Origin of the sequence: Paenibacillus sp. OK076, from assembly GCF_900110055.1 — a bacterium.
Lineage (GTDB): Bacteria > Bacillota > Bacilli > Paenibacillales > Paenibacillaceae > Paenibacillus.
Genome location: NZ_FOCH01000001.1, coordinates 576715 through 692057, shown reverse-complemented (window position 1 = coordinate 692057; position 115343 = coordinate 576715). Strand labels below are relative to the sequence as shown.

At 47.8% G+C, this 115343-nt stretch carries 109 protein-coding genes, 6 tRNA genes and 2 riboswitches (1 of these 117 running past the window's edge); of the genes, 31 read left to right on the top strand and 84 right to left on the bottom strand.

Annotated elements, in window-relative coordinates:
- Positions 1–65: 65 nt before the first annotated feature.
- On the bottom strand, positions 66–1274 hold the full coding sequence (locus BMY78_RS03015; RefSeq protein WP_090894538.1) for a PQQ-dependent sugar dehydrogenase: 1209 nt from the start codon (positions 1272–1274) through the stop codon (positions 66–68).
- A gap of 505 nt (positions 1275–1779) precedes the next feature.
- On the opposite strand from BMY78_RS03015, the gene BMY78_RS03010 reads away from it, so the two are divergent.
- Complete coding sequence (locus BMY78_RS03010) at positions 1780–2868, top strand: M24 family metallopeptidase (protein WP_090894535.1); 1089 nt, start codon at positions 1780–1782, stop codon at positions 2866–2868.
- Between the two features lie 150 nt (positions 2869–3018).
- Here BMY78_RS03010 and BMY78_RS03005 read toward each other — a convergent pair whose 3' ends face one another.
- Positions 3019–3702 (bottom strand): queuosine precursor transporter, encoded by a 684-nt coding sequence (locus BMY78_RS03005; protein WP_090894533.1) that lies wholly within the window; start codon positions 3700–3702, stop codon positions 3019–3021.
- 260 nt (positions 3703–3962) lie between these two features.
- Positions 3963–5360, bottom strand: a complete 1398-nt coding sequence (locus BMY78_RS03000) for an L-cystine transporter (RefSeq protein WP_090894530.1) — start codon at positions 5358–5360, stop codon at positions 3963–3965.
- Between the two features lie 334 nt (positions 5361–5694).
- Between BMY78_RS03000 and BMY78_RS02995 the strand changes: the two genes are divergently transcribed.
- Positions 5695–7395 (top strand): methyl-accepting chemotaxis protein, encoded by a 1701-nt coding sequence (locus tag BMY78_RS02995; protein WP_090894527.1) that lies wholly within the window; start codon positions 5695–5697, stop codon positions 7393–7395.
- A 221-nt stretch (positions 7396–7616) separates the two neighbouring features.
- Here the strand turns inward: BMY78_RS02995 and BMY78_RS02990 are convergent, their stop codons facing one another.
- The 11 genes from BMY78_RS02990 to cobD all read right to left on the bottom strand — a co-directional run bounded on the left by BMY78_RS02990 (position 7617) and on the right by cobD (position 18826).
- Positions 7617–9158: a cobyric acid synthase gene (locus tag BMY78_RS02990; RefSeq protein ID WP_090901950.1), complete on the bottom strand. Its 1542-nt coding sequence runs from the start codon at positions 9156–9158 to the stop codon at positions 7617–7619.
- 72 nt (positions 9159–9230) lie between these two features.
- Positions 9231–10121 (bottom strand): adenosylcobinamide-GDP ribazoletransferase, encoded by an 891-nt coding sequence (gene cobS / locus BMY78_RS02985; RefSeq protein ID WP_090894525.1) that lies wholly within the window; start codon positions 10119–10121, stop codon positions 9231–9233.
- Entirely contained in the window at positions 10118–10678 is a 561-nt protein-coding gene (gene cobU, locus BMY78_RS02980; RefSeq protein ID WP_090894523.1) for a bifunctional adenosylcobinamide kinase/adenosylcobinamide-phosphate guanylyltransferase, read from the bottom strand. Before cobU ends, cobS begins: the two co-directional genes overlap by 4 nt.
- Positions 10675–11805: a nicotinate-nucleotide--dimethylbenzimidazole phosphoribosyltransferase gene (gene cobT, locus BMY78_RS02975; RefSeq protein ID WP_090901948.1), complete on the bottom strand. Its 1131-nt coding sequence runs from the start codon at positions 11803–11805 to the stop codon at positions 10675–10677. Before cobT ends, cobU begins: the two co-directional genes overlap by 4 nt.
- A 47-nt stretch (positions 11806–11852) precedes the next feature.
- Positions 11853–12674 carry an ABC transporter ATP-binding protein gene (locus tag BMY78_RS02970; protein WP_371129114.1) on the bottom strand — a complete coding sequence of 274 codons (822 nt, stop codon included), beginning with the start codon at positions 12672–12674 and terminating at the stop codon, positions 11853–11855.
- Positions 12671–13717, bottom strand: a complete 1047-nt coding sequence (locus BMY78_RS02965; protein WP_090894521.1) for a FecCD family ABC transporter permease — start codon at positions 13715–13717, stop codon at positions 12671–12673. The genes BMY78_RS02970 and BMY78_RS02965 overlap by 4 nt, the downstream gene beginning before the upstream one ends.
- Positions 13714–14715 carry an ABC transporter substrate-binding protein gene (locus BMY78_RS02960; RefSeq protein WP_371129146.1) on the bottom strand — a complete coding sequence of 334 codons (1002 nt, stop codon included), beginning with the start codon at positions 14713–14715 and terminating at the stop codon, positions 13714–13716. Before BMY78_RS02960 ends, BMY78_RS02965 begins: the two co-directional genes overlap by 4 nt.
- 198 nt (positions 14716–14913) lie before the next feature.
- Positions 14914–15051, bottom strand: a riboswitch (cobalamin riboswitch).
- Between the two features lie 164 nt (positions 15052–15215).
- Positions 15216–15863 (bottom strand): histidine phosphatase family protein, encoded by a 648-nt coding sequence (locus tag BMY78_RS02955; RefSeq protein WP_256221926.1) that lies wholly within the window; start codon positions 15861–15863, stop codon positions 15216–15218.
- Complete coding sequence (gene cbiB, locus BMY78_RS02950; protein WP_090901940.1) at positions 15854–16834, bottom strand: adenosylcobinamide-phosphate synthase CbiB; 981 nt, start codon at positions 16832–16834, stop codon at positions 15854–15856. The genes BMY78_RS02955 and cbiB overlap by 10 nt, the downstream gene beginning before the upstream one ends.
- A gap of 50 nt (positions 16835–16884) precedes the next feature.
- On the bottom strand, positions 16885–17697 hold the full coding sequence (locus BMY78_RS02945; protein ID WP_090894517.1) for an adenosylcobinamide amidohydrolase: 813 nt from the start codon (positions 17695–17697) through the stop codon (positions 16885–16887).
- Entirely contained in the window at positions 17678–18826 is a 1149-nt protein-coding gene (cobD, locus tag BMY78_RS02940; protein ID WP_256221925.1) for a threonine-phosphate decarboxylase CobD, read from the bottom strand. Before cobD ends, BMY78_RS02945 begins: the two co-directional genes overlap by 20 nt.
- 211 nt (positions 18827–19037) lie before the next feature.
- On the opposite strand from cobD, the gene BMY78_RS02935 reads away from it, so the two are divergent.
- Both BMY78_RS02935 and BMY78_RS02930 read left to right on the top strand, forming a co-directional pair.
- A complete protein-coding gene (locus BMY78_RS02935; RefSeq protein WP_063564381.1) occupies positions 19038–20039 on the top strand; it encodes a lipoate--protein ligase in 1002 nt (333 codons plus the stop codon).
- 233 nt (positions 20040–20272) lie between these two features.
- Positions 20273–21076, top strand: a complete 804-nt coding sequence (locus tag BMY78_RS02930; protein WP_062326857.1) for a Cof-type HAD-IIB family hydrolase — start codon at positions 20273–20275, stop codon at positions 21074–21076.
- A 462-nt stretch (positions 21077–21538) separates the two neighbouring features.
- Here BMY78_RS02930 and BMY78_RS02920 read toward each other — a convergent pair whose 3' ends face one another.
- Entirely contained in the window at positions 21539–21967 is a 429-nt protein-coding gene (locus BMY78_RS02920; protein ID WP_090894513.1) for a MerR family transcriptional regulator, read from the bottom strand.
- A 169-nt stretch (positions 21968–22136) separates the two neighbouring features.
- On the opposite strand from BMY78_RS02920, the gene BMY78_RS02915 reads away from it, so the two are divergent.
- Positions 22137–23258 (top strand): NADH-dependent flavin oxidoreductase, encoded by a 1122-nt coding sequence (locus BMY78_RS02915; RefSeq protein WP_090894511.1) that lies wholly within the window; start codon positions 22137–22139, stop codon positions 23256–23258.
- Between the two features lie 250 nt (positions 23259–23508).
- A complete protein-coding gene (locus BMY78_RS02910; protein WP_090894509.1) occupies positions 23509–24159 on the top strand; it encodes an FMN-dependent NADH-azoreductase in 651 nt (216 codons plus the stop codon).
- A gap of 580 nt (positions 24160–24739) precedes the next feature.
- Here the strand turns inward: BMY78_RS02910 and BMY78_RS02905 are convergent.
- Entirely contained in the window at positions 24740–25678 is a 939-nt protein-coding gene (locus BMY78_RS02905) for a DMT family transporter (protein WP_090894507.1), read from the bottom strand.
- A 120-nt stretch (positions 25679–25798) separates the two neighbouring features.
- Here BMY78_RS02905 and BMY78_RS02900 point away from each other — a divergent pair, with 120 nt between their 5' ends.
- Positions 25799–27220: an aminotransferase-like domain-containing protein gene (locus BMY78_RS02900; protein WP_256221924.1), complete on the top strand. Its 1422-nt coding sequence runs from the start codon at positions 25799–25801 to the stop codon at positions 27218–27220.
- A 186-nt stretch (positions 27221–27406) separates the two neighbouring features.
- On the opposite strand, the gene BMY78_RS02895 is transcribed toward BMY78_RS02900, so the two are convergent.
- The 16 genes from BMY78_RS02895 to cysT form a co-directional block, all read right to left on the bottom strand.
- Positions 27407–28033: an ABC-2 transporter permease gene (locus BMY78_RS02895; protein WP_090894502.1), complete on the bottom strand. Its 627-nt coding sequence runs from the start codon at positions 28031–28033 to the stop codon at positions 27407–27409.
- Positions 28026–28892 (bottom strand): ABC transporter ATP-binding protein, encoded by an 867-nt coding sequence (locus tag BMY78_RS02890; protein ID WP_090901936.1) that lies wholly within the window; start codon positions 28890–28892, stop codon positions 28026–28028. The genes BMY78_RS02895 and BMY78_RS02890 overlap by 8 nt, the downstream gene beginning before the upstream one ends.
- Positions 28892–29272 (bottom strand): GntR family transcriptional regulator, encoded by a 381-nt coding sequence (locus BMY78_RS02885; protein ID WP_090894500.1) that lies wholly within the window; start codon positions 29270–29272, stop codon positions 28892–28894. Before BMY78_RS02885 ends, BMY78_RS02890 begins: the two co-directional genes overlap by 1 nt.
- Before the next feature lie 221 nt (positions 29273–29493).
- A complete protein-coding gene (clpP, locus tag BMY78_RS02880) occupies positions 29494–30075 on the bottom strand; it encodes an ATP-dependent Clp endopeptidase proteolytic subunit ClpP (RefSeq protein WP_090894498.1) in 582 nt (193 codons plus the stop codon).
- 18 nt (positions 30076–30093) lie between these two features.
- Positions 30094–30960, bottom strand: coding sequence for an RNA polymerase sigma factor (locus BMY78_RS02875; RefSeq protein ID WP_090894496.1), 867 nt, complete (start codon positions 30958–30960; stop codon positions 30094–30096).
- A gap of 133 nt (positions 30961–31093) precedes the next feature.
- The gene (locus tag BMY78_RS02870; RefSeq protein WP_090894494.1) at positions 31094–31873 is read right to left on the bottom strand and encodes an MBL fold metallo-hydrolase; all 780 of its coding nucleotides are present in this window, start codon (positions 31871–31873) and stop codon (positions 31094–31096) included.
- 157 nt (positions 31874–32030) lie between these two features.
- Positions 32031–32477: a hypothetical protein gene (locus tag BMY78_RS02865; RefSeq protein ID WP_090894492.1), complete on the bottom strand. Its 447-nt coding sequence runs from the start codon at positions 32475–32477 to the stop codon at positions 32031–32033.
- 56 nt (positions 32478–32533) lie between these two features.
- Entirely contained in the window at positions 32534–33469 is a 936-nt protein-coding gene (locus tag BMY78_RS02860; protein WP_177185635.1) for an ABC transporter ATP-binding protein, read from the bottom strand.
- Positions 33466–34491 carry an ABC transporter ATP-binding protein gene (locus BMY78_RS02855; RefSeq protein WP_090894488.1) on the bottom strand — a complete coding sequence of 342 codons (1026 nt, stop codon included), beginning with the start codon at positions 34489–34491 and terminating at the stop codon, positions 33466–33468. The genes BMY78_RS02860 and BMY78_RS02855 overlap by 4 nt, the downstream gene beginning before the upstream one ends.
- A 261-nt stretch (positions 34492–34752) precedes the next feature.
- Positions 34753–35598 carry an ABC transporter permease gene (locus BMY78_RS02850; RefSeq protein WP_090894485.1) on the bottom strand — a complete coding sequence of 282 codons (846 nt, stop codon included), beginning with the start codon at positions 35596–35598 and terminating at the stop codon, positions 34753–34755.
- Between the two features lie 7 nt (positions 35599–35605).
- Complete coding sequence (locus BMY78_RS02845; RefSeq protein WP_062326882.1) at positions 35606–36556, bottom strand: ABC transporter permease; 951 nt, start codon at positions 36554–36556, stop codon at positions 35606–35608.
- 271 nt (positions 36557–36827) lie between these two features.
- Entirely contained in the window at positions 36828–38435 is a 1608-nt protein-coding gene (locus tag BMY78_RS02840) for an ABC transporter substrate-binding protein (protein WP_090894483.1), read from the bottom strand.
- Positions 38436–38658: 223 nt separating this feature from the next.
- Positions 38659–39723 carry a sulfate ABC transporter substrate-binding protein gene (locus BMY78_RS02835; protein WP_090894481.1) on the bottom strand — a complete coding sequence of 355 codons (1065 nt, stop codon included), beginning with the start codon at positions 39721–39723 and terminating at the stop codon, positions 38659–38661.
- 55 nt (positions 39724–39778) lie between these two features.
- Entirely contained in the window at positions 39779–40843 is a 1065-nt protein-coding gene (locus tag BMY78_RS02830) for a sulfate/molybdate ABC transporter ATP-binding protein (protein ID WP_024629354.1), read from the bottom strand.
- Position 40844: 1 nt separating this feature from the next.
- On the bottom strand, positions 40845–41642 hold the full coding sequence (locus BMY78_RS02825; RefSeq protein ID WP_090894479.1) for a sulfate ABC transporter permease subunit: 798 nt from the start codon (positions 41640–41642) through the stop codon (positions 40845–40847).
- Positions 41639–42454: a sulfate ABC transporter permease subunit CysT gene (gene cysT, locus BMY78_RS02820; RefSeq protein ID WP_063564398.1), complete on the bottom strand. Its 816-nt coding sequence runs from the start codon at positions 42452–42454 to the stop codon at positions 41639–41641. The genes BMY78_RS02825 and cysT overlap by 4 nt, the downstream gene beginning before the upstream one ends.
- A gap of 366 nt (positions 42455–42820) precedes the next feature.
- Here cysT and BMY78_RS02815 point away from each other — a divergent pair, with 366 nt between their 5' ends.
- Positions 42821–43222 carry a secondary thiamine-phosphate synthase enzyme YjbQ gene (locus tag BMY78_RS02815; RefSeq protein WP_090894476.1) on the top strand — a complete coding sequence of 134 codons (402 nt, stop codon included), beginning with the start codon at positions 42821–42823 and terminating at the stop codon, positions 43220–43222.
- Positions 43223–43416: 194 nt separating this feature from the next.
- Here the strand turns inward: BMY78_RS02815 and BMY78_RS02810 are convergent, their stop codons facing one another.
- From BMY78_RS02810 to tkt, 5 genes are all read right to left on the bottom strand, one after another.
- Positions 43417–44019: a TetR/AcrR family transcriptional regulator gene (locus BMY78_RS02810; protein WP_063564400.1), complete on the bottom strand. Its 603-nt coding sequence runs from the start codon at positions 44017–44019 to the stop codon at positions 43417–43419.
- 5 nt (positions 44020–44024) lie between these two features.
- Positions 44025–44657 carry a YigZ family protein gene (locus tag BMY78_RS02805; RefSeq protein WP_090894474.1) on the bottom strand — a complete coding sequence of 211 codons (633 nt, stop codon included), beginning with the start codon at positions 44655–44657 and terminating at the stop codon, positions 44025–44027.
- 164 nt (positions 44658–44821) lie between these two features.
- Positions 44822–46177 (bottom strand): glucose-6-phosphate isomerase, encoded by a 1356-nt coding sequence (locus BMY78_RS02800; protein WP_076291734.1) that lies wholly within the window; start codon positions 46175–46177, stop codon positions 44822–44824.
- A gap of 187 nt (positions 46178–46364) precedes the next feature.
- Positions 46365–46682: a pyrimidine/purine nucleoside phosphorylase gene (locus tag BMY78_RS02795; protein WP_053781719.1), complete on the bottom strand. Its 318-nt coding sequence runs from the start codon at positions 46680–46682 to the stop codon at positions 46365–46367.
- Positions 46683–46828: 146 nt separating this feature from the next.
- Entirely contained in the window at positions 46829–48871 is a 2043-nt protein-coding gene (gene tkt / locus BMY78_RS02790; RefSeq protein ID WP_090894472.1) for a transketolase, read from the bottom strand.
- A gap of 433 nt (positions 48872–49304) precedes the next feature.
- On the opposite strand from tkt, the gene BMY78_RS02785 reads away from it, so the two are divergent.
- On the top strand, positions 49305–49793 hold the full coding sequence (locus BMY78_RS02785; protein ID WP_090894470.1) for a hypothetical protein: 489 nt from the start codon (positions 49305–49307) through the stop codon (positions 49791–49793).
- Positions 49794–49873: 80 nt separating this feature from the next.
- Here the strand turns inward: BMY78_RS02785 and purU are convergent, their stop codons facing one another.
- Positions 49874–50767 (bottom strand): formyltetrahydrofolate deformylase, encoded by an 894-nt coding sequence (gene purU, locus BMY78_RS02780; protein WP_090894468.1) that lies wholly within the window; start codon positions 50765–50767, stop codon positions 49874–49876.
- Positions 50768–50789: 22 nt separating this feature from the next.
- Positions 50790–51917, bottom strand: coding sequence for a deoxyribonuclease IV (locus BMY78_RS02775; protein ID WP_090894466.1), 1128 nt, complete (start codon positions 51915–51917; stop codon positions 50790–50792).
- Between the two features lie 170 nt (positions 51918–52087).
- Here BMY78_RS02775 and BMY78_RS02770 point away from each other — a divergent pair, with 170 nt between their 5' ends.
- Positions 52088–52558, top strand: coding sequence for a DUF2621 domain-containing protein (locus BMY78_RS02770; RefSeq protein WP_090894464.1), 471 nt, complete (start codon positions 52088–52090; stop codon positions 52556–52558).
- A gap of 157 nt (positions 52559–52715) precedes the next feature.
- Positions 52716–53627: a TIGR01777 family oxidoreductase gene (locus BMY78_RS02765; protein WP_090894462.1), complete on the top strand. Its 912-nt coding sequence runs from the start codon at positions 52716–52718 to the stop codon at positions 53625–53627.
- Here BMY78_RS02765 and BMY78_RS02760 read toward each other — a convergent pair.
- The 16 genes from BMY78_RS02760 to BMY78_RS02685 form a co-directional block, all read right to left on the bottom strand.
- Positions 53616–55532, bottom strand: a complete 1917-nt coding sequence (locus BMY78_RS02760) for a DUF6382 domain-containing protein (RefSeq protein WP_090894459.1) — start codon at positions 55530–55532, stop codon at positions 53616–53618. The genes BMY78_RS02765 and BMY78_RS02760 overlap by 12 nt on opposite strands.
- Before the next feature lie 26 nt (positions 55533–55558).
- Positions 55559–56068, bottom strand: a complete 510-nt coding sequence (locus tag BMY78_RS02755) for an A24 family peptidase (RefSeq protein WP_090894457.1) — start codon at positions 56066–56068, stop codon at positions 55559–55561.
- A gap of 11 nt (positions 56069–56079) precedes the next feature.
- Positions 56080–57165, bottom strand: coding sequence for a pilus assembly protein (locus BMY78_RS02750; RefSeq protein ID WP_090894455.1), 1086 nt, complete (start codon positions 57163–57165; stop codon positions 56080–56082).
- A 28-nt stretch (positions 57166–57193) separates the two neighbouring features.
- On the bottom strand, positions 57194–59344 hold the full coding sequence (locus BMY78_RS02745) for a hypothetical protein (protein WP_090894453.1): 2151 nt from the start codon (positions 59342–59344) through the stop codon (positions 57194–57196).
- 57 nt (positions 59345–59401) lie between these two features.
- A complete protein-coding gene (locus tag BMY78_RS02740; protein ID WP_090894451.1) occupies positions 59402–60076 on the bottom strand; it encodes a TadE/TadG family type IV pilus assembly protein in 675 nt (224 codons plus the stop codon).
- A complete protein-coding gene (locus BMY78_RS02735; RefSeq protein WP_090894449.1) occupies positions 60060–60248 on the bottom strand; it encodes a Flp1 family type IVb pilin in 189 nt (62 codons plus the stop codon). Before BMY78_RS02735 ends, BMY78_RS02740 begins: the two co-directional genes overlap by 17 nt.
- Before the next feature lie 11 nt (positions 60249–60259).
- Complete coding sequence (locus tag BMY78_RS02730; protein ID WP_090894447.1) at positions 60260–61129, bottom strand: type II secretion system F family protein; 870 nt, start codon at positions 61127–61129, stop codon at positions 60260–60262.
- A 12-nt stretch (positions 61130–61141) separates the two neighbouring features.
- Complete coding sequence (locus tag BMY78_RS02725) at positions 61142–61909, bottom strand: type II secretion system F family protein (protein WP_090894445.1); 768 nt, start codon at positions 61907–61909, stop codon at positions 61142–61144.
- Positions 61910–61928: 19 nt separating this feature from the next.
- Positions 61929–63233 (bottom strand): TadA family conjugal transfer-associated ATPase, encoded by a 1305-nt coding sequence (locus tag BMY78_RS02720; RefSeq protein WP_090894442.1) that lies wholly within the window; start codon positions 63231–63233, stop codon positions 61929–61931.
- On the bottom strand, positions 63230–64453 hold the full coding sequence (locus BMY78_RS02715; protein ID WP_090894440.1) for a nucleotide-binding protein: 1224 nt from the start codon (positions 64451–64453) through the stop codon (positions 63230–63232). Before BMY78_RS02715 ends, BMY78_RS02720 begins: the two co-directional genes overlap by 4 nt.
- Positions 64454–64615: 162 nt before the next feature.
- Entirely contained in the window at positions 64616–64999 is a 384-nt protein-coding gene (locus BMY78_RS02710) for a VOC family protein (protein ID WP_090894437.1), read from the bottom strand.
- Positions 65000–65276: 277 nt separating this feature from the next.
- Complete coding sequence (locus tag BMY78_RS02705; RefSeq protein ID WP_090894435.1) at positions 65277–66140, bottom strand: DUF6612 family protein; 864 nt, start codon at positions 66138–66140, stop codon at positions 65277–65279.
- Between the two features lie 99 nt (positions 66141–66239).
- Positions 66240–66662, bottom strand: coding sequence for a thiol-disulfide oxidoreductase DCC family protein (locus BMY78_RS02700; protein WP_090894433.1), 423 nt, complete (start codon positions 66660–66662; stop codon positions 66240–66242).
- A 147-nt stretch (positions 66663–66809) separates the two neighbouring features.
- A complete protein-coding gene (locus BMY78_RS02695) occupies positions 66810–67088 on the bottom strand; it encodes a hypothetical protein (protein WP_024629327.1) in 279 nt (92 codons plus the stop codon).
- A 98-nt stretch (positions 67089–67186) separates the two neighbouring features.
- Positions 67187–67432, bottom strand: a complete 246-nt coding sequence (locus BMY78_RS02690; protein ID WP_024629326.1) for a zinc ribbon domain-containing protein — start codon at positions 67430–67432, stop codon at positions 67187–67189.
- Positions 67433–67637: 205 nt separating this feature from the next.
- The gene (locus tag BMY78_RS02685; protein WP_090894430.1) at positions 67638–68057 is read right to left on the bottom strand and encodes an organic hydroperoxide resistance protein; all 420 of its coding nucleotides are present in this window, start codon (positions 68055–68057) and stop codon (positions 67638–67640) included.
- Positions 68058–68503: 446 nt separating this feature from the next.
- Here BMY78_RS02685 and BMY78_RS02680 point away from each other — a divergent pair, with 446 nt between their 5' ends.
- Entirely contained in the window at positions 68504–69799 is a 1296-nt protein-coding gene (locus BMY78_RS02680) for an Nramp family divalent metal transporter (protein ID WP_090901933.1), read from the top strand.
- A 147-nt stretch (positions 69800–69946) separates the two neighbouring features.
- On the opposite strand, the gene BMY78_RS02675 is transcribed toward BMY78_RS02680, so the two are convergent.
- Entirely contained in the window at positions 69947–70639 is a 693-nt protein-coding gene (locus BMY78_RS02675) for an HAD family hydrolase (RefSeq protein ID WP_177185634.1), read from the bottom strand.
- A 170-nt stretch (positions 70640–70809) separates the two neighbouring features.
- The gene (locus tag BMY78_RS02670) at positions 70810–71208 is read right to left on the bottom strand and encodes an HAD family hydrolase (RefSeq protein ID WP_228469185.1); all 399 of its coding nucleotides are present in this window, start codon (positions 71206–71208) and stop codon (positions 70810–70812) included.
- Positions 71209–71325: 117 nt separating this feature from the next.
- Positions 71326–71501, bottom strand: a riboswitch (cyclic di-AMP (ydaO/yuaA leader).
- A gap of 366 nt (positions 71502–71867) precedes the next feature.
- Between BMY78_RS02670 and BMY78_RS02665 the strand changes: the two genes are divergently transcribed.
- Positions 71868–72344, top strand: coding sequence for a glutathione peroxidase (locus BMY78_RS02665; RefSeq protein WP_090894425.1), 477 nt, complete (start codon positions 71868–71870; stop codon positions 72342–72344).
- Positions 72345–72490: 146 nt separating this feature from the next.
- Here BMY78_RS02665 and BMY78_RS02660 read toward each other — a convergent pair.
- Positions 72491–72573: transfer RNA gene (locus BMY78_RS02660), tRNA-Leu, on the bottom strand.
- Positions 72574–72947: 374 nt separating this feature from the next.
- Here BMY78_RS02660 and BMY78_RS02655 point away from each other — a divergent pair.
- The 3 genes from BMY78_RS02655 (at position 72948) to BMY78_RS02645 (ending at position 74851) form a co-directional block, all read left to right on the top strand.
- Positions 72948–73694 carry an urease accessory protein UreF gene (locus tag BMY78_RS02655; protein WP_090894422.1) on the top strand — a complete coding sequence of 249 codons (747 nt, stop codon included), beginning with the start codon at positions 72948–72950 and terminating at the stop codon, positions 73692–73694.
- Between the two features lie 272 nt (positions 73695–73966).
- Positions 73967–74170 carry a hypothetical protein gene (locus BMY78_RS02650; protein WP_063564423.1) on the top strand — a complete coding sequence of 68 codons (204 nt, stop codon included), beginning with the start codon at positions 73967–73969 and terminating at the stop codon, positions 74168–74170.
- 27 nt (positions 74171–74197) lie between these two features.
- A complete protein-coding gene (locus BMY78_RS02645) occupies positions 74198–74851 on the top strand; it encodes a nitrogen regulation protein NR(II) (RefSeq protein WP_090894419.1) in 654 nt (217 codons plus the stop codon).
- 25 nt (positions 74852–74876) lie between these two features.
- Here BMY78_RS02645 and urtE read toward each other — a convergent pair whose 3' ends face one another.
- The 5 genes from urtE to urtA form a co-directional block, all read right to left on the bottom strand.
- The gene (urtE, locus tag BMY78_RS02640) at positions 74877–75572 is read right to left on the bottom strand and encodes an urea ABC transporter ATP-binding subunit UrtE (protein WP_090894416.1); all 696 of its coding nucleotides are present in this window, start codon (positions 75570–75572) and stop codon (positions 74877–74879) included.
- Entirely contained in the window at positions 75550–76359 is an 810-nt protein-coding gene (urtD, locus tag BMY78_RS02635) for an urea ABC transporter ATP-binding protein UrtD (protein ID WP_090894413.1), read from the bottom strand. The genes urtE and urtD overlap by 23 nt, the downstream gene beginning before the upstream one ends.
- Positions 76322–77416 carry an urea ABC transporter permease subunit UrtC gene (gene urtC, locus BMY78_RS02630; RefSeq protein ID WP_090894410.1) on the bottom strand — a complete coding sequence of 365 codons (1095 nt, stop codon included), beginning with the start codon at positions 77414–77416 and terminating at the stop codon, positions 76322–76324. Before urtC ends, urtD begins: the two co-directional genes overlap by 38 nt.
- 18 nt (positions 77417–77434) lie before the next feature.
- Positions 77435–78340 (bottom strand): urea ABC transporter permease subunit UrtB, encoded by a 906-nt coding sequence (urtB, locus tag BMY78_RS02625; RefSeq protein ID WP_090894407.1) that lies wholly within the window; start codon positions 78338–78340, stop codon positions 77435–77437.
- 148 nt (positions 78341–78488) lie between these two features.
- Positions 78489–79739, bottom strand: coding sequence for an urea ABC transporter substrate-binding protein (urtA, locus tag BMY78_RS02620; protein ID WP_090894404.1), 1251 nt, complete (start codon positions 79737–79739; stop codon positions 78489–78491).
- A 260-nt stretch (positions 79740–79999) separates the two neighbouring features.
- On the opposite strand from urtA, the gene BMY78_RS02615 reads away from it, so the two are divergent.
- Genes BMY78_RS02615 through BMY78_RS02590 form a run of 6 tightly spaced genes read left to right on the top strand, consistent with a single transcriptional unit; the run spans position 80000 to position 84775 of the window.
- A complete protein-coding gene (locus tag BMY78_RS02615; protein ID WP_076291707.1) occupies positions 80000–80302 on the top strand; it encodes an urease subunit gamma in 303 nt (100 codons plus the stop codon).
- Positions 80303–80320: 18 nt separating this feature from the next.
- Positions 80321–80710: an urease subunit beta gene (locus BMY78_RS02610; protein ID WP_090894402.1), complete on the top strand. Its 390-nt coding sequence runs from the start codon at positions 80321–80323 to the stop codon at positions 80708–80710.
- A complete protein-coding gene (gene ureC, locus BMY78_RS02605) occupies positions 80707–82425 on the top strand; it encodes an urease subunit alpha (protein WP_090894400.1) in 1719 nt (572 codons plus the stop codon). Before BMY78_RS02610 ends, ureC begins: the two co-directional genes overlap by 4 nt.
- Before the next feature lie 15 nt (positions 82426–82440).
- Entirely contained in the window at positions 82441–83139 is a 699-nt protein-coding gene (locus BMY78_RS02600) for an urease accessory protein UreF (RefSeq protein WP_090894398.1), read from the top strand.
- A gap of 36 nt (positions 83140–83175) precedes the next feature.
- Positions 83176–83898: an urease accessory protein UreG gene (gene ureG / locus BMY78_RS02595; protein WP_090894396.1), complete on the top strand. Its 723-nt coding sequence runs from the start codon at positions 83176–83178 to the stop codon at positions 83896–83898.
- Positions 83870–84775: an urease accessory protein UreD gene (locus BMY78_RS02590; protein ID WP_177185633.1), complete on the top strand. Its 906-nt coding sequence runs from the start codon at positions 83870–83872 to the stop codon at positions 84773–84775. The genes ureG and BMY78_RS02590 overlap by 29 nt, the downstream gene beginning before the upstream one ends.
- 160 nt (positions 84776–84935) lie before the next feature.
- Here BMY78_RS02590 and BMY78_RS02585 read toward each other — a convergent pair whose 3' ends face one another.
- The 5 genes from BMY78_RS02585 to BMY78_RS02565 form a co-directional block, all read right to left on the bottom strand.
- A complete protein-coding gene (locus BMY78_RS02585; RefSeq protein ID WP_090894392.1) occupies positions 84936–85352 on the bottom strand; it encodes a helix-turn-helix domain-containing protein in 417 nt (138 codons plus the stop codon).
- 280 nt (positions 85353–85632) lie between these two features.
- Positions 85633–86049, bottom strand: coding sequence for a helix-turn-helix domain-containing protein (locus tag BMY78_RS02580; RefSeq protein WP_090894390.1), 417 nt, complete (start codon positions 86047–86049; stop codon positions 85633–85635).
- Positions 86050–86221: 172 nt separating this feature from the next.
- Positions 86222–86304, bottom strand: a tRNA-Leu gene (locus BMY78_RS02575).
- Between the two features lie 17 nt (positions 86305–86321).
- A tRNA-Lys gene (locus tag BMY78_RS02570) sits at positions 86322–86397 on the bottom strand.
- A 107-nt stretch (positions 86398–86504) separates the two neighbouring features.
- Positions 86505–86576, bottom strand: a tRNA-Glu gene (locus BMY78_RS02565).
- Between the two features lie 306 nt (positions 86577–86882).
- On the opposite strand from BMY78_RS02565, the gene BMY78_RS02560 reads away from it, so the two are divergent.
- Together BMY78_RS02560 and BMY78_RS02555 are read left to right on the top strand one after the other, a co-directional pair.
- Complete coding sequence (locus tag BMY78_RS02560) at positions 86883–87659, top strand: DeoR/GlpR family DNA-binding transcription regulator (RefSeq protein WP_090894388.1); 777 nt, start codon at positions 86883–86885, stop codon at positions 87657–87659.
- Between the two features lie 3 nt (positions 87660–87662).
- Positions 87663–88559, top strand: coding sequence for a Cof-type HAD-IIB family hydrolase (locus BMY78_RS02555; protein WP_090894386.1), 897 nt, complete (start codon positions 87663–87665; stop codon positions 88557–88559).
- A gap of 66 nt (positions 88560–88625) precedes the next feature.
- Here the strand turns inward: BMY78_RS02555 and BMY78_RS02550 are convergent, their stop codons facing one another.
- A complete protein-coding gene (locus tag BMY78_RS02550) occupies positions 88626–89297 on the bottom strand; it encodes an MgtC/SapB family protein (protein WP_090894385.1) in 672 nt (223 codons plus the stop codon).
- Between the two features lie 210 nt (positions 89298–89507).
- Entirely contained in the window at positions 89508–90107 is a 600-nt protein-coding gene (locus BMY78_RS02545) for a flavin reductase family protein (RefSeq protein ID WP_090901930.1), read from the bottom strand.
- 170 nt (positions 90108–90277) lie between these two features.
- Between BMY78_RS02545 and BMY78_RS02540 the strand changes: the two genes are divergently transcribed.
- The gene (locus BMY78_RS02540) at positions 90278–90976 is read left to right on the top strand and encodes an ArsR/SmtB family transcription factor (RefSeq protein ID WP_090894383.1); all 699 of its coding nucleotides are present in this window, start codon (positions 90278–90280) and stop codon (positions 90974–90976) included.
- A 239-nt stretch (positions 90977–91215) separates the two neighbouring features.
- Here the strand turns inward: BMY78_RS02540 and BMY78_RS02535 are convergent.
- The 3 genes from BMY78_RS02535 to BMY78_RS02525 all read right to left on the bottom strand — a co-directional run bounded on the left by BMY78_RS02535 (position 91216) and on the right by BMY78_RS02525 (position 92009).
- Positions 91216–91304: transfer RNA gene (locus BMY78_RS02535), tRNA-Ser, on the bottom strand.
- A 5-nt stretch (positions 91305–91309) separates the two neighbouring features.
- Positions 91310–91385 (bottom strand) — tRNA-Asn (locus BMY78_RS02530).
- 162 nt (positions 91386–91547) lie between these two features.
- Complete coding sequence (locus tag BMY78_RS02525) at positions 91548–92009, bottom strand: SprT family protein (protein WP_090894380.1); 462 nt, start codon at positions 92007–92009, stop codon at positions 91548–91550.
- 120 nt (positions 92010–92129) lie between these two features.
- Between BMY78_RS02525 and BMY78_RS02520 the strand changes: the two genes are divergently transcribed.
- The gene (locus BMY78_RS02520; RefSeq protein WP_090894378.1) at positions 92130–92480 is read left to right on the top strand and encodes a hydrolase/acyltransferase; all 351 of its coding nucleotides are present in this window, start codon (positions 92130–92132) and stop codon (positions 92478–92480) included.
- Positions 92481–92712: 232 nt separating this feature from the next.
- Positions 92713–92856, top strand: coding sequence for a cortex morphogenetic protein CmpA (cmpA, locus tag BMY78_RS02515; protein WP_090808144.1), 144 nt, complete (start codon positions 92713–92715; stop codon positions 92854–92856).
- A 152-nt stretch (positions 92857–93008) separates the two neighbouring features.
- Here the strand turns inward: cmpA and BMY78_RS02510 are convergent, their stop codons facing one another.
- From BMY78_RS02510 to BMY78_RS02485, 6 genes are all read right to left on the bottom strand, one after another.
- Positions 93009–95231: a Tex family protein gene (locus tag BMY78_RS02510; protein ID WP_090901926.1), complete on the bottom strand. Its 2223-nt coding sequence runs from the start codon at positions 95229–95231 to the stop codon at positions 93009–93011.
- Between the two features lie 274 nt (positions 95232–95505).
- Positions 95506–97695, bottom strand: coding sequence for an alpha-galactosidase (locus tag BMY78_RS02505; protein ID WP_090894377.1), 2190 nt, complete (start codon positions 97693–97695; stop codon positions 95506–95508).
- Between the two features lie 236 nt (positions 97696–97931).
- Positions 97932–98282, bottom strand: coding sequence for a type II toxin-antitoxin system PemK/MazF family toxin (locus BMY78_RS02500; RefSeq protein WP_024630714.1), 351 nt, complete (start codon positions 98280–98282; stop codon positions 97932–97934).
- 3 nt (positions 98283–98285) lie between these two features.
- Positions 98286–98567, bottom strand: a complete 282-nt coding sequence (locus tag BMY78_RS02495; RefSeq protein ID WP_024630715.1) for a CopG family ribbon-helix-helix protein — start codon at positions 98565–98567, stop codon at positions 98286–98288.
- 261 nt (positions 98568–98828) lie between these two features.
- Entirely contained in the window at positions 98829–100016 is a 1188-nt protein-coding gene (gene alr, locus BMY78_RS02490; RefSeq protein ID WP_090894375.1) for an alanine racemase, read from the bottom strand.
- Between the two features lie 457 nt (positions 100017–100473).
- Entirely contained in the window at positions 100474–101676 is a 1203-nt protein-coding gene (locus BMY78_RS02485) for a DUF4367 domain-containing protein (RefSeq protein ID WP_090894372.1), read from the bottom strand.
- Positions 101677–101971: 295 nt separating this feature from the next.
- On the opposite strand from BMY78_RS02485, the gene BMY78_RS02480 reads away from it, so the two are divergent.
- Positions 101972–103465 carry a serine hydrolase gene (locus BMY78_RS02480; RefSeq protein ID WP_090894371.1) on the top strand — a complete coding sequence of 498 codons (1494 nt, stop codon included), beginning with the start codon at positions 101972–101974 and terminating at the stop codon, positions 103463–103465.
- A gap of 43 nt (positions 103466–103508) precedes the next feature.
- On the opposite strand, the gene BMY78_RS02475 is transcribed toward BMY78_RS02480, so the two are convergent.
- Positions 103509–105353 (bottom strand): ABC transporter substrate-binding protein, encoded by a 1845-nt coding sequence (locus BMY78_RS02475; RefSeq protein ID WP_090894369.1) that lies wholly within the window; start codon positions 105351–105353, stop codon positions 103509–103511.
- A 125-nt stretch (positions 105354–105478) separates the two neighbouring features.
- Between BMY78_RS02475 and BMY78_RS02470 the strand changes: the two genes are divergently transcribed.
- Positions 105479–106696 carry an MDR family MFS transporter gene (locus BMY78_RS02470; protein WP_090894367.1) on the top strand — a complete coding sequence of 406 codons (1218 nt, stop codon included), beginning with the start codon at positions 105479–105481 and terminating at the stop codon, positions 106694–106696.
- Between the two features lie 228 nt (positions 106697–106924).
- Here the strand turns inward: BMY78_RS02470 and BMY78_RS02465 are convergent, their stop codons facing one another.
- Positions 106925–108109 (bottom strand): DUF4179 domain-containing protein, encoded by a 1185-nt coding sequence (locus BMY78_RS02465; RefSeq protein WP_090894364.1) that lies wholly within the window; start codon positions 108107–108109, stop codon positions 106925–106927.
- Positions 108087–108662, bottom strand: a complete 576-nt coding sequence (locus BMY78_RS02460; protein WP_143067001.1) for an RNA polymerase sigma factor — start codon at positions 108660–108662, stop codon at positions 108087–108089. The genes BMY78_RS02465 and BMY78_RS02460 overlap by 23 nt, the downstream gene beginning before the upstream one ends.
- A gap of 173 nt (positions 108663–108835) precedes the next feature.
- Between BMY78_RS02460 and BMY78_RS02455 the strand changes: the two genes are divergently transcribed.
- Positions 108836–111010 (top strand): serine hydrolase domain-containing protein, encoded by a 2175-nt coding sequence (locus tag BMY78_RS02455; protein WP_090894362.1) that lies wholly within the window; start codon positions 108836–108838, stop codon positions 111008–111010.
- A gap of 193 nt (positions 111011–111203) precedes the next feature.
- On the opposite strand, the gene BMY78_RS02450 is transcribed toward BMY78_RS02455, so the two are convergent.
- Together BMY78_RS02450 and BMY78_RS02445 are read right to left on the bottom strand one after the other, a co-directional pair.
- Positions 111204–112259 (bottom strand): hypothetical protein, encoded by a 1056-nt coding sequence (locus tag BMY78_RS02450; protein ID WP_090894360.1) that lies wholly within the window; start codon positions 112257–112259, stop codon positions 111204–111206.
- Positions 112259–114094, bottom strand: a complete 1836-nt coding sequence (locus BMY78_RS02445; RefSeq protein WP_090894359.1) for an HSP90 family protein — start codon at positions 114092–114094, stop codon at positions 112259–112261. The genes BMY78_RS02450 and BMY78_RS02445 overlap by 1 nt, the downstream gene beginning before the upstream one ends.
- Before the next feature lie 447 nt (positions 114095–114541).
- On the opposite strand from BMY78_RS02445, the gene BMY78_RS02440 reads away from it, so the two are divergent.
- Positions 114542–115343: the 5' portion of an ABC transporter ATP-binding protein gene (locus BMY78_RS02440; protein ID WP_090894356.1), read on the top strand. 104 nt of this gene lie beyond the right edge of the window; only the first 802 of its 906 coding nucleotides appear in the window; the start codon lies at positions 114542–114544; its stop codon lies off the right edge, out of view.

Here is a 115343-nt window from a genome sequence, read left to right as displayed (position 1 = left end):
TGAAGCGAAGGGGCTGTCCCATACGTCATGAACATGGCGGGACAACCCCTTTTCTATTGTAAATGTTACAGTTTCGGCGTCAGAACGATTAATTGGTCATCTCCATCACGCGGAGATCCCCTGCCATCCCAGTTGTTCGTCAGCACATATAACTTCCCGTCTTCTCCGGCAGTCACATTACGAATACGTCCCCACTCGTTCTTAAAAATCGGCTCCACCTGCGTTACTTGTGTACCGTCTTCGGAAAGAGTAATTTTGAGCAGTTGTTCACCCCGCAGATTGGCAGCAAGCAGTGATCCGGCCCACGGACCTTCCTCAATAAAGGCTACACCTGATGGTGCCCATGTTTCATCTCCACTATGGGCAAGCGGAGCCTGATATGTGCCGTTGTCATCATCGTCTCCCTCCACCTCAGGCCAGCCATAATTCTCACCAGCTTCAATCCGGTTTATTTCATCAAAATTACGCTGACCATGCTCTGTGGCATACAGATAGCCATTGTCCGGGTTCCAAGCCAGGCCCTGTGCGTTCCGATGCCCTATACTGTACACAGGTGAATTAGGCCAAGGGTTATCTTCTGGGATCGATCCGTCGAGACCAATCCGCAATATTTTGCCACCCAAGCTATCTTCGTTCTGGGCCAGCTCCGGTTCATAGCGTTCACCTGTCGTAATATAGAGCAGATTGTCCGGGCCAATCTTGATCCGTCCTCCATTGTGATTCACCCCACCAGGAATGTCACTGAGCAGCTCCTTGTCTATGGTCGCCTTCCCATCACTCACCTTCAAGCGCAACACCCGATTGGCAATGTCACCATCACCTTCCAGATAGGAATGGTATGCATACATATAGCCGTTATCATTAAAATCCGGATCAGCAGCAAGTCCAAGCAGGCCGCCTTCCCCCTCTTCATTAAACGGAGCAGCAAATTCAATCAGAGGTTCAGATGCCAACTCTCCGCTTTCGATGACCCGAATGGTACCCGGTCGCTCTGTTACAAACATCCGTCCATCAGGCACGCTTACCAACTCCCAAGGTACATTGAGTCCTTCGACTAGCACGGAGGCTTCGTAAGGAATTACAGCATTCTCATCTGTTTCCTCTTCCCCACCACTCGCACCGTTATTACCACCTTCCGCTGTCTGGCCCTGACCTGTACCCTGTCCTTGTGATGTCTGCTGCGCTTCTGTCGCCGGGTCACCCGAAGCACAGGCCGTTAGCAACGCCAAACTGAGTAACGAAGCATATAACGGAACGCTTAGTCGATTATTCATGAGTACGTCTCCCTTCTAATGTGTTTGTTATATCGTGTAATCCTGGCTTCAAGGACCGTCCATTTCTAAAGTAAGTAAATAAGTAAGTTAAGCAAGTAAGCAAGCAAATTAGCAAACCTACGCGGTTTCGCCCTGTATTACCCTCCCCACCTGCCGCTTAAACGGGTAGTTAACGCTAATTTTCGGTCATCATGCTGCTTCCCATTTGGATTTCCCCGACATTCTTCTATAATAGAAAGAAGATATATAAATTGAACTAAATATTTACACGAGAACGGAGAGGACAGAAATAACCTGAAGAAGCGAAGTGTTCGCCTAAAAGCTGTCTGAAAGAAAGCTGCATCGGAAGCATACGCTATCCCCGGATTTTACCCCTTGAAAAAGATAATCCAAAAAAATCTGGGGATAACAGCGATCGGAAGGTTGTTCTGTCATCGGAGTGGCAAGTGTAAATATTATTTAGTTCAATTTATGTAGAACGAATGAAAGGTGGAAAACTACACTCATGAATCAAACTCCTTTATCCCGGCTGGAAGCGGGTCTGTCTACAAAAGGATTAGACGCCATGCTGATTACAGATCCGAAACATATTTACTATTTAACAGGTTTTGCGAGTAATCCGCATGAGCGTTTCCTCGGGCTTGTCCTTGCACGCGGCGAAGATCCGCTGTTGATCGTGCCTGCACTCGACGAGGAAGCTGCCGCTGCCGCTTCTTCGGTATCCAACATTGCCACACATTCCGATACGGACAATCCTTACGCCTTATTTGAGCGTTATCAAGGACGTCTGGGCCGCGTAGGTCTCGAAAAAGAATACGTGACTGTTGCACGTTATGAACAGTTGACCGCCGCTCTTGGTGCTGCCAACTTTGAAGATGTCGGTCCTCTGCTTCGCACCTTGCGTGTGAAAAAGACACCGGATGAAGTCGCTCGCATTCGCCACGCCATTCATCTGATCGAGGAGACGCTTCGCCAAGGACTGTCCCACGTTCGTACGGGCGTATCCGAAATTGAACTGGTTGCCGAAATGGAATACCAGATGAAAAAACTGGGTGCAGACAGCCCTTCCTTCGATACGATGGTGCTCACTGGACCCAAAACAGGCTTGCCGCACGGCACACCAGGTGAACGCAAATTGCAGCATGGTGATCTGTTGATGTTTGATATGGGTGTCTACGCTGGTGGGTATGCATCAGATATTACGCGTACATTTGCCTTTGGTGACATTTCACCTGAACTTAAAACCATCTATAACACCGTGCTCGCAGCAAACGAAGCTGCCATTCGTGCAGTTAAGCCAGGCGTCACCTGTGCGGATATTGACCGTGCAGCACGCCAGGTTACGGAAGAAGCCGGATACGGCGAACGCTTCTTGCACAGAGTTGGACATGGAATGGGCATTGACGTGCATGAGTATCCTTCCCTGCACGGGCAGAACATGGACATTCTGGAGGAAGGTACAGTATTTACGATTGAGCCTGGCATCTATACTGGCGCAGGCGGTGTGCGTATCGAGGATGATGTACTTGTGACAGAAACTGGCGTTGAGGTGCTGACGTCCTATCCGAAGGAGCTGCAAATTCTGACGGACTAATCCTTTTTGGGATCACCATACTACCCAGCCAGCTCCTCCTAAAGAAAATATGATGCCATAACAAAAATGTCCCGCGAAACCATGAATGCATGGCTTTGCGGGACATTTTTCTTTTGTTCTTCAGATTTTGCCGTCTGCATAACAGAGAATCTAGGCTTCGTCCTTGAATTTAAAGCTGCGTGCAGCATATAGAAACGGCGTTCCTACCGCGGTCAATACAAATTTGATGACGTACGTCGTCAAGAAAATTTCAAGCCAGACGTTCCATGGATAGATGAAGGCAAACGCAATCGTGCAGAATACCAGCGTATCCGCAAACGAACTGATGATCGAGCTGCCGTTGGTACGTATCCACAACTGATTGCGCCCTGGCGCCACCTTGCGCAGCCAAGTGTACAGTCGTACGTCCAGAAACTGGCTAATGAAATAGGCTGTCAGACTTCCGAGTGCCAGACGTGGCAGCAAACCAAACAGCTTCACCATCGAATCCTGTGCAAAGTCCGTCGACGCCGGTTCAAAGAACAATACCATCTGCATCAGCACTGTCGTCATGATCAATGTGAAGAACCCGAACCATACGGCTTTACGTGCCTCACCCGGTCCATACTTCTCATTGAGCAGATCACTCGTCAGGTACATGCTAACATACATCGTATTGCCCAGCGTTAGAACGATACCCATAATATCTATCGTTTTGGTCACCTGTATATTGGCAATAACTGTTGCCACACCGATCCAGGCATAAAGACCCTTTTTACCGAACAAGCGGTAACATAAAAGAAAAAAGCCATACGTTACGAGAACAAAAAGCGCTCCCCATCCTAAATTAAACAATATAAATACACTGCCTTCCTAGTTTTGATTACGCGGGATGGTTACGAACCGCGGTTTGGCTCTGGGCCAAAACATGAATACTCTATCACATTTCCCCAAAGTTGAACAGCACTAAATAACTACAACTGGCTTCAAGTGATATTTACGGTATGCCCTAAGGATGCTAAAAAGCAAAAAGCCGCCCTCCGGATTAACCCGAAGAACGGCTGCTCTTGTATGGCTTGTGGCTGTATCTGCCATCCGCCTATTATGAATCTGAATTACACCTGAACGGCGGAATCCAGATCACGGCTTTGATCATTGAATGTATCCTGATCGTTTTCTTTCAAAATTTTGCTGGATACGAGACCTGCGGTCATCGAATCGTTCACGTTCAGCGCCGTACGGCCCATGTCGATGAGCGGTTCAACCGAGATCAGCAAGCCTGCCAAGGCTACCGGCAGGTTCATCGTGGACAACACGATCAGAGAAGCGAAGGTTGCCCCGCCGCCTACACCGGCTACGCCGAATGAACTGATCACGACTACCAGGATCAGAGTAATAATGAAATCCCAGCTCATCGGGTCAATCCCGACCGTAGGAGCAATCATGACCGCCAGCATGGCCGGATAGATCCCGGCGCAGCCGTTTTGACCAATCGTAGCACCAAAGCTTGCCGACAAGTTCGCAATCCCGTCCGAAACACCCAATCTCTTCGTTTGTGTCTCCACGTTAAGCGGAATCGCTGCCGCACTTGAACGGGAAGTAAAAGCAAAGATCAGTGTTGGCAGAACCTTTTTCACATACGTAATTGGATTGAAGCCAAACAGTGAAATAATAATCAGGTGGATGATGAACATAACGATCAACGCCACGTAGGAAGCAATGACGAATTTGATCAGCTTCAGAATCTCATCCGGGTTCGTTGTGGCGGTTACTTTCGTAATCAGCGCCAAAATCCCGTAAGGGGTCAGCCTCAGCACCAGCGTTACAATCCGCATAACCACCGCATATACCGCATTGACCATGCCGCGGAATGTTTCCGCCTGCTGTGGTTTTTTGCGATCCAATCCGAGCACTGCCACACCAATAAAGGCCGAGAAAATAACAACAGCCAGCGTGGATGTACGACGTTCTCCGGTCATGTCCGCGAATGGATTCGACGGAATGAACTCCAGTACTTGCTGTGGAATCGTCTGATCCTTCACATCAACGAGACGTTCTTCCATCTTCTGGCCTTGTGCAAGCTCTCGGTCTCCACCTTCGATCTCAATGGAAGTCAGATTGAAGCTCAAGCTCGTCACAATACTTACACTTGCGGCAATCGCTGTCGTGATGAGCAGGATTGCGATAATCGAAAGGCTCATTTTACCGAGATTTTGCTTGCCTTTCAGATTCATGATAGCCGAAATGATGGAAACCATGATCAATGGAATCACGACCATTTGTAACAAACGAACATATCCTGAACCGGCCAGATTAAACCAATCGACCGACTTGGTAATGATGTCAGAATCAGATGTGTAGATCAATTGCAGAATGACGCCGTATACGACCCCAATGCCCAAACCCGCAAACACACGCTTGGTAAAAGAAACATGTTTCTTCTGCATCCAGAACAGGACACCCAGAAGAGCGAGCATAACCACGACGTTCAAAATGATTAAAAAGGTATTCATCTGTATAAATCCTCCTCAGTGTGAGTAACCGGATATCCCGGTTTTCTACTCGCTCAAAAGCGATATCCAACAATATATCACATAACAAACTATTCTGGTAGGTATTAATTGATATTATGTAATATGCGTGTAACAAATTCATCTATTTCTGAAAAAAATACACTGAATCGTGAAAATTATTGTATTCAACCTCCGGTTAATTTTGTAATATAGGTATATCCGCTTATTCCCAAGTTTTCTCAACGTGAAAATTAGGCCTTTCTTCGTTGGTATTTAGTCTTACGATAACGGAAAAGCGATAATGTTAATGAACATGACGTGAAAGGATGATTCTATGTTTCGAAATCGCACCGTTGCCGGTAAAATCAGAGGCACGCTGTTCCTCGTACTGCTGGTTGCTTCCTTGTTGTTTAGTATCAGTTTCTATGCTGTCTCCATGAATATTATGCAGAGCTACGTGCTTCCACAGTTCGACAAGGTCCTGAGCACGTCCATTCAGGATATATACAAGAACACATCCGCTTCTAAAATTTTGCAAGTACAGAGTGGCGGAGCCGGATCTGAGGGTGCTGCACTGACTGTGGAATCCTATCTGGCTGGCAAAGCCAAAGAGCATAATTTGGACGGAGCCTACGTTGTGTCCATTCAGGATGGTAAAGCTGTCGTTGTCATCGCGAATACCTCCTCGGGCATGAAAGCCGGAGATGAAATTAAAGTAGAAACAGCAATGAATGAGGCCACTGAGAAAAAAGAAATGGAAATCAGCCAGGTTTATGCCGATTCCTTCGGTGTACATAAAGCAGCCTTTATACCGATCGCAGGAAGTAACATGATCATGGCTGTTAGCATGGATGCCCAATTCATTCAGGACAAAATTGCACAGATCTTCTGGTTGTGCCTCGGTATCACAGCATTGGTCTTTGTGCTCGGATGGCTCATCTCGACTAGCATGATCAAACGTGTAACCAAACCGATCATCAAGCTCGTTCAACATAGCAAACAGATATCACAAGGAGATCTGACTGCTGAACTTCAGATTAAAGGTAAGGATGAAATTGCACAGCTCGCTTCAAGCTTCCAGACGATGACTCATAATCTGAAAGAAATGATTAGCCGCGCCCTCTCTACATCCAATGAAGTTGTAGAAGGCTCCAATGATTTGCTCAAACGGGTAGAATCCATGTCCGGTATGGTGAAAGACTCCAGTCGTTCTGCAGAAAGTGCCGAGAAAGGCAGCGTAAGCATCGCTTCCAGCGCAGCCGAAAATGCAAGAGCCATGGAAGAAATCACACAAGGCATTATGCATATTGCTTCCTCTTCTGCCGAAGTATCGGAGCAGATCGGAGATGCTGCGAACGAAGCTGTTAACGGTAACCGACTGGCACAGGATGCCATTCAGCAAATGGAACGTGTCGGCCAGACCGCAAGCGAATCTCTGCGTTACGTCGAAACAATGAACGAGCGCTCGATCGCTATAGGGACCATCGTTCAATCCATTTTTGAAATCACGAAACAGATTAACATGCTGTCCCTCAACGCTTCCATTGAAGCAGCTCGTGCGGGAGAACATGGACGCGGATTCGCCGTTGTGGCCGGAGAAGTACGCAAACTGGCGGAGCAATCCAAGACAGCTACAGAGGAAATCTCCGATTACCTGGGTACCATCCGCGAAGATGCTGAACGTTCCGTTGATGCCATGAATCGTGTAACCCAAGAGATTGGATCAGGTACTCATGTGGTTCAACAGGCAGGCTCCGCGTTCCAGCAGCTTAACGAATTAATTCAGAACGTTAATCTGACCATTCAGACGGTATCGGCCTCTACCCAGCAAGTATCTGCTGGAGCTGAACAAGTCAGTGCTTCCGTGGAAGAAACGGCTCAGATCACGTCCAAGTCCCGTCAAAGCATGCAGGAGATTGCTTCTACAGCGGATCTCCAACTGAATGAGATGGATTCCCATTCCAGCACCGTACGTCATCTGCATGAACAAGCGGTAGAACTGCAATCCGCCATGAAGAACTTCAAAATAAACTAATCGGAATACCTTTAACCCATTATTTCCATTTTCGAATCAAACTTAACATTAGATACTCAAATACCCCCATGCTCAGCATCGTTCCAGATTTCAGGGAACGTTGCCAAGCGTGGGGGTATTCTTTTGGACTGCTTATTATATAAATTGAACTAATGTATATTTACACGCGCCACTCCGATGACAGAACAACCTTTCGATCGCTGTTACCCCGAGCAGTTTTTTTATTCAGGCGCCTGAACGCCTATAATCTCGTATACACGCTGCATATCCAATGAAGAACGTAATGATTCAGCTACACGGTCGAACTCCATTTCCTTGCGTTCACGTGCGCTGTACGTCTCCAGCAATGGAGAAAGCCCTTTTCCTTCACGCAGACCATTGAGCCATGAACGCCGGAACTGATCACTTTCAAACAAACCATGCAGGTATGTTCCCCACACTTTGCCGTCAATTGTGCCCCAGCCTTCATTGAAGGATTGACCTCCCGGATGGGCGATTTCGAACAAGGCCGTTACACGTTCAGGCTCAAGACACTCGGTAACACCCATATGAATCTCGTATCCATTAATCGGCAACGAGCTTGCTGCATCGCTTTCCTTGGGCAAACGAATTGGATGAAGACCGTGTACATGCCCGGAGGCTCTTACCGTTTGTTTGTTCTGCAGAAAGGTTGTCGATAGGGGCAGCCATCCCAATCCATGGGCTTCCTGTATCTGATTCGCTTCTACCGCAAATGGATCTTTGAGATGCTGACCGAGCATCTGATATCCACCACATATCCCGACAAGCTGAACATGTTCACGCTCCGTCTGGCTGGCAATCGCTTGCTCCAGTCCTGACGCACGCAGAAAAGCCAGATCTCCAATCGTGTCCTTCGTACCCGGAAGCAGAATGGCGTCAGGATGTCCCAGTTCATCAGGAGAAGTCACGTATCGCACACTCACATCCGGTTCTCGGGAAAGAGCATCAAAGTCTGTAAAGTTGGAAATACGCGGATAGCGAATTACCGCAAGGTCCAGCTCCTGCTGACCGGATTTGCCATGTCGCATGGAGTCCAGCACCACGGAGTCTTCCGCTTCAATCTGAATATCACTTATGTAAGGCAATACGCCCAATACAGGTATGCCTGTCCGTTCTTCAAGCCAGTCCAACCCAGGCTGCAGCAAGGAAAGATCTCCACGAAACTTGTTGATGATGAATCCTTTTACACGCTGAACCTCATGCGGCTCCAGCAGCTCCAGTGTACCTACAATGGAGGCAAAGACGCCGCCACGATCAATATCCGAGATCAGAATAACCGGAGCATCCGCCCAGCCCGCCAGATTCATATTAACGATATCCCGATCCTTCAAATTAATCTCTGCAGGACTTCCCGCACCTTCCATCAGCACGATATCATACGTCGCGCGCAACCGATTCAGTGCATCCATGACCGTTTGTTTGGCTTCAGGCAGGAAATGCTGCCGGTAGTCCCATGCACTCATCTGTGTAAGAGGCACACCGTGCACGACAATCTGGGAATGCATATCCCGAACCGGCTTGATCAGGATCGGATTCATATCCGTTGTTGCTTCAATGCCGCATGCCTCGGCTTGCGCCCCCTGGGCTCTTCCAATTTCCTTGCCGTCTTCTGTGACGTAAGAATTCAGCGCCATGTTCTGTGATTTGAACGGAGCCGGCCTGAAGCCATCATGCTTGAATATTCGGCATAAGGCCGTTGTAATCACGCTTTTTCCCACATCCGATGCTGTCCCTTGCAGCATTAATACGGCCGCCTTTTGTTCAGACGTTTGTGCAGCAGTATCTTCCACGTTCCCTCACCCCCGCTCTCCGCGTTATATCAAAAAGAATCCCTGCAACAAACTAAGTACCGTTAGCAGTGCGGCCTCAAGCAATTCATTCATGGCTCCATACGTGTCCCCTGTAAGTCCACCCAGCCTTTCACTGATACGCCCGGCAACGAATTTGCCAATCACATAACCAGCCAGTGGCACCACAATGATCGCTGCAACAGGATATAGCCACCATGGTAACGTCCCTAGTCCATTCTCCATTTCCAGTACCTGGAACATGGCTGTATCCGGCTGGAAGATCCATACCGCTGCCCATGTGATCACACCTGCCAGAAAGGTTAGTCCTACCGCAGAGCTGCGTGCACGCTGGACTTCCTTTCGTTCACCCAAACCCTTGAACAGGACAGCGAGTCCGTCGTCCTTGCGTGCATTCGGCAAGGCCGCCATGGCATACACCATGAACCATCGGCTCCAGATCATCGGCAGGATGAGCAAAGCTCCATAGTCCCAATTGCCACGTGCGATAAAGTCAGCAATTAATGACGCTTTCATCATCAGCAGCAGGACACAGGCGATCACGCCCATGGCTCCCACACGGCTATCTTTCATAATCTCCAGCATTCGCTCACGGGATCGATAACTAAGCAGCCCATCTGCCGTATCCATCCAGCCATCCAGATGAAGGCCTCCGGTTAGCCATACCCATAACGTCAAGGTTAACACCGCTGCCGGAAACGATGGAAGCAGTGCACCCGTCAGGGCTCCACCCAGCCAGACGCATAATCCGATGACCGCACCAACCAGCGGGTAATACACCACACTCTCCCGCAATAATGGCGGGACGAAATCAAGCTGCATTTTTACCGGAAAACGGGACAGAAATTGAAAAGCGGCCGCAGCCGCATGTTTTTGTTCAAGATCGCTTTTACTCATAAACGATACTCCCTGCTTTTCAGCTCAATCGCAATACCCACTGTCACCAGAAACACTTCGCGGCAAATCGCAGCAACCCGCTGATTGAGAATACCCGCCAAATCCCGATATCTTCTGCCCAGCGCATACTCCGGCACAATACCGTCCCCTACTTCATTGGTGACAAGCACGAGCAGACCCGGGTACGACTGGATGGCCGCTACCAGTGCGTCCATATGATCGTACAGCACCTGTACCGGCTCATGTTCATGCGCTAACAGCACATTGCTGAGCCACAGTGTCAGACAATCCACCAGAACGGTCGGTGCAGACGTACCTGTATAGGACTCTCCCATTCGTGTAATTAATTCAGGCAGTGCCAGCGGTTCTTCCACCGTATGCCACAGATATCCTGCTTCATCCCGCTGGCTCTGATGCAGACGTATCCGCTCGCGCATCTCGTCATCATAAGCCTGCGCCGTAGCGACATACCAAGCCTCAGAGGATCGCTGCATACAGAGACGCTCGGCAAACGAACTTTTGCCACTTCGCGCCCCGCCCGTCACAAGTACACTCATGGGGATACCTCTCCTTGAACCGATGAATCAACAGATTCTGATGGATTCTCGGTAGGTAGAGTCTCCGTCGTACCACCAGATACGCCCGCACTTGCAAATGTCGCCATCTCATTCAGAATGCGACATGACGCATCAATTAGATGAAGACTGAGCACGCCTCCGGTGCCTTCACCCAGTCGCATGTCCAGATCGAGCATAGGCTTCAGACCCAGCTCACGCAGCAACGCTGCATGTCCGCTTTCATGCGATGTGTGGGAAGCAATCATGTATTCTGTACTGAGCGGAGCAAGCTGACTCGCAATCAACGCGGCGGCACTGGAGATAAATCCATCCACGACCACAGGGCATCCGTTTGCAGCAGCAGCGAGAATCACGCCTGTCAGTCCGGCAATCTCCAGTCCGCCCACTTTGCACAGTACATCGAGTGCATCGTCTGCATCCGGAGCATTTACGCTGAGGGCTTGGCTGACCACTGCGGCTTTGCGCTGCAATCCGGCATCATCCACACCTGTTCCCCGACCAACCGCTGAAGCAGGTGCTGTTCCGGTTAATGCACACATCACCGCTGCGCTAGCGGTTGTATTGCCGATCCCCATCTCTCCGGTCACAAACAACTGCGTTCCCTTCGCTACCTCGGTGGAAACCACTTCAGCTCCTGCAAGAATGGCCTCAATCGCTTCGCCCCGTGTCATTGCAGCACCCTTCGCCATGTTGGCTGTTCCTTTGCGGACTTTGCGGGAGACCAGTTCTGGATGATCCAGATCGGCATTCACGCCGATATCCACACAGATCACATGAGCTCCAGCGTGGCGTGCAAGCACATTGACAGCCGCTCCCCCTGTTAGGAAATTCAGGACCATCTGCGGCGTTACCTCAGCAGGAAAAGCACTAATCCCTTCTTCAACCACCCCATGATCCGCAGCCATAACGATAACAGCTCTTCGATCAAAGCAAGGCCGAGTCTCACCGGTGATCCCCGCCAGACGAATAACCAGCTGTTCAAGCTTGCCCAGACTGCCGGGTGGCTTGGTCAATGCATCCACATGTGCGGAGGCCTCAGCTGCAACTGCCTCATGTGGACCCACGATCCGACCCATTAACTGTTCCAACACCTGTTCATTATTCATGCAGCCAGCACTTCCTTTATCAAAATATGGGGTCTCCCCCGATTCATTCATTTCTTCTCTCGTCTTAGCAACAGCTGTGGCAATCCATTGTCCGGATGATTCACCATGGCCGGACTCACCCGGAAGATCTCCCGAATGTTCTCTTCCGTCATCAGCGAATGGGGTGTGCCACTGCCTACACAAGTCCCTTCACGCAGCGCCAGAATATGATCACAAAATTGCGCGGCCAGGTTCAAATCATGCAGCACCGCCACAATCGTAATATGAGTTTTTTGACGCCACGCCGATAATAACTCCATGAATTGCAATTGATATTTGATATCGAGAAAGGTGGTTGGCTCGTCCAGCAATAATAGCCTGGGTTCCTGAGCCATGACTTTGGCAAGCGCAACCCGCTGCCGTTGACCGCCACTCAGTGCATCCAAAGGTCGTTCGGCCATGTCACTCAGACCCAACTCCTCTAACACCTTATCAACTATCGCTGCTCCATCCGACGGTTCTTTGCCAAGCCAGTTCTGGTAAGGATAACGTCCCATCTCGACAACATCCCTTACGGGATAAGAGATGGCCGGCAGTCCATCCTGCTGCAAGACTGCAATCATGCGCGACAGATCTTTGCGGGTGTACGAGGAAATGTCGCGTCCATCAATCTGTATGCTGCCAGCGTTCGGCTGTTCGGTTCCGGCAAGTAGCTGAAGCAGGGTCGATTTTCCACTGCCGTTTGGACCAACAACGCCCCACCATTCACCCTCTGTGACTTGCCAGTCCACCGCATGCAGAGCCCGATGGTTACCATACATTTTACCAGCTTTCGTGACTTCAATCATCGGTCGACTCTCGGTAGGGTCTCTTTTCATGAATGTACTCATGGCATCATCCCCTTCCGCAGCTTTTTGTTCCGATGCAGCAGATACGCAAAGAATGGCGCTCCAACAAAAGCTGTAACTACACCCAGCGGAATTTCGGTTGGGGCCAGCAATGAGCGTGCAATCGTATCTGCCCAGACCATGAAGATGGCTCCCCCAATCGCGGACAAAGGCACCAACAACCGATAATCAGGTCCGACAATGAGCCGAAGAATATGCGGAATGACCAACCCAACGAAGCCGATCACGCCGGATACAGAGACAGCGCCTGCCGTAACCAGCGTACCCACAGCTAACACCGACAGTTTCAATCTATCCACCTGAACCCCGATATGCGCGGCTTGTCGTTCCCCCAAGGCAAGCACATTCAACGAACGCGCACGGCTCCAGAGGAAAATCAGCCCCAGCACAAAATACGGGAAAAGGATGGCCGTATACGACCACCCACGCAGTGCCAGACTTCCCATCGTCCAATATATAATTTCATTGATTGTCTGCTTCGACATGGTCGACAGGAAGGAGACTACTGCTCCCAGGAAACTCTGCATGACGACGCCAGCCAGAACCAGGCTGTGTGTCGGTATTTTGCGTCCCTCACGAGCGAGGGCCAGCACAAACCACAATGTGACTACTCCCGTCAGAAACGCGACCAGTGGCAGAGTCCAGATCCCAATCAGTGCATACTGCAATCCGAAAAAAATCAGAAAAGCCGCACCTACCGATGCACCGGACGATACGCCCAGGGTAAACGGATCAGCCAGAGGGTTACGAAGAACCCCCTGGAATCCAGTTCCGGCAATCGCCAGCGATGCACCTACAAGCACGGCAAGCAGTACACGTGGGAATCTGACCTTCCATATGATCTGTTCTGCTGCTGTATTCCAGTCAGGAACAATCCAGTCGCCCAGCCAGGGAATGCGATGAAGCAAGATGCCCGCAATGTCCAAGGCAGGCAGGGCAACCGAACCGATGCCCGTGCAGATGAGCACGGTTAACACAAGCAGCACAATTCCGGCCGTTCCGTACACTGCCAGCTTTTTACTCATTTGAACAGATCAGGGTAGATCGCTTTGGCTACTTCTTTCAGACCTTGGGTTACCCGTGGTCCCGGACGGCTCAACAGGTTGGCATCCAGACCGATGACTGCATCGTTTTTCACAGCCGTAATTTGATCCCACCCGCTGCGTGCTTTAATGATTTGATCCAATGTTTTGTTATTTTCCACTACATCGTTCGCATACAGAATGACGTCCGGATTGGAAGCAATAATGTTCTCTTCATTAATCTGGTTCCAGCCAGTCAAGTCGGATGCTACGTTGTTTCCTCCGGCCAGTGTAATCAATTCATCCATGAATTCACCTTTACCTACAGTCCAGCCTGGGGAGAATTCAACATATACTTTTTTCTTCTCTTCCGGTTTAACTGCCTTCACAGCTTCAGTTACATCAGCCACATCTTTTTTCATCTGGGTGATGATCTCCTGTGCTTTTTCCTGATGATCCGTGATTTTACCAAAAGTTTCAATGTTGTTTATTACATCATCCACTGATTTAGGATCTGTTTTGAAAATCGTAATGCCCAGATCGCGCAGTTTCTTCACCGACTCTTTGCTCATTGAGATACCTGTAAATACGATATCTGCTTCAGCCGCAATGATCGACTCTTCATTAGGCTTGGATACTCCGCCCATTTTCGGTTTTGTTGTTGCTGCTTCCGGATAATCGTCATAGTCGGATACCCCTACGATCTGCTCGTCCAATCCGAGTGCGAACAGGGATTCCGTTTCAGCCGGAGATACGGATACGATTTTGGCTGGTGCTTTGTCAAACGTAAACGATTCACCCGTAGCATCTGTAACCGTGAGTGGATATTGTGTTTTGAGATCTGTCTGCGCCTGTTCCTGGGATTGCTCCTGTGCAGGTTGTGAGGTTCCTGTACCCTCGTTCGTTGTTGTTGTACCACAACCGGCCAACGTCAGTGCCAGCATCGCTGCGCTCAGCAGTGACGCTACGCCTTTCCATGTCTTGAAATTCATTGTGTTCATTCTCCCCTTCTCTATCCATTCTAGTGAGTAGTGCTCCTGTCCCAATTCCGCTTGAATTTGTGTTCCGAAAAAATAAAATCCCCAATCCTTGGTCAGGATCAGGGATGACGTCTCGCATGTGGCGATCTGCGCATGGTCAGCTTGGCGCTGTTTATGCACAGAGAACTGCCCGAAACGCTGTCCTTTCCTCGAAGGAACACCGGTTTATACGTCCAGGGCAGGTAACCTGACTTACAGGAATTCATCCTGATTTACAGTGGCGGGACCGTGCCGGATTTACACCGGCTTCCCTATTTCACCCGTATGCCGTTCATCGCCTCATATAAAAGCATGAAACATACTGCATGCACGCGGGACCCTTGGTCGCTAATATTGTTTAACCATTCAAGTGAGCATCCTGCATCCTTGGTAGAGCTTGTTGCGCCTCCATCGATGATGCACTTGCTAAGTCACACTTCTGTTGTGATTATAGGTTATATTGTACATCCTTACAACCCGATTTACGGAAAAGTCAATCTGGTTCCAACCCAGCTCTCCCCATCGCCATCCAGCCGGATTTTGATCGCTTGTCCTGGTATTACCTGCGTATCCCAAAATCCTTGATCTGGAATGAGACGTGATATCATATAACGAATAACACCGCCATGCGTAATTACGGCTACCTTTGGCACGTTTATGCTGCGAGAGTGCAGTATTGGTGAAAAGGACATCAGACTCTCTTCTATAAATGAATCAATTCGCGCAGCAAATGCTGTCCAAGGCTCGCCATTCGGTGGCGTTACCTCTTTAGGCGCATCGATCCAGTCTCGGTACTGCGGATTATCCTTGAGCTGGTCATAGGTCAACCCCTCCCACTGACCAAAGTTGATCTCCCTTAGTCGGGGATCAAGCTTGGCCTGTCCCGCTTGGGACGGCGCAATGTGTGTTAGTGTCTGCTGACAACGCAGCAGATCACTGCAATATAGGGCTTCGCAGGTGATATTGCTGAACTCTTCGCGCAGCGAAGATAGCTCCTGCTCTGCTCCGGGCAGCAGTCCGATGTCGGTATGCCCAAGATACCTTTTTTCCAAGTTCCACGCCGTTGTACCATGACGTATCAAAATAATCTCACGGCTTTGCATGCCACTAGGTCCAGCTTCTATCTCCATAACAGTGCACCTCCAGCAGACCATATCCCTAAGGTGACCAACCAACATACTAAAACAAAAGAACCTGCCGACCAGAACATAAGCCGAGTTGTTTGTACGATATCTTCTGCTTCCATCCGTCTTGTAGGCTCGCCCATATATGCGCGAAATGAAGCCACGCCGTGATATACGTTATGCCCGCCAAGTCTTATGCCCAGCGCTCCGGCCACCGCTGACTCGGGAAAACCGCTATTCGGGCTTGGGTGCAGTCGTGCATCCCGGGACACCATGCGTGCAGCCCCTCTGGCATCCATCTTCATGAACCAGGCTCCTATAATCAACAGCAAGGCGGTAAGCCGCGCGGGAATCCAATTGGCCCAATCATCCAGACGGGCAGACGCCCAGCCGAGATGCAGATATTTTTCATTTTTATAACCTACCATGGAGTCCAGTGTATTCACCGCCCGATAGGCCATGGCAAGTGGTGCACCACCAATCAGGGCATAGAACAGTGGAGAGACGATTGCATCCACGATATTTTCCGCCACAGTCTCCACCGTTCCCCTCACAATCTCCGGTTCATCCAGATGAGCCGTATCACGTCCTACAATCATACCCAGTGAACGTCTCGCCGCAGGCCAATCCTGTTGACTTAAATGGCGGTAAACTTCCATACCTGCATCCTTCAAACCTTTTGAGGCGATGGTGGTTGCGATTAGCACCACTTCTGCCACAACTGCAACAACGGGATGAATAAGACCCAGCACATAGATTAATCCCCAAGTCAGTGCAAAAGAACCGCCTGCAATCAAAAGTGGAAATAAAACGCCAGCTCTTTGGAGTGCCTGTTTCGAATCCACCCGCGACCTTATCGCTCGCTCCAGTGCAGAGATGGCCTTTCCCATGCCAATCACCGGATGGGGAATCCAGCGCGGATCACCGATGCAGCGATCGAGTATGTATGCTCCTACAATAATCCAGGCTCCAGCCATTCCCGTCCAGATCGGCCAGGAAGCCCATTGATGCAGCAGAGATGTCATTGCTATTTATTCCTCTCTTTCCACTCCTGCGCGGCTTGCAGGCTTTCCATTATTGTGTCATACACCAGCCTGCCGATCGCTGCACCCATGACCGTAGCCGTCCCTGCGTAACTGATGAGTGGTTTATCTACTCCAGCCTGGCTGACCGCGAGTACGATGGCATCCGTTGTTGTTCCGGTTGCAGGCAGACCATTCTCTGAATCCATCACACCGAAATCAGCTAACGCAGCGGCTTTCGCCTCTACCGCAGTCTGAATGGCATTCACCATCGCTCCAGCAGTCATACACCCATTCATCCACAACATGATATTGATCGTACCGGGAGTATAGGTTGAAGACGAAACTTTCCCAATTTTCTGGGACACCGTCCCATTGCTCATCTCATTCCCCGCAGCATCGAACACGGTTCTTGCAGAACCTGCCCGTGCAGCATTCGATACCCCTGCTGTAGTGCAGCAAAGCAATCCGAATTCATCACTTTCGTATTCCTGGATCGCTGTGTGCTCCAATCGAACCGCAGTCAGAAGACCGGCACATTGATCCTGCTGCTCCTGCCATTCACTCAACAGCTCGGCAATATCACGTGGTGGATCGTCACAGCGATAAAGTCTGTCCACATAGGTGTTGAATATGCGATCTAGTTCAATCATGCCGCCCCCATACACGGCACTGGAAAGTGCTGTTACAACAGAGGGACTGGACGCTTTAATATGCCGCTCATGTGCGGAGATGTATAATCCAGGCCACACAGAAGATCTGTATTCGTTCTGTTCCTTTTGTACATGGGAGTAATAATTATAGAATGGCAGTGCCATCGCTTTGTCCCCCTGCCTCTAACCCGGTTGTCGGATTAGGCGTAATTACATTTCCTATTGTTTCCAGCAAACGTCCATTAGCCTCCGCGTCCTTGACCGCAAAACGTACATGTCGTTCCCCAAGTCCGGGATACATCGCGCAGCTTCGGATCAGTATTCCCCGTTCTCCGAGAGCAGCCTGCATGGATGACGCTGTCCACGGTTCTGGAAGAGCTGCCAATATAAAATTTGCTTCCCCTCGTGTAACCTCACACCCCAACGCTTCCAGACCTTCCGTTAATCTCTTTCGTTCGTGTGACACCAGTGCCAATGTCTCCTGTTCAAAATTTTCCCCACTGCGCAGACAGGCTTCTCCTGCGATCAGTGCAAGCCCGTTCACACTCCAGGTGACCTGTTTCTCTGTCATGGCGCGAATCAGTTCAGGACGCCCCATCGCGTAACCCAGACGCAGGCCTGGAATCGCATAAAACTTGGTCATCGAACGAATGATGATCACTTGCGGATACTCTTTCAAGCTGGGCGCAAGTGATTGCCGCTGTGATTCAGGAATAAAATCGATAAATGCCTCATCGACAACCAATATTGTGCCTGTTGTCTCTGCTTTACGAGCAAGCCGTTGCAGAACTTCGACCGGATACTGTACCCCATTGGGGTTGTTGGGCTGTCCAAGGAAAAGCAGGTCCACCCGCTCTATCAGCTTCTCAATATCTTCCGGTTCTGCTCGCCAGTCCAGTTCTTCCCGTCCTTGAACATGGTGGACTTCTGCTCCAAATTGTCTGGACAAAGCACTGTACTCTGAAAAACCGGGCTCTACCGTACCGACTCTGCGCGGCGCGAGTCCAATTAAGATTAGAGCCATATTTTCCGCCGCCCCATTGCCAACAGATATGTGATCCGGGGTTAAACCCAGTCGGTCACTAAGCAACATTTTGAACGCCCGATGGCCCGGATCAGGGTAACGAAGTACCGTATGTAATCCTTGTTTCAGAGACTCCAGCACTTCCCGAGGTGGACCCAGAGGATTAATATTTGCGCTAAAATCGAGGAAATCCGCAGGATTCCCTCCAAAACGTACAGCGGCCGTCTCCACATCACCGCCATGTCCAAAAACTTCAATTAAACCGGTCATCCTATCCGTCATCCTTTCTGCATGTCCTTTTTATTATGGATGTCGTGGCAGGCAGGGGTCAATCCTGTTTTGGCTATTTAAGCCCTTTGCGGCTTCAATTTCTTTGTGTCCTTTCGACAATTCGTTTACAATAGAGAAGGAATTTCGATTCCGTAAAGCATCACTATATAAGGGATATGCATCCCTCACATACATTAATGGAGGAATGACCATGCTGTTTGTTGATAACCAGGGCATTACAGATCCTTCTGTAAACCTCGCCATTGAGGAATACATTCTGAAGCATCTGCCGATGGATGACAGTTATTTGCTGTTTTACATCAACCGCCCGTCCATTATTATCGGAAAACACCAGAATACCATTGAAGAGATCAACATTGAGTATGTTCAGGATAACGGTGTGCAAGTCGTACGTCGTCTTTCGGGAGGCGGAGCCGTTTATCACGATCTGGGCAACCTCAATTTCAGCTTTATTACCAAGGATGACGGACAATCCTTCCATAATTTCCGCAAATTCACACAGCCTGTGGTGGAAGCCCTGCAAGAGCTTGGGGTTAATGCCGAACTGACGGGACGCAACGATCTGCAAGTCGGAGAGAAGAAAATTTCGGGCAATGCCCAATTCTCTACGCGTGGCCGCATGTTCAGTCATGGCACATTGATGTTTAACCTGAATCTCGACCACGTTCAGGCTTCACTCAACGTTAATCCGGAGAAGTTCAAGTCCAAGAGCACCAAATCCGTACGCAGCCGTGTTGCCAATATTCGTGATCTGATTGACAGCAATCTGACCATTGAACAATTCCGGGACGAGCTGCTGCGTCACATTTTCCGCATGGAGCCACAAGATGTTCCTCAATATGAACTCACAGAGAAAGACTGGGACAAGATCAACGAAATCTCTGCCGAGCGTTATAACAATTGGGACTGGAACTACGGGCTTTCCCCGGAAAGCAATGTGAAGCATACACGTAAATTCCCTGTCGGCATCATTGATCTGCGCATGAATATCAAAGATGGACGGATTGAAGATATCAAAATCTTTGGTGATTTCTTCGGCGTAGGCGATGTGGCGGATATCGAAGATATGCTGCGTGGCAAGCGTTACGAGGAATCTGAGGTGCGTACTGCACTTGAGGGTCTGGATGTAAAACATTACTTCGGCAACCTGGAGCTGGAGGACTTTATTGGCCTCATCTTCCTTGAGGAGTAAGCAATTTAGATGTATATAGATGTTTTGAACTAACTATGATCACTGAAACGGAGAGGACAGAAAAAACCTGTAAAAGCGAAGCGTTCACCTTTATCACCGGATTTCCCCCTTATAAGAGGGATCAAAAAATCTGGGGATAACAGTGATTGGAAGGTTATTCTGTCATCGTAGTGCTTGTGTGAGTTTATTTAGTTCAATTAAATAGATACAGATAAAAAAGGAGAGAAACACAGATGACCTACAAATTAATCGCAATTGACATTGACGACACACTGATCAACGATAACAAGGAAGTAACGCCTGCAACACAGACTGCCCTGGAACAAGCGGTTGCTCATGGTGTCGTTGTAACACTGGCAACCGGACGTGCTTATGCTTCTGCCCAAGCACTCGCTCGTCAAACGAAGCTGAACGTGCCCATCATTACGTATCAAGGCGCTTTGGTGAAAAACTTGCTGGACGAAAAAGTACTCTACGAGCGCTACGTTCCACAGGACGCTTCCCGCAAATTGTACGACTACTGCCTGGAGCATAATCTGCATCTGCAAACGTACATTGACGACAAGCTGTATGCCCGTGAAGAAAACGACAAGCTGCGTGACTACGCTAAACTGAATGGTACTCAGTACCACATCGAACCAGATTTCATCAAAGTGATTGAGCAAAAAACACCGAAACTGCTCATCATTGATGAGCCGGATTACCTCGACGAGGTTGCGGTTGCTCTGCGCGAACTGCTCGGACCTGAAGTACACATTACCAAGTCCAAGCCATACTTCCTTGAGATTATGCACCGCGAGGGAACGAAAGGCCATGCGCTCACCTTCCTGGCAGATCACTTCGGTCACCAATTGAGCGAATGCATTGCCATCGGGGATTCCTGGAATGACCATGAAATGCTGGAAGTCGCTGGTTTGGGTGTAGCGATGGGGAATGCGATCCCTGCTCTGAAAGAGCTGGCAGATTACATTACCGCGAGCAATAACGAAGACGGCGTGAAGCAGGTTATTGAGAAGTTTGTGCTGAACGCGGAGTAAAAATTTCAGCAAAGCATTTTACTTTTATACATGTATTATGGACAATAGAAACAAACAGCCCTGTCAGCGATAGCTCGCTGTGCAGGGCTGTTCTTCTAGCTTTGACTATGTACTTCCTCCGCATACAGCTTACTTTCTTGTTCTTACCGGCATACATCCGGAATCGACAAACGCTCCTTCCTGTGGCTACAAACGCTGGAAAGAGGCTCTGTGTTCTGCCCCACCGTTGGTTTCCGAACTGCTGGATCTTGCCATCACTCCAAGAAAAACGAGTGGCTAGATATTCTATAGACCATCCAATTAAGGCTTTCCGATTTTCTTTGGCGATAAGTCCAAACTCCAAGATTTTCGTCTTCTTTTCTGCGATTTGCAGCTCGAATTTGGCTATCAGCTTGATTAATGCCTCATAGAATCGATCTGCACAACCTAGACTTGGTCGCACCGAAAGTTGAGTTAAGTACATTAATTCACCGTCTTAATCTCCAGGCCGTGACCGTGACATTTAAAGTTATAGTTGGGGTTTTTCATAACTTCTTCTTTCTGAAGTTCATACATGGCTAGTTTATAGTTTATTTCTTCCAAGTGTCTTTGACTTTCCTCCATTTTCTTCTGAACTTCCAATTTATGCTGCATCAACATTTCTTCTCTTTGCAAATAAGTGCTATTTCCCAATTCATACAATTCCTTGTAATCCTTGATTTTTGAAAGAGGCATCCCTGTCTCTTTGAGACAACGAATAAAAGAAATCCAATCTATTTGTTGTTGGTTATACACTCTACGACCTTTTTCGTCACGAGATATATTCGGTAATATCCCCTGCTCTTCATAAAATCGAAGTGTCTTTGCAGATACATTTAAATTCTCCACTACATATGTCATTGAATACAACATCTATTTGTCCCACCTTTAGTTACAGTTACTGTAACTAAATATATATCATAAAGAGAATGACAACACAACAATTCTGTATATAATCATATAAAAATAAGTCCTTTACTTAACGTAACAGTAACCAATTACACTGAAATAGAAAAGAAAATATGATAGCGAGGTTAAAGAAATGAATCAAAAATATAATAGGTTATTTGAATCCTTCACATTCAGAAGTGGAATAACAATGAAGAATAGAATTGTTATGGCACCTATGACAACCTGGTCAAGTAATGACGATCTTACCATTTCGGATGACGAAGTAAAGTATTACAAACAAAGAGTGAATGGAGTAGGACTCGTCATAACAGGGTGTACTCATGTTACACCGAATGGACAGGGTTTTACGAATGAATTCGCCGGATACAATGATGAATTTACTCCAAGTTTACGAAAATTAGCTGAAGCAGCCAAAAGTGGAGGCTCTCCTGCGATCCTACAGATTTTTCATGCTGGCAATAAAGCTTTGCCCGAATTGGATGCAGTTAGTGCGAGTGCATTGCAGCCCGAAATTACTAATTTAGGTTCAACTCCAGAAACAAGAGAACTATCACATGAGGAGATTTTGTCCATTGTACGTGCTTTTGGAGATACAACAAGACGAGCGATTGAAGCTGGATTTGATGGCGTCGAAATTCATGGGGCACATGGATTTTTAATTCAGAATTTTTGGTCGCCAGCGACAAATCAACGGACGGACCAATGGGGAGGATCACTTGAAAATCGCTTGCGTTTTCCATTGGCGATTATTAACGAAATCAAAAATGTCATTGAAAAACATGCTGCAAAACCATTTATGATTGGTTTCCGCCTTTCCCCTGAAGAATCCCACAAAGTGGACGGATTACGTATGAAAGACACGTATGAATTAATTGATTTCCTTGTTGAACAGGATTTAGATTATATTCATGCTTCATTAGATAATGTGTCTTCAAAACCAGTAGATAGTCAAGATGAAAAAACACGGCTTGAATTAATTATTGAAAGAGCAAACGGTAAGGTACCTGTGATGGCTGCTGGTTCAATACTAACACCGGATGATGCTCTTCAAGCTGCGGAATTAGGATTGCCGCTAGTCGCCATTGGGCATGCGTTAATTATGGATCCTAACTGGGTTGAAAAGGTGGAAAATGGACGTGAAGTCGAGATAGATTCTGAATTGAACGTTTCAAAATTTGACCAGCTTACTATTCCAGAAAAACTTTGGAATGTAATTCAAGCAATGCCAGGTTGGTTTAATGTTAGTAAATAAAGAGTAGTCTTAAAGGCTACTCAGATTGATCAGAAACCCAGGTCTTGAATGAGACTTCGGGTTTCTGATCCTGATTTTAAGGTGCTCCATCGAGATCGGCTGAATGATGTAATAGAGATTCTAATATTTACAGCAAATCAAGTTAAACGTTTATTATATTTTGTTGCCTGTGTCTCGTATGAATCAATACGCTTGGTCACTAACATCGTGTCTTCATTTAATACTATCAAAATCAAGGAGTGGATCTTTTATGGCAACTGTACTGTACATTACTGCACATCCTATGAAAGAGGATACCTACAGTTTATCGGTCGGCAAACAGTTTATTAAAACCTACCGGGCGCTTAAGCCTGGGGATGAAGTAATACATTTGGATCTATACCGCATGGATCTTCCGAGAATTGATGCTGATATTCTAAGCCATTGGGGACAACCACTAAGTGGACCAACTTTTGAAGCATTAAACGAAGAGACCAAACAAAAAGCAGTACGGATGCGTGAGATACTGGAACAGTTCATGGATGCGGATAAAATTATTATAGTAAACCCTGTATGGAATTACTCTTTTCCTTCTGTACTGAAAGACTACATTGATGCAGTTACGATTATAGGTGGAACTATTAAGCGAGCAGACAATGGGCTTCGCGGTTTGTCCGGACTGATTGGAACTCAGCAAGGGAAAAAAGTAATGCACATTCAAGCTTCAGGAACAGTTCTTTCACACGGAACGTTTGAAAATGTTGAATACAGTCACAGTTATATCCATTCTGTTATGAAATTACAGGGGATTGACGACGTTCAGGCTATTTTTATTGAAGGGATCAGTGAGGGGCCAGATCAAGCAAAAAGAATTAAGGAGCAAGCAATTCGCAAAGCAATATTGGCAGCAGGAACATTTTAATTTTTACAGTTAAAAAGGGAAATCAATACCTTAAAAGTTTACAAAACAAATAACGCGTAAGCGTTTATTACAGCATTACTCTGGGTATTCCGATCGACTTAGACGAAAATGACTCGGTTGTTTTCCGGGGCATATAAATTGCCTGCATTTAATCAGCCTCTATCTTGCCGGATCACTAGCAGAGAACCTGTCTTGGAGATTCGTATTTTGGCTGGTACCGCCTTTCATTGGTTTGGCTGTCCTGCTAACGCTTCCCGCTTTTCATTTTCTTTATTACCTATCTCATTCACACTCTTTACCTAGCCTAAACGAAAAAATCCCAGATTACGACATCTTGCGATGACGTAGCCTGAGATATTTAATAAAAGGATCGCAGAACCAATCCAGCCACGAGTCTCCGAAACAGCTTCAAAATAACGTCCCCACGTATAAGAGACCAGACTGCTACGGTTGGGATGTATATAACGATCGCAATATGAATAGCACCATACAGTATAATGCCTGCAAACAGTAATATCGCCCCAAGTCTCTGCCTGTTCAGTATGGTCTTTGCCCATTCCTTCGCTGAATTACGCTTCGCCTATTTTACCACAGGTTTGGATGCTTGAACCATCCGATTAGAACGACTTCTTTTACCAAGCCACCCCATCACTTTCTCATTCATCGCCAGCAAACCTGAAACGATCAGCGCAACGCCCAACCAGGTAATCCAGCTTACATGCTCATTGTAGAGAACCGCCCCAAGCCCAACCGCAATCGGAGGGGAAATGTATAACCAGGTCGCCGGGAATAACGGGTTGGTACGAGACATGATCCAGTAGAACAAGCTGTGCCCCACCATCGAACCGATGACCGTCAGATAGATCAGAGATGATATTGCGGGCATCCAATCCATTCCAGTTGTGCTCCACGATTCCGTCACCGCCGAAAGCGCGGATAACAGCAAACCTCCGTACATCATTTGCACCGCATTGATTGCTACAGGATTAGCCTCCTTAAACTGATTAATGACCTTTTTGGAGTACAACGCCCCTGCCGAATAACAGACTTCACCCACCAATACCGCAATACAGCCCCATAGCCACAGGGAATTGCCACCAATCGATACACCCGGCAATACAACAAGGATAACCCCTGCAAAACCGATCAGGCAGCCCGCAATCATGCGTGCAGACGTTTTTTGACGCAACAACGCTGTCTGCATCACCATAATCATCAGTGGACCTGTTGCTGACAGAATTGCACCAACACCCGAGCTCACATATTGTTCAGCCCAATATAAGGTCGCAAAGGTCCCGAATGTCAATCCGGCCCCGGTCAAGAGCATCTCTTTACGCCATAATAAAGACAGGTTCACTTTCCCTTTCATCCACATCCATGCAAACATTAGAGCACCTGCAATGATAAAGCGTAGTCCTGCCGATAGAAAAGGCGGCATGCCTGCCTCCACGCCAATTTTAATCGCTAGAAACGTTGTTCCAAAAATAAGACACATTACGGTAAATGCTACTGCAACCATGCTAGCCCCTCCTTCATCTGTTCTCCATCATAAAGCACTGTCTACAGAACAGAATGAATAAAACAGAACAGTTAGTTCCCGTTTGCTGTTACAATGGAGTTCAAAAGGAGCGTGAGCCGGGTGGGCAAAACCATGTTGATGACAGATAACAGCCTGAAACTATATGAGCAAGTGGTACATTATCTGGTTGTACGGATCGAAGCCGGAGAGTGGAAAGAGCATGAGAAGCTGCCGTCCGTGCGGAGCCTGTCCGAGCTGCTCGGTGTACATCGCCTCACTGTTTTTAAGGCCTATCAGGAATTAAAAGAACGGGGGAACGTTTACGTCAAGGATAAGTCCGGTTATTATGTCAGTCCTGCTGACCCTTCTCCCGTGACAGATCAGGCCGATGACCCGGCCGTGTCTGCCTGGCTGCATTGGGATTCACTTGCCCGCGTGCAATCCCTTGAGGCGGAATACCAATTCTCCAAATCATTGATCGACCCCGCCCTGCTGCCCAACCGATATTGGGGAGAATTAATGCGGGATTTGCTGGATTTATATCCCCGTCTGCTTGGGACGTATTCCACGATTCAAGGAGATCTGGAGCTGCGTAGTGCCTTGGCAAGCCATCTGACGACGAGGGAACGTTTCTACATCTCGTCTGATGAAGTGCTGATCACTTCTGGTGCACAGCAGGCCATTGATGTGATCTCCCGCAGTCTCGTTAGACCCGGTGACCGTGTGCTCATGGAGAGGCCAACGTACGGCCCTGCGATGGAAATTTTCCGCAAACAGGGTGCCAAGTTGTTTTTTACGGATATTCATCGTGATGGCTACGATCTGGAACAGATTGAACGCCTGATGAAGCAGGAAAAGCCAAGAGTATTTTATATGACGCCAACCTTCCAAAATCCTACGGGCATCAATATTCCGACCGAGCAGCGCAAACAACTGCCTGAACTGGCGGAACAGTACGGATGTTTCCTGGTGGAAGACGACAGCACCTATGATATCTATTTCAAGGAAAAACCTCCTGCGCCGATCTTCACATACGATACTACAGGGCATACACTCTATATTCGCAGCTATAGCAAATATGTCGTGCCGGGTCTGCGGATTGCCGCAATCATGTGCCGCCCCCGGTTTATGCCAGGATTACAGGCCGTAAAAGCACTGACAGATAACGGATCACCTCTGCTAAATCAGAAGCTTTTCCTCCGTTATTTCCAGTCCCCACGCATGCACCAGCACTTGTCCAAGCTGCGTACCGCCATTCAACTGCGGATGGAAGTAATGGAACAGTGCCTTCAACAAACCAATTGGACGTGGACTCGTCCTGAGGGTGGACTTAATATCTGGGCAGAGCTTCCGGAAGGTGTAGATACGGGGCGCTTGCTTCACCGATGTATGGAGCATTCCGTCGCTTTTGTGCCGGGAACGGTATTCGATCCTTCCGATGCGAACGCCAGTCGCAAGCTGCGTCTCTCCTTCTCCTATGCTCACGAGCAGCAAATCCGGGAAGGCATGAGCAGACTGATTGCGTTGGCTGAAAATACGTGATGATACGTTGCAATAATCTGCGTTTGCAGATTAACGATAGCTTGTCTGGCAGTTCGCAAATTTTAAATCTTCTGTAACACAAAAAGTCGCCGTTTGGCGACTTTGCTTTTTGGACTGCTGTTCTGCTGTACTCGACTGGCAAAGTAAGTTAGGAAGTTTTTTTATTGAAATCCTTCTTCATTCCTCCTATAGATCTTTCCTTGCAAACAGTCGGACCGTTACAAAATAGGAGACAATGAACAACAGAAGAATGCAAACTGAAACAAAAACATAAACCGAAGCACGACCCATGCCGTTCTCGCCTGCCATATACAGGAGTGAGGCAACAGGCTGCGCTAAAATAATAAGAACGATCATGAAAACCGCATTAATGATTCCCGCTCCCTTTTTACTAAGGGCGTAAAAAAGAGGCATATAGATCGAAATTAAAACCAGCACCATTCCAATCGAAATCAGGATGTCCAGTACCGAAAAGTCGGGCTTGTTCAGTTCGGGGAAAAGATAGTTAACCAGCCAGTGAGCGCCTGACGAAGCGAAAACGCCAAAAAGCGTATAGAGAATGGCAGACAGATACTTCGCTTGCACAATGTTTCTGCGGCTAAGCGGGAGTGTGACAAGAAATTTATGATTATGGTTTTTGATATCAATCATAGTTGCAAGCATAATCGAACCGAAAGCAGTATATATCCCTACAAAATACATCGACATTTCCACTGTCGGGATAAATGCGACACTGAATACAACAAAATAAAAAAGGATGGCCCATAGCGAGCTTTTCAAAGCGATATAATCTTTGCGAAGCAAGTTAAGCATGATGTCGTTCCCCCTTGGCCGTAAAATAGATAAGGTCTTCGAGGGAGGGTCTATGTAAAAGAGCATAATTGCCAAATAATCGTTCTGCTTCCGCCCTGTTATCTGCCAAGCCTTCAAAACCAACCGCTGTCTCACGGATTCCGACGAATTGTCCTCGAGTGTCCGCATCAAGCAGCTTCATGTCCCCCTTTACTATTATGTACCTTTCAAGCACATCATCCTTTGCTTCATTAAACACAATCTTTCCTTTATTGATGAACGTAATATAATCTGCTATACGCTCCAAATCCGTCGTGATATGAGTCGAGAAAATAATAGATCGAGTTTCGTCCTGTATCATATCTGCAAGCAGGTCAAGCAGTTCTCTCCGAAACACAGGATCAAGCCCGGATGTAGGCTCATCCATGATGAGTAGCTCAGCATCGTGAGATAAAGCGATAGCCAGTGAAAATTTGATTTTCATGCCTTTGGACAGTTCTTCAATCTTCTTTTTGGGAGACAATTCGAATTGCTCCAGGTAGTTGTTAAATTGCTTCTCATCCCATTTCTTATAAAAAGGAGCAATCATGCTTTTCATTTCACGGATCGTAAGATGCTCATAATAGAAACATTCGTCTGAAACAATGCCAATGCCTTCTTTAACATTAACTTCCTGAGCAGGCATCTCTTTTCCCAATGTTTTGATACTCCCGGAGTCCGGACGAATCAAGCCGGTGATCAGACTGATCAGTGTGCTTTTCCCCGCCCCGTTCGGGCCGATAAGTCCGGTAATATAACCTTGTTTTATATCCAAAGTGATCTGATCCAGCTTGAATAAGGGGTACGTTTTGGATAGGTTGCGCAACTCAATTGCGTTCATCATGCTTCTTCCTCCTCTACTAGCAATGTAAAATGCTTAACTACATCTTGAACACCCATGCCCAGTTCCTTGCCCTCACGAAGGATATCGAGCATTTTCTCTTCGATTCGTTTCAGGCGCTGTTCCCGAATAAACTCCTGATTGGCCCCGGAAACAAAACAGCCTTTGCCTACGACAGAATCAATCAGTTTCTCTTTCTCCAGTTCTTCATAGACACGTTTGGTTGTAATTACACTGACCTGCAGATCCTTCGCAAGTTGACGGATGGAGGGGAGACTCTCCCCTGCAACCAGTTCCCCGCTTAAAATGCTCTGTCTAATCTGGGTCAGAATCTGCATGTAGATGGGATCGCTTGATGCGTTTGATATTAGTATGTTCATGTTCTCTCACCTCACTGGTTTCAATCCAACCCATGTATAGTGTATATATATAATATATACACTATACATGGGTTGAGTCAATAATCATTCAATTTTTTTTCAATACAGATAAGACAGCAAAGTAGCCCGGAAAGTCGAATGACCTTCCGGGCTACTTTACTGTTCATTATACTTGCTTTTCTTTTGTCGTGTTTTTTGGCATGTTTGGTATCTTTTTTTTCTTACGTACTGGATATGACCTTATCCACAAGACCATACTCGACGGCTTCCGCAGCGGTCAGAAAATAATCTCTGTCTGTATCCTTTTCAATCCGATCCATCGGCTGTCCCGTATGATCGGCAAGCAGCTTATTGAGGCGCTGACGATGCTGGATAATCCGGTTGGCATGAATCAGCATATCCGAGGCCTGCCCCCGTGTTCCGCCAAGCGGCTGGTGAATCATAATTTCACTGTTTGGCAGCGCCAGCCGTTTCCCTTTTGTTCCACCCACCAGCAGGATCGTACCGAAGCTGGCTGCCATGCCTGTGCAGATCGTGGAAATGTCAGGCTTCACGAATTGCATCGTGTCAAAGATGGAGAATCCGGCAGTCACGGAACCACCCGGACTGTTGATATACATCTGGATATCCTTCTCCGGGTCCTCTGCGGTCAGAAACAACAACTGGGCCACGATCGCATTCGCCATCTGATCCTCAATTTCTCCGGATACCATAATGATCCGATCTTTCAGCAAACGGGAATAAATATCATAGCTCCGCTCTCCGCGGGCTGTCTGTTCAACAACATAAGGTACCACGTTCATGCATTTTGCCTCCCCGGTTTACGCAACCATGGTGACCGTATATCCTCCCCCATACGACATGGAATTCGTACCGGAGCTTGAATAACTGTACATCACTGGCTGCATCGATTGAGACGGCAGAGTCTGCTGCAAAATCGTTCCCGCCACAGCCATCGGATCATCGGTCTGACTCAGGCATAGATCAATTAAACGGGCAGTATCACCGCTGCGGAACGCCAGCAAATAACTGCGCAGTTCCTCCCTATTTTGCGGATGCTCTTCCAATGGATTGGTCTGATCAGCATCCGCTTCATGCAGGCTGTGCCTCACTTTCGCCAGAGCAGTGCGGGCACGACTCAGGGCAGCTTTGACCGCCCCTTCCGTCGTATCCAACAGTTCAGCAGTCTCTACCGTCGTGTATCCCATTAAATCACGTAACATATATATCGCTCGCTGCCACGGTGGCAGTTCATCCACAAGGATTTGAACAGCGGACTCGACTTCCTCGAATCGCTCTTCTTCCTCAAATTCTTGCATAAATGGCTTCATGCTTTCCAGTTTGCTTGCCAAGTTCTCACGCTTCCGTATGGCGTCAATCCAGGTGTTGCGTGCAACACGGATGAGATAGGCTTCCCAGTTCATGTCCGCTGTCATTCCCGTTCTTCGGGCAGCTGAAGAGGATAATGCTTTAACACATGTATCCTGAACCAGATCCTCCGACTCCCAGACCGAACCAGTTAATGACATACAGTAGGCGTACAACGAGCCCAGCAGGCTCGGAAGCGCAGCTTCAATCGTTTGCTCTAACGTATATCCGGTTTGAACACCGGAATGGTTATAGGGTTCAACCTGTTTATCATCATGTGGTCTGTTGATTCTGCAATCCACGGACTTCACAAAGGCCATGTTTGGGGCCCCCCTTTGTTGGTTCCTGATTGAACTTGCTTCAATTTACTTGCTGTAATTGCCTTACACTATGTAAACGAAGAACCTCCGGCAAAGGATACGCTCTTCTGAATTTATTTTTAGCATGGCTGTCCTATTCTCCCAGCTTCACCTTCAGACCAGTAAGTGCCAGCGTAATCCCCTGATCCAGATCATAATTCTGGCGTACATCCACGTCGTGAGACATATGTGTAAAATAGGTCTGACCCGGCTTCAAATCTTGCAACAGCTCCTGCGCCTCAACCATATCGTACACTGAGCGTGTGGAGAATTCCGCAAGTTCATGAACAAAGCTCGTCCCAAGTACCAGGAGATCAAGCCCATACAACGGCTGCTTCTCCGAAGCCTTCAGATCAATGGCATCCGAGCAATACGCCCAGGTATATCCTTCACGCTCCAATCGATACGCATACGAATAGCCATTATGACCGTGGCAAACTTTCCAGGAGTGCACCTTCCATCCACCGAGCTCGATATCCGCATCCGTTTCCAGAAAATTCATATGACGACCGAGCCATGGAAACTGACTTTGGATGGTCGCGATCACCTCCCGTGGTGCATACAACTGCCCTTTTACACCCAACCAGCGACACGCATCTGCCCATTCGGGCAAGCCTCCAATATGATCAAAATGCGCATGAGTGATCAGCAGCGTCTGCACCATCCGCATCCCTTGATCTTCCATCTGTGATCTCCAGTCCGGTCCGCAGTCAATCATGAAAGGTTCGTGCTCGCCATCACTATGAATCAAAACAGCAGCACGTTTGCGAAGGTTGATCCCCGTAATTCGGGCTTCTGTGCAAACGTCACAATCACAATACACCCGCGGAACACCCATCGCATCCCCTGTTCCCAGAAATGTTAGCTGATTCATTAGAAAAGTCCCCTCTCTATCCCGGAAGCAATGCATCCCAAATTCATGTTCCATCCGATTAATGATATGTAAATTGTAATCTCCCACCTCTGTTTTTGCAAAAAAAAGACCATCACGCCGCAGTTAATCACTGCAAACGGGACAGTCTGTTGTTTCACTATACCAAAGCCCGCAGCTTCAACGTCAGCTCTTGGCCCTCAGGTACATGTTTGGATTCGGTAATCACCCAGTTTGATGCAAGGCGCTTTGCCAGCACATCTGCCTGCTCCGGTTTTAATATCAACCCGGTTACGATGCCTTCACCCACAGTGAAGTCTATCTCCGGCTGTAATCCGAAGGACTTTTGCAAGTAAATGCCCAGACCACCACGCGTGTTAAAGGTAATCCGGTAGCCGTCTTTAACCGCACCTTCCAGATTCTCGCCATGCTCGTCCGCATAGGAGAAAAGATCATCATATCTGTAGTGCTCCTCAGACACGGTATCAAAAGCAGCCACATCTTTGGCTTGTATCGCTTCCAACAAAGCTGCATCCGACATGCCTTTGCTACGAGCCTGTTCCAGCCGAATCGCTGTATTTTGGGACAACTTAAACTCAGCGCTCATCCAACTCACACCTTCCTGCCACTATATATCATTAGTCCATTGAACTTCCTAATCCATTATATCCTGTCTCGATAGCCGGATACAAAGTGTCCTGGCGAAACTTCCATCCACTCCGGTTCTTCATCCCGTCCCCGAGCGGATGGATCGGTATCCCCACTGTAGATCGGCGGCATCACGTTCCGCACCGTTGGATCAGGTACAGGAATTGCTGCCAGCAATGCCTGGGTGTACGGATGTACCGGATTACGGTACAGTTCTTCTGTTGGTGCTACTTCTACCAGCTTACCGCGATACATCACACCGATTCGGTTGGAGATGTGACGTACCATGGACAGATCATGGGCAATGAACAAATAGGTCAGTCCCAGCTCTGCCTGCAAATCTTCAAGCATATTGACCACCTGTGCCTGTACGGACACATCCAGGGCGGACAACGGCTCATCACACAAAATAAACTCCGGGTTCACCGACAATGCACGGGCAATGCTGATCCGCTGACGCTGCCCTCCACTGAATTCATGTGGATAACGCTCCGCGTGCTCTGGCTTCAGGCCCACACGGTTCATCAGGTCAAGCGCTCGCCCCTTCATCTCTGCCTTGGAAGCATAACTATGAATTTCCATAGGCTCACTAATAATCTGCAGGACATTCATACCCGGATTCAGTGAAGAATAGGGGTCCTGAAAAATCGTCTGCATCCGTTTGCGAAATGGCTTCAACTGGCGTTCATTCATCTTCGCAACGTCCTGTCCACCAAACATAATGCTTCCGTCCGTCACATCATAGAGTCTTACGATGCTGCGTCCAGTCGTTGATTTGCCACAGCCGGATTCACCGACCAGTCCGAATGTTTCTCCCTTGTGAATATGAAAACTGACGTTGTCCACGGCTTTCACGACGTCTTTGCCTTTGCCAGCACCACGTACCGGAAAATGTTTTTTCAAGCCACGCACGTCCAGCAGCACTTCACGCTGATCGGTTCCTGTACTCATTGCTCCACCTCCTCTGATGATGCTCCTGTTTGTACTTGTTGTTGTTCCCGACCTTGATCGTCCAGCAACCAGCATAGCGCTCGATGACCGGGTGCAGTCTCGGTATACGCAGGCATCTGTTTGCATACTTCCATGGCGTGTGGGCAACGTTCCATAAACGGACATCCGGTTGGTGGATGAAGCAGATTGGGCGGTGTACCTTCAATGGTTGCCAGCCGCTGGCGTCCACCTTCCTCGCCGTGCTTCGGAATGGAGCGCAGCAATCCCTGAGTATATGGATGCTGCGGATGAGCGAAAATACGCTCCACTGGCCCCTCTTCCATAATGAGTCCACCATACATCACAATCACTCGGGTGCAGACCTGAGCAACGACACCCAGGTCATGCGTAATCATCAGAATGGATGTCTGCGTGGAATCTTTCAGCTCCTGCATCAGCTGTAAAATCTGTGCCTGAATGGTCACATCCAGCGCTGTCGTCGGTTCATCCGCGATCAATAACTCCGGCTTGCAGGACAGAGCCATGGCGATCATTACCCGCTGTCTCATGCCTCCGCTGAACTCGTGTGGATATTGGTCGATCCGTTCTTCCGGAGAAGGAATGCCCACTTGCCGCAGCAACTCAATCGCTTCCTTGCGTGCAGCCGACTTGTCCATTTTCCGGTGACGACGAATGACCTCTGTCATCTGTTTACCTACACGAACGACTGGATTAAGTGATGTCATCGGGTCCTGGAAAATCATCGAGATGCGATTGCCCCGGATTTTGCGCAGCTCCTTGTCCGACTTGGTCAGCAGATCCTCTCCACGGAACAAAATCTGACCATCCGTAATCCGGCCCGGTGACTGGATCAGCCGAATCAGCGAACGGGCAGTTACACTTTTGCCACTGCCGGACTCGCCAACCAGCCCAACCACCTCGCCTTCTTTTAACGTAAAACTCACACCCCGGACGGACTGTACCTCACCTTCACGAGTTGCAAAGGACGTTTTCAGTTGTTTGACCGATAATAAATCTGTCATTGTATTCACCCCGCTGTGTAAGTTCAACCAAAGAATATTTACACTAGCCACTCCAAAGACAGAACAACCTTCCGATCGCTGTTATCCCCAGATTTTTTTTGATTCCCTTTTCGTAAGGGAAAATCCGGTGATAGCGTATGCTTCCGATGTAGCTTTCTTTCAGAAAGCTTTTAGGCGAACTCTTCGCTTCTTCAGGTTATTTCTGTCTTCTCCGTTCTCGTGTAAAATGTTTAGTCGAACCTATATTTAGTCGAAAATCATCTATCGCTTGTTCGCTTTGGGCTCGAAGGCTACGCGGAACACATCCCCCAGGAAGTTAAACGACAGCACCGTCAGCAAAATAAACAGTCCCGGGAAAATCGCCATATACGGCGCTTCACTAATAAAGCCCTGTGCATCATTCAACATGCTGCCCCAAGAAGAGTTCGGTTGTTTAACACCCAGTCCGAGGAAGCTTAGTGACGATTCCATGAGAATCGCACTCGCGATGTTGATGGTTGCTGCGACAATAATGGTTGGAATAATATTGGGAATAATGTGCTTCATGATGATCCGGCCAGGCTTTTGACCCGATACACGCGCATACAGTACGTATTCACGCTGCTTGACCGACATCGCCTCAGCCCTGACAATCCGGGCAATATTCATCCAGCTCAGTACCCCGATAATGACAATAATTGTGCCGATCCCCGGCTTCAGATATGCGTTCAGGATCAGCATCAGGAAGAAGGATGGAATCGACATGAGCACGTCAACAATACGCATCAACGTATTATCCACCCAGCCGCCAAAATAACCACTAACCGTACCTACCAGTGTTCCCACAATAACGGCAATAGCCATAGAGAGGAAACCTACGGCAAGAGACACCCGTCCTCCGTATAACGCCCGAGCCAAATAATCCCGTCCGTAATCGTCCGTACCAAACCAGTGATCTGCACTTGGCTGTTGAAGTCGCTCCATCACTACAATTTCATTCGGATCATGTGGAGACAGAAACGCAAACAGGGATGCGAGCACAAAGATGCCCAATATGATGACAGCCGCAAGGCCCAGTTTCTGCTGTCTTAACTGCGTCCGTAAATTACGCCAGCGCATTGAATTCATTTTTGTCTCACCCCGTTGTCTTGATTCGTGGATCTACCACGCCATATAAGATATCAGCTACCAGGTTTCCGACAACCAGCAGCACAGAGGACATCATCGTAATGCCCATGATAATCGGATAGTCCAAACCGTGAACGGCCGAAATCCCGAGAGATCCCATCCCCGGCCATGAGAAAACGGACTCCGTAATAAACGCTCCCGCAATCAGCTCCGGCAAAGACATACCGAGAATGGTGATTACAGGCAGCAGTACATTTTTGAGTACATGACGAAGCAGTACCGTTCCTTTAGTTGCGCCGTAAGCATACTGAATTTGAACATAGTCCTCTTCCAGCTGACTAATTGTATTCGAACGAATGTACCGCATGTACACGGATACGTTCATGAAGGTCAATACGGTACATGGCAAAATACCGTGTTTGATAATATCCCATGCGGAGTCCATACCAACCGTTCGCATACCCATGCTGGGCAACCAATGCAGCTCTACTGCAAAGAAATAAATCAGCATCATACCGAACCAGAAGCTAGGAATCGATATCCCGATATACGAGATTAAGCTGAGTCCACGGTCAAACAGGCTGTTTTGACGCGAACCCGCAATCATGCTCAGCGGAATAGAAATCAGCAAAGACAATAATAGCGATGCCCCCATCAATCCAAACGTAGCGGGCAATCGTTCAATAATCATTTCGGCAACCGGGCGATGGTTCACCAGTGAATAACCAAGGTCACCAGACAGTACATTTTTGAGCCATACGACATATTGCACGTACATCGGTTGATCAAGACCGAGGTTTTGCCGAATACGCTCCACATCTTCTGCCCCCATATTCGGGGTAACAAAGGAAAGCACCGGATCGCCCGGCGCCAGCTTGATCAAGGTGAACGATACGATGGAGATTACAAAAAGAAGAGGGATCGCTTGTGCGATCCTTCGGACAATATAGTTGTTCACATGGGCACCTCCGAATCAACGCCGGCCTCGCGGCCGGCGTTATTGGCTTGTTATATAGAATGAACGCATGTGGATTGAACCAAGGATTCACATCGGCCACTCCGATGACAGAACAACCTTCCGATCGCTGTTACCCCCAGATTTCTTTGATTCCTTTATAAAAAGGGGAAATCTGGGGATAAAGGCGAACACTTCGTTTCTTCAGGTTATTTCTGTCCTCTACGTTCTTTGTGAATCTCAAAGGTTCAAACAATACGTTCATTCTATATGATTATTTTTTAAAGATTTTGGACAGATCTTCAAGCATCACGACTGGTTTCGGATTTGCATCTTCAACGCCGCCGTAAGTGTTGTCAATCGCCACTACAGCTTTCGTGTAGGCAATTGGGTATACCGTCATTTCATTTGCTACCGTTTGTTGGATTTGTTTGTACAAATCGCCACGTTTCGTTTCGTCAATTTGAACGGCTGCTTCATTCCACAGTTTATCGAAATCGGCATTTTTGTAATGGGAGTAGTTATATGCCGCATCACTCAGGAAGAGAGATTTATAAGCATCTGGCTCATACCCCATAATGTATCCACCAAAGGACAATTCAAAGTCTGTGTTGTTCATATCCAATGTGCGGTTACCGTAAGCTGTTCCATCCATCGGCAGCAATTCTACTTCAATGCCCACGTCTTTCAGTTTTTGCTGAATGTACAGCGCTTGGCTTGTTTGTGGTTTGTTGGTGTTTGTGTAAGCAAGACGCAATTTCAGGTTGCTTACGCCTGCATCAGCCAGCAATTGTTTTGCTTTTTCCACGTTGTAGTCGTATTTCTCAACATCGTCCGTTTGGTACAACGTGTCCGGTGTCAGAATCGACGGAGCCGGTTCAGCAAAGTCAGCTGAAGAATACGAAGCAGTGATCAATTCATTTTTATCCAAAGCATAAGCGATGGCTTGACGAACTTCTTTCTTTTGCATCGAAGGCACGTTCAGGTTGAACACCATGTATTGCAAGCGACCTTCCGGGTAAGTCAGCATGTTGAATTTGCCTGTGTCGTTCAATTTGTTGTAATCCTGTGTGTCAACCATACGCATTTGAATCTCGCCGTTTTGCAAAGCCAGGTTCGCTGCATTTGGATCTTTCGCTACACGATACGTCACGCTATCCAGATGAGCTTTGCCTGCAAAGTAATCATCAAAACGTTCCAGTGTTACGTATTCGCCCGGACGGTATTCCTTGAACTTGAACGGACCGGAACCGATCGGGTTGTTGTTTTTGTCGCTTTTCTCAATATCGGCTTCGCCTTCAAAAATATGTTTAGGGATTGGAAAGAAAGAAACCAATGCTCCTTCAAAAGCAGCAGATACTTCCGGCAATTTGAATTCTACCGTCAGGTCATCGACCTTGGTTACTTTAACCGGTTTGCCATCAAAAACATACTGACTACGGGAAGAACTGTGCTGTTTCTCATCAAGGATACTATCCATCGTGAACACAATATCATCCGCTGTAAGAGGCTGGCCGTCATGCCATTTCAGGCCGTCTTTGAGCTTCAATGTATACGTCAGGTGATCATCAGAGAAGCTGTCGCTCTCTGCGAGCACATACGTTTTTTTGCCATCATTCACATTGAACAGTGGAGCATATAAAGATTGATCAATCGTCAACGTTACACGGTCACCCGCATAGATCGGATTCATCACTTTAGGATCATCCTGAACGGCAATGATGATGCTTCCGCCATCTTTCGGTTGGCTATCATCCGTTGTCGCTGTATTTTCTGCGGTATTAGACGAAGAACTTGTTCCGTCACCGCTGCTTCCGCATGCACTCATGATTGCCACAACCAGAACCAGCATCAATGACAGCCACATTTTTTTCGATTTCATTATGATATTTCCCCTCGCTGTAATTTAACGTTCTGTTAGATAGTATAGGCAAGGATTCGACAAATTGCAACGATTTTTTCCAACTTAACCTATCGGGTTTAAATGAAATAACATTATTGCCTAGCAATGCAAAAAACCTCCATATCACTTTTTATCGTGAAAGGGAGGTTTGAATAACAATTAATCTTCTGAAATTCAATAACAGGACGATGCTCGTACGATCTTACAACCCGGCCAACACCTGGTACCATACGCCTCGTTTGGAATACAGTGTACTGCGTACCTTGTCCCATCCGCCGAGGTAGTTAATATCGAACAGACCTTCAGGCGTTGGGAACGAGGACTTCGTCTCTGCAAACACCTCAGGATCTACCGAACGGAAACCGTGCTTGGCAAAAATGCGCTGTGCTTCCGGTGTTCGCAGATAGGCTACAAAAGCCTCCGCCAATTCACGATTGCCATGCTTATCCGCATATTTGTCCACAACAACCGCCGGATTCTCAATCAGGATTGTGTTTTTGGGAACCACGATATCATAATTGACACCCTTGGCAATCCGGGCAAGCAATTCATTTTCATACGTGACGATAACGTCACCCACGCCATATTCAAATGCCGCCATGGAGGATCGGCCACTCTTATCCAGTGACTCAACATTCTCATGTACTTTTTCCAGAAAAGCTTTAGCCACGGCAGGATCTTTCTTCCCTTGCTCCTCCTCTGATAACTTCAACCCTGCACCATAGATGGCATTAATGTCCCACTGTGCTCCGCCTGACGTCTTGGGATTAGGATACAGCACCTTAACCCCCGGCTTGGTCAAATCTTCAAAGTCGCGGATACCCAGCGGGTTGCCTGCTCTTGTACCCAGAACAACGATCGAGCGGGTGATCATGCCATCATTCGGTGCCTGTTTCCAGTTGGAGCTGACCAGATCAGCTTTGACCAGCTTGTCGATATCACTTTCCATCGCCAGAAGCGCAACATCAGCTTCGAATCCACCAACAATGGCTCTGGCTTGTGTCCCTGAGGCTTCATAGGATTCTTGAAAGTGAACCGTCTGTCCAGTCTTGGCTTTCCATTCCGCCTGGAACTTGGGCAATAACTCTCCGACGGCGTCTTTGGCTACACTGTAAGCACCGATAACCAATGTATTGGATTGGTCGTCTGTCGAAGTTCCGTTCTGTCCGCTCGCATCCTCCTGCTTGCTACATCCAACGGTCATGCAGACGAGCAGAAGCATGAGGACAACGTATAAAGGGTTGAATTTCTTCTTCATCGTCTGCATGGGCAGCACCTCTCTCCAAAATTCTAGAACAATTCTGAAACAAATAATCTTCTGATTAGATGATGACCGGCATTGGATCTTCCTTCAATCGGTTCTCAACAACCCAGCTATGGGTATCATTGAACAGATATGCCCGATGCACAAGCACCCGAATCTGTTGGCCGACTTGCAGCGTTGTTTTCTCCAGGGAACGATACGTAATGAGTTTATGGCCTTCAACTTCCACTTCCACCATCCATTCACTTCCGCGGAAATGAAGGTGTTTGACGGTACCCTTTTCAGTAGCGGACAGCATGCTGAACTCGTTCTTCAAACCGATCTCGATATACTCAGGGCGGATCAACGCACGGGTGCGCTCCCCTTCCACCGCATGTTCGAAACCCTTGAGCTGTGAAGCATCCTCCACAACGGTGGATTCCCCGATAAATGTAGCAACAAAAGGTGTCTCTGGATTTTTGTAAATATCCCATGGCGTGCCCTTCTGCTCCAACCGCCCTTGGCTGATAATCATAATTTCGTCGGCAACTTCAATCGCTTCATCCTGGTCATGGGTTACAAAAATCGAAGTGATACCCACCCGCTCAATCAGTTCTCTCAGCCACGAACGCAATTCCTGACGGATCTTGGCATCAATGGCGGCAAACGGTTCATCCAGCAGCAGCAGCTGGGGCTCAGGGGCCAATGCTCTGGCAAAAGCGACACGCTGCCGCTGTCCACCAGACAACTGATGTGGATAACGCTGTTCGAAACCTTTCAGCCCTGTCAATTCCACCAGCTCCATGACCCGATCACGGATCTGTGCTTTGGGGGTCTTTTTGACCTTGAGTCCAAAGGCGATATTATCAAATACCGTCATATGTTTGAACAAAGCATAGTTCTGAAATACAAATCCGATTCCCCGCTCCTGCGGAGGCAGATGGTTTACGACCTTTCCATGAAAACGAATCTCCCCGGAACCTGGATTCTCCAGACCCGCCAGCATACGCAGAATGGATGTTTTCCCACCTCCGCTGGGTCCCAGCAAACCGATTAGATGGCCTTTGGCAATATCGAACGAGACATCTTTTACCGCATGAAAATCACCGAAATGTTTGTTCAGATCACGGACTTCCACATGCATCTCAATGCACTTCCTTTCGCTTCTTGGCCCATTCCATCATAAGCAGCAGCCCGACAGAAAAGGTAACCAGTACCAATGCCACACCATTTGCGGCAGCTACGTTAAAATTCTCTACATCCTGATATACAAGCGTTGTGGCCGTCTGCGTTTTGTTCATAATGTTACCCGATACAACCAACACTGCACCGAATTCCCCAAGCGAACGGGCAACCGTCAACACAAGACCGTACACAACCGCCCAGCGGATGGAAGGCCAGGTAACACTCCAGAACGTTCTCCAGCCGTATGCACCAAGCGTTGACGCAGCCTCTTCCTGCTGAGATCCAAGCTCCTGCAAGACAGGCATGACCTCTCGGACCATCAGTGGAAAAGTGACAAACAACGTTGCAATGACCATGCCCGGGAAGGCATAGACCACATTGAATCCAATTCCTTCAAAAAAAGCGCCCATAATGCTGTTGGGACCCAGCAGTAGTACAATCATCAATCCGCCAATGACGGGTGATACGGCATAGGGCAGATCCACAATGCTGTTCAGCAGCCCTTTCACCCGGTCACTCAGCCATCCGGCGCGAACCAGATAAATGGCCATCATAACGCCAAACAATGTATTTAACAGCGTGACAACAAGTACAACAAGTCCTGTCATCATCAAGGCATGAAGCGCCTCAGGGCGCAACAACCCATCCAGGAATCCTCCTGCCCCGTCTTCAAATGCACCAATAACAATACGTCCAAGCGGGATGATCAGCAGTACAATGAACACCGCAAACGTCAGTCCGATTAATAGTCGCCTCATCGTCTTCTCCCCCGCATCTGTACCAGATTAATGAGCCAGAGGATCAGGAAGGAGAGCGTTAAGAGCAGTACGGAAACGGCCGCGGCACCGGTTGGATTGTCACTTTCGATCTCTCCGTAAATAAATACGGAAGCCGTCAGTGTTCTTCCCGGAATATTGCCTGCCACCAGTACAACAGCCCCGAATTCGGCCAGTGCTCTGGAGAATGCGAGCATTCCCCCACTAATCATGCCCGGAGCCATGGACGGAAGAATGACCTGCCTGAATGTGCGCGCCTTCGATGCTCCCATCGTGTATGATGCCTCTTCCTCCGAGGGATCGATCTCCTCGAGCAAAGGCTGCACTGCACGAATGACAAATGGAAACGTTACAAAGGTCATCGCGATCACAATCGCAGGCTGGTGAAACACAATTTCAAACCCCATGGATTCCGCCAGTTTGCCAATGGCACTGATCGGACCCAGGAGCAGCATAATCATCAGGCCACCAACGGCTGTTGGCAATGCAAAAGGAAGATCTACAAGACTGTTAAGGAATGACCTCCCAAAAAAGCGATAACGTGTCAGCACCCAGGCAATCATGGTTCCCAGAATGACATTAATCACCGTAGCTATAACAGCCAGCCGGATCGTTAACAGCACAGCTTTCCATGCGATTGGGTCCATAATGCTTTGGATAAAGTTGCTCCATCCTTCAGAGAAGGAATTGACGTACACACCGATGATTGGAAGTACAATGAGTACGATAAAATATAGCAATACGGTACTGCGGAATCCCCAAGTCCATCCCTTGTGACGAAGAACGGTATTCATTGCTGCATTCCCTCCCAGCCTCCGGTTCTATGTCCGGTCGGCAGTCTTCCTGTTTTGGTACAACCATTTTCCTAAGTTGGATTTTATTACTTTAATATTATTCCCATTAGTCTACTTGGTTTTTTGCTTATCTGATACTTTACCAGTTTGCAGTGCTAATCGTCAATGCTTTTATTGAATAAAATCGGCGTACATATGAGATGGATTCATATCTTATTACACTGCCTGCTACACGGCCAGAACAACCTTCCGATCGCTGTTATCCCCAGATTTCTTTGATCCCCTTTTATCTAAGTGGTTTGTTTGGTATGTAATGGTTAAGGTACAATCTAGAGGACATAATTTAGAGCAAAGGAGTGAAGTAGTATGTTATATACGAAGAATGTATCGACATCCCGACGGGATGAGATGAAGGATATTACGCGGGAGGTGGAGCAGGTTGTCCGTGACAGCGGTGTGCAGAATGGAACGGTATTGATATATTGTCCACATACGACAGCAGGCATTGCAATTAATGAAAATGCAGACCCGGATGTCAAACATGACGTGCTGCTTCGTCTGAACGAAGTGTATCCTTGGGAACATCCCGAATATCGGCATGCTGAGGGAAATACGGCTTCTCACTTAAAATCGATCACAACCGGACCATCACAAACGGTCATTATACATGAGGGCAGATTACTGCTTGGCAGATGGCAGGGCATCTACTTTTGCGAATTTGATGGTCCCCGTCAAAGGGAATATTTCCTTAAAATCATGGAAGGTTAGCTCCATACCAACCCTTTTTCTATTGATTCGCCATGGATTAAAATAAAAAACAAACAGGCGGCCCACCCTAATTTAGGGATGTAACCCGCCTGTAATGATTTTCTTCGCGCAAAAACTTTCGCGAGACAACGTTATAAAGAATTAATGTTATGACAATTCACCGCCCTGAAGTGTAGGAGTGCGACAAAAGCGCCTTATTGGACGCCAGGCTGGTGTTGGAGATTACGGCAGAGTACTTTGACATGAGATAACGCAGCCGATTCAATCTCTGCAAAGGTTAAACGGTCCTGAATATAATACGATATGAATCCGTGCATGGATAAAAACAGCGTACGCGGTACACATTGAATATCCTCTTCTGTACAGCCCTCTTCATTCATGTATTGCCGAATAATGGAGGCGAACAATTCAAAGCATCTTCCTTGCTCCGTACGACAATACGACAGCAATTCCTCATCCCGAATCATGAACATGATCTCGTACTGATACGGATTCTCCAAACCAAAACGAATAAACTCCATCATGATATGTTCCACCTTGCTCACGCCGCCCATGACTGGCCTGACCATGGCTTGCAGCAGCAAATGCCCCAGATGATTGAAATCTTCAACCACGATGGCATAAAACAGCTCTGCCTTTTCCTTAAAATGATAATACAGCGACCCATGACTATAGCCCAGATGCTGGCCGATGCTTCGCATCGAAATGGCACGGTATCCTTTGGTAATAAAAAGATGCCTTGCCGCCTCCAGTATCCGCTCCCTCGACAACTCCTGTTCGACTGCTCTTCTAGCCATATATTTTATTCCCCTTCAATAAAATAAAGCCGCTGTCCCTCCGTGATCCGGGATTGCCCTTGCGTCAAATCTGTGATCCAGGCCACAAATGCCTCAGTTTCACTATCCGGCGGAAGACAAGTCAACGTAACCTTATCGGTGAACCCAGTTTCACCTGTACGGACTTCCCGGCTCCTTAATTCATTTTCCACTTTGCCCAGCCATGTATAATCCAGTTCAACAAACACTTCACGATGGAGCACTTTGGTAATCGCTTCCCCGGCTTCTATGGCTGCAACTGCTCCATCCGTATAAGCGCGAATTAACCCACCTGCTCCAAGCATAATTCCCCCAAAGTAACGTGTAACAACGATAGCCACATTTTTCAAATGCTGATTTTTGATAACTTCAAGAATCGGTTTGCCAGCGGTTCCGCTTGGTTCGCCATCATCGGATTGCTTCTGGATCTCATCCCGCTCACCAATCATGTATGCGGAGCAGTTATGAGTAGCATTCCAATGTTTTTTCTTGATTTCATCAATAAAAGCGTTGGCTTCTTCTTCTGTCGTGACCGGCATAATATGACCGATAAACCGCGACTTTTTGATTACAATTTCCAGATTGCCCGGTCCTCGAACCGTGCGATAACGTTCAATCATCCCTATCCAACTTTCCACCAATTTGATCCATTTTACAAGAAAGCAGTTCCCCGCGCGCACGCGGACGAACTGCCTTGGTTTAACATCCGGGAAACCATTGCTTCACAATGACTCCCCGAATGTAATTACATTACCTTATTTAACTATATGAGCAGACCGATGAATTATTCGGAAAGTCTCGCTTCAAGCGCTGCTTTCTCTTCTTCAAAGCCTGGTTTGCCCAGCAAAGCGAACATATTTTTCTTGTAAGCTTCCACGCCTGGTTGGTCAAATGGGTTGACTCCCAGCAGGTAACCACTAATGCCGCATGCTTTTTCAAAGAAGTATACCAGATATCCGAAAGAATATGGAGACATATCTGGAATGTTCACAATCAAGTTTGGTACTTGACCATCTGTGTGTGCAAGCAGTGTTCCTTGGAACGCTTTTTTGTTAACGAAGTCCATCGTTTTGCCTTCAAGGAAATTCAGACCATCCAGATCATCCGGATCCGCTTCGATCGAAATATGCTCCGATACTTCAGCAACCTGAATCACTGTTTCAAAGATGTTCCGGCTGCCCTCTTGAATGAATTGACCCATGGAGTGCAAGTCAGTCGAGAAATCAACGGATGCAGGATAAATCCCTTTGTAGTCTTTACCTTCACTCTCTCCGTAAAGCTGTTTCCACCATTCGGATACAAAGTGCAGGGATGGCTCGTAGTTCACGAGGATTTCTGTGCCTTTACCTTTGCGATACAGTGCGTTACGAACAGCTGCATATTGATATGCTTCATTCTCAGCTACGTTCGGGTTGCTGTATTCTTTGGAAGCGTCAGCCGCACCTTGCATCATTTCTTCGATGCTGATGCCAGCTGCTGCGATTGGCAGCAAACCGACAGCTGTCAGAACGGAGTAACGTCCACCTACATCATCCGGAATAATGAAGGATTCATAGCCTTCTTCATTCGCCAGTTTTTTCAGTGCGCCGCGCTCTTTATCTGTTGTTGCATAGATCCGTTTGCGAGCTTCTTCTTTACCGTATTTTTTCTCCAGTGCTGCACGGAAGATACGGAAAGCAATCGCTGGCTCCGTTGTTGTACCGGATTTGGAGATAACGTTAACGGAGAAGTCTTTGCCTTCAACCAGATCCAGCAAATGAGTTACATACGTGGAGCTGATGTTGTTTCCTGCAAAGTAGATTTCAGGCGTTTTGCGTTTGTCTTTAGGCAGATTGTTGTAGAAAGAGTGCGTAAGCATCTCGATCGCTGCACGTGCACCAAGGTATGATCCACCGATACCGATAACGATCAGTACTTCAGAATCGCTTTGGATTTTAGCAGCCGCTTTTTGAATACGGGAGAACTCTTCTTTGTCATAAGCGGTAGGCAGGTCGATCCAGCCCAGATAATCCGATCCGGTTCCCGTTCCGTTGTGGAGCTGCTCGTGAGCCAAACGAATCGGTTCAGCGAAATAGTCCACTTCATGTTGATTGACAAATTGCAGGGCAGTGCTGTAGTCAAACTTCACTTTTTTTGCCATGATCTATAAAACCTCCTGATATCGGTAGCGTATTTTTTTCCGTTTTCCATTCTAAAACAACTTAGCCTAAGGATACTTCAAATCCACAGGGCTGACAAGCTTGCAGCCCGAACTTTGTCGTTAGAGTTTAAGAAGCAAAAAGGGTTAACCGAATCCGCGAGTCGCGGTTCTGGTTACCCTTCTTGTATTATTCCGCCGGGTACGAACAGCAGTAGTCGGTAACGCTGCGTATCTCCAGTTTAAATTTGGATTCGGCAGGTACGTGGAACGTAGCTTGACCTTGAATCTCTTGCCAATCTTCTTCTCCGGGAAGTAATACTCTCAGATCGCCGGACAGAATCTCCATAATTTCACGTGAATCTGTACCGAACTCATAACTGCCTGGAAGCATAATGCCCAGAGTCACCTTGCTGCCATCCCCCAAAATAACTGTTCTGCTGGTTACCTGGCCCTCATAATAAATGTTGGCCTCTTTCACTACACTGACTTGATCAAACTGTGACATGCGTACCCGCTCCCCCTGAAGTTAATGAAAACAAAAGGCAAAACAGATCAGGGCGATTGCCCGCCCATTCTCTGCCGGAATTCACTTGCTGCTCGGCAGGACTCGCAGTTAAGCTCATCCCATTCACAGCAGCGCTTATGAAGCTATTACAGCAATGCTTTTACGCGACTAACCACGTTCTCCACGGTGAAGCCGTACTCTTGGATCACACGGTCGCCAGGCGCAGATGCACCGAATGTGTTGATTCCGAGAATGTCGCCTTGATCGCCGACATATTTTTCCCAACCCATTGGGTGAGCCATTTCAATCGCCAGACGCGCTTTAACATCCGGAAGCAGGACGGATTCTTTGTAGGCTTTGTCCTGTTTCTCGAACAGATCCCAGCTCGGCATGCTGATTACGCGAACTTGGATGCCTTGTTCAGCAAGTGCTGCTTGAGCTTTGACAGCCAGCTGCACTTCGGAACCTGTCGCGATGATTTGAGCAACAGCTTTGCCGTCTTTTGCATCAGAGACAACATACGCACCACGTTTCACGTTTTCACGGGAACCTTCAACAGTACCTTCCAGAATCGGCAAGTTTTGACGAGTGAGTACGAGTGCAACCGGATTGCTCTTGTTCTCAAGCGCGTAAGCCCATGCTGCAGAAGTTTCATTACCGTCAGCCGGACGAATAACTGTCAAGTTAGGAATGATACGCAGGGATGCCAATTGCTCGATTGGTTCGTGAGTAGGACCGTCTTCACCAACAGCGATACTGTCGTGAGTCAGGACGTACGTTACAGGCAGACCCATCAGGGCAGCGAGACGAACAGCTGGACGCAGGTAGTCTGTAAATACGAAGAATGTACCTCCGAATACTTTCACACCACTGTGCAGTGCCATACCATTCATTGCTCCAGCCATACCGAATTCACGGATACCGAAGTAGATGTTGCGACCGGAGTAATCTTCAGGTGTGAAGTTCTCCAGGTTGTTCAGGTGAGTCATTGTGGAGCTTTCCAAGTCAGCAGATCCACCTGTCAGTTGTGGCACGTTATGAGCCAAACCGTTCAGAGCATTACCGGATGCTACACGAGTGGATACAGCTTTGTCTGTTGCTGCATATTTAGGCAAATCACGATCCCAACCTTCTGGAAGGTCACCATTAATTGCCGTTTCGAATTGAGCTGCCAGCTCAGGGAATGCTTTTTTGTACTCGGCAAATTTCTCGTCCCATGCTTTGTTTGCAGAGATACCACGATCTTTCACTTGTGCAAAGTGTTCGCGAACTTCAGTTGGAACGTGGAAATCTTCCTCGTAAACCCATTTGTAAAACTCTTTGGTCAATTTGGCTTCGTCTGCACCCAGTGGAGAGCCGTGAGTACCGCCGTGGCCGCCTTTACCTTGTTTGTTCGGGCTACCGTAACCAATTACAGTTTTAACTTCAATCAGTGTAGGACGAAGCGTATCTGCTTGACCTTCCTCGATTGCTTTTTGGATTGCAGGCAGATCGTTACCATCTTCAACGCGCAGTACTTGCCAGCCGTAAGCTTCAAAACGCTTCGCAATGCTTTCGGAAGAAGACAGATTCAATTTACCATCCAACGTGATGTCATTGGAGTCGAACAACATGATCAATTTACCCAGGTGCAAACGTCCAGCCAGGGAAGCTGATTCATGGGATACGCCTTCCATCAAGTCACCGTCACCACAGATTGCGTAAGTGTAGTGGTCGATTACGTTGAATTTGTCTTTATTGTATGTTGCGCCCAGTTGAGCTTCAGCCATAGCCATACCTACAGCCATTGCAATACCTTGGCCCAGTGGTCCAGTTGTTGCGTCAACGCCTGCAGTATGTCCGAATTCCGGGTGACCCGGCGTTTTGCTTCCCCATTGGCGGAACTGTTTCAATTCTTCCATAGGCAGGTCATACCCGCTCAGGTGAAGCAAGCTGTACAGCAACATGGAGCCATGTCCTGCGGACAGGACAAAACGGTCCCGGTTAACCCAAGTTGGGTGGTCCGGGTTATGTGTCATCGTTTTTGCAAAAAGTTGGTACCCCATTGGAGCGGAGCCCATAGGCATTCCCGGGTGTCCGGAATTTGCCTTCTCGATTGCATCAATCGCCAGTGTACGTACGGTAGTGATTGACAGATTGTCGATGGTGTTGTTCTCTTCCTTTTGAATCGCTTCGTTCTTGTCAGTCATGGTTTGTCCTCCTCATGTCTTTAGATAAGTCGGGTTGCGCAAGCGAATCCCTCTCATCATACAAGCAAACCGAATTTCACAATAAGTGAATCCGCTTGAGTGTTTCATTTTGACTTATTCACTTTTGTATTGTATCACTTGGCGTGAAGGTTTTCCATAACCTTCTTTTAGAAGATCGGGAAAATTCGGCTGTTTATGACGAGGGATTTGTTTCCAGTTGCGCAAAAAGAGTGTCATACTGAGCATTTCAGCATATCTTCTAGCTCAGCCAGCATCGCAAATCCATCGGATGAAGTATAACCTTTAAGCGGAAAACCATACTCTTTTTAGATATTGAAGTTGATTTTGCATATAATGGTCCTTGATCATGATTGGAAAAATCGGACTTTTATGCACATCAGGCTGTACTTCATATGGAAAGGAGGGTTCGCATATGCCGGAACATTTGGCTAAGTCAACAAATTCGCTAAAGCACATATTACCCTGGAAGGCCGGGGTTTTAACAGGTCTTACATCCGGACTGGTGCTCGGGTTCTTTTTAAAGGCTATTCAGACCTACACTGGTGAAAAAGTCTATACCTTGCTGCTGAACATTGATTTTGTTCCATGGCTTCCGCCCACATTACCTGAATACATCGAATTTGTGCTGCATCTTATCGTTTCCATAATCATTGGCATCTTCTACATATGGTGGATTCAGCGTTCAGGTCATCCGATATTCAAAGGCATCCTGATTGGAGTTCTATCTTCCCTGCTATATATACCGCTCTCCCAGCTTTCGAGTCGTGTGCCTGATCTATATGATATAAAAGCGATTCTTTACTGGTTGGCAGGGCATCTGTTATTTGGCGTGGTCCTTGGCTGGTGCGGTCATCTACGGAAGCACAACCAAAAAGGCGATCCCCCGTTCAGACATGAATAGGGAACCGCCTTTTCTTTTTTTCGGAATAGAACTGAACTGCATCTTTCCGAATCAACCTTGCGCAGTATTAAAGTATTAGCTTAAAATACAACGGTTTTATTTTCATGAACCAGTACACGGTCTTCAACATGCCATTTGACCGCACGAGCAAGAACTACACGCTCAATGGTACGTCCAATGCGTTTCAACTCGGTTACATCATCCCCGTGGCTTACACGCTGAACGTCCTGCTCAATGATCGGTCCGCCATCCAGCTCTTCCGTAACATAGTGAGCCGTCGCACCGATAATTTTGACACCTCGGTTGTACGCTTGGGCATACGGTTTACCGCCGACAAAGGCAGGCAGAAATGAGTGATGAATGTTAATTATGCGATTGCGGTAATGCTCAATGAACATCGGAGAAATGATCTGCATGTAACGCGCAAGAATAATGACGTCGATATCATTGCCAATGACGTCCAACTGGCGTTGTTCCGCTTCCTTCTTCGTCTCTGCTGTAACCGGAATATGGTGATAAGGAATACCAAATGATTCTACGTAGTCTTTCATATCCAGATGATTGCTCACAACAAGCGCGATGTCTGCATCCAGATCGCCAGCCTGCCATTGCCACAACAGCTCAACCAGACAGTGATCCTCCTTGGATACAAAAATGGCAAGTTTCTTTTTGCGGCTAACCGCAGAGAGACTCCAATCCATTTTGAAGCGGGTTGCCACTTCTTCGAAATCTGCTTCCAGCTTGGACAGGTTCACCGATAATTGTGGAAGATCGAACTCAATCCGCATAAAAAACATGCCGCCAGCCGGGTCCATTGTGTATTGGTCCGACTGTACAATGTTTGCACCATGCTGGTGCAAGAAATGGGATACTGCGGCAACAATTCCCGGTCCATCCGGACAGGAAATAAGCATCCGCGCCCGATCGGCGCGGTTTTTAACATCAGGTCGTACTTGTTTAGCGTGAATCTCCATCGGGTTAATTTTCCTCCTTCAACTAGGCCGTGACAAAAATTTCTTTGCCTGCAAGCCAGGCGATCAAACGTTGATTCAGTTGTTCTTCATTCAAGTGCGGGAACAATGCGGCTTCAGCCACGAGATCATACAGACGTTCCAACGGCTCACGTGGATCGGCTTTCTTCGCTTTGGCGTCATTCTTGAGCAATGTCCAGATATCCAGAACATATGAACGGGACTCAATCTCTTTTCCTTTGAAGAAATGATGCAGTTGTTCCACTTCTGTCAGGAATTCGGGACCAAATCGACCAGCAACATCCCCGCGAAGCAATGCAATCTCCGCTTCATACATAGGACGCTGAGTTTTGGCTTCTTTACCAATCCAAGGCGTTTCCAAAATAAACGGACGTCCTTGAAGAGCCTCGTGATGCACGACACGGTTAATGGCTTCAAAACCAATCCAGCCGGAGCCAATCGGTGTATGACGGTCCTTGTGCGCACCCACAGGGTTCTTACTATCATTAATATGCATTACGGCAATGCGGTCAAGCCCTACCGTACGATCAAATTGTTCAAGAACACCGTCCAGGTCGTTCACGATATCATAACCCGCATCGTGAATGTGACATGTATCCATACATACAGTAAGGCGTTCATTGTGTGTAACCTTCTCCATGATCTGAGCAATTTCTTCGAAGCTGCGGCCCATTTCAGTTCCTTTACCGGCCATCGTTTCCAGAGCGATATTCACATCCGTCTCTTTGACTCCGTCCAGCACTTCATTCAAGCCTTCAGCAATACGCCCGATGCCGTAGTGAGCATCCTTGTCCGTAAATGCGCCGGGATGCAGCACGATATTTTTGACACCAATCGCATGTGTACGACGGATCTCTTCCTGAAGGAAACTTACGGCCAGTTCATACGTGTTTTCTTTGTATGATCCGAGGTTAATAATGTATGGCGCATGGACAACGATATCTTCCATTCCGCCCTCTTGCATCGCAAGCTTGCCTTCCTCAATAAACATGGACTCAATAGGCTTGCGGCGGGTATTTTGCGGTGCACCCGTATATATCATAAACGAACTGGAACCGTACGAGGACGCTTCCTTCGTTGCACTCAATAATCCCTTGTCCGAAAAGGACACATGGGAGCCGATTTTAAGCATCATTAATCCCCCTTTTTCTGAATTAACCCTTATTCTAACGCGATTATCGAAATAAATCTAGAAATGCGCTATAATTCGGGATATAGGCTATTTTTTACAGCTGTAATTTGGAACATGGGTGGGCGGAATCCGTCTTTCCGTGAAAATCAATAATCCGAGGTGACTCCGCAATGATTTTCGGCTCCTACGCTTTGACGTTGACCAGTAGTTCCCCCAGCAATTGGTTTATGAACACAATCGCATTCTGGACCGTTCTTTTGCTCGGAAGTATGTGTGTTGGCGGATTTTTTATGATGCGCAAGTTTTTGAAAGTGCTTCCGAAGGCAGACGGGAAGTCCAAACTCGATTGGCAGAACCACTGGGTTGAAACCAGCCGTCATTTATGGACAGATGAAGCAAAAGCTTTTCTTGACCAGCTTGTAGAACCTGTTCCCGGCCCATTTCGAGATATCGCCAAACATTCCATCGCAGCAGAAATCGGGAAAATTGCGTACGAAGATAATGCACCTGAAGTATCCAGGGATCATTGCATTAAAGGATACATTATAGCCACACCGAAGCGGGATAATAAGTTTCTGGTGAAATTTCTGGAGAAGAACCAAATTGACTATTCGCCTTATAAACATTTGATGAATAAATAGATCAATGAATTCAGCCGAACATGTATCAGGCTTACATATGTGCAAACATGCTCCGTCAGGTAAGTCATCCCCAGCAAGGCAGTGCTTACCGCCCGGGGCTGTTTGTCGATCTAGCAATACATGTCAGTACAGTCAAAATAACAAGGGGGTCGCCAAGATGAAGATTGCGATTTGTGGAGGTACCGGTTTTGTCGGAGGAGCGCTCGTTGATTACTGGCTTCAGGCAGGCCATCATGTGAAAGTTATTACACGCAAACTGCCGAATTTACATAATACCAGCCAAAATCTTACTTATATCTCATGGGAACAGGTAGAGGAACAGCCTCATTTGCTGGAGGGAATGGATGCTTTGGTGAATCTCGCCGGGGAAACGTTGAATCAACGTTGGACAACCAAGGCGAAACTGGAGATCGTTGAATCGAGAGTGACTACTGTAGCGCGCGTAGCCAAATTGATAGATTTACTGGAACACAAACCGGAGGTAGTCGTACAGGCATCTGCCATGGCAATCTATGGCACCTCTCCCACAGAAACATTTGATGAGAACAGTCCACAAAAATCGATGAATTTTCCATCCCGCGTCTCTGAGCAATGGGAAGTTGCTGCTGATGCCATCAAACATGTGAGACTCGTGAAAATCCGCGTTAGCCTCGTGCTTGGTCATAAAAAAGGAGCTTTTCCATTAATGAAACTTCCTTATATGCTTGGTGTTGGGGGCAGGGTGGGAAGCGGCAAACAGTGGACCAGCTGGATTCATATTATGGATATTGTGCGTTTGATTGATTTCACGATCCACAATAAAGAAATCTCCGGTCCGGTGAACGCCTCTTCGCCTAACCCCGTTACCAACGATGAATTCGGACGAACGGTAGGCAAAGTGTATCATCGTCCGCACTGGTTCCCTGTACCCGCAATTCTGATCAAAACACTGGTTGGAGAACTCTCTGTCGTGCTGCTGCAAGGGCAGCGGGTTATCCCGCAAAAAGCGTTGGATCACGGATTCCAGTTCACCTTCCCTACATTAACCGAAGCACTTGAAGATCTTAAACACCGGGGTCTATCCGACTGATCGATACGTATAAACAGACTCAGCCAACGTAAAGGTATCTCCATCTTCAAGTGGATATTCTTTGTACGGAGCAAGAACATTGCCCTTGAGAATGGTTCCATTCACAGAACCCAAATCCTTAATAACATAGCCCGATTTGTTCCGGCTCAATTCCACATGAGCACGGGACACGCCGGTTGCTGAATCTACCCACTGGACCATGTCCGCCGATCGACCAATAACAAACGATGCTCCACGGACATCCATCCGTTCATGTTTGTCTCCGCTTGCTGATCTGCGTTCAAGATAAAAGGAAGGTACAACTGGACTTGCACCTGTTAAGCCTCCGCCGGCAACACTCTGCAAGTTTACAGTTGCATCAGCCGCCGCATGATGACGCACAAGTTCCGATGTTGCTGCCATGGCTTCGACAGTATGCTGAATGAAAGGTTCATCGGATGCTTCAGATGGTATATGTAGATTATGAAAGCGAGAATTTCCTGCTACAGATGACCTGGATTCATAAAATTCCCCCCGTTCTGATTGAGCACTCTTCATATCACCAGAGCTCTGTTGACTCGTGTAGCCTTGTGCATACGTGTTATCTTCGGGTGACATTTCAGATGCATTCCAACGCCAGCTCTCCTGAAACATCTCTTCTTCGCTTTCTTTCTGCTTATCTTTGCCTCTACCCAAGCCAAAAAAAACAGATCGCTTATTGGATGACCCCTCCTGTAATTCGTTATCTGTATATTCTTCATTCGGCATATTTTGGCGTAGCCGATTGGATTTCGAATTTCCAAATTTCCCTTTGGTCACCCATGCCCAACCTGCAATCCCAAGCAACCCAGCACTTAATGCTGCGGATAGAATCATTTGTGTCTGCCCTGGTTGTTCCATATAGATGAATCTCCATACCAATGCCGTGGCAATCATACAACCCAGAATGATATAGGTCGTTTTGGAAGAATCCTGCTTCTTGTCCTTCTCATCCTTTTCCATATCATCGTCCTGTATTGAATCAAACGTTTGGAGCTGTGACGGATTTTCAGCACCTTTCGCTTGCAATGAGGACTCTATCAGTGAACGTCTGCCGGAAAATCCTGAAAAGGGTTTGTTAAGTGGTTTTTCATCCTCCCCAGTAGATACCCAAGGTTGATGATTTGATTTCAAGTGCTGCCCAGCTTCGCCGTTTCGATCTAACTGACGATACTGGTCTTGCCCACTTCTATTGGAAAACGACTCATGTCCCTGCTCTGGGATCACAGAAAATTGAATTCCTAATTTACTGTCAGTTAACCCGGATGACCCACGAGAAGACATAAATGATGCCTGTCCTGAACCGCTCTGCTCATCTGCATATAACTCAAGCAAAAGTTCACGCAGCTGTCTGATATCCCATTGTTCACTGTCACATAGCTGGAGGACACGCTGAATCCCTTCGCCTTGAAGTTCCTGAACATGGGCCATCAGCCTAATAACCAGTTCGCGGAATTGCTGAGGCGTCGGATCACTCTCAATTGCATCAACAATCGGGATGTATACCAAACCAAGTTCTCCCAGTTCAAGTGAACCATTAATAAATATGTACTCTTCCTGAATCTGTAATTTGCGTGAATCCAACATATATTGTCTACATTCCGTAAACGTGTCTGCCAGCTGAAACAATAGTCCATATAACACACGCAGCTTGATTTTTCCTGACTTCAACATCTGAGGTAACATCTTATATCCTGAAATATCATATTGTAACGTTACATTTCGGTCTACCTCTCGAATATGAATTGGAAGAAGTCGAGGAATTTGATTGGAAGACAACATGCCCATCTGCACACGGCTCAGTTCGTCCATTCGCAACCCTTCCACTTTCTCCAAAACCATAAACGACCCGCCGTTTCGAATGAAATCTCTCGTTAATCCATACATGCCAATCCTCTCTTTCCATTGCTTAATTAAGTCATGTAGATATAGGCGCTAATGAATCCCGGCAATACGGCCAGCATAAAAGGAAACTTCAATGTCTTTTCATGATGAACCAGTTTGAGCGAACCGAGCATGAAGAAACCGGCAAGATTCCCTGCCATGCCGCGAATGCGCTTTGCAGAATCCCTGCGGAACAAGAGAATAATTAATCCAATTGCCCCTGCATACAAAACGGAGTAAATAATAACGTGAACGCCAAAGGCCAGTCCTGTCCAAACTCCAATTCCTCCAAACAATTTAACATCTCCCGCACCCACTGCCCCAATCAGATACATTAGAAATAACACACCGAACCCCATCACGAATCCGGCTGCAGAGAACAGAAACCCCTCCCATCCTCCCCAAATAATATGGGCCAGCACTCCCGCGACAGTTACTGGCAAAGTCAAACGATTTGGGATTTTCATTGAACAAACATCTGTAACAAAAGCCGCAATCACATATAGACCACAGGCCCAGTAAAACCACTCCACCTCCATCATCTCCCTCCTTATTTTCTGGAAGCCACATTAAACTCAGTCACCGTCTTGGCACCCTCCGCTGTCTCTACAACAAATGTCCATGTGCCTTCTGTAGTACGTGTACCGACAAACCAGTTCCACTCAATCACACCATTTTCGTCGGCAGTTGCCCATCCGATATGTTTGGCTGAACTTTCACCGGACTTGTAAAATATCGTAAGATTCGCTGTAGCCCCAGGCTCCACTTTGACCTTAATGGTCGCGTTGTTGCCTATGTATGCTGGCTCCGGCTTGGATAACACGGTTGCTGCTCCAGCTGAATCCGCGTCTCCTCCACTACTATTGGAGCCTTCTCCAGTATCTCCAATCCACACCCGTTCTGCCGCAGCAGCTTGAATACGTAAAGACTTCCCTAAAAAGGGGACTTTAACAGGCAATTCATAGCTCAATTCAAGCCGAAAGTAAGGATTCGTTTTATTTTTGAGATCAGGTATGGAAATACCATTAACATGCACACGCTCTACATCCAGTAGAGAAGTATTAATAAAAGGCTTGAGCAGCGGCTTAACGGTCGGATCAAGCACCGTCTCAAGAACGGATGTCTTGATTTCCTGTAACGGTTGTTCACCTCTGGCAGCAGCTGCACGAACCCAATCACTGAGTGGCTCCGGCAGTGAAGAGGCATACTCTTCGGCCCATTCCGTCAGTGACAGCTCCGGTATTTTCCATCCCCCCTCTGAGCTTCCACTACCCGCGGAATCAGAGGGTGTGAACACAAGGGATACGGGATATATTTGGGTGGATAACTGCTTTACCGCCTCACCTGCCGTGCTCTGCAACGCTGTTGATACCAACGTCATCTGCACGATGTAAATCAGGAACATGACAAAGAACAGGAATACAGGCAAAACCAGCGAGGCTTCCAAAACGATGCTGCCTATTTCCTTTTCTGATGAACCCGTCTTTTTTGTAGAACATTCTTTTATTGGAAAACGCACCTTGGGAGTAGAATGTATCTGCTCAGTCAGAGACTTCAATCTTTCCAATCTACGCACTCGTGTAAGTTGATTCTGTAAACGTGCCAATATTTTTTCCTGCTGATGCTGCTTATCCATAATCCCTCCACGAAAAAACCCGGATTATTCAATAGGAATAATCGGCCTTCCGATCTATGAAAAATCGCCCATCTTCTACCTGGTCTGCACTACCCATGACAGCACCTATACTTCTTGTGACTCCCGGTAAAAACCACAATTTGATACTACTGCGAATGTTTCCTGAAGCGTATGTCTGCTTCTCATCCGGATTCACTCCGGTATTCAATCGGATCAAAGCCAACATTCTGGACATTTTGCGTTCATTGTTGCTATGCATTAATAGGAACAAACGGAGATGGTCCCTGTATGTAAGCTTGACTTTGATATATTTGGACAATTCCACACTGCCGTCTTTAGCCAATTTCACCATATCTGCTATAGCGTTTGTAATTCCGTATAAAATCGCAGCAGATAATACAAGTAGTGGATTTCCAAGCTTGCTGTTCTCAATCAATCCTTCTGCAGTTCGAATCGCCAGACGCATACCAAAGATCTCCGCATATGCAGCCGCCATATTCCCCGAAGGATTATGAAAACCATAGATAATATACTCCAGTTCCTGATTTTCCAGTTTGAACACTTCACCAGCATCTCCACTACCTTCAGTCCAGCTCAGCAGCTGTCCAAAATCCATCGAGTTGAAATATGCCAGTGCATACTCATTCTGAAACAATTCATCGCCAAGACTATCCAGCAAATTGGACATCCCGCCGAACAAACTGTCCATTCCGTTCATGGCATCACCACCAGAGTCATACGGATCGCCAGCAATCTCTGCCTTCTGGGCTTCCTCACGGCTCGCTTGGTTAAAAGCGATGTTGGCGTTGTAGTACTCCTCCAGTTGTTTAAAGGCTTCCATGGAGCCGGAGCTCCCCTTTTCGATTTGCGATAATATGCGTTTAACTTCCTTCAACTTCCCTTTGGATTCCTTATCATTCGCTTTGCGCTGGGCATCGGAGCCACGACCGCTCTCCAACAGCTGTTTGCTTTGAAGAATGACATTGGAGGGACCACTTCTTACATAAGTGTCCATGTATCGTTCCGTGACTTGACTAGCCTGTCTAACCGCTGGTTTAATGGAAACACCACTCATTACCGTAACCGAACGAAGCTGCGTATTAAGCTCCATACTGTCATTTCTGACATTGGTAAAATCCGAATTTTGTGAGCGTACACGTGCATTTAACTGATCGAATAATGTGTCGGCTCTTACAAGTTCAGAAGCAAGGGAGCGTGTACTCTTGGCTTCACTTCCCGATCCGGTAGATGGAGGACTCGTCCCAGGCAGTGTTGAGTTGCCTACTTTTTCATAACTGGCATTCTGTGAACGGTTCTCCCCCTCAGCGATTACACGCTTCATTTCCTCATTGATCTTGCGAGCTTCTTCAATCTTGGCCTGGGCTTCCTCCAATTTTGTCTGGTGAGCTTGCAATGCTGGTTGTATGATCATGCTTATGCCTGTCGCCACATTCCCCACACCTGTCCGATAACGAGCCAGCTCTAGCATGTACTGTTGCTGGTTGAATGGCAGTCCCTCATCCATTTGTTTCTTGTTTAGATAATCCGCATAACGCGCTGCTACTTCAGCAGCTGTCTCTGGCGTCTCTCTTAACATCTCATCATAAATGGCAGAGGAAGGCGGATTCATGATCAGTGCGGGCAGACCCTTCAGCTTATCGGCAGATTCCGTCTGATTGGCTATTGCTTCGTCCAGCAATTCCTCACGTTTGTCATACAGTTTCTGCAATTTCTTGAGCAGATCAACAGTATAAGCAGCTTCTTTCATCTCTTCCGACATCGGCTTAAAACGGTTGACAACTTCCAGGGTAAAATCAACCGGCGCACGATATTTCATATCCTCCTGAATCTGGCGATTAAAAATATCGTATCTGCCCAGTTCACGCTCCATGCTTAGTGAAGTCGTATCCCATTGGATATCCAGAATGGGAAAACCATCTTTCACAGCCGAGGGCTTCACACTATCATTCAGCACCTTGGCCATAATGGCCTCACCACTGCTGTCACCGTATCCAAATAGACCATACTCCCGCAAGGAAGTATCATAGGCTGACATCACAGATCTCATCGCTGCATGCGTCATTCGTTCTGCCTGTACTTTGAAAGCAGCAATACGTGCATAATCAATGAAAATGGAAACAAACATAAACATTCCAGCCAAAATCAAGATCAAGAACACGGTTACGGCTCCTGATTCACCGTCTTTTTTTCTGAACAGTGTTTCCTCCTCCTCTCCTCATTTTTTGCTTTTGCCAAAATACTGTACAACCTGTCCCGCTTCAGCGGCAGTACTGGCTGTGCCTCCGCCCTTGCCTTTAAACTTGGCCGCATAATAACGGACCAGATCCACCGTTCGGATGAATTCCGTCGGTTCTACAACCGTTGATGACCATTGTGTTAATACACTGTTACCTGAATCGAATAAAAAAGAAGGCAGCGGTAAAGAAATCACCTGCTCCAGCTTGGTTGTAACTTTTCGTTGGATCAGCGAATTCTGATATTCAATTGTCCCGTTCATGCCAGAAGGCATGCCTTCTGCGGCTTGGGACAGTTTCTTTTCCGATAGACTTCCGCCTTCTCCCGCAGGTACTGACACAATAACCTCATTGTCCGCTCCCGCCCAACCAAACAGTGCTCCGAGCAATCGATCATCGGTCAGTCTCCAGTACAGGTTGTCATATTCCTCGGCCACAACTTCACCCGTCATCGCCTGCTTGTGGCTGTTGTCCCAACTGTAAGCGGCACGTTCAGAAGCTGCATACGCATGTTGGTTCAGAAATGTCTTTTGATACATGTACATGGAGAAAAAGAGGAGCAAGACGAGAATAAACAACACGATAGGGAAGACCAGGGAAGCTTCAATGGTGAAGCTCCCTTCTTCCTTTTTGAATTGGTTATTCGAAAAACTCATTACTTCTATTGCTCACATTCGTTAACAGTCTTTCTACCAATTTTTTAATTTGATCCTTGAATATTAATGCAATAATGATAATAACGCCGATGATCAGAATAAGCTCCAGCGTACCAAGCCCTTCCTCTTCCCTCCAAAATCCAGTTACTTTGCTTTTCATCAATTCCAGCATCCCAATTCCTCCTACATATTCATCATCATAAAAGCAGGTGCCCCGATCATCACGACAATCGAAAAAAAGATCAGTACCATCGGAAACACCAGTTTGGAAGAAGCCTGTTCTCCCTTAGCCCGACTAACGGCCTTGCGTTTTTCCCACAACACATGGGACAGATCCCGCAGCGCCAGTACAAAGTCACCTCCCCCTCGCCGAAAATTCAGCAGCACTGTTGTTGTAAAAATCGTCACTTCCTGTACACCACACCGACGACTGAACTGTTCAAAGGATTGTTGAAACGAATAACCGTTGTTCCAATCCCCAACCATCTTTCGCAGCTCATTATAGAGGGGATGATTCCGTTCTCCCTGACTGGCTACACAGTGAACAATGGCACGCTGCACCGTTTCTCCCGCACCAACCAGCAGAACAATGCGGTTCAACAACTCCGGCAGCTCCATGAGTATGTCCTGATCTCTTCGCTGTACTTTGGTGTTAAGGTCTTTGTAAAGGGCGAAGGGCAGTGCAACACCCAGTGCCAATCCACCTACCATACCGCCAAGTCCCATATCCCCAACGAGCGACAAAAGGCAGCCTACGAGCAACATCAGCCATGAGTAAGTCAGCATTTCAGCACAGTAGAGCATCGTTTTCTCGCCACTATGCTGTATGCCATACATTTTCTGAATGGCATGCTGCATGCGGAACATGAGCACAGGCAATCTGCGGCCCACTTCGAACTTGTCCAATAAAAACAAAAAGGGACCATGCAGCTTCTTCAGTCGTAATCCTTCCATATCCAGTTTGCGCAAATGCCGGTAAGTCTGCCCTCGCGTTCGATCCAGCACCAGCCACCCTGCTCCGAGCACCCCTCCGAAAATAACGGGAAGCAGCATCGTGTCAGCTCCTTATACTTTGATATCCATAATGCGTGTAATCCACAAATAACAGCAGGCGAGTAATGCCAATGCCCCGCTGGAGATCATATATCCCATCCCGCTGTATAACGGCTCCATAAAATCCTTGGCCGTAAAGTTTAGAAAAATCAGAAAAATAAATGGAGCGGCAAACATCACTTTGGATTCAAACTTTTTCTGTGCCACCGCTACCATGATGTCCTGCTGAATATCCAGCTTCTCACCAATGACCGCAGAGGTTCGCCTCACCACTTCGACCAGATCTCCACCCGTTCGCTTACAAGTGATGAACACATCGGCAAAGTTTGTGATATCCTCAATTTTGGCCCGGTCCGAGAAGTCTTGCAGTGCCTCTTCAATGGGCTGACCATATTCCATCCGCGTCCTCAGAATGGTGAATTCCCGAATGAGATCCGTATCGGCCTCAGGGTTCAGCATGCGCAGATCCTCCACGGATTCCTTAAAACCGTTCTCTACCGATTTTCCCGCAGCCAGCGCGGAGGACAACGCATATAATGCCTGCTTAAAATGTAAACTGAGAGTCATTCTTCTTCGTTCCAGCAGTACTTTTGTCCAGTGTTTTGGTACCCATATACACCCCGCAGCCAATATCAGTCCGGCCAACCAGTGATGATAGAACAGAATACCGACACCAAAGAACAACAAACCACTAATCAGCATGCAGACCATCCGCTGTTTCCGGGATAGCGTATATACGGTGTAGTCCGTTAACGCCTGTCTGGCCTCACCCAACTTCATCACCTACCCATAAAATCAACTAATTTACGTTGTTATCCGATTCATTCAACTTATCGCTATTGCGTTCTATGTACTCGTTCAACCATTCCCCTAGCCCAGCCATCTGAATTTTATCCACTTGTCTCAGCGTTCCAACTTGCACGAGTCCACCAATAATCTTGCCTTCTTTTTCTTCAATTTCCTGGAAACGAAACAGTGGATTAAGCAGTACTTCTCCGTCCTGCATGCCAATCACTTCGCTAATCTCGGTCACCCGACGTGAACGGTCGCGCAGCCGGGATAGATGTACAAAGATATCAATGGCCGAGCTGATCTGCTGCCGGACAACTGCAATGGGAAGATCCGCTCCGCTGAGCACCATGGTCTCTAATCTGCTGATCATATCGGAGATCGTGTTTGCGTGCCCTGTGGACAAGCTTCCATCATGCCCTGTGTTCATGGCCTGCAACATATCCAGCGCTTCTGCTCCCCGCACCTCACCAATGACAATTCGATTCGGACGCATCCGCAAGGATGACTTGATCAGGTCACGGATGGATATTTGCCCCTTGCCCTCGGTATTCGCATTGCGCGTCTCCAGTGATACCAGATTGGGTACTGTGACAATCTGTAATTCAGCAGAGTCCTCAATCGTGATGATCCGTTCATCCGCAGGAATAAACTGAGATAATGCATTTAGGAAAGTGGTTTTCCCCGACCCGGTTCCGCCGCCGATAAAAATATTGTATTTGCTGCGCACCAACTGCTGCAGCAGCTCTGCCGCTTCCTCATACAGGGCACCTTTACCAATCAGATCGGACATCTTCATCGGTTCACTCGGGAATTTCCGAATCGTCATAGTCGGACCCTTCAATGCAATCGGAGGCAGCACAATATTGACCCGAGAGCCGTCTTTCAACCGCGCATCCACGATTGGAGAAGACTCATTCACAATCCGGTTCACCCCGGATACAATCATCTGGATAATGTCTTCCAACCGTTCCCTTGACTCGAACTCCAGTGTGATCTGTCTGACTTCACCTTCCTGCTCAACGAAAATCTCCCGGTGGCTGTTGATCATAATCTCCGTAATTTCGGGATGATCCACCAATGGTTGCAGAATATCCAGCCCTCGAAAGGAGTCAAATAACCGTTGCACCAGCGTATGACGCTCTCCGGAGGTCAGATCATCCAGCTTGGGGTCAGAGAGCACTTTGCGCTCAATTCCCTGCCACAGTTCTTCGTCTCCCGCAGACGACGTTAAATCGAGGCCAGCCCTGACCTCGCGACGCATGATCTGAAACTGCTCTTCACGGTCCAGTATCATCCTGGATGAGTCCGTCATAGTGACCACCCATCCCCCTTCTGGATTCGTCCTGTCTGCTTCAGTTCTTCTTCCCCGTCCTGTACAATCATGGCGCATAGTCTCTTCACTTCGCGTTGAAAGATCGGTGAGCTGAGCATCACTTCCTCCTGGCTTAGCTGCTTCCAGGAAGGGATATACGGCAGCACAGCATCCAGATGCAGATCAGGTCTTGGCAAAGCATTGATGACGCTGTCCCGATACTTGTTGACAATGAAGCGGGCACGATCCAGTACACTTTCATGCAGATCCGGCCACGTACGCTCCATATGCTGAATCCATTGACCCCAGCGGTGCATGGAAGAGATGTCATCCTCAACCAGCCAGACGAAAGCATCGGCAGCATCGAAAATCCCCTCACTTCGTCCATCCCAACCTGAGTCCCCATCCAGAATGAGCACATCATATTGCCCGCTGTCGGCCAAATAACGGATCAGGCTCTTCGTATCTTCACGGGACATTTGCAGCAATTCCTTCCGATTCGATAACGGCCAGAATACATCCGACTTCAGCGCTTCGTGACGTAGCACATATCCGTCCACCCCTTTGGTGGAGGACTGTGCTTGTCCCTGTTTGCCTGATTCCTTCCTGCCCACCTTCAAATCATAAAGCAGACGTGACAGCCCCGTTTCTGCGTCAGGTATACGCTGCCCACTTCTAGACAGACCTTTCTCTAGAAACGGCATCGAGCTATCCAGTGTCTCCAGATTGAGATACAGAACAGCATATCCTGCAAGCCCCAGCTGCTTCGCCATATGCATCGCCACCGCAGTTTTGCCACTCCCTCCGGAAGCTGATACAACTCCAATAGAAAGTGTCTCCTGTCCTGGACGATGGGTTTTCTTCCGACGCGGTTGCCGACAAGCATTGAGAACAGCGTCCAGCAGTGTAGGCAATGGTTGATATTTCATCAGTCGTTTATCCTCATCCACTTCATCTAATCCTTCACTAAGCATCAGCCATGGAATACCCGAGGTTTCACCACCGTGACTCAGCCAGTGGTTCAGAAATTCCGGTTCCGCAATCACCAAATCCGGCACTTCCCTGCCTTCCTGCTCATTCATGTGATCCCTGAACGGTTCCCATTGTGAAAAGGCGGTAAATCGTATACTGGAGCCGGACAGGCTGCCTTGTACAAAATCAAGCCAGGCGCTGATATACTCTCTGTCTTTGGAAGCCAGCACTGCCTTAAGAACAATCAATTCTTCTCCCCTCCCTGCAAAAAAAGCACAAAAAAGCACCGTCCAATAACCGCAAAAAGTATGCAGTGTATGGACGGTGCTTCCGTCACGTGCTATGAATGTATGGATAATATAGCATACAATTTCTGGAGGAGCAAGGGATTTATTCAAACGTAAATCCGCTCAAGAATGATAGGGTGCATCAAATTCAATAATATTGCAGTCAGGATCAAGCACAAAAATCTGTGCAAACCCGGCAACACTATCTGGTCTTGCCTCATATTCAATTCCCTGCTGTTCCAGCCAGGCCAAAGTCTCCTTGTAACTCTTCACCCAGATCGCAAAATGTCCATCTGTTGTATCGATGCCAGCCTCACGAAGCGTATGTCCCTGCGGATGCTGTAATAGATGAAGCTGTTGACTACCAATGGCATACCATGTGCCCGTAGAGTTGAACGGCGGACGTTTAATCTCCTGCATGCGTAGCAAACCGGAATAAAATTTCTTCGCAACCTCCAGATCACGTACAGCCAGACTCACATGGTGTATATGTGCAAATTCTATCATTTCTTTGACCTCCTGCCTGAAATAGCCTTCCTTCAACTTCCCATCAACTCTAAATTCAATCGCTTACACGACTATACTATAACACCTTGGACTATAACCACAACGCATACAAAAAAGAAAAACACCCCTGATTGAATCCAGCGAACCTGTCGGTTCACACAAATTCATTCAGAAGTGCTTACTCCAGATTATCTACCTCATACATCCATTATCATGGTAGATTTAACCAGGTTAATTTCTCATTAGAGAGAATCACACCCGCTTATCCTTACGCTTCTTATTTAGCACTATCCAATGCTTCTTGCGGGATCTTGATCTCTTTCACGCCATTATGGTTAGAGAACGTGCTGGTCATCTTCATGTCCATCGAGATTTTCTGTCCTTCCTGCTCCATATCCATCACCATGTTGACATCCGTACTTGCAGGCAGATAGGTTTCTTTGTTGATCATATATTTCATTGTCATGCTGGTAATATTCATTTGATCAAGCATCGCTTGAGTTTGGGCATCCGATCCGTTTTGCTCCATGACCGCTTTGGCCAGCTCCTTCACGTTATCACCGGATACGTCAGCGTTAATGACGTAATTGTCGCCTTCTTCCGTAATTTTGGTGTCTTCGGCAATCTTTTTGAATTGCTCCAGCTCACCTTCCGGATTCATGCTTGCCTGCATCTGCTCAATCAGTGGTTTCGTTTGCTCGTCAGGAATTTTGACCCACTGGTCCCCCACCTGCGAATAAATCTTATCCGAAGTGATGTACTGCTTCACGTTCTGCGCTTCCTGTCCGGACATTTCCATCTTCATCTCCTGGTAGATCATCATCGGATCTTTGATGATATCCATCTTCAGTGATGTTTTCACCTGTTGATCCTGGGACTGCTCGCCGTTCACCAGCTTCAAATTTTGATCAATATTGGCTTCCGTAGTGAAGCTTTTCATGTCTTTAGTCGCTGCATTCGTTTTCTCAATTAATTCGTCCAATGTAGGGATCTTTGTCGCCTGCTCCGCAGTTGTATTCTCCTCATTCGACGTTTCGTTGCCAGCTGGCGGCGTTGCTGTACTGTTATCTGCATCGTTACTGCAAGCGGTCATGCTTACTGCTAATAATGCCCCAATCATTAATGTAGTCCACTTCTTCAAGTTATTTGCCTCCCAAAATAGAATTGATCCGTACTCATTACCCAATTATTTCCGTTATTAATCAATCGTTACCGATACAATATGTCACGCTTCTTCCTTTTAAAGGAATCGATCCTTAATATCAGGTGTAGGCAGCATACACACTTCATCTTGACCGAACCAGCGATATCGGTTGCGAGCTACCATGTTATATATGGCATTCCGAATAAATTTCGGTACAATAATCAACACGTACAATAATGGATAAGGAAATTTCAATCCTTTGGCCAGACGCAGCGCAGCGGTTGAACGTGTATAATATTTTCCATCCTCAATGAGTACAAACGTATCCATGCTGTCCGTGGACAGATTGCCCTTCTCCAGCAATTGTTTTGCTACATCCGATTGAAGTGATGCAAAATGATATTTCCCCTCCGGGTCACGCTTGATGATCCACTTCGTTAATCCTTGGCAGAAATGACAGACTCCGTCCACAAGCACAATCGGGTGTCCCTCATGCTGATCCGTTTGATTTGCTGTCATAATCATGGCCTCCTCATAATTGCGCTATTAGTGTAACTTACCCGTTTTGAGTCATCCCGGTCGCTTTTTTTTACATTTGATTTAAGTGTAGCGGAAAATAGAAAAAGAGCGCAGGCTCAATGCCCACGCTCGTATCTGTCTTGGCAATTACTCAGCAATTGCCTTTTCCATCCATTGGTCATCAATCATCTGTTGATGCAGGTCACCAGCCCACTGGTCCATGCATTTGCAAATGAAATCTTTGCGACATACCGGACAAGGCGTTTTCTGTAGACGGCTGATATTGGTCAGCTTCCATTCCGGGGAATGGGAGTAGAATACACGGCATTGTGTGCCGTCTACCAATTTCATTTTAAATTCATACAATCCATCTTCCTTGTTGCCACTAGCTAATTCTAAATTTGCAATACGCGGTCTATAAGACATGGATATCACCTGTTAATTCAAATTTGGTTCATGCATTGACACTTCTCAGTACTAAGTCATATTAAAGAAATTTTAGTTCGATGTCAACTCACGCACATTTATCCCCCAAATAGAATATCAAGAATGGTACCCACCTGACCCTGCTTTTTCCCTTTCAGCACATCCGGATCGAATACTTCAACATATCCACAGGAAGAACAGGCGACGAAGAGATAATGATTGTGCTGAATATCAAACATTTTGCTAAGTCCCGCTCCTGACATGGATACTTCCTTAATGTTGCAATCCGTACCCCTGCATTTGGTGCATACAAATCGCCGTTCTATCATCTCTTCAATACTCATGGTCGTTCCCCCTTATTCGAATGTATGACTTCAAGCAAGAGTAGATTATGTAAAATAGTACGCTGTTCAACATGCAATCTCCTGCATCGCAACTGTATTATACAATACAAAACCCTGCCGAAGGCCAGCAGGGTCTTGTACTCGAGCATCAGGCATCCAAGGATACCCTGCTCTATATGTTCCCTTTACTCCTGCGAGTCAGGTCTTAAACTACATTAAGTACCACATCAATATTGCCGCGAGTTGCCTTGGAATAAGGACAGAAATCATGTGCCTTACGAGCAAGATCTTCTGCTTGACTGTGATCGACGCCAGGCATGCTCACATCCAAACGTACAGACAGTTGGAAACCATCATCTGCCGGATCTTTGCCGATGGATACATTACTGGTTACCACCACATTCTCCAACTTCACGCCCGCTTTGCGTGCCACATTGGCAAGAGCACTTTCATAACATGCACCATATCCCGCTGCAAAGAGCTGCTCAGGATTGGTTCCTTCACCACCTGCGCCTCCAAGTTCTTTTGGCATTTTCAGATCATGCTTGAGCACTCCATCCGAAGAAGCCACCGAACCTGTACGTCCACCTTTAACTGTTGCTGTTGCTGTATATAAAGCTTCCATTAAGAATCTCTCCTTTACCTTTAAGTTTTTTTGCTGCCTACAATTCAATTTAAACTTCTGGCTCATTTTGAAACGGTTGTTAATCCTTATTCAGCTTTTACAACTTTTTTATTTTCATGCATTTGGGATGAACACAGGTAATTTATCTAGGGTTGGGTAATATACTAAGGCACATTTACTCCTGCTAAATTTTGTCCCTCTACACAAAAGTTGCACTAGACAAAAATAATTGAAGGAGTACAATGTAAGTATCAACATAAACGTTTAGACATATGTGGAGTCGTTTAATTACGCTTTTAAGATTTTGGTTTCAATGTTCAAATGTAATCAAAGGAATGACACCGTTCCTCTTCATATAGAATATCAATACTTCAAAGTCGGGTGATTATATTATGAGTAAAAAAAATCCGTTCAACACTCCTTCAAATGAGCCATTAGCTGCGGGTATGGCCCCATCTCTCGGGGAAGCCCACAGCTCCATGAAGGTGCCTCAGAACGCTGCTTGGTGGAAAAAGTTCCTTGCTTTTGTTGGACCAGGTTATCTGGTTGCCGTTGGATATATGGACCCAGGGAACTGGGCAACGGATATTGCCGGTGGCTCACAGTTCGGTTATACATTATTGTCCGTTATTCTGATATCAAATCTAATGGCTGTGGTATTGCAGTCTCTTGCTGGCAAGCTCGGGATTGTCACAGGACGGGATTTAGCGCAAGCCTGCCGCGAACGATTCAGCATGCCTGTAGTCATGATGTTATGGATTTTGTGTGAGCTTGCGATTGCAGCCACCGACCTTGCCGAGGTTATTGGTTCAGCCATCGCTCTCAAGCTGCTGTTCAACATACCCATGCTATACGGTGTCATTATTACCGCTGTCGATGTACTGGTCATTCTTTTGCTGCAAAATAAAGGCTTCCGCGCATTGGAATCGCTCGTTATTGTGCTGATGGCTACCATCGCCCTCTGCTTCGGGATTGACCTGTTTCTCGCTAAACCGGATATGGGCGGCGTCATGCATGGTTTTGTACCCAGTGCCGAGATTTTGCAAAATCCAGCCATGCTCTATATCGCCATCGGAATTATTGGCGCAACCGTGATGCCCCATAATCTGTATCTGCATTCTTCTATTGTGCAGACCCGTCAGATTGAAAAGACACCTCAGGGTAAAAAAGAAGCGATTCGTTATACCACTATGGATTCAACCATCGCTTTAACGCTGGCCCTGTTTATCAATGCAGCCATCCTGATTCTGTCAGCTTCCGTGTTCCATAGTGTAGGCATGACTCAGGTCGCGGAAATTACAGATGCTTACCATCTGTTGACACCACTTCTGGGTACCACCATTGCAAGTATTCTGTTCGGTGTAGCCCTGCTGGCTTCAGGCCAGAACTCAACACTCACCGGCACGTTGTCCGGACAGATTGTAATGGAAGGCTTCCTGAACATTCGTATTCCGGCGTGGCTTCGTCGACTGGTAACACGTCTGATTGCAATCATCCCGGCCGTCATCGTAACAGCCATTGCCGGAGAGCACGGAACAGAGGAACTGCTGATTCTGAGCCAGGTTGTGCTGTCACTGCAGCTGCCCTTTGCCGTCATTCCACTGGTGATGTTTACGAGCGACAAAAAAAGCATGGGGGCTTTTGCCAACAAGCTGTGGCTCAAAATTACCTCCTGGATCATTGCTGGAGTTATCGTTGTCCTGAATGTGTATCTAATTATCCAGACTATTATGTTATTCTAGGTTACATGGAACTACGCCGTATTTTGTCTAACTCAAAAAGGCTGATCAACTCAAGAAACGTATCCCTTGAGACGATCAGCCTTTCCTTTTATATGTTTAAGCAGCAGCCTAATCCATACTAATCGGATCTTAAAAGCCGCACTTCATTTAGTTGTCCGAATTCGGAGTTACCATCAACAATGGAAGAAGCTCCTCCAGTGATTTAATCGTCCAGTCTGGACGTTCTGCATCCGCAAGCTCCGGCTGGAACCTGCCATAACCCTGCAAAATCCGGATCGTGTGCATGCCCAGCTTCTTAGCTGGAATAATATCATTATCGATCCTGTCGCCGATCATGACCGCTTCCTCGGGTTTACATCCCGCCTGTTTCAACGCTACAGCATACAATTCAGGATCAGGCTTGGACACTCCTTCTTCAGCCGAACAGGCCAGCACATCCACATACTTGCGCAAGCCGTAGCTATTCAGTCGATTTTCCGTCCCCGGGCTCTGATTGGCAATGATACCAATCTTATAGTGCTGCGACAACGTCTGAAGAACAGCGTCGGCTGACGGGAAGGGTCGCTCAAGCTCTTTGCGGAACTTCAGCTTCTCCTGTATCTGTTCCCGGTGCCCCTCATCGCTGATCAGAGTACGAATAGCCAATTTCATCGGCCATTGCTCGTAATTTCGGTAGGAGGCCGCAAATATGTCTCGCACCGTCTGCATCTCCACCTGATAACCAAGCGCACAAGCTTCACGAACGAACTGACCGATAATATCATCTACCGGCTCCCATTCGTCCACGAGCGTATCCCCCACATCAAAGAACAACCATTGTATTCCACGTACATCCGGCACGCCTATTCCTCCTCGTTAGCCACAGGAAATTATCCCTATTTCCCAAACCATAAAAAAGAAGACCCACCATCATGCATGAGTCTCCTCAAGAATCCGTTTTATTCATGATTTCAATTATAACAGGCAGCTGACACTGGATCAATCACAGGAATAGTACGAGCCACTAGCCATTAGCCATTAAGCAGAAATCCAACTTCCCCGTTCAAGGAATATACAATACGGTCTGCTCCCATTCCCCGATAGATCCCTTTGGGATGACTTTGTTCGGTAATCACACACAGGGACTTGGATGTCCAGGATCGGCAGATCTGCAAATATCGACAGGTTAGGTTTAGGCTATTTTCAAAAATAAAAACATTGCCGACACTGCCTTGCGGCAAAAACCATTTCTGAGCTGCAGCCGTGTTCATGCGAATGACATGCTCTACACCGATTCTCCGGAGCCTGCGCTCTTCCCCTGCACTGTTAGTCAGAACGGCAAACGGCATTTTTTTGTACATCAGCAATTTGATAAATTTACGTCCTGCTTCATTTGGAGCAGTCACTAAGATCATCTCTTTATCCATCATTCGTTCCTCCCTTGGCGTGAAAAGACAACAAAAAAGAAGCGTGGGGGACCAAGGCCTCCCGGACGCTTCTTCAATAATCCATAGCAAAAAGACACTATGAACCAGCGTACGGCTTGTTGCCTCTCCCTTTAACGCTTACGAGGTTAGCTGACGGATTCGGGCGCGAGAGTCGCCCTATTTCCGGCTGTCACCGGAAAATTCACCCCATGGATGCCCACTGTCCTGGACAGTTCATCCTGTTGGTTCCCCCGTTTCCCACCCATGAATGAATGGAAACTCAGCGATTAAAACATCGTTCTTATATCATCATAATCAGAGCGATATTATCGTTTGTTTCGTTTTTCATGTAAAATTTAATTTAAATTGGAATTACGATATGAATCATACACCCGTGCCATATTGGTGTAAAGTCTGCGCAGATCACCGAATCGACGGATTTTTGCCATTTCACATCAATAATAGCGCTTACAACACATCCATTCTCTACCCATCTCTTCAAAGCTCTCTAATTCTCTCTCTAGCGAAAATAAGGTAGCAAATCAGTCACAGATCATACACGACAGCTTGAAATGGAGTTAAAAAAGCAATATAAATTTTGCAATATTTAATTGCAATCAATATAATAGAGGATATAAGAAAATGAGATGGAGGCGATTTTCATGTCAGTCTACGACTACAAAGTAAACACCCTTCGCGGTCAGGAAGTTGAAATGTCCAACTATCGTGACAAAGTACTGCTTATCGTAAATACAGCAAGCCAATGCGGCCTTACACCTCAATTCAAAGGTCTGCAAGAACTTCAGGACAAGTTTAAAGACTCCCCATTTGAAGTTCTTGGTTTTCCAAGCAACCAGTTTGCACAGGAAAAGGGCTCCTCTGACGATATTGCTGAGTTCTGCCAGATGAACTATGGTGTCAGCTTCCCGATGTTTGAGAAAATTGATGTGAATGGTTCAAGCGCTCACCCTCTATTCCAGCATCTTACCAAAGAAGCACCGGGCGTACTCGGCTCCAAAGCCATCAAATGGAACTTCACCAAGTTCCTTGTGGATCAGAACGGTCGTGTTGTGAAGCGGTATGCTCCCAAAACAACACCTGATAAAATTGAAGCAGACATCAAAGCATTGCTTAAATAACAAGTAAAGGCCATCCCACCCCGGCAGACAGCATGAGCATGCATTCAGGGGAATCGGATGACCTTTTTTTTCGGACCCGGTTACTGTAAAAAACACAAAAAAAGAAGCTCCCCATACGGGAAGCTTCTTCTTAATCGTTCTTATGATGCGGTCGAGAGGACTCGAACCTCCACGGGTATATACCCACTACCCCCTCAAGATAGCGTGTCTGCCATTCCACCACGACCGCATGTCGTAAATAATCGGCAACAGAATTGATTATACCCGGTTCATGTTTAAAAGTAAAGCATTTTTATTAATATTATTTTAACTGCGCTTTTCCTCCCATAAATCGTATAATCTCGTCATTTTCTCCTACGAAGTGCATATGATTAAATTTGATCTCGTTTGTATATCCGATTAGGCTGATCACTCTACTTTCTTTATGACCACTCTTCATATTCTCTCAGTAGAACATAACTTATAAAGTTATATAAAATAACATTAAATAGATTTTATACTTAAATAACCAAGAAACTATTGACAAAAAGCGGATATTTATGTGAATATATATATCATATAATTCGGATTTACAAACATAAAACGAACCAAAAAGGAGTATAAATGTTATTTAACATAACATTTAACGAACGTAGGAGGCGAAAGATTGTGAACCGTGGGAATAAGCTGCTCGATTACGTCAAACTGCTTGATTCCTCTATCCAGGTCGGAGGCTTCACCCATTCCTTCGGAATGGATGCCCATATCGCGGAAGGTACCATTCGTAGTGCTGAAGATCTCGAATCATTCATGCGCTGCCAATTGCATCCCAGCATCGTGCGTCTGGAAGGCATGGCGATTAAAGGCATATACACCGCCGCAGATCACAATGACGCGTGGCGTACAGCCCTCATCGACAAGCTCGTCCATGTCCAGCGCACCCCAGTCAATCTTAGAGAACATGCGACCACAATGGGCAAACGACTGATTAAGCTAGCTCGTGCACTCCACCCCTGGATTGATTTTAGCCACCTCGAACACACCCTGGCTAAGTATGAATCCGTCGGCTGCCTCTCCACTGTTCACGCCTGGATTAACCACCACCTCGAAATCCCTGTCGAGGAGGCGGTCCTTGGTTATCTGCATTCAGCCATGAGTGCCTGCATAACCGAAGCCTCCAAAGTAATTCCTCTTCATACCGATACAATCCAGGACCTGCTGGTTCGCCTGGCCGCAGACCTGGAACATGAATGGCATACCGTCAGCGCCTCCGCTGCCGATGGACTGGTACAACCAACCTCAATGTCCATGAAAACGTTGTTCCCAAGCTTTCACATGCTTGGAGCAGGGCTTCACGCCTACCGAGCCTAATCTACCCCCTCCCCTTCATACCCGCGTCCTCACGCAGTAAAATATATAAAAAACACGCCGCAACCTCATTGCTGGCGTGTTTTCTATGTCAATTATTTTGTCTATTTAACGTATTTACGCCATTTTTCATATTAAAATACACTTATTTCCGTCTTTTTTAATTGTTAGATGACGCAAATACGTATATAATAAAACATACAGCTCGCATATCTATATACTTTACACCAAGAATAACCAGCTGAACACTACATTCCAACGAGGGGTGAACCCTTTTGAACAAAAAGAAACCTGTGACTCCTTTCGGATGGGCCATCAAACGACGACTAACCGAACTCCAGGTCGACCAAAAGACATTTTGCGAACAGTATGGCATTCCGCCATACCGTCTGTCCAATCTCATTCACGGCACGCGTAAAGCAACCCGGTTCAGGAACCAGGTCGCTGACATTTTGGAAATTCCAGATGATTTAAGATAAGATTTCTGCCAAGGAGGAGCTCATTTCATGAGATACTTAATATCCGATCTGGAGAGATTATCGTTCCAGTCCATGCAGCACCAGCTTATCATCGTCGACCACAACTGGATTATTCGAAGCTGCAACACCGCTTGGCAACACGGACTCGGGCAACTTCTTCCCAACCCAAGCGTAGCAGGCCCCTCAAGAACAGCACCTGAACCACCTCATTACCTTCACCTTGTAGAGGGGTGGACATTCCGCGAGGAGAAAGCAAAGAATGCGAAAATTGTTCAGGAGTTAAAACGTATCACTGCACCTTTTAAAGACAGTTATACATACGACATCTCCGTTCGGACTATCAACAACGAACAGCGGTGGTTCCGCCTGGAACTCACCCCATTGATTCAGGCCGACCCATCCCTGCTGTCTGATCTCGCATTGATTGCACACACGGATGTGACCGAACAGAAACAGACAGAACGCCAATTGAAGAAGGCCCTGTCTGAAGTGCGTACTTTGCGCGGACTACTTCCCATCTGCGCTGTCTGCAAACAAATTAAGGATGAACAGGACAGCTGGAACTCTGTTGAGAGTTATTTGGAGAAGCACACTCATGCCGAATTTACCCATGATATCTGCCCGGATTGCATCCGAAGACTATATCCCAAATACTCCAACATTCTGGACAAACGTTCCTGAACTCACCCTACACCAAGAACCCAAGCTACACAGACAGGTGGTGCTCAAACTGCGACATATCCAGCTCTCGCGGTGTTCCTTGCAGTGCAATTGCCCCTTTGTCCATTACATAGATATAATCTGCAGCACCGCGTACAAAATCAATGCTTTGTTCCACCAGCAAAATGGAGATTTCACCCTTTGCCTTAATTTGCAAAATGACCTGCCGGATATCCTCTACGATGGAAGGCTGGATGCCTTCTGTCGGCTCATCCAGAAGCAATAATCCGGGCCGGGAAGCCAGTGCGCGGGCAAATGCCAACTGCTGCTGCTGTCCGCCACTCAGATCACCACCCTGCCGTCCATACATCGTGGCAAGCACCGGAAACATCGCCAGCACATCCTCCGGGAACGTCTTCCCCCCTGTGCCACTGGTCTCCAGACCCAGCAGCAGATTTTCCTTTACTGTAAGCTGCGGGAAGATCTCCCGCCCCTGCGGCACATATCCAATCCCCGACCTGGCCCGCTTGGCCGGATCGTGGGTGGATAATTCCTGACCTTTCCACTGAATACTTCCCTTGCGCGTTTTAAGAAGCCCCATCAACGTCTTCATCAAGGTGGTTTTCCCTACACCATTACGACCCATCAGGCACACCACCTGACCCGGCTCGACATCCAGACTCACACCGCGCAGCACATTACTCTCCCCGTAGCCGGACTCAATTCGTTGCAGCGACAGCATGGTCATCCCTCCTTTTGCCCAGATACACTTCAGCGACTCTCGGATCTTCCTGCACTTCCGCCATCGTACCTTCCTTTAGAAGTTTACCTTCATGCATCACCGTCACTTTGGCTGCATACTCGCGAACGAATTCCATATCATGCTCCACTACCACAACAGACCTTTCTCGCGCAATCTCCTGCAGTAGTCGGCCCGTCTTATGTGTTTCTTCATCTGTCATCCCTGCTGCCGGCTCATCCAGCAGCAATACACGGGGCTCCTGCAGCAGCAGCATGCCAATCTCAAGCCACTGCTTTTCCCCATGTGATAGCGCCCCTGCACGTGCATCCACACGGTCCTGCAGACCAATCTGGAGCGTAATCCGCTCCATGGCCGTACTTATTTTTGAATACCGCTGAATACCCAGAGCCTGTAAAGGAGAACGACGAGTCTCCGCAGCCAGCGTCAGGTTCTCCTGCACGGTCAGACCAGCAAAGATCGATGGAGCCTGGAACTTGCGCCCTACTCCTTTTCGCACAATCTGGTGCTCCTTCAGACGTGTCAGATCTGCACCATCCGCCATCTTCACTGTACCGGACAAGGGCTTGGTTTTGCCGCAAATCACATCCAGCATCGTTGTTTTCCCCGCCCCATTGGGGCCGATCAGAAAATGCAGATCATGCTCATGCAGCTTCAGATTCATGCCTTTGACCGCAACAAAACCGCCAAATGCCACCGTAATTTCCTCAGCGACCAGAACTACCGGAACGTCAGTAGACTTTTGGTTTTTCCTGACTGACTGGAACATGCACAACCTCTCCTCTCCGTTTCAGCAAGCGCACCACATGACGGTATACACCAACAAGCCCATTCGGCATGAACAAGACCACTGTTACAAAGAGCCCTCCAATGACAAACAACCAACCTTCCGGGTAAGCTTCACTGATGCCCGTTTTGGCTGCATTCAGCACCACAGCCCCGATTACCGCACCAATCAGCGTTCCACGACCGCCCAAGGCAACCCATAACACCATTTCAATCGAAGGCACAATCCCCATCATGGAAGGCGAGATGATCCCTACCTGGAGCACAAATAACATACCAGCGATTCCCGCCAACGCTCCGGAAAGGGCGAAGGCCAGTGTTTTGAACCCTGCCGGGTCATAGCCAAGAAAGCGAACCCGATTCTCCCCATCCCGCGCAGCTTCAAGCACCTGACCAAACCTGCTGTTCACAACCCGGCGACAAAGCAGATAGGCGAGCACCAGAATAGCAAGCGTTATATAGTAGAGAGCAATCGTTGTCCCTGCCGAATGAAGGGTAAAACCAAAGATTGCGTTATATCCGGTTATACCGTTGGTCCCTCCCGTCCATTCCTGTTTGCCTACAAATAACGTTACGGTAATGAGGACTAACGCTTGGGTCAGGATGGTAAAATATACACCGGTGATCCGGTTACGGAACGTGAACCATCCCAGGGCAAAGGCCAGCAATGCCGGAAGAGCAATGCCCAGCAATAGCGCCACCGGAAATGACCTGAACGGCTCCCAGAACCACGGCAGACCGCTAAGACCACTCCATCCCATAAAGTCAGGTAGTGTTGAACCACTCGCCTGCAGCTTCAGATACATCGCCATGGCGTACCCGCCAAGTCCGAAGAATACGCCATGCCCCAGACTAAGCACTCCCCCATATCCCCAGATCAAGTCAAGACCGATCGCCAGAATGGCCAGGGCCAGGAATTTCGCTAACAGACTAAGCCGGAATTCCGTGGAAATGAGTGGAGCCAGACACATCATAATCAGGACAACCGCCCAGATGATCTTCATTTTCAGACTACCCGTCTTGAGAAGTGCCGACATCATATAACCCCCTTCTTTGCATTAATCCAGACTCCGGGTCCGTATGGCAACGAGCCCGCGCGGCTTCCATTGCAGAAAAGCTACAATACAGACAAATACCAGCACCTTGCCGATCGAGGCCGAGGTATACGTTTCAAATAATGTATTGAACATGCCAATTCCAAGCGCACCACACACAGTTCCCACCAGTTTCCCCACACCGCCCAGCACAACCACCATGAACGCATCCACGATATAATACGTGCCCAGTGAGGGACCAATCGGGCCAATCAGTGTCAACGCACATCCGGCGATGCCGGCAATGCCCGAACCGATGGCAAAGGTCATGCCATCCACTCGTCTGGTGGAAATCCCGAGACAGCCCGCCATGCTTCGATTCTGCATCACGGCCCTCATCCGTCTCCCGGAAGAAATCCGATAGATATACAAATACATACATAGCAGCACAACCGCGACCAGCGCGATAATGAAAAGACGTTTATACGGAAACACAATGCCGTCCGCGATGGTCAGACCTCCGTTAAGCCAAGCCGGACTGGACACCCCTACATTGGGCGCCCCAAATATCGTTCGGGCCAATTGTTGCAGCATCATGCCTACGCCCCATGTAGCAAGCAGACTGTCGAGCGGTCTCCCATACAGATGCCTGATCAGCACCACTTCCAGCAGCCAGCCTATAAGAGCGGCCACACCAAAGGCGATAGGCAGAGCCACAATAAAATAGACATCGAACCACGCTTGCGGAGCATACGAAATGAACAGGTTTTGCGTCACATACGTAGCGTAAGCGCCGATCATGATCAATTCACCATGCGCCATGTTAATGACATTCATCAATCCAAATGTAACCGCGAGTCCCAACGCAATCAGCAGCAGGATGGAACTGATGCTTAACCCATTGAACATTTGCAGGACAAACATATCCATCGCCTTTCCCTCCTCATGCTGTGAACATCTGAAATTTTATACAAGACATCATTTACGTTTCGCATCAACGCTTTACCGTAATGTTGTAAGAGGGTGTGTTGTCGCACCCTCGTCTGTTATTCAACAGTTGTGACGTGAGATGCCCATGCTATTTGGTACTAAGGGAAGCGCCCCACTCGTACGTTTTCAGATACGGATCAGGTTTGACGGGTGCGCCGGAGTTCCACAATTCCTTGAACTGTCCATCTTCCTGCACTTCACCAATTCGCACCGTTTTGTAGATATGCTGATTCTCTCCATCCACCGTCACTTTCCCTTCCGGCGCATCGAATTCCAGACCTTTAGCGGCCTCCTTTACCTTTTCAACATCGGTCGATCCGGCTTTTTCAACGGCTGCTTTCCACAGATAAACGGCTACATATCCCGCTTCAATCGGATCGGCCGTCACCCGGTCAGCTCCATATTTTTCTTTATATTTCTCTACAAATGTTTTATTTTCAGGTGTATCTGTCGTTTGATAATAGTTCCAGGAAGCCAAATGTCCTTTCAGTACATCCGCCCCAATCCCCCGAATTTCTTCCTCCGCCACACTCACTGACAGAGTCGTCAACTGTTCGGAAGAGATCCCGGCATCCTTTAATTGTTTGAAAAAGGCGACATTGCTGTCTCCATTCAGCGTGTTGTATACAATATCCGGCTTGGCAGCCTTGATTTTGCTGATAATCGTACTGTAATCCGTGTGCCCCAGCGGTGTATATTCTTCCCCCACCACTTCGCCACCCTCAGCTGCAAGCTGAGCTTTAATGACCTGATTGGCGGTTTTCGGGAAAACATAATCCGAGCCCAGCAGGTAGAACTTCTTGCCCCTGTTCTCCAGCAACCAGGTTACGGACGGTACGATCTGCTGATTTGTCGTGGCTCCTGTATAAAAAATGTTGGGTGATGATTCCAACCCTTCGTATTGCACCGGGTAAAACAACAGACCCTTGTTCTGCTCAAATACCGGAAGCATCGCCTTCCTACTCGCAGAGGTCCATCCGCCGAATACAGCGGCCACTTTATCCTGCTGCAGCAATTTCCCTGCTTTCTCTGCAAATGTAGGCCAGTCGGAAGCGCCGTCCTCAACCACAGGCTCAATCTGTTTACCCAGCACCCCGCCTGCTGCATTGATCTCTTCAATGGCAAGCATCTCCGCATCCTTAACCGACACTTCACTGATTGCCATCGTTCCACTTAGGGAGTGAAGAACACCTACTTTAATGGTGTCTCCGGATGAAGCTGGCTCTACCGTCCCACCGGAACCCGTCGCCTCAGGCGGCGTACCACCCTCCACACATCCTGTCAACGCAATGACTGCACCAAGCAAAACACTCCATAACTTGACCGACCTCTTCTTCAATAGCCTACACTCCCTTTTTTTAGTCTATTGACGAACATTAAGGACATATATGCCCGAAATGTTCGTTGATCCAAATTATGGAGTCTTACACTCACGGTGTCAATAATGCTTACACAATTTTATTTTATGCATACTCGTTTCATGCATGCTGCTAATATAATCGGAACCATATTGACAAAGGGTTCACCCTGTGTGAGTATATTTAACATATAACATGATCCATGACGACATAGACTATCTAAGGGAAAGGTCGGATTACCTTGCACTGGACTGAGCAGGAAAAAGAAAAACTCCTGATTACCGTGGCTGCTAACCTCGCCCGCGAACGCAGAGGACGCGGACTTAAGCTGAATGTTCCCGAAGCTATCGCCTTGTTAACCTCCGAGCTCATGGAACGCGCACGCGATGGCATGAGTGTTGCAGAGTTGATGCGATACGGCGGCACGATCCTGACACGCGAAGACTGCATGGAAGGTGTACCCGATATGATTCCTGAGGTACAGGTGGAAGCCACTTTTCCTGACGGAACAAAACTGGTCACTGTCCATGAACCTATACGCTGAGAAAGGCAGGAGAACTCCATGATCCCTGGTGAATATCGCTTAAAACAGGATGATGAGATCGTCTGTCATCCCGATCGCTCAACCGTACGTCTGATTGTACTGAACCGTGGCGACCGCCCGGTTCAGGTCGGTTCTCACGTTCACTTCTATGAAGTCAATGCTGCGCTGGACTTTGATCGCCCTTCTGCTTTTGGGCACCGCCTGCATATTCCGGCAGGCACCGCTGTTCGTTTTGAACCTGGTGAAGAAAAACCGGTCGAACTGACCACATTTGGCGGCAAACGTCAGATTTATGGATTTAACGGATTAACTGAAGGTTCAGCAGATCAGCCACCTGATCCACAGAAACTGGATACATTTCTGAAGGCTTTTGCACCCCCTGTGCAGGACGGAGGGGAACCTCTATGAAACGAATGAGCCGAGAACAATATGCATCCATGTTCGGACCCACAACCGGGGATGCCGTCAGACTGGCGGATACGGAACTGTGGGCTGAGATTGAGCATGATTATGCTGTCTATGGAGATGAAAGCAAATTCGGCGGTGGTAAGGTTATTCGTGACGGGATGGGTCAGTCCACATCAGCCCTTCGCAGTGACGGTACACCCGATACCGTCATCACCAACGCCGTCATCATCGATCATTGGGGGATTGTAAAAGCGGACATTGGCATTCGTGATGGTCTCATCTGCGCAATCGGCAAATCCGGTAACCCGGATACGATGGACGGAGTTGATCCCGCGTTGGTTATTGGCGCTTCGACCGAAATCATTGCCGGGGAAGGCATGATTGTAACCGCAGGAGGCATTGATACCCATATTCATTTCATCTGCCCACAGCAGATTCAGACTGCGTTATCCTCCGGGGTCACGACCATGATCGGCGGTGGTACAGGGCCGGCAACAGGCACCAAAGCCACCACCTGTACACCTGGAGCCTGGCATATCCACCGGATGTTGGAGGCCGCAGAAGCATTTCCCATGAATATCGGTTATCTCGGCAAAGGCAACAGCTCCAGCACCGCTCCATTAATTGAACAGATTGAAGCCGGGGTCATTGGACTGAAGCTGCATGAAGATTGGGGCACAACGCCAAGTGCGATCGATGCTTGTCTGACCGCAGCCGGAGAACATGATGTTCAGGTAGCCATTCATACCGATACGCTGAACGAGACCGGGTTTCTGGAAAATACATTGGCGGCCATTAACGGACGCACGATTCATACCTATCATACGGAAGGTGCTGGCGGCGGACACGCGCCGGATATTATCCGCGCTGCCGGAGAGTCTTACGTCATCCCCTCTTCAACCAACCCAACACGTCCTTACACACGCAATACCGTAGAAGAACATCTTGATATGCTGATGGTTTGTCACCATCTGGACCCATCGATCCCTGAAGACGTCGCCTTTGCTGATTCGCGTATTCGTCCCGAAACGATCGCGGCCGAAGACATTTTGCATGATCTTGGTGTATTCAGCATCATCAGTTCCGATTCACAGGCGATGGGCCGGGTTGGCGAAGTCATTATTCGCACCTGGCAAACCGCCGACAAGATGAAAAAGCAGCGCGGCAAGCTTGAACTGACCCCAGGCTCACCGTCCGATAACGATCGGATCAAAAGGTATGTCGCCAAATATACGATCAATCCGGCTATCGCTCACGGCATAGGCCATCTCGTCGGTTCTGTCGAGGTTGGCAAGCTCGCAGACCTGATCGTCTGGAACCCGACCTATTTCGGTGTAAAGCCCGAGATGGTCATCAAGGGAGGTATGATCACCTTCGCTCAGATGGGTGACCCCAACGCATCGATCCCTACGCCGCAGCCCGTCTTCGGCAGACCGATGTTCGGTGCTTACGGCGGCGCACTCGCCAAAGGGTCGATCACCTTTGTCTCCCAAGCCGCAGCAAATGCGGGAATCAAGGAGGCATTAGGCTTGAACAAGCGCGTGGAACCCGTCAAAGGCTGCCGTTCCGTGAGCAAAAAAGACATGATTCACAATGACGTAACACCCATCATTGAAGTCGATCCCGAAACCTATGAGGTACGGGCGGATGGCGAGCTTCTCACCTGTGAGCCTGCGGACGAATTACCGATGGCACAACGCTATTTCATGTTTTGACAAAGGGGGCCACGCATGATGATGCACAGCGGCACGAAATTGCTCCGTTATGTTCAACTGCTGGATTCAGCCCTGCCCATTGGCGGGTTCTCCCACTCGTTCGGTCTGGAGGCATACACTCATGATGGCAGGATACGGACCACCGCCCAACTCGAACAATTCATTCGCGGCCAGCTTCATTCCAGCCTCGTGCGGCTCGATGGTCTCGCCATCAAAGGTGTTTACCAGGCCATTGAGCAACAGGATGCCGCCCTTCTAGCCCTTTACGACAAACGTGTACACGCCCAGCGAACCCCCAGGGAACTGCGGGAAAGTGGACACAAGATGGGGAAGCGATTACTCAAACTTGCGAGATCACTTTACCCATGGATGGACTTTTCTCTAATCGATGAAGCTGTACAGGAACACGGTGCTTTTTGCGGCATTACAACGATTCACGGCTACATCAATGATCAGCTGGAAATTGGACTGGATGAAGCCGTCACCGGACATTTGTATACTTCAGTTAACGCTTATGTAAACAGCGCTCTGCGTCTTCTACCTATCGGGCAAACCGAAGCACAGATGCTTATTCAAAAACTTTTGCATGATATTGAATCTGCATGGTCTTTAATTCGGGACGACAACCCGGAAGATATGCACAGCTTCGGTATTGCCCAGGAAATCTATGCTATGCGGCATGAGAGTCTGCCAGCCCGTCTGTTCATGTCCTAACTACTACAATAATTCAAAACCAAGGAGGAATTTGTTATGTGTGGAGGAGCTAATCATACGCATCATGCGGAGTGGGAACGTAAGGTATTTGATCGGAGTCGCCCGATGCGAATCGGAATCGGTGGGCCGGTAGGTTCAGGAAAAACAGCCCTAGTGGAGAAGCTGTCCAAGGCACTGCGTACACGCTACAGCCTGGCCGTTATTACTAATGATATTTATACGAAGGAAGATGCCGAGATTTTGCTGCGTCAGAATGCGCTCGCACCGGAACGTATTATTGGTGTTGAAACAGGGGGATGCCCGCATACCGCTATTCGTGAGGATGCCTCCATGAATTTCGAAGCCGTTGATGAGTTGATTGAACGCTTCCCGGACCTGCAGCTGATCTTTATCGAAAGTGGCGGCGACAATCTCTCTGCTGCATTCAGCCCGGAACTGGCAGACGTATTCATTTACATTATTGATGTGGCTCAAGGTGAAAAACTGCCTCGTAAAGGCGGTCCGGGTATTACACGTTCAGACCTGCTCCTGATTAACAAGACTGATCTTGCTCCTTATGTAGGCGCAAGTCTGCAAGTCATGAAGGATGATACTGAACGGGTGCGCGAAGGACGGCCTTATGTGATGTCGAACCTGATGAGCGGTGAAGGGGTATCCGAAATCGTCCATTGGCTTGAACATCAATATATGGATGACGATGCTTCCGCTGCGCATCTGCATACACACACCCATGACCACGGAACGACTCACAGCCACTAATTCATCTTCCTCTTTACATGGAGCTGAACACGGACTGAACCGCAGTACCGGAGAGGCCGTGATACGCCGCAGCGAGCTTCGGGCCACTTTCGCCCTCCAAGGCGGGCGCACCGTCATGACCGATCGGTATTACAGCGCCCCTCTCCGGTTCAGTCGATCCTTTCGACCTCCGGGTGGTGGAGATGAATTATGTGTATACACTTCAGACGTCTCTCCAGGCGTGCTGAACGGTGATCATTATCGATCCGAATGGCAATTGGGCCAGAACACTCACTTAATGTTAAGCAGCACATCAGCCACAAGGCTTCATCCCACACCTACTGTTCCGTCATCTGTGAACCATCACTTTCGACTGGACCAAGGAGCAGTGCTGGAGTACTTCCCTGAATGTGTTATTCCGTTTAAAGGCAGCTCATCCTCACTGACCACAACCTTTGAGCTGGGTGAACAAGCAGTACTTGCATATGCCGATATCTGGTCGGCTGGACGGATTCATCGGGGAGAAGTCTTTCAGTTCAAGCGATATCGCAGTCTGACAGAAATCTGGCAAGGGAAGCAGTTGGCTGTGTGGGATCGATTCGGACTCGAACCAGCATCGGGCGATCCGAAATCATCCGCAGCGTTGTTAGATTACACCCACACTGCGGCTTTATGGATGATTGCCCCTGGATTGGGCGCAGCACAGTTGGAGTCCGTACGGTCCATCTTGCCCCCAGATGGTCGCATGCTCGCCGGGGCCAGCTTGCTCGCTACAGGCGGGATTGGTGTTCGTTTGCTCGGAAAGGCTGCCTGGGAACTTCAGGAGCAATGTCTTCAGATCTGGAACACCCTTCGCTCCGATCTTTTGGGGAAACCCAACCTTATATTCCGCAAGTGAAGACTATACGTCTATCGGAATGGCTTTCGAAATCACATATTCATGTTTCAACGGGTCCCAAAGAAAAAACCTCTGAACAACTCTCCGACGTCTTTCGGATTGTTCAGAGGTTTTATATATCCTGATGATTCAGTCAAGTTGCACCTTTCAATAACTCACGCTACAACAGCTCATCTCCTTCAGGCTTATCTTCTCCCTTGTAACGAAAGTCGCCTGAATCTCTGCTTTCTTTGGACTTGCGATAACGTGTAAATTCAATATATTCACTGATAAAAGACTGTTCCACAGTTGATAATTCACTCTCTTGGCAATCCAATTGCCGCAGCACGTCAAAAAAATAATTCTCCCGTTTTTCACGTACCATCGCTTCCTTGGATGGACGCCCAACCATGAGCCAGTCGAGGCTCACATCAAAAAACGAAGCAATCTCAATTAGTTTATTTGTACTCGGAGTAGATTTACCACGTTTCCAGTCACCCAGATTACCCGTGCTAATCTTCAGTTGCTTACAGAATACTTTCTTAGTCATTCCTCGTTCGGCAATTAGATGTTCAATTCGCTCATAGATCGACTGCATAATAAACCGCCTTCCATCCGAAATAATTTAAAACATCCACTTGTCTCCACCAATCGCCGGACAATTCGTATACCCGATTGTACCACAATATTCCTGAATACTCCGTGTTATCATCCCAGTCTCCTGCTCTCAGCGGAATGCATAGAAAACAGTGATATTCGTCTTCCCCGCCAATCACCATTCAACATTCGATCTAATCTTGACATTGTTGCTCTAAAGCACTTGAGAAGACCTAACGTCCAATGTATTGAGTTGTGTAGAGAACTGCACGATCTTGCTGCTACACCGACTCATCTGCCTCAGGATTATCTTCTGCCTTGTAACGAAAAGCGTTTGAATTCCTGCTTTCCTTGGATTTGCGATAACGGGTAAATTCAATATATTCACTGATAAAAGACTGTTCCACAGTCGATAATTCGCTCTCTTGGCAATTCAATTGCCGCAACACGTCAAAAAAATAATCCTCCCGTTTTTCCCGTACCATCGCTTCCTTGGATGGACGCCCAATCATGAGCCAGTCAAGGCTCACATCAAAAAACGAAGCAATCTCAATTAGTTTATTCGTACTCGGAATAGATTTACCGCGTTTCCAGTCACCCAGATTGCCCGTGCTGATCTTCAGCTGTTGGCAGAAAGCCTTCTTGGTCATTCCTCGTTCAGCAATCAGGTGTTCAATTCGCTCATAGATCGACTGCATACAGAACCGCCTTCCAACCGTAATAATCAATACATATACCTAAATTATACCACAACCTTATTGAATGCTCAGCCTTTTCATCCCAGGAATACGTTCTGGTATTTCTCATAACACAAAGATAGACTCCCATGAATAATCACGAGAGCCTATCTTATACCGTTTGTTGCTGTGATGCGGTCGAGAGGACTCGAACCTCCACGGGTATACACCCACTACCCCCTCAAGATAGCGTGTCTGCCATTCCACCACGACCGCATATTCAATTGTAAAAATGGTGAGCCATGAAGGGCTCGAACCTTCGACACCCTGATTAAAAGTCAGGTGCTCTACCAACTGAGCTAATGGCTCTTGCTGTAACTTCACCGGATGTGCCATACGTAACTCTTTTGTTCAGGAGCTATGACTTTTTGAGGATACCTCGTCAGGATTGTGCACCCCTGAGGTGGTGAAGATAATGACCCGTAGGGGATTCGAACCCCTGTTACCTCCGTGAAAGGGAGGTGTCTTAACCCCTTGACCAACGGGCCTTGTAAACAAGTTGTCTTTCTTGGCGACAAGAATGAGTATATCATAGGCCAACTTAAATGTGCAACACTTTTTTTCATTTTTTTATGCACTCCTGTTCCCCTCCTTCTTCATGAGGTCAAGAGCGTGTTCACGCCTGAAATGTCTTTCACAAATTTATCACCGTCATCCTCGCAATTTGTAAAATCAGCATCAAAAAACTTAAATACACTTACATTCACTTATAATATTGCAAATCTCATTATTAGTACTTATAATTAACTTATCAGTTATATACACGGTCAGCTACGTATAAGGAGGCGGCACGTTTGTTTCAGGAAGAACGAATGCAGCTGATTATTGAACATTTGCGTAAACACAATCGCATCTCGGCTGATGATATTGTATCCCTCTTTGACGTTTCCCGGGACACAGCACGAAGGGATCTGATCAAGCTTGAAGAACAGGATGCCATTATCCGAACACGCGGCGGTGCAATTCTCCCCGTTCCACCAGACGAGCACCGATCCTATAAAGATCGTCTGCTCCACATTTCCGATGAAAAAAGAGCTATTGGCAAGCTAGCCGCTGCTATCGTCCGCCAAGGCGAACACATTATTCTGGATTCTTCCACTACAGTGCAGACCTGTGCCGAAAATCTAAACGGCAAATCCTGCACCGTCATCACCAATTCCATTTATTCAGCTGAACTTCTCTCCAATCATACCGCTGTCGAGATTCGTTTGCTGGGCGGCAAAGTCGATAAGGAACAACGTTACGTCTATGGTACTTCAGTGATTGAAACTCTTTCCCATTATTATGTAGACAAAGCCTTTATCGGCATTGGCGGAATTACGATGGACGGCTTCAGTGCCTCTGAAGAAGAAGGAAAGATCAAGCACAAAATGATGCAGGCTGCGAAACAGGTTATTGTACTCGCTGACCATTCCAAGTTTGATAGGCGTTATGGTTATCGTTTTGCGGACTGGTCACTCGTTAACATGTTAATTACAGATCAATGGCCTTCCCAAGAATGGCGGACTTTTCTAGCCGAACAGCAAGTCGAGATTCTCATTCCTGAACCCACAATTGAAAAGGAGTTGTAACATATGAAATTATTTGCTACCGATCTAGATGGAACACTATTGAACAGAGACAGTCAGATCAGCCCGGAAAATGCAGCAGCAATCCATAAAGCGCAACAAGAAGGATTGAAGATTACGATTGCTACAGGACGGGTCTATTCCGACGTATTAACGATAAGCAGCGAAGGCGGAATTAACACGCCAGTCATCGGCTCCAACGGAGCTACCATCCATGATGCCAACGGTGAACGTCTATTCCATCTTCCACTTGAGCGTGAGACGGCCGCATCCGTCATGCAGTGGCTGGAGGATCACCATTGCTACTACGAGGCCTCCACACAACAGGGGATTTATGCCCCTATCAGCAGCCATGAGGCGATGCTCGCTGAAATGGATCGCATCCTTGGCTCAAGTCCCGGTGAGGATATTGAACGCCTTATTCGAGCTGTTAAGAAGCACTATGACAAGAAAGACTATCACCGCGTAAACTCCCATCAGGAAATCCCTTCCGAAGCTTACATTTACAATATTATGGCCTTTTCATTGGATCCGGCTCAATTACAGCAGGGACGCGAATACTTTACCTCTCGCTCAGATGTAGCCATGGTGGTGTCCTCTGAACACAACTTCGAAATGCAGCATCCTGATGTATCCAAAGGTAACGCCTTAAGCAAACTGGCAGCCCATCTGAACATCTCCATGGAAGATACAGCAGCCATTGGTGATAACTTCAACGATGTATCCATGCTCAAAATGGCAGGACTCGGTATTGCCATGGGCAATGCTGAACCGGAGATTAAGGCGATTGCCAAGGCTATCTCTTTGACCAATGTCGAGCATGGTGTCGCATATGCCATTCAGTGTGTTCTTGAAGGCAAGCCCGTTTCCCGGCCAGAGACCGTCATTGAAGGCGGTCAGTAAGCGATTGTCGTTATAGCTTGGCATTGCGATCTCGCGACCTAGCGAAAGCTTAGGGATACCCTGGGCTCATCTCATATCTACAGATCGAACGTGAGGCACATCCTGCAATAAAATAATTAATTGCTCGGCCCGATATGATCCAGGCAGTTGCAGAGTGAATTCAAGTACAGTCTCCTCCCCGGAGTCTGTGCTTATTTGCTGTTCTGTTTTGAATCCTACCACCGAGATTTTCTCCTGTCCCAGCAAAGCCAAAACGGTTTTGAGGGTGTCCCCTTCCTTTAGCAGTCGAATAGTCAACGTCTCTGTTCGCGCAGACACCAACCAGCGTGTCGGCCGATGCAGCAGCATCTGGGCCAGAACAATAAGCAGCGTCACCCCCGCACCTGTCCAATACAATCCCGAACCCACAGCCAGTCCCATTCCTGCAGTCGCCCAGATTCCCGCCGCTGTTGTCAATCCTCGGACCGTGTGGCGTTGTGTGAAGATCATTCCGGCTCCAATGAAGCCGACTCCACTGACTACCTGGGCGGCAATCCTGGATGGGTCAAGCGAGAGATTGGCCCAGCTTGCCTGATCCTGAAAGCCATACTTGGATACAATCATCATCAACGCTGCACCCACCGCAACAACAAAGTGAGTACGTATACCCGCTTCCTTCATTCGGTTCTTGCGCTCATATCCGATCAACACGCCGCATATGCCAGCTATGAGTACACGCATTAAGTATTCCATTTCCATGCTCATCACCTCTCTTATGTATATGCTTACATGTATCTTTCTTTACTAATTACCCAATCCTTGCCTAATAAAATAGCCAAATTTATTGATTACCCGGATGAAACCTTAATGAAGTCTCATATACACAGAAAGAAGCGGCGCCCCAACTGGCCCCACTTCATATATTCTGGATTACTTGTTGGTTGTCTATGCTATTTTAGAATCCAAACATCACTTCTCTGCCCGAAAGCTCTCCCCATGCCTTTCTCCAAGTCCATAATAATGTCTGAAATTATAAATTAAAGGATTCCATTCCTCGGGGTTAATCTTGTTCAAACCTGATAACAGCCGGGTATGTGCGTGTACCTTCAACGCTTTTATTTCCACAATCGCCATAAAAGGCGTATGTTCGGGAATGCGAATGTGCTGTACCGCGGCTTCGATCTGGAGCGGACATTCCGCTATTTTATCCGGCTCAACCTGAATTGAACTTTGGGGTGTCAGTCCAGAGACGGCAAATTTATCATCGCAAAACTCAAACCCCATCTTCCTTTTCTCTTCAGGAACGGGATATCTTCCGGTATAACGCCCCAACCGCTCAACCTGCTCCCACATGGTTGCATCTGGCAGATTAATTACACATTCGGGATGACGACGCAGGTTCTCAAAGGCTTTGCCCTGAATACCCACTCCAAGTACCAAGCAGTCGCCCAGTGCCCAGGATGAAGAAAGCGGAGACAGGTTCGTCGTTCCATCTTCGTTTAACGTGCTCAGCAGCAATACTGGTGTGCCATAGTACAAAATACTTGGAGTTGTCACCTCATGCTGCATCAGTTCTCTGTTCAAATCCCGATGGTTCACCGATTCAAACTCTTCGTGCGTTCTATCATTGGTATACATTGCTTCTTCCTCCACTCTTCAATCCATCCCTTCTATCTGTTAGGTTGTAATTCTTGCATGGTTGAATTGTAATACACCAATAGTTAAGGTATCATCGAAGTATGAGTACATATCCGAATATTTCTGTTATTGCGTCGTTAATTGCAGATCCTAGTCGTGCTATTTTTTTGGAAGCTTTGTTGGATGGTCGTGCCCTTCCTGCCGGCGAACTCGCTTACATGGCGAGTGTTACTCCTCAAACGGCAAGCAGTCATCTCGCCAAGCTGGTCGAAGGCAGGCTGCTCGTTGTTGAACAGCAAGGACGGCATCGATACTATCGTCTCGCAGGCAAAGAGGTTGCTTTTCTGATTGAGACGATGGGAAGTATCGCCGCACCAGTACAAGTGAGATCCCTCAAACAGTCCAACCAGCTTCAGCACCTAAGCTTTGCTCGAACCTGTTATGGGCATCTGGCTGGAAAGTTAGGGATATCGTTGTGTGAAGCTTTATTGCGAGAGGGTTATCTCGAAGAACCTGAGGATGAGCAGGCCAAGGATTACCACATTACAGAGAAAGGGATTCAATGGTTCACTTCTTTTGGCATTATTCTTGAAGAGAAAGCCGGATCACGCCGCGCTGTGGCTCGCAAATGTCTGGATTGGAGTGAACGTCGTCACCATATCTCCGGAGTACTGGGAGACGAACTGGGACGCCGCTTGTCTGAACTGGACTGGACCCGCCAGAAGGCAGGCAGCCGTTCGGTGGAAGTCACGGAAGCTGGCAAGAAGGGTCTGTACGAGGTATTCGGCATTTCATTATAGGGAAGCAAGCGGGCATTCTTTCTCTTTATTGTACATGGGCAAAATGAAGATACATCAAAAATCCCCCTCCTCAGTAACCTTTGTCGGTAACCGGGGAGGGGGATTATGTTTTATTTTATTGAGAACGGAGAGAGAGGGATACTCTCACTTCATTCGAGACTGCGATGTATGGCTTACGAAGCATATGCTCCGACGAACCTTTAGGGTTCTCATCCCTTATACAGAGAAGTAAATCAGAACGGAGAGAGAGGGATTCGAACCCTCGCACCGCTTACGCAGTCTAACCCCTTAGCAGAGGGTCCCCTTATAGCCACTTGGGTATCTCTCCAAGAATGGCTCCCCGAACAGGGCTCGAACCTGTGACAACTCGATTAACAGTCGAGTGCTCTACCAACTGAGCTATCAGGGAATAATAATCTTGAATAACCTAAATTTATCATGATTAATATTCCAAGTCAACATGCCTCCGGTGACTTTCTTAATAAGCTTTAGATACTCTTATTAAGAGTCACCACGAGCACAGTACACATGGCTCTGTGGTAACAAGTGGCGCTGCCATAAACCATTCACCTTAGATTGTATGAATCCCTAACTTGCCCGCACATCGACCACAGCGGTACCGCTTCGGATCAACTTTGCGTTTACGCAAATATTCCGTGTCACAGCTTTTGCATACCAGCTTATAGCGATACGGTAATGGCTTTCTGCCCTTTCCATCCGGAAGGGACTGACAGAACCTCGAGCCGCCCACCTTCTGCAACAGGGCCTTGAATTCAGGGTCCCGGTGTTGGTAGCCCCGTCCACGAATGTGCAGATGATAATGACACAGCTCATGCTTGATGATTTTCTCAACCTCTTCCCGCCCATAGGCTTCGAGCTGATGAGGATTAATCTCTATTCGATGACTCTTGAGCATATAGCGCCCACCTGTCGTGGTCAGACGACGGTTAAACAGCGCCTCATGAGTGAACGGAACCCCGAAATGATCGAGTGACACCTGCTCAATCCATTGCTGCAATTCCTCATTTTCCATCGGTTTGTCCTCCTTTCACACCCCTTGGGCCATTTGTTTTTCCGCCATAATACTTGAATTTTAACCGTTTCGTAGGCTACACTGTCAAGTAGAATGTATGAGGGGAGATTATTACTCGTTATGCCTACAATGCGCTACGTCATCCTACAGCAGGAACAGCAATTGCAGTTTGTGGAAATGCCTGCCGATTACGCTTATCAACTCAGTGCGCTCAACCTTCGCCTGCACAAAGAGATTGACAAACTTACCGCAGCAGATGTACCTGTTCTGCCTTGGGCAATCGCCGAATGTGACAATCTTGATCTTCTGGACGAGCAACTCTCCATCATCGGAGGTCTTGATTATATCAATGCGCTTGAACAAAGCTTTGCAGCACTAAGAGAGAGCGAATATCCTTTGATTTCCCTGCTCACTGAAATTCGGGCGCTTCAGGCTCAATTAGAGCAATGGTATGAAGAAGAGATGGAATGACTCTAATGTACTTATGGACTTATTAATAATGCAGGATGGAACCAAAAGCGCATCTCCTCAAAGCGGAGGTTGCGCTTTTTTCACTTTTCCAACCCTACATTCATGGGCCCCGCCTCTCGTATATCCGTATATATATTGAATTTTCCGTGTTCATCACGGGATATTCGCACAGTCCAGGCTATTGCCACATATGCTAACGTACAGATGAATTATGCAAGAGGAGGAGATACCCTTGCCTCAATGGCTTTGCAATCAACTGATGCGTGCATTTCACAAAAAGGACAGCAGACAGATTAAGCTGCTGAACGAATGCTGGTTCTTTTACCGAAACAAACCGACAAGTGGCACCCCGCGCAGCGCGGACAGCGAACTCTAAGAATCTGACGCCACTCTCTCCGTCCACTTCAAGCTCTCACTTCATTCATAAAATCCCTTCGAAGAATACAGTACGGGCAACAGTACTATTATAACTGACACAAACAGCCTTCCCGTTACAGGGAAGGCTGTTCTCCAATCATTGTGCCTGGATTAGGAAGACTGCTTAGAAGAAGCAGGTTTTTTCATCGTGAGGCCGACACGGCCTTTTTTGGTATCCACGTTCATCACCCAAACCGTTACATTATCCCCCACAGATACAACATCCATCGGATGTTTAACGTAACCGTTGCTCAGCTGTGAGATGTGGACAAGTCCGTCACTCTTGATGCCGATGTCAACAAAAGCACCAAAGTCGATTACGTTACGAACCGTACCTTGCAGCTCCATGCCTTCCACCAAATCTTCAATTTTGAGCACATCCGTGCGGAAGATCGGTAGCGGCATTTCCTCACGCGGGTCACGACCCGGACGCTGCAAGCTGTCCAGAATGTCACGCAGTGTAGGCACGCCCACATCCAGCTTCACAGCCAGCTGTTCCGGTTGTTGCTCCGACAGGAGCACAGACAGTTCCTTGCTGCCCAGCTTGTCCAGCGCAACCTGAAGCTCCTTAAAGAGCTGGTCAACGACCTTATACGATTCAGGGTGAATCGGTGTGCGATCCAGCGGGTTCTCACCTTCAGCAATCCGCATAAAGCCTACGCATTGCTCATAGGTTTTGGCCCCCAGACGCGGCACCTTCTGCAACTGGCGACGATTCGTGAACCGGCCGTTCTCTTCGCGGTATTTCACAATATTTTTGGCAATGGTGGCATTTACACCCGCAACATAGGACAGCAGTGAAGGCGAAGCCGTGTTCACATCCACGCCCACATGGTTAACTGCGGATTCCACAACAGCCTTCAAGCTTTCTTCCAATATTTTTTGAGAAACGTCATGTTGGTATTGGCCTACACCAATGGCTTTTGGATCGATCTTAACCAACTCAGCCAGCGGGTCCTGCACCCGGCGGGCAATTGAAGCAGCACTCCGCTCAGCAACGTCAAGATCCGGGAATTCTTCCTGAGCCAGCTTGGATGCAGAATACACACTCGCTCCAGCTTCATTGACGATCAGATACACGAGACTTTCGTCCCCGTTCTCCTGAATAATCTCGGCAACAAACTGTTCTGTTTCACGCGACCCGGTACCATTACCGATAACAATCAATCCGATATCGTACTGCTTGATCATCCGATGGAAAACCTCGGCAGCTTCACGCTTCTTGTTGTGTGGTGGCGTTGGGTACGTAACAGCCACTTCCAACAGCTTGCCCGTATCGTCGACCACAGCCAGCTTACAACCGGTACGATAGGCAGGATCGACACCAAGCACACGTTTGCCATGAATCGGCGGCTGAAGCAGCAGATTGCGAAGATTGGCCGAGAATACGGATATCGCTTGGTTTTCACCTTTTTCCGTCAGTTCTGCACGAACCTCACGCTCAATTGAAGGGGCAATCAATCGTTTGTAAGCATCTTCAATCACAGCACGCAATACGTCCTGGACCGCAGATGCACCCTTGATGATCTGTCCTTCCATATGACGGTGAGCCGGTTCAGGCTGCACGTTCAGACCCACTTTCAAAATGTTTTCACGTTCACCGCGGTTAATGGCGAGAATACGGTGAGGCGGCATTTTTTTGGCTAATTCACGATAATCATAGTAGTTCTCATATACAGACTCCTGCTCAGCATCCTTCGCTTCCGAAGTCAGCATGCCATGATCGAGCGTATAACGACGAATCCATGCACGAATAGCAGCATCATCTGCAATATTCTCAGCCAAAATATCTTTGGCTCCCTGAAGTGCGATCTCTGCATCTTCTACCCCAAGTTCAGCATTGATATAACGCGCAGCTTCCTCCATAACATTACCTTGCTTCGGTTGACCCCAGATCCAGACAGCTAGTGGTTCAAGACCTTTTTCCTTGGCTACACTGGCACGGGTTTTCCGCTTCTGACGAAACGGACGGTACAAGTCCTCCACTTCCTGCAGCTTAACTGCCTGCGTGATGGATTGTTTCAATTCTCCGGTCAGCTTGCCTTGTTCCTCTATAATACGGATGACTTCCACTTTGCGGTCTTCCAGATTACGCAAGTATACGATGCGTTCTTCAATGAGCCGCAGCTGGTTCTCATCCAGCTCTCCAGTCATTTCTTTACGGTAGCGGGCGATAAATGGAATCGTATTGCCTTCGTCCAGAAGCTCCGACGTGGTGCGGACCTGCTTCAAGGACAGTGACAGTTCCTTGGCTACCTGTTTGATGATTCGTTCATGGCGTTCTGCCTTTATTGTTTCTTCATTGGGTTCCAGAACCGTTTCCTGTTCAGACAAAATAAATCCCTCTTTCCTTCCTGAATCGTTCAGTTGAAGCTTGTTCAGGGCAGCTTTGCTGCTGTAATCACAGTATCGAACCTGCATACATACAGATTCCTCTCCCCTATATTATCACAAAATCCCGTTCAGATTTCCAGCATTCGTCCAGGTTACAAGTTCTTACAATTGAGATTACGTATCAAACCTACGTCTCAGCCATAAGAAAAGACCGAAAAACGTCTCCAGACGTCTTCCGGTCTCCCCTGATAAACCCTGCGTTCACGCCAGTTTATTATACCCGTTCGAAGCGGAACATTTCACTCAGATAGTCTCCAGATGCACGGCCTACCGAGATCCCACCATACATCAGTGCATCCCCGGTATATGTCTCGGAGCCACCTTTCAGGCGGTAATCCGCATTAGGGTCCAAGCCCTTCAGCTTCAGACGTTGGAGCGGCGCATTCGGTTCAGAGAGCACACGGAAGTAGAATACAACGGCTTCGCTGCCATCTGGTGAAATAAACATCCATGCCGTTTCATTTCCCTCAAACGGACTTAGCAAGCGGCGGAACGTTCCGTATTGGATGGTTCCCCGAATTTCTTTGTACAGCTCAACCTGCGCCTTCACAATGGCATTCTCTTCCTCTGTGAAACGAGTCAAATCCAACTCGTATCCAAAGTTACCGGACATAGCGACATGTCCACGAATTTCCAGTGAAGTAATTCGGTTGACCTGGTGATTAGGAACAGCAGAGATATGCGACCCCATTGAGCTTACCGGATACACCAGGCTTGTACCATATTGAATACGCAGACGGGATATTGCGTCCGTATTATCGCTGGTCCACGTTTGCGGCATGTAATACAGCATACCTGGATCAAAACGGCCGCCACCACCTGAACAGCTCTCGAACAGGATATTCGGGAACGCTGAAGTAATACGTTCCATGACTTCGTATAATCCAAGCATATAACGATGCGCAGTCTCACGCTGTCTGTCTGCCGGCAGCAATGCAGAGCCCACTTCCGTCATATTCCGGTTCATGTCCCATTTCACATAAGTGATTGGCGCAGATCCAAGCACATCGCTTAGCATGCGTACAATCTCATCACGCACATCCTGACGGGAGAAATCGAGTACCAATTGTTGGCGCCCTTCCGTGCGGCGGCGATCCGGCACATGCAGACACCAGTCCGGATGAGCTCGGTACAAGTCGCTGTCAGGCGAAATCATCTCAGGTTCGAACCATAGTCCGAACTGCATGTCCAGACTGGTCACCCGATTTGCCAAATCATCCAGCCCTTGAGGCAGTTTGTTCTTGTCCACAATCCAGTCACCGAGTGACGAGTTATCGCTATCCCGATGTCCAAACCATCCGTCATCCAGTACGAACAGTTCAATACCAAGCTTTTTGCCTGCCTGGGCGATCTGCTCAATCTTATCTGCATTGAAGCCGAAATAGGTCGCTTCCCAGTTGTTGACCAGAACCGGACGCTCTGCATTGCGGAACTTGCCCCGTGCAAGGCGCTCCCGATACAGTTTATGATACGACTGAGACATGCCATCGAGACCCGCATCCGAGTACACCATGACCGTCTCAGGCGTCTGGAATGACTCCTGCGAATCCAGCTTCCAGCTGAACTCAAACGGATTGATTCCCAGCGATACACGCGTGGTGTGGAACTGATCCACCTCCGCCTGTGCTGTGAAGCTGCCGCTATATACAAGGCTGAACCCGTAGACTTCACCCTGATCCTCGTCTGTACCTGGTGTCATCAGGGCAATGAACGGGTTCTGCTGGTGACTGCTTGAACCCCGACGGCTCTCGATGCCTTGAAGGCCGGAAGCAAGTGGTCTGCGAACGATGTCCCGTTCACGCGTCCATGCTCCTGACAGTTGCAGCAATTCGTAATCGGCATGCGGGAAATCAACAGAAGAGCTGAGCGCACGTGCAATATTCACCGACGTAGCGCTCTCATTAATGATACGCATGGAACGCGTAATCGCATTAAAGGCCGTAAAGGCCGTGTAGCTAAGTTCAATCCTGATTCCTGCAACACGGTCCTCCAATTCAACGATGAGTGTCTCGGCTTCATCGTCAGATTCAACATAAGTTGCAGGCAGTCCGGTAAGCGCTGCCTTTCCTTTGATCAGTCGATGGCCTGTATACGTAAACTCCGAAACGGTTGAACCATTCTCAAGCTCCAATTGGATTGCCGGATTACGGAAATCACTTGTACCGTAAACGGGCAATTCTTGAGCCAATGTGTCGAAGGAGATCGTCCGATCTTCCGGCACCGGATTTGGGCTGAACGAGGCACGCTCTGTACGCACATGAAGCCAGCTTAGATCGGTATCACGCAGCCTTTTGCCATAATATAAATGTACCAAATATCCCGAAGGCAGAACCTGAAATACATAGCTTGCCTTTTGAGTCTGTAGATGAAATTGAAGCTTCTCCTGATCAATATAAATGCTCATATGTCTCCTCCACCTCTATATATGTCGATTGACGTAAACGGTTTCTCGGTATCATTATAACGAAAAGCTTCACAATGTTCTACGCTTTCATGAAGCTTTAATCAAAAGAGCGCACCCCGGCCGTTAGGCTGTTGTACGCTCTTCTGATTGCTGTCTGAAATTGTGTGTTCCTGCAAGGAACATCCATTGTCTACGGATGGCACGGCAGCAGAACAAAGAAACAACTGCCTGGTGCCTTAAAAATCGATTAAACCTAGGCTGATCTGTAAGGCTTCGTTGACCAGTTTCATGGTCTCCTCGTCCAGATGGGTAATCTTGTCGGTCAGCCTCTGCTTATCAATCGTCCGTATTTGTTCGAGCAAAATAACCGAGTCCCGGTCAAAGCCGTGTGCCGCCGCATCAATCTCCACATGCGTCGGCAGCTTTGCCTTTTGGATCTGGGCGGTGATCGCCGCCACAATACAAGTAGGACTAAACCGGTTGCCGATGTCATTCTGGATGACCAGAACCGGCCTGACTCCACCTTGCTCGGAACCGACAACGGGAGAAAGATCCGCAAAAAAAACGTCACCGCGTTTTACGATCAATGTCTACACCCCGCTAACTAAGCGGTCCAGAGTGCTGTCCGCATCTTCCTCCGCGTGAAAGGCCTCGGATGCCATGGTGAGGTTAATCTTCGCCATCTCCATGTACCCTCGCTGCATCGACTCACGGATGTAACGTTTCTTACGCTCCGTCAAATACAGCTTCATGGCCTGCCTAATCAATTCGCTGCGGTTGGAATTCTCCAGCGCTACGATGCCATCCACTTCTTGCAAAAGATAATCAGGCAAACTGATCATGATCCGCTTGGTGTTCTGCAAGTTGGCCACCTTTCTTCCACCCCCACAAACCTTTCGCCATTGTGAACCAGTATTACGTTTTTCCAGAACTTTTATACAAAGGAATATATATGCCCCGAGTATATCAAGTATGCTGTACTCCATTATAAACACGGGGAACAATATTCGTACAGACCAAACATCTCTTTTCAGGATTTTTCATCCCAGTCATCATTCATAATTCGAGATGCTCCGACAGTTTTCCTTCTGTTCTGAAAAAAAGTTTATTGGAAATAGCGTCCAGTCAAGCCATCAGGATGTCAAAAGAGGGTTGATTCTGGCGACTACTGCTCCATGACGGGTATAAACCCGCGGAATTCGGTGCGCCATCATGCAGATCACTTCGTAGTGAATTGTACCGAGCTGAGATGCCACCTCGTCTGCAGTTATGACTGCACCCGATTGGTGACCGATGAGAACAACCTCTTCGCCGACTTGAATTTCTTCTGCTTCTGCTGCAAAAGATTCTAGCGACACCATACACTGATCCATGCAGATCGTACCGACGACGGGAACACGGCGGCCGCGCACAAGTACTTGTGCTTTACCTGACAGCATTCTTGAAAATCCGTCTGCATAGCCGATAGGCAGGGTCGCTATTCGTTCATTCCCTTGTGTTACATAATGGGTTCCGTAGCTTACACCCCAATGAGGAGGCAGCGTTTTGACAAGAACCGCCTTCGTCTTCAGTGTCAATACCGGGGACAGCTTCACCACCTGATGATTCACCTCTGCGGTAGGATAGAGTCCGTAAAGACTGATTCCCACACGCACCATATCGTAGGACAATTCCGGCGTATCAATGGCGGCAGCGCTGTTCGCCGTATGTATAATCGGGATGACACATCCCTGATCCCGCAGTGCATCAACCACACTTCGGAACCGTCGATACTGCTCCAGTGTATAGGTCTTGTCTTTTTCATCCGCTTTGGCAAAATGGGTAAACATGCCTTCCAGGATCACCTGCTTCAGCTTGGCTGCTTCCAGAATGAAAGCAAGTGCCTCGTCGCCTGGCAACAGGCCAAGCCTGCCCATACCGCTGTCGATTTTGATGTGAACCTTTAGCTTACGAGAGGATGTGCCCGTCTCCAGATGTTGAATGGCTTCGAGTACTTCCCTACTGAACAGCGTTATGGTTACATCATGTTTCCAGGCTTCAGCGATGCCTTCTGGCGGCGTGTAACCCAATACCAGAATCGGAAGGGTAATTCCGTGTTGTCGCAATTCAAGCGCTTCGTCAAGAAAAGCCACACTTAAGTAATCCACGCCAACTCGTTCCAGTTCTCTGGCCGTCTCCACTGCTCCATGCCCATAGGCATTTGCCTTCACACAAGCGAGCAGCTTCATGCCTTGCGGCAATGCTTCGCGGAAAGCGTCTACGTTGTTGCACAAATGATCCAAATTGATTTCCGCTTGGGTCGGCCGATATTGTTCTTGCACGTTAAGTCACCTTCTCTAATCATCTTAATCCGGCTCACGTCAGACTCCATCGTAATGCTCAAGCATGTGACTGTCAAATGAACGGAAGATCTGCAGTCCAAAACACATACAGGAGCGCTATCCCGGAGCCGGGAGCAAACGCGGAATAAGACCTATAAGCCAGACCATGAATGAGATATTTGTCTCTCCATAACGTAACTCATCTGCTTATATCGTATTATTTACCCGGTTCCTCCCGCGTAGAAGCGTGTTTTGCATTATTGAGTACACTGGACCTAATCCTTTCTTATCTTACGCCGGATCATTGGCTGTTGATACACATAGCTTCAACTGAAATCATATCTTGCGAATCACTGCAATAAAACAGGAAAGATGACCTGTATATGCAGCAAAGCACCGGAGAATATCTCCGATGCTTCTTAGCATTCCTTATGTTAGGACGACTATACTTTCCAAATCATTTCCCTGACTCTTCCTGCATGGAGGTCGCAATCTGTATCATCTCGTTTTCTGGCAAATCTGCGCTTGTAATCCTGTACTCCACTCCATCTGTCATCCAAGTGAGTGTCTGTAAAGCATCTCCGCTGATCATTCCCAGGGTGAATCCAAGATCCACAACTCGGGACGGCGCAAGGGATACGGCTCTGTCCTGCGGCCGCGCCTCAAAGATCGTGTAATTATAAGTTCCTTCGTAACGAAGCATAACCGAATAGTCTCCTGACCCTTCCACGATCTGATCGTCTTTCAATTTGACGCCTTCCGGTGCATAGGTTGGCTGAATAACCCCGAAGCTGTCTGTACCTTCCGGCTCGGCTGATGTTGGTTCTTCCGTTCCTTGCCCGCTGGCTGGATCTTCTGAACCTTGCTGTTCGGCGTTATCACTCACACCCGTCTGTCCATCACTAACGGTTCCGCTTGGATTCGATGCAGAACCTTCCTCTGTAGCAGCTTGAGGTTTGGTAGTCTCTTTACCGTCCCCAGCAGGAGCCGCGCCTGAGTCAGTACCAGCCTTGCCACCATTTTCAGTAGCAGCAGTCATATTACGCTGCATGTCAAACGCGTCTTTCTCAAATTCGGTACCAAATTTGAAGCTATCGAACTTCACATCGACCACCACATTGGCATTCGAATCGGACACTTCTACCTGTTTCGGTGCGTAATCGCTTTTGTTCAACCATATTTTCTGTCTGACCAATGCATGTGTATTGTAGTTGGCAGCTACATCGAATACATAGCTTTCCTTCTCATCGGCAAACTGGCGGGTCGAATCACCTGTTATGCTGCGGATCAGCGTCTCGTAGAGGTATACCTGGCCTTGGTTATCCGGCCAGTTACTCTGGAAACGGAAGCTTTTGTTCTGACTCGGTGTCAGGACAAATACGCCCTCATCATTGCGCAGTACAATTTGTGTTACATCCTTTTTGGCATTCGTTAACGCGATACGATAATACGAAGGCTTTTGATGCCATACCTCGACCTTGTACTGCTGCGGCGTATCTCCGGTATGCAGCGTCATAACGCCTGCCCCCTGATAACTTTCCATTTCTCCTACGACTTCGTTCAGATCTTTGACCACGGCTGCCGCATCCTTCTTCCCGCAGGCGGCAAGTAAGGTCGATAAGACCAATACCATGGCAAGCATCCATGATATTCGGCGCATGACATCATCCCCTTTAGCACATGTTTTCACTTCAGGATTGTGCGTACAGCAGAACCCCTACTTGATTAGTACATGTTATGAGGGACTTGTTCGATATATGCGGACTAGTTTGACAAGCATTCCATCGTGCATTGCCACAATACCCTATCTGGTAACAAAATCAGTCTCGGGTAGGATGTAAAATCCAACCAGATTCTTCATAGTAAATACAGATAACAACCCAACCAATGTAATTACATAACACTATTATGTAGCTGAATTGATGTACAACTCTATTTTAAATTGGAGGAAAATAATGAACACAACCTATCTTCACTCATTGCTGAATGGATTGGATGATTTTGTGGAAGAGCAGCTTCAACGCTGGAAAGGAGTAGGTGTGGCGGTAGCGATTATTCACAGGGATGAAGTCATTTTGCAAAAAGGATACGGTTATCGCGATCTGGAGTCCAAGCTCGAAGTCACACCCCATACCTTATTCGCGATCGGTTCAAGTACCAAAGCCTTCACAGCATCAACCGCTGCCCTGCTCGTCGATCAGGACATGCTGAAGTGGGACACACCTGTTAGAACCTATTTGAAAGACTTCAAAATGTTCGATCCCGTAGCCACAGAACGCCTGACCATCCGCGATATGCTCTGTCATCGCTCCGGTCTTCCAAGGCATGAGATGGTATGGTACAACTCATCACGGAGCAGAGAAGAACTCGTAAACGCGCTTCAGTATCTGGAGCCTAATGAGGACTTTCGGAACAAATGGCAATATCAGAACCTGATGTATATGGCGGCTGGTTATCTGGTGGGTCAACTTAAAGGAACTTCATGGGAGAATGTCGTCCAGGAGTCCCTGTTTAACCCACTCGGGATGAATTCAAGCGTCTTCTCTGTTGATGAGATGCAGAATCAACCTGACTTCGCCTTCCCTTATATAGATCAAAACGGTGAGAGCACGCGGATACCTTTTCGGAAAATAGATGCCGTGGGGCCTGCTGGCTGTATTAACAGCAATCTGGTGGATATGATTGCCTGGGTGCAATTTCAATTGAATCAGGGGCAACAGGGTGGGAAACAACTGATTTCCAAAGAACAGTTGGCTGTTCTACACAGCCCGCAAATGGTTTGTGATTCACCATTTCACAGCAAAGAACTGCCTCTTAGCACGTACGGCCTAGGCTGGATGATAGATTCTTATCGCGGACACGCCATGATCCACCACGGCGGGGCAATCGATGGATTCGCTTCACAGGTCGCCTTTTTACCAGGGGAACAGATCGGTGTTGTAGTTCTTTGCAATACTAATGGGAGCATTCTTCCCTACACGATTTCTTTTAACGTTATTGATCGTTTGCTTGAATTGGAACCTGTAGATTGGAGTGGGAGATTAGCCAAATTAGTGACTGGAGATTCAACTGATTCCGAAGCAGCAACAGACACCATCGAAACACCAACGACGTCAAAAACTTCTGTTGAGGAAAAACCAGTGGAAACTCAGGTGCATCCCCATGATCGTCCTATCCATGCGTATGCGGGAAGTTATACCCATCCAGGTTACGGAGAGATCGTTATTCAACAGACGAACGACGGGTTACAGGCCACATTAAATGCCATTGAAATGCCTATGGAATACACTGGAAAAGATACGTTTTCCGTAGAGCTTGTCCTGTTTGGCTTGAAAATCACTTTTACGTTTAAGACGGATGAAGAGGACACCATAAGCTCTCTATCCATTCCGCTGCTGTTCGAACCTGGTACGAATCCCATTGAATTTGTAAAGACACCTTCAGTATAAAAGCATCCCCCACCGGCCCATCCCATTGTAGTAATTACACTCTTTACCACAATGGGATATACGCCGGATAACTCGCAGTATCTTCTACTGTATTTGAACTCCTCTTCACCCACAATCGACGCAGATCAGGCATACCGTATGCTACGACACGATAATCCTGAAGCGAAACGTGGTGTGCATGCTCTTCCCTAAAACTGTATGTAGGCAGGAGCAGAGCCTCTTGAATGAGCCGGTCTTCCAACGTCATTAGCGTACGCAATCGCTCCGCACTATCCTGAATCCTAACGACGTGTCTGCATTCGCGTTCCAGCTCCCTTTTTCGCTCGTTATCCATAGCCATAAGAAACAGCGTATTCTGAAACGTATACATCGTTAGTAGACTCAGCGTCACATGCTCATCGAACACTTCACCCGTGTAAATCACATCATAAGCGGCAAATTCATCATGGTATACGGCATTTACCGGATTACCTGGCGTCACGCTCACTTTCAGTCCAATAAGCGCACAACGCTTTGCGAACCAGGCCATGTCTGCTTCCATTTTCTCGCCTTCCTCTACCCATACCTTTATGATCTGGCCTGCGTAGCAGCTGCGTTGTAACAGCTTGGAAGCTCTTACGAGAGATGAGTCAGCAGAGAGGGCTGTTGGCTTCGATTCTATTCGTTCAAGCATCTGCTTTTCCTCGGACTTGTCCCGGACCAGGCTATATGCAGCCTGTACATCTCTGCGTGCCAATGCCCCCATCATCTCCTGTGGATCCATCAGTTGCTGAACACCCTGACGAAAGTATACATCCTGCTGTGGGCCTTCTTTTCGCATATTAAATGTCATATACACCCCGCCCTGAACCTGATGCTGAATCGAGCGAGCCTGTCCGTCTGGAAATAAATCCTGTTTGATCGCCGACTCCACTAGACCCGTCTGGGGAAGCTGCCATATTTCAACCCGATCAATAAACGCCCGTCCTCTGAAATAGGAAGGAAACACCTCCAGCACAAGCAGCTTGGGATGATTGCGTGCCAATCGGTAAGGACCCGTACCCATCGGATGCATCGGGTCAAGCTCCACATCACGGGGCAAAATGGATGCATTCATGCTGCTCATCATATCCGGGAACATAAAGTTGGGAAACAGCAACACAAAGCGCACCGTTAGCTCGTCGAACGTCTCTATGCGATGAATGGAGCCAAACAGTGACCTGCAAGGGTTCTCCTCATCGGAAATAATCCGTTCAAACGTATATCTTACGTCCTCTGCATCAAGAATCCTGCCATGGTGAAAGAGTATGCCTTTATGCAAATAAAAGGTCCACTCTGTTCCCTCAGGGTTGCTCTCCCATGCAACGGCAAGGCTTGGTTCACAGACTTGGCGTTCAGCGTTGTACAGTACCAAGCGATCAAATACCTGCGCAACAATCCCAACTTCTCCCCACATGTAAGCCCGGGTCGGGTCCAATGTCTCAAAGGCAGTCTCCTGTGGAATTCGCAGCGTATCAACTCTTCCTCGAACGCCGTGATCGGAACGTAGACCGAACTGTCCCTGCAATCCTTGCATCAATAATTCTTGCATCGAGAACGGCATTGCCGAAGCCAGCGCATAGGCCTCTTCCAGCTTGTTGCCTTGCAACAGTCGGTCGAATCGTTCCTGAACAGCCTGTAAAAGAGGATGGCAAAAAACGAGCACCGATGTCTTCCCTCTGCCGCGTTGTGGGCTCCATCTGATCCAGCCATGATCCATAAATTTGTTCATAATCAGATTCATATTGCGCATCGTACAACATAAATGATTCGCCAGTTCACCAATTGTTGTATGTATTTCTTCCTCTTCGCCTACATTCGAAAAGACCATGCGAAGCTGAATATAATGATCCATGACCTCCACAACCATCCCTGCTTTCCTTCCCCTGATTAAAATACGAAATTGATCCGTACGCTTCTACAGTTTTTCTTCAGGTTTTCCTCCATTATACTCAGGTACATCGACAACACCAGTGGGAAGGAAGAGAACTGCACATGAAATATACTGATTTGCATCGCAACATCAAGATTCGTATCATTACTGATTTTTTTACAGATCTAACTCAGAAATCCATTATTCCTTTTATGGCGATTTATCTGAGTGTGCAGATTGGTGCAGGCTGGGCAGGTATGCTGTTAACCGTTAATATTGTGGTCTCCATGATCGTTGGCTTGGGCGCAGGTTACTGGTCTGACCGAGTGGGGCGCAAGAAACTGATGGTCATCGCCCAACTGCTGCAGGTATTCGCCCTGTTCTGGCTGGCTGCCGCCAACTCCCCATGGATGAACTCCGTTCCTTTAACTTGTGCCATGTTTCTGCTCAGCAGCATGAGTTCGGGTATCACCGGACCCATTGCCAATGCCATGATTGTAGACGTGAGCAGTGAACATGAACGTCAGTATGTCTACGGGTTGCAATATTGGACCACCAACGTTGCCATTACGATTGGTGCGCTGATGGGCGGGTTATTATTCGAGTCCTTCCGCTTCATTTTGTTCAGTCTGGTATGCATGGAGAGCCTAGTAACACTATTTATTCTCTTGTTCTACATTCATGAAACAATGAATAAAAAACACTCTAAGCACCTTGATGCCCCGATAAATAGGAATATATTGAAAACTTACGTCGGTGTATTTAGAGATAAACGTTTTATGATTTTTTTCACCGCAACAGTGCTGGCTGTCTCTCTGGAATTCCAAATGGATAAATACATCGCCGTTCGTCTCAAAAGTGAATTCAACGCCCAACTGTTCCATTGGGATATCTCAGGTCTGCAGATGTTCAGTCTGATCATGGCGATTAACACTGTACTCGTCGTAATCATGGCCATTCCATTCTCCAAATGGATAGGGCGTTTCCAATCCAGATTTATCATGACCGTTGGCATGTGTCTGTACACTACTGGTTTTGCCGTGCTCGCTTTCAGCAATTGGGCCTGGCTGCTTATTACATCCGCTGTACTGCTAACCATTGGTGAGCTCATGTATGCGCCTGTCCGTCATGTCATGCTTGCTGGCATGATTCCTGAATCCGACCGTGCTGCCTATATGGCTGCAGACGGCATGAGTTATAACGCGGCCGCTCTACTGGGTAGTCTTGGCCTAACAATGGGGGCCTTTCTGCCTTCCTATGCAATGGCTGGCCTGTATGTATGGATGGGGATCGGTGCTCTCGTATTTTTCCGCCAGTCGCTCCGGCCATCAACGAGTTAAAATGATCCCCTCTGCTGATGTAACGAATCGAGGACACCTTAATACGGGAATGAGCTCGCTTCGTCCTAAAAATTCTCACTAACGTTAAACAATAAAAAAAGGACCTTCCCCCATCTTCTAAACGTTGACCCGTTCGAGGTACACTTTGCTAAAAGTGACCTCTCGCGGGTCAATGTCTACTTGATGACGATGGAACAATCCTTTTTTTCCTCTGTAGATAGACTGCAATTACAATTTGACATCAATTTTCAGTTCAAGATCATCGTAATACACTTTTGAATCGTTGCCGTTTTCGTCTAGAACGGGAAGCCAGTCACTGCCAATAATAAATGCATAGGGCTTGATGATCAGTTTTTTGGGTCGCTGGTCAAAAGGAGCATAGGTTTCCTCTGAATGTGACATCACTGGTGGAAGTCCATGTTCAAATGTGGTGTATTCCTGTTCAACGCCCTCGCCCTGTTCATTGATGATCTCAAAATGAACAGCACTGAGTTTGTGCCCCTTGGGCAAAGGACCTGCATCCGGGGCAAAGCCTTTTGTGTCCACGATGAGCTTGGTCATCGCCGGGGTGAGTATTACCTTTTGAACCGTATAAGCGAATTCGTCATTGGACTGCGACTTCTCCGGGCTGAGCGTGATGCCATTCAGCATCTTCTTGACCGGAATCACAAATTCATACGGCTGCTCAATCCCGGTGACCGGAATAAGAACCCGCATCTCAAAATCATCAGGGATATCCCCGCCGTCAGTCCTGCTCAGATTTTCGAATTCGGCTATTAAAATCTTATCGCTAAACCCGACCTTCCCGGCCTGATCCGTGCTGGCAATCTCATTCAAGGTTCTTGTCCGGTAGCCTATCTTCGTATCTCCAAGGTACATTTCGGGATATCCAAGGTACCCTTTGGCCGGATGCTCCTCTACTCTGTCCCGATTAACCATGTTCAGACCCTCCGCGCCTTCCCGCTCAATAGCCATACTTAACCGGATGCCATCATAGGCTACCTCCGAGATCGTTATCGTGATCTCATCCTGTGCGTCTTGTTGTTCAGGAACCGTTGTAAGCCCTGCTTCGGATGCTTTTTTCAGCCCGCTTTTCCCGACATCCTGAAAAAGACCGCCAACAACTGGAATGTTCCGCAACGCGGCAGCCATCACGGGCGAGACAAAACCGCTGCCAACAATCCCTGCGCACAACATAGCACTTGCTACAGTCACAGCAATCATTCTTCGAGCGAAGAGAGGACGCCGAACCTTACCGGGCAGTTTCAACCTTTTATTTCGTGCCTCCTCCTGCAACCGCTTCAGGATGCGATCGCTGTATCCACCAGCAGGCATACCCAGATTCAAACCAGCATCACGAATTTCCTGTAAGATATCCGCTTCTTCCATCTCACTTTGCATACGATTCGTCATGGCTGATCCCCCTCCTTGTCTTGTTATGTTGGACCAACTTCTTCCGAAGACGCTCGTACTTTTTGCGCAAGGTTGCCGGTTTCATATCCATAATCTGACCAATTTCTTCAAAACTGTACTGCTGCACCACCTTAAGCATCACCAGATTTCGCTCTTTGGCAGTCAGATGCATCAATAACTCGTCAAGCGTTGTCTCGTGTGGTTGAGGGGACTGCTGCTGATGTTCTTTCCACGAAGCGATCAGCCGATTCCAGCGTTTGCGTTTGCGGATCAAATCAATGGAGTGATGGTAGGCGACCTTATACAGCCAGGAGGTGAATGAAGTCCCGGCCTGATACTGTCCGATATTTTGATAAACTGTTATAAAAATGTTCTGGAGTGCGTCCTCCGCTTCCTCACGATTGCTTAGTATGCCGTAACAATATGTATACATTTGCCTCTCATATGCTTTGATCAGTTCGGCATAGGCTTGCTGGTCTCCGGCTTTTACACGCTGCACAACCTGTTCTGCTTCCCCGACATCCAGAAAGCATCCCTCTCTGGTACGTTTCAATACGTCCACTCCTTTCTCCCAATATCTCTATAACGCACCTGAACCCGTTATTTGTGACAAGTAAATAAATTAAAAAACAAATCTCCCCAAAATTGTGAAACCTGTCTCTCAATTGAGCTGTAGTATACAGGAGTATGTGATTTTGTAAAAATTTACTTAAAAGGAGTGTTTACATGCATTTATCCAATCGAAGCACCCGCTTCAGGCTCACCTCCATAACGGGGGCGTTCATGGCGTTGGTCCTGTCCCTCAGCCTATGGGCACCCGCCGTGCAAGCGGAGACCGCACCTGCTGCGGTCAATGAAAAAGGGAAAGTGACAGCGCTGACAACGGAGTCCGCGACAGCCTTTCTGGATACATTTTTTGATTCCCCCGAAGCGAAAGCCCAATATGTTGGTGCTTCCGTAGTCGTTGTCAAAGATGGAAAAGTTGTGGCAGAGAAAGGGTATGGATATTCCGATCTGGAGAGCAAAGAGCCAGTTGATCCGAAAAATACCACCTTCCGTATCGCCTCGGTCTCCAAAACATTCACGTCAGCCGCTGTCATGCAGCTCGTAGAGCAAGGCAAGGTGGATTTGAAAGCTGATTTTCAGACTTATGTGAAAGGTCTGGAATTCGATAATCCTTTTGACAAACCTGTAACGGTAGAGAATCTGCTCACACACACCACCGGATTCGAGATTCGCGACCCGCAGCAGGAAGACATCCATGATGATTTTGACAAAAGTGTATCAATGGAGGATTATGCCAAGTTACATATGCCACCTGTGGTTCGAGAACCTGGTAGCGCCTACATGTACGACAACTTCGCCTTCCTGCTGCTTGGCATGATTGTTGAGAATGTGAGCGGCGAGCCGTTTGAATCGTATATGCATCAGCATATCTTCCAGCCTCTGGGTATGGATAACAGCAGTTTCATGCTGAACGGCAAGTTCAAAAACCAACTTGCAACAGCCTATGATGCAGGCCATAATCCACTTGACCTGTACACCCTTTCCCCAGCACCTATGCCTCAAGGTGGCATGCTCTCAACGGCAGAGGATATCGGGAATTTCATGATTGCTTTCCTGAATGATGGTGTGAAGGATAACGAACGTATCTGGAAAGAATCTACGGTAAACAGCATGGAACAATACCGCTCTTCCATTCATCCGCTGCTTCCCAATACCACGTATGGTTTTGAAGCTGCTTTTCAACTTCCGGGTGCAGGCAGCAGTTCCAAAATTATTACTAAAGCTGGCGACATTAATGGATTCAGCTCTTATCTCTTCCTTATTCCTGAGCAAAACACCGGCGTCTTCCTTACCTACAACCAGAACGGAGCACTTCGTAACTTCTTCTACCCGGCCTTTATCCAAACGTTCTTCCCGCAATATGCGGAGCCCGTCAAGTTCAAGGACTATACACCTCAAACTGCGGATGAGCTGCAACGCTTCGCTGGGCTATACGCGGATCTGCGATTGAGCACCATTGTTAGTTCCCTGAAAGATGGCGGCAAAGAACCCGGACAATTAAGCATTTCTGACGTCTTCCTTGGCCCACGTCCCCTGATTCAGGTTGAAGATCATCTGTTCAAGGATGAATTAACAGGCCAGTTCACGGCGTTCAAGGAAAATGCTGATGGAACCATCTATATGAAAGAACCTTATCTCAACCCGTTCGGATATGAGAAAAAAGGGCAGAAACCCCAAGGCTTCCGGGATGTCCAGGCGAATAGTCCTTATGCTGAAGCCATCTATGGATTACAATCGCTTGGATACTATACCAATGAGGCAAGTGAAGCTTTTCAACCTAAAAATGCCGTTACACGGGCTGAATTCATTGAGGACGTCCTTAAAATGAGTGGGCTGAAAGCCAGCAAAACGACGCCACCTGCAGATACCGACTGGGCAACTCACCCTGCTGCCGGTTACATTCAGCTGGGTTATGAATCCGGCATGATCACAGGTGCGGATGAGAAACAGTTCAAACCGGATCAGGTCATCACACGTCAGGAAGCCATGGTGATGATCTGGAGAACTTTCCAGCTGAAATATCCGAACGAACTGTTCGAGGATGTGAAGCTGGCCGGGCAGACAGATGCCTGGGCTGTGCCTGCGATCCAGATGATGGTGAAGCTAGGCATCCACGGCCCAGAAGTGAAGGTGCTGGAGGATGGATCAGTCGATTTCCTCTCCCGCAAACCACTGATTCGCCAAGAAGAAGCAGCGATTATGTACCAGCTGTTTACACAGCCAACCGACAAGATCGTAGCTGACCTGATGACCAAGCAGCCGCGATCGGAAACTTCCTCAGACGAGGAACCTGCCAATGATGCAACCGCGCCTGCAACCGTGACTGCTGAATAATCAGAATACCAACATCATATTCACGGTATAAAAACGATAAACAGGCTTGTTCAAAGGAGGATAACCCTTCTTCTGAACAAGCCTGTTTTGCTTAGCGCAGTGACATTTAGGAGTACCATCCGATAATATCCTACATCATACTGCCTTATAAGATTTGCTGAATTCGTTAGCAGCGCTTTAGGAATTATACTGACTATACCTCGCTTAACATAGAAGAGACATGCTGATTGCCATTCCGCTGGTCATATTTATCTGCAGCCGCTTTGGCATAAGCCGCAAAATAGTCGGCCAGTTTAGGCAAATCTCCTGGATCTCCTTCATAGGGGAATGAAGCAGGAAGCCGCAATCGGTATCCTGGAGATTCGTCAGCCCAGCGGCGCAGCAGTTGTGCTGCTCTGGCATAGAACATCATTTTGGCAAACGGATCTTCATGATCCATCGCGAGCACTATATTTTCTTCCAGTACATCGATGCCCTTCGCCGGGTTTGTGCGTGCAAGATAATCCATCTGCTCGGCAAAGCTCTGCACAAAATCATTATGTCCTTTGATCATGCGATAGCCTTTGGCCTGATGTTTGTCAGCTTCGTTAATTTTGCCAAGCCGGTATAGTGGCATCAAAATCTCTGATAAGGTCAGGTGCGGTATTTCGGCACAACTCATTCGCCCTTTCAATATAGGCTTCGCCGCTTCCAGCACCTTCTCATCCTCACCTACCAGTATCCAGTAACGCATGATCTCGTCCTGCTCACAGGCTTCACAATCACTCATAAAGTCACGGTCCATACTTCTGAACTTCGTGTAGCTGGTACCGGCCTCATCCAGATCGCCAAGATCCATGGATATGCGGAACCGATAATACCAATACGAACGCTCGCTGTACCCGAATGATTTGAAGCGACGTCCAAAGTCCTCCAGCAGCTCCATCATTTTATCGCGAGACACTTCCGGGAAGCTGGATAACTCGCCCAAAATCCATTTATACGACCACATTAACGTTTCTTCGTCATAGCGTTCTGGCTGTTGATCAAACTTGCCCAGCTGCCAGGAAAAAGCAATCAGTGCTTTCATCGGATAACCGCAGAATGTAGCGGTCTCCACGATCTCTGAACGTGCTTCGTACGCTTCCTCCTCCATGCCATTCACATCAGCGACTCTTGCCGCTTCCTCCAGCATACCCAGCTTCGCTGTTCCATTAGGCAGGCCATAGGCCTCATCCATCAAATCCTCAAAATTCATTTCGGTCTTCATCAGGCATCCCCCTTACGATCTGTATTCGCACGCAAACCCCAATCAATAAAACGAACGATGCCCTGATTCAACACCTCAAGCTCCTGCCGATTCATCGCATAATGTCCCATCATCAACGCGTTGACATATAACATCTCAATGGCACTCGGAGTCATTTGGGCATCCGGTGAAGTCAGGACCCGCTGAATAATTGGATTGTTGATGTTCAGGTATAGGGTCGAATAACCTGCCGAACTAATGCCGGATGACAATGATCCGAGGACAGATGAGAACAATTCTGTACTCTCCTCACTCGCTTTTTCCAATGCACGCAGCGTGGAAGACTCTTGCGAGAGCGTGAACAACACCGGCAAATCGGTTGGCTTGAAGCCCTTCACCTCTGCACGGCAGCGGAAACGTTGCAAAGCAGAATCAGCAAGGCGCAGGGCATCATAATACTGATTTCGTTCAGCCGGCGGCACATCGGTGAAACTCATGGATACCTCGTCCGGCTGCAACCGCTGCGTCTGTACATGCTGTACCGCCAGTGGCAGCATTGCCATCAAATCGCTGTCGTAGATGTATCCACCGTTAATGACAAGCATCGATTGGGCTGACGCGACATGATGAATCTGGCGATACTCATCCACCGTGGTCGTGAAGTACAACGTTTCTCCCTCGCTCATCAACTCGCCCAGTTCCCGATGGCCGCGGGTGCTTTCAAACGGAAGCCAGCGGTGAATCATGGCGTAGAACTCCTGATCCTGCACAGCCAGTGCTTTCATCGACAGCGAATGCAGGCGAATCAGCTTTTGCAGTCGCTCCGTTTGGTTCTCAGCCATGTCGGCCAATCCTTTACGAAGGGCATCACCAAGTTCGGAGCGAACCTCTTCCAGCTTTTCATTTTCATAAAAATGTTCCCGTGAAGCTGTTGGTTGAAGCTCGTCTGTCCAGATCAGGCATTTCACGAAGAAGGCCCAATCCGGCAAAATATTCTCCGCCTTCTCCGAGATCAGCATTCGCTTCAGGTACACCCGGTGAGAACGCTTGGCATTCAGATTGACAGCATGCGGCAGAACAAAGGCTATACCTCCTGTACGGCCTGAAGCCGTCGTCAGTGGAATGAAATCCTGAAATTTCTCTCCAAGCAATCGTTCACCAAAAGCCAGCACTTCCGCTCGGCGTCCACGTGAAAGCTCAGGCTCCATCAACCAGATGGGTGACTCGCTATTGACGATATGTTGAACACCGTCACAGTGCAAGTTGACTGGATAAGGCAGCAGCGCTCCATAATAGAACAGGGCTTCTTTCACATATTCCGTTTCAAAGTACTGGGCGGCATCCGGCGTACAGCGCAGATATACTTTCGTTCCCGGAGACAACTGTGTATCCAATTGCCGAATCGTATAGGTGCCATCGGGCTTACCCCGCCACTCCATCGAAGGTCCACCCTTCGCGGATTGCGTCAGCATGACGATTTCATGACTCACCATGAAACAGGACAATAATCCGATCCCGAATCGCCCGATAAACGAAGTCTCTCCATCGAGCAAGGCCTGCTGCCCACGCTTCGAGGATTGACCTATCATCGCGAGAAACTCATGGATATCGGCTTCCGTCAAACCAATGCCGTTATCCTCCACCATCATGGTCAACTGCTCGCCTGTTCCGGTCAGTTCCACACGTACTTCACCCTGGAATCCCGGTTCCGCTTCTGTTCGAGCTGTAATGGCATCCGTCGCATTCTGCATTAATTCACGTAAAAATACTTTAGGGCTGCTGTATAGATGGTTCGATAAAATCTGGATCATACCGCTTAGATTCACCTGAAAGCGGTACTCATTGGATGCTGTCATTTCGCTCACCTTCCTCTGGTCCAAACACATCTGATGTTTCCTACTTGGAAGTGTTCGTATGATGTGTTAGACGAAATAGTTATGTACTCACAAGACATGAGACGCTCCATAGATGGATACGCCAAGTGACGACGTCAAACCGGCCTTGGCTAACCAAGACCGGCGTTAGATGAATATTCAGGCATTCATGATATGTAAGAGGCCTTAAGTCTAATTACCACGTTATGGATGGCAATGAAACGGGATATTGCATCCTTTTAACCAGAATACATGGTATAAACCATAGTGAAAACAAACCTTAGACCCGATTTCGCCGGACTTTAGGGTGAAGTTGCTGCTCACATTTGGGACTAAAGACGGAGAAGTGTTATTTTCTGGCCCACCATTTGAACGATATAGCTCATCTGGACGTATAATCTCCAAACTCAGATCGGACGGTGAATATATATGATTGAAGTTCGCAACATTTCCAAGCAATTTAAAGTGCATCAGGCACTGAACGATGTCAGCTTCACGGTTGAACAAGGCAGCGTTACCGGGCTGATTGGTCCCAACGGCTCGGGCAAAACCACCCTGATCCGCATCATGAACGGCGTTCTCGGTGCTTCGGGTGGGCAAGTGAGCATTAACGGCCTTGATCCCTTCCGTGAGACAGAGAACGTACTCGCCATATGCGGCACATTAACCGAACAGAGCGGATTGTATGAAAATATGAGTGGGCGCGACAACCTGATCTTTTTCGCTGAAGCTTTCGATGTACAACATGCCAAAGCACGGATTGACGAGCTCGTGGAACTGTTCGAATTGCAGGAATATCAACATCGAAAAGTAGGCACCTACAGCACAGGTATGAAAAAGCGCGTAGGTCTAGCGCGGGTGCTGCTGCACCGCCCCTCCATTCTTTTTCTGGATGAGCCAACCAATGGGCTTGACCCGGACGGGATTCAGATGGTGCTCCGAATCATTCGTCGGCTAAATCAGGAGGAACATATGACGATTCTCGTGTCGTCTCATGTGTTATCCCAGCTATCGGCCGTGTGTGATCGGTATATTTTCATGGAAAAGGGGCGCAAGGTTGAGGAGGGTACGGAGCAGGAGATCGTCAACCGATACCTGACCTCACCCCGGATTGAAGTTGAAGCGACCATGCCAAATGGCTGGCAAACGGTGGGTGGGTATACACCGGAGACAGTTTCCGCGAACAAAGCCGTTTTCCAGCTTCAAACCCGTGAAGATATTCCGTTGTTGC

Bases quoted from the DNA above. Each gene is read 5' to 3' on its own strand.
- BMY78_RS02785 (WP_090894470.1), top strand. From the start codon at position 49,305: ATGCCGGAACATTTGGCTAAGTCAACAAATTCGCTAAAGCACATATTA.
- BMY78_RS02945 (WP_090894517.1), bottom strand. From the start codon at position 17,697: ATGGCACTGCCATTCTATAATTATTACTCCCATGTACAAAAGGAACAG.
- BMY78_RS02770 (WP_090894464.1), top strand. From the start codon at position 52,088: ATGATTTTCGGCTCCTACGCTTTGACGTTGACCAGTAGTTCCCCCAGC.
- BMY78_RS02865 (WP_090894492.1), bottom strand. From the start codon at position 32,477: ATGAGCGCTGAGTTTAAGTTGTCCCAAAATACAGCGATTCGGCTGGAA.
- BMY78_RS02450 (WP_090894360.1), bottom strand. From the start codon at position 112,259: ATGAAGACCGAAATGAATTTTGAGGATTTGATGGATGAGGCCTATGGC.
- BMY78_RS02655 (WP_090894422.1), top strand. From the start codon at position 72,948: ATGTTATTTAACATAACATTTAACGAACGTAGGAGGCGAAAGATTGTG.
- cobS (WP_090894525.1), bottom strand. From the start codon at position 10,121: ATGAGTAAAAGCGATCTTGAACAAAAACATGCGGCTGCGGCCGCTTTT.
- BMY78_RS02600 (WP_090894398.1), top strand. From the start codon at position 82,441: ATGATGATGCACAGCGGCACGAAATTGCTCCGTTATGTTCAACTGCTG.
- BMY78_RS02680 (WP_090901933.1), top strand. From the start codon at position 68,504: ATGGCCCCATCTCTCGGGGAAGCCCACAGCTCCATGAAGGTGCCTCAG.
- urtE (WP_090894416.1), bottom strand. From the start codon at position 75,572: ATGCTGTCGCTGCAACGAATTGAGTCCGGCTACGGGGAGAGTAATGTG.
- cobD (WP_256221925.1), bottom strand. From the start codon at position 18,826: ATGACCGGTTTAATTGAAGTTTTTGGACATGGCGGTGATGTGGAGACG.
- BMY78_RS02910 (WP_090894509.1), top strand. From the start codon at position 23,509: ATGGCAACTGTACTGTACATTACTGCACATCCTATGAAAGAGGATACC.
- BMY78_RS02930 (WP_062326857.1), top strand. From the start codon at position 20,273: ATGACCTACAAATTAATCGCAATTGACATTGACGACACACTGATCAAC.
- urtB (WP_090894407.1), bottom strand. From the start codon at position 78,340: ATGGATATGTTTGTCCTGCAAATGTTCAATGGGTTAAGCATCAGTTCC.
- BMY78_RS02580 (WP_090894390.1), bottom strand. From the start codon at position 86,049: ATGCAGTCGATCTATGAGCGAATTGAACACCTGATTGCTGAACGAGGA.
- BMY78_RS02990 (WP_090901950.1), bottom strand. From the start codon at position 9,158: ATGCTGCAAGGGACAGCATCGGATGTGGGAAAAAGCGTGATTACAACG.
- BMY78_RS02970 (WP_371129114.1), bottom strand. From the start codon at position 12,674: ATGAGTACATTCATGAAAAGAGACCCTACCGAGAGTCGACCGATGATT.
- tkt (WP_090894472.1), bottom strand. From the start codon at position 48,871: ATGACTGACAAGAACGAAGCGATTCAAAAGGAAGAGAACAACACCATC.
- BMY78_RS02720 (WP_090894442.1), bottom strand. From the start codon at position 63,233: ATGACGGACTCATCCAGGATGATACTGGACCGTGAAGAGCAGTTTCAG.
- cobU (WP_090894523.1), bottom strand. From the start codon at position 10,678: ATGAGTGTACTTGTGACGGGCGGGGCGCGAAGTGGCAAAAGTTCGTTT.
- purU (WP_090894468.1), bottom strand. From the start codon at position 50,767: ATGGAGATTCACGCTAAACAAGTACGACCTGATGTTAAAAACCGCGCC.
- BMY78_RS02475 (WP_090894369.1), bottom strand. From the start codon at position 105,353: ATGGTTGTGGAGGTCATGGATCATTATATTCAGCTTCGCATGGTCTTT.
- BMY78_RS02755 (WP_090894457.1), bottom strand. From the start codon at position 56,068: ATGGAGGTGGAGTGGTTTTACTGGGCCTGTGGTCTATATGTGATTGCG.
- BMY78_RS02645 (WP_090894419.1), top strand. From the start codon at position 74,198: ATGAGATACTTAATATCCGATCTGGAGAGATTATCGTTCCAGTCCATG.
- BMY78_RS02455 (WP_090894362.1), top strand. From the start codon at position 108,836: ATGCATTTATCCAATCGAAGCACCCGCTTCAGGCTCACCTCCATAACG.
- BMY78_RS02895 (WP_090894502.1), bottom strand. From the start codon at position 28,033: ATGCTTAACTTGCTTCGCAAAGATTATATCGCTTTGAAAAGCTCGCTA.
- BMY78_RS02590 (WP_177185633.1), top strand. From the start codon at position 83,870: ATGACCACGGAACGACTCACAGCCACTAATTCATCTTCCTCTTTACAT.
- BMY78_RS02725 (WP_090894445.1), bottom strand. From the start codon at position 61,909: ATGAAGTTGGGTGAGGCCAGACAGGCGTTAACGGACTACACCGTATAT.
- BMY78_RS02805 (WP_090894474.1), bottom strand. From the start codon at position 44,657: ATGATTGAACGTTATCGCACGGTTCGAGGACCGGGCAATCTGGAAATT.
- BMY78_RS02995 (WP_090894527.1), top strand. From the start codon at position 5,695: ATGTTTCGAAATCGCACCGTTGCCGGTAAAATCAGAGGCACGCTGTTC.
- BMY78_RS02685 (WP_090894430.1), bottom strand. From the start codon at position 68,057: ATGGAAGCTTTATATACAGCAACAGCAACAGTTAAAGGTGGACGTACA.
- BMY78_RS02860 (WP_177185635.1), bottom strand. From the start codon at position 33,469: ATGAGTACAGGAACCGATCAGCGTGAAGTGCTGCTGGACGTGCGTGGC.
- BMY78_RS02960 (WP_371129146.1), bottom strand. From the start codon at position 14,715: ATGAACACAATGAATTTCAAGACATGGAAAGGCGTAGCGTCACTGCTG.
- BMY78_RS02800 (WP_076291734.1), bottom strand. From the start codon at position 46,177: ATGGCAAAAAAAGTGAAGTTTGACTACAGCACTGCCCTGCAATTTGTC.
- BMY78_RS02465 (WP_090894364.1), bottom strand. From the start codon at position 108,109: ATGACGAATCGTATGCAAAGTGAGATGGAAGAAGCGGATATCTTACAG.
- urtC (WP_090894410.1), bottom strand. From the start codon at position 77,416: ATGATGTCGGCACTTCTCAAGACGGGTAGTCTGAAAATGAAGATCATC.
- BMY78_RS02840 (WP_090894483.1), bottom strand. From the start codon at position 38,435: ATGAAATCGAAAAAAATGTGGCTGTCATTGATGCTGGTTCTGGTTGTG.
- BMY78_RS02775 (WP_090894466.1), bottom strand. From the start codon at position 51,917: ATGCTTAAAATCGGCTCCCATGTGTCCTTTTCGGACAAGGGATTATTG.
- BMY78_RS02585 (WP_090894392.1), bottom strand. From the start codon at position 85,352: ATGCAGTCGATCTATGAGCGAATTGAACATCTAATTGCCGAACGAGGA.
- BMY78_RS02935 (WP_063564381.1), top strand. From the start codon at position 19,038: ATGCTGTTTGTTGATAACCAGGGCATTACAGATCCTTCTGTAAACCTC.
- BMY78_RS02835 (WP_090894481.1), bottom strand. From the start codon at position 39,723: ATGCAGACGATGAAGAAGAAATTCAACCCTTTATACGTTGTCCTCATG.
- BMY78_RS02545 (WP_090901930.1), bottom strand. From the start codon at position 90,107: ATGCAGCATGAGGTGACAACTCCAAGTATTTTGTACTATGGCACACCA.
- BMY78_RS03000 (WP_090894530.1), bottom strand. From the start codon at position 5,360: ATGAATACCTTTTTAATCATTTTGAACGTCGTGGTTATGCTCGCTCTT.
- BMY78_RS02855 (WP_090894488.1), bottom strand. From the start codon at position 34,491: ATGACAGATTTATTATCGGTCAAACAACTGAAAACGTCCTTTGCAACT.
- BMY78_RS02520 (WP_090894378.1), top strand. From the start codon at position 92,130: ATGCCTACAATGCGCTACGTCATCCTACAGCAGGAACAGCAATTGCAG.
- BMY78_RS02610 (WP_090894402.1), top strand. From the start codon at position 80,321: ATGATCCCTGGTGAATATCGCTTAAAACAGGATGATGAGATCGTCTGT.
- BMY78_RS02870 (WP_090894494.1), bottom strand. From the start codon at position 31,873: ATGAATCAGCTAACATTTCTGGGAACAGGGGATGCGATGGGTGTTCCG.
- BMY78_RS02850 (WP_090894485.1), bottom strand. From the start codon at position 35,598: ATGAATTCAATGCGCTGGCGTAATTTACGGACGCAGTTAAGACAGCAG.
- cbiB (WP_090901940.1), bottom strand. From the start codon at position 16,834: ATGGCTGGAGCCTGGATTATTGTAGGAGCATACATACTCGATCGCTGC.
- BMY78_RS02485 (WP_090894372.1), bottom strand. From the start codon at position 101,676: ATGCGCCGAATATCATGGATGCTTGCCATGGTATTGGTCTTATCGACC.
- BMY78_RS02710 (WP_090894437.1), bottom strand. From the start codon at position 64,999: ATGATAGAATTTGCACATATACACCATGTGAGTCTGGCTGTACGTGAT.
- BMY78_RS02670 (WP_228469185.1), bottom strand. From the start codon at position 71,208: ATGATGGATAAAGAGATGATCTTAGTGACTGCTCCAAATGAAGCAGGA.
- BMY78_RS02750 (WP_090894455.1), bottom strand. From the start codon at position 57,165: ATGGATAAGCAGCATCAGCAGGAAAAAATATTGGCACGTTTACAGAAT.
- BMY78_RS02665 (WP_090894425.1), top strand. From the start codon at position 71,868: ATGTCAGTCTACGACTACAAAGTAAACACCCTTCGCGGTCAGGAAGTT.
- BMY78_RS02550 (WP_090894385.1), bottom strand. From the start codon at position 89,297: ATGGAAATGGAATACTTAATGCGTGTACTCATAGCTGGCATATGCGGC.
- BMY78_RS02825 (WP_090894479.1), bottom strand. From the start codon at position 41,642: ATGAGGCGACTATTAATCGGACTGACGTTTGCGGTGTTCATTGTACTG.
- BMY78_RS02695 (WP_024629327.1), bottom strand. From the start codon at position 67,088: ATGTCTTATAGACCGCGTATTGCAAATTTAGAATTAGCTAGTGGCAAC.
- clpP (WP_090894498.1), bottom strand. From the start codon at position 30,075: ATGAACGTGGTACCTTATGTTGTTGAACAGACAGCCCGCGGAGAGCGG.
- BMY78_RS02795 (WP_053781719.1), bottom strand. From the start codon at position 46,682: ATGTCACAGTTTGATCAAGTCAGTGTAGTGAAAGAGGCCAACATTTAT.
- BMY78_RS02525 (WP_090894380.1), bottom strand. From the start codon at position 92,009: ATGGAAAATGAGGAATTGCAGCAATGGATTGAGCAGGTGTCACTCGAT.
- BMY78_RS02890 (WP_090901936.1), bottom strand. From the start codon at position 28,892: ATGAACGCAATTGAGTTGCGCAACCTATCCAAAACGTACCCCTTATTC.
- cobT (WP_090901948.1), bottom strand. From the start codon at position 11,805: ATGAATAATGAACAGGTGTTGGAACAGTTAATGGGTCGGATCGTGGGT.
- BMY78_RS02920 (WP_090894513.1), bottom strand. From the start codon at position 21,967: ATGTTGTATTCAATGACATATGTAGTGGAGAATTTAAATGTATCTGCA.
- BMY78_RS02470 (WP_090894367.1), top strand. From the start codon at position 105,479: ATGAAATATACTGATTTGCATCGCAACATCAAGATTCGTATCATTACT.
- BMY78_RS02815 (WP_090894476.1), top strand. From the start codon at position 42,821: ATGTTATATACGAAGAATGTATCGACATCCCGACGGGATGAGATGAAG.
- BMY78_RS02875 (WP_090894496.1), bottom strand. From the start codon at position 30,960: ATGGCCTTTGTGAAGTCCGTGGATTGCAGAATCAACAGACCACATGAT.
- BMY78_RS02730 (WP_090894447.1), bottom strand. From the start codon at position 61,129: ATGCTGCTTCCCGTTATTTTCGGAGGGGTGCTCGGAGCAGGGTGGCTG.
- BMY78_RS02885 (WP_090894500.1), bottom strand. From the start codon at position 29,272: ATGAACATACTAATATCAAACGCATCAAGCGATCCCATCTACATGCAG.
- BMY78_RS02700 (WP_090894433.1), bottom strand. From the start codon at position 66,662: ATGACAGCAAATCAAACGGATCAGCATGAGGGACACCCGATTGTGCTT.
- BMY78_RS02540 (WP_090894383.1), top strand. From the start codon at position 90,278: ATGAGTACATATCCGAATATTTCTGTTATTGCGTCGTTAATTGCAGAT.
- BMY78_RS03010 (WP_090894535.1), top strand. From the start codon at position 1,780: ATGAATCAAACTCCTTTATCCCGGCTGGAAGCGGGTCTGTCTACAAAA.
- urtD (WP_090894413.1), bottom strand. From the start codon at position 76,359: ATGTTCCAGTCAGTCAGGAAAAACCAAAAGTCTACTGACGTTCCGGTA.
- BMY78_RS02830 (WP_024629354.1), bottom strand. From the start codon at position 40,843: ATGCATGTGGAAGTCCGTGATCTGAACAAACATTTCGGTGATTTTCAT.
- BMY78_RS02905 (WP_090894507.1), bottom strand. From the start codon at position 25,678: ATGGTTGCAGTAGCATTTACCGTAATGTGTCTTATTTTTGGAACAACG.
- BMY78_RS02810 (WP_063564400.1), bottom strand. From the start codon at position 44,019: ATGGCTAGAAGAGCAGTCGAACAGGAGTTGTCGAGGGAGCGGATACTG.
- BMY78_RS02735 (WP_090894449.1), bottom strand. From the start codon at position 60,248: ATGCTGGAATTGATGAAAAGCAAAGTAACTGGATTTTGGAGGGAAGAG.
- BMY78_RS03015 (WP_090894538.1), bottom strand. From the start codon at position 1,274: ATGAATAATCGACTAAGCGTTCCGTTATATGCTTCGTTACTCAGTTTG.
- cysT (WP_063564398.1), bottom strand. From the start codon at position 42,454: ATGAATACCGTTCTTCGTCACAAGGGATGGACTTGGGGATTCCGCAGT.
- BMY78_RS02690 (WP_024629326.1), bottom strand. From the start codon at position 67,432: ATGAGTATTGAAGAGATGATAGAACGGCGATTTGTATGCACCAAATGC.
- ureG (WP_090894396.1), top strand. From the start codon at position 83,176: ATGTGTGGAGGAGCTAATCATACGCATCATGCGGAGTGGGAACGTAAG.
- BMY78_RS02480 (WP_090894371.1), top strand. From the start codon at position 101,972: ATGAACACAACCTATCTTCACTCATTGCTGAATGGATTGGATGATTTT.
- BMY78_RS02555 (WP_090894386.1), top strand. From the start codon at position 87,663: ATGAAATTATTTGCTACCGATCTAGATGGAACACTATTGAACAGAGAC.
- BMY78_RS02505 (WP_090894377.1), bottom strand. From the start codon at position 97,695: ATGAGCATTTATATTGATCAGGAGAAGCTTCAATTTCATCTACAGACT.
- BMY78_RS02915 (WP_090894511.1), top strand. From the start codon at position 22,137: ATGAATCAAAAATATAATAGGTTATTTGAATCCTTCACATTCAGAAGT.
- BMY78_RS02965 (WP_090894521.1), bottom strand. From the start codon at position 13,717: ATGAGTAAAAAGCTGGCAGTGTACGGAACGGCCGGAATTGTGCTGCTT.
- BMY78_RS02760 (WP_090894459.1), bottom strand. From the start codon at position 55,532: ATGTATGGATTAACGAGAGATTTCATTCGAAACGGCGGGTCGTTTATG.
- BMY78_RS02445 (WP_090894359.1), bottom strand. From the start codon at position 114,094: ATGACAGCATCCAATGAGTACCGCTTTCAGGTGAATCTAAGCGGTATG.
- BMY78_RS02765 (WP_090894462.1), top strand. From the start codon at position 52,716: ATGAAGATTGCGATTTGTGGAGGTACCGGTTTTGTCGGAGGAGCGCTC.
- BMY78_RS02955 (WP_256221926.1), bottom strand. From the start codon at position 15,863: ATGGAGATAGAAGCTGGACCTAGTGGCATGCAAAGCCGTGAGATTATT.
- BMY78_RS02740 (WP_090894451.1), bottom strand. From the start codon at position 60,076: ATGAGTTTTTCGAATAACCAATTCAAAAAGGAAGAAGGGAGCTTCACC.
- ureC (WP_090894400.1), top strand. From the start codon at position 80,707: ATGAAACGAATGAGCCGAGAACAATATGCATCCATGTTCGGACCCACA.